This window comes from Psychrobacter sp. WY6 (assembly GCF_018448495.1).
Taxonomy (GTDB): Bacteria; Pseudomonadota; Gammaproteobacteria; order Pseudomonadales; family Moraxellaceae; genus Psychrobacter.
Map to the genome: position 1 here is coordinate 1,557,130 of NZ_CP049902.1, position 115,343 is coordinate 1,672,472.

The window sequence follows — 115,343 nt, forward strand, 5'->3', positions numbered from 1 at the left end:
TCACAACGTAGATTTAGCACATCAGTATAAGTCTGTTGACCAAAGACAAATCGCTGGACGTTACGATCGAGCTGTACATGAATCAAACTAAAATTACTCGCCACCTCTGCATAAATGCCACCAGCATCGACCGTACAGTATAAGCGGAACCAGTCATCATGCATCTCAACACGCAGCTCTAAGATGGCTTTTACATTATCAGTGACGAACTTCTGCAGCGCATCATTGACATAAATCTGTGCCACTGGCAGCGACAACTCATCTTCGAATTTATCAGTCGTTCTATGATATATCTGTTTGATTGATTGGGTAAGGCGCTCCCAACCATCGCTAAATGATTCGTCGAAACGATAGCCCATATTTTCAAAAAATTCATCAAAATTGTCTGAATTATCCCTGTTATCAAAATCACTCAAACTTATTATCCTTATAATTATAGGGGAGGTAGCTGACTCAATGGCATAAAGAGCGACTGATTAAAAATGACAGACTGTTCTTTAATGAAAGCTGGCGAGTGGTCATTGTATGCGTTTTTGCCAAATCAGCAATAATCTGCCCTGTCTATTTACGCCTGTTTAACCCGCCCTAATGACACAAAAATTATAAAACAGTATATAACAAATATGATGGCTTCAAAATGGACACATGGGTTTTGTCGCAAATCATTTAATTGGCAATGCTTATATGTTCAAAATACGGTCTAGCGATGACATAACCGCATTGGTGTTATATCATTTTTGCTGGTTCCGCTCGTCAATAAATTGACCAAAGGAGATAAGTAATGTGTGAGTGGATTAAAATGAGTCGGCAACGGTTGTGCTAGCGACAGAATTCTATGTCATGTTATGATAGCGCCAGTATAAATCCTGCCCATTATCATAACGCTTATTACTTGCTGTCTTGTATTTATAAGCTCATATTCATAAGCTGAGACCCATTGTGGCCTATATCAAAGATTCACAAAGCTATCATTTTTCCGCGCAAGCACCTAAGCGTGATGTTAGTTTACCAGTGGCCATCGTTATCGCTGTGGCCGTACACGCCATTATTTTTGGTATTGGCTTTTCGATGGGCAAAGATCCTGCGGCAATGATGCAAGATGTGGCAAAAGCGCTAACTGACAATATGCAGCCAAATGAAACGCCCACTTTATTGCTAATGCCTCCCAAGAAGGTGGCGGCACAGTGGAGGAGCAATTAAGACAAGAGAACGACCAAATCAGCCCATTGTCTGCTGAGCAAATAAGTGAGACGCAAGATGTGATTAGCCTGCAGCGTCAAGTCCGCCAGCAGCATTATCAAGAAAGCTATCTGCGTACCACCTTAAGCTGGCGTCAAGCGAGCGTGGAGTCTGATAATGATAGCAAGCAAGCACAAGATGATATGATGGCGCAAGAAGAGCGTCTGCGCAAACAAATTGCTACTTTAGAGACACAGCTGTCTCAACGTCAGCAAGTTTATGCAACCAAATCAAAAGTAGTGACGGTCGATAGCAACTCGACGACGCGTGGTGCCGCGGCTGATATTAATACTTTCCGTGAGCATGTCGAACGCATTGGGAATTTGCATTATCCCATGCAGGCACGGGCACAAGGTATCACGGGCGAAGTGCGCCTTATGGTCATCATTAGTAGTGATGGTAATATCAAAGCCATACGTCTGCTTGAAAGCTCCAACTCCACATTATTAGATGAAGCAGCAAAGCAATCGGTACGCCAAGCAGCGCCCTTTGGTAAATTTACCAAAGACATGGAAGATATTGTTGAGCTGCGTTTGATACGTACCTATCGTTACAGCGATAAAGTGGATGTTACTTATTAGGGCGAATTCAATATATAGATGATGAGCGTTAGCTACGCTGCAAACAGATAAGATACCAATGTTTATAACAAACGAATACCACACACCGCTATAAAATAAAGAGTCAGTATGGAATTTTAGGTTTTACAATAGATGTTGCCAACTTAACCAGTAACGCATTAAGCTTGGTCATTAAAGTTGCGTTAGCGATATTAATATTCGTCGTAGGTCGCTGGCTTGCTAAAAAAGCAGTCACCGTTGCTCACAAAATGATGTTGCGTAGTCGCTTAGATGACACCGTTGCGAACTTTTTAGGTCGTCTAATCTACGGAGTGCTACTGGTCGTGGTTGCGTTGGCTGCCTTGAGTAAGGTTGGCGTACAGACCACCTCAGTCGTCGCTATATTGGGCGGTGCTGCAGTAGCCATTGGTCTGTCACTAAAAGATCAGTTGTCTAACTTTGCCGCTGGCATCATGATTGTGACGTTTCGCCCCTTTGTACGCGGCGATTATGTGCAAATCAGCAGCTACACAGGAACCGTAACAGAAATCACTTTGGTCAATACCCACCTGACGACGATAAACAATCACGATATCATTATCCCAAATAGTGATATTACGACTTCAGCTGTGACGAACTATACGGCGCTACCCAACCGCCGTGTCGATATCACGGTTGGTATTGGCTATGATGCCGATATCAAAACTGCCAAAAACGTGATGTTGAATTTGGCAAAAAAATAATCCGTTGGCCTTTACTGACCCTGACCTATCGTACGCGTCACCAATTGGGTGATAACTCAGTAGACTTGACGCTAAATATTTGGACACCTGACTGGTGGACATGCGTGTGATTTGTGGGGCAAGCACAAATACGCCTTGGATGATAAAAAATCGACATTCCATTCCCGCAGCGTAATGTCCATGTTAAAGGATTGGATCAGATGATTAATCAGATGAGTCAAGCACAAAAGCTACCGATGACCAAAGACTAGTCGCTAAAAATTCGAACTAAGTATAAGGGTTTGGAAGGCTGAGACCTGCTAAAATCTCAATTTCAAACCGTTCCATCTCATCTTGCTCGGCTTGTCCAAGCTCATGATCAAAACCCAATAAGTGCAGCACACCATGTATCAGTAAATGGCTAATGTGCTGTGCGGTTGTCTTTTCTTGTTCTGCGGCTTCACGTACTATGACGCCATGACAGATGACCAGCTCACCGAGGGGTAGCGTTGGCATCAGCTCAATAATTGCGGCTGGCAAATCACTTGGATAAGATAAAATATTGGTCGCATAATCCTTACCGCGAGCTTCCAGATTTAATGCCTGACCCTCAATTTCATCGGTAATGTATATGTCTAATACTTTAGATTTCTCTTGCCATAGCTCAGGGTCGATATCTACAAAATAGGGTAGCGTCAGACCTTCTTTAATGCGCCCATCGATATAATCCAACGCTGCCATCATCACAGACTGTAAGTGCTTACGATCATAAAAAGTGTCTAGTATGTCATCATCAATACTACTGGTGGCACTGATATCAAGTGCTGCCAAACTGGCATCATTGCCAGCACGCTCATTTGTATCATGGTTGTCAAAGCTGTTGTTACCCTTCTCTTGGCTCATGCCATTATCCTTTTACTTTATTGTAAGATGGTGTGCTTTATCATCTGATAGAACTTATGACTAAATCTAAAAAGCTCTCGTCGTAAAAAACCGGATTACTGATAGTAATCCGGCTTTGCATTTTTATAAAATTAAGTAGCAGGCTAGACCGTTTATAGCTTGGCTGCAGCATTAGCAATAACTTGTTTACGCTCTTGCTCTTTTCTGCGCTCAAACTTACGCTTTTCTTCTAACGCTACTTGTTCTTCATCATAAACATCGTAGGCTTCTACAATTTTCTGTACCAATTGATGACGTACCACATCTTTTGAATCAAACTTGGTGATATGAATTTCTTCAATACCACTTAAGATTTCCATTGCTTGCGCTAAGCCTGACTTATGACCACGTGGCAAATCGACCTGTGTAATATCACCTGTAATTACTGCTCGTGAACCGAAACCCAAACGGGTCAAAAACATTTTCATCTGTTCAGGCGTGGTGTTTTGCGCTTCATCTAAGATGACAAACGAGTTGTTTAACGTACGACCGCGCATATAGGCAAGGGGTGGTGCTGATTTCGATGATTTTCAATCAGCTTGCCCACTTTTTCAACGCCGATCATCTCATATAGCGCATCATATAATGGACGCAAGTAGGGATCGATTTTTTGCGTCAAGTCACCTGGCAGAAAGCCCAGTTTTTCACCAGCTTCTACCGCCGGACGCACCAATAAAATCCGCTCAATCTCATTACGCTCAAGCATATCCACGGCGCAAGCCACGGCTAAATAGGTCTTACCCGTACCAGCAGGGCCAATACCGAATGAGACATCAGAGTTCAGTACGTTTTGGACGTAGGTCTGCTGATTGCCACCGCGAGGAATGATACGACCTTTACGCGTGCGTAAGCTAACTGGCGTAAACTCGTGAGCTGATTCTAAGTCCGCCTCAGCGTCTGCATTATCCTTGGCTTCTTGCTCATCCGCTTCCATATCTTCATCACGAGAAATGCTTGATTGGATAATAAGATGTAGCTCCGCTGCGCTAATGTCCTTGGTATTCTGTGCCTCGTCTACCAGTTTATAAATAATACGTTCACCGCGCTCGACATTCGATATGTCGCCACTCAAGCAGAAGTCACCTTGACGCTGCATGATTTTGATATCGAGGCGTTGTTGGATATATTTCATGTGGTTGTTGTATTCACCAAGCACGGTTTTGAGCTGTGCGGGTGTCAATGATTCAAACTTTATACGGCGGCTCATGGAATCAGTCAAGCGATTATCCTTTTATTATGTACCCCAACGCTATGATTTGGTTTTGATGGCATTGCGGGTTTAAGAGATAAAATGGTCGGTCGTTATGGTCTTGGCTTTACGTTATAGAGATAGAAATGACGGTAGAATTATTATTCGTTTTAGGAGTGATGATAAGTAACGGTCTTGCCTTTATTATGGTCGATAGATTTTAAATTTCAAGCCATACGTCGAACAGATGACACTGTTTTTGTACGACGATTGCAACCGCTTTTCGACATTGATATTTTTATGTCTACTTTTGAGCGGGTTACAGTATTGCAAATAACGTTTAGAGCGTGACGAAATCAAGCGTTTCTGTTATACGTTTTGGCTACTGTTAAGGCGACAGAGTGATGAGTGATTTGTGGTAATCTATGGGGGATGTCATAGTACTTCGTCGCGAGGTTTAAAAGATGAATAAAATGATGAAAGCTGACGAAGGTTAGGGCATATTACGTATTCGACTAAGGCTATGCCGATGTGTGAATGTTAACTATTCCCTATAAAATTAAGATAATTCTAGCGATTATTCATCGCTTATAGTGCGTGCGCCCAACAGCGTAAAATAGACATGAAAATTAGGAATAATAATGCAAAATAGTGATGTGAATTTATCGAATGCTAAAAAAAAGTTTGAACATAAAAAGGCAGCTACTGAACAGCAAGTCCTCATCGCTGGCGGTGGTCATGTGGGATTGTCATTTGCACTGTTACTAGCGCATCACGGTATTGCTAGCACGTTATTAGAAAAAAATAGCTATCCAACCATCAGTCCAAATGATGACAGCAATAGCAGCCATATTTAGACAGCCGCAATACAGCACTGTCACGTCGTACGGTACAGATTTATCAAGAGATTGGGTTATGGGATGAGTTGCAAAGTCATGCTTGTCGTATCGATGCGGTGCAAATTAGTGAGCAAGGCAGCTTTGGGCGTGCACAATTAAACAAAGCTGAAGAGCGGGTCGAGTCATTTGGACAAGTGATGGAAAATGCGTGGCTCGGACGTAAGCTTTTAGTAGCCGCGCAGCAAGAGCCATTAATCACTTTGATCGATAATGCCAATGTCAGCGCCGTGACCCAAAAGCGGATGGGGTGACACTCAGCTTTAACTATTATGGTCAAGAGGAGCATGAGCAGCAATTGCAAGCCAGCGTTTTGGTCGCCTGTGATGGTCGCGATTCGACGGTACGCCAATTATAAATATGTGGCACGACGAATTTTGATTATCAGCAAACCGCTATCGTCGGTGTGGTAGAAACGGACAAGCCACACGAACATGTGGCGATAGAGCGTTTTAGTCCAGCAGGGCCACTGGCGGTGTTGCCATTGACCGATCCAGAAGGTGACGGCAATGATGACTATCAGACAGGCTATAGACGCTCGGTGGTTTGGGTCTGCCCAAAAGGGGAAGATAAATACTTAGCAGACGATGCGCATTTCTTAGCGACATTGCAGCAAGCCTTTGGTGAGCGTGCGGGCACGTTTGTCGCTGCTGGTCGCCGCGGCGCTTATCCACTGACACGCGTGCTGGCAGACAAGCAAGTCGAGGGTCGCTGTGTCATCATGGGTAATGCCGCCCACACTTTGCACCCTGTTGCAGGACAAGGTTTTAACCTCTGTATGCGCGATGCCCATGTGCTGGCACAAATGATGAGCGCGCAAGTGCTAAAGGGCGAAGACATCGGCGATACGCAACTGTTAAAACGCTATGAGACAGCGCGTCTAAGCGATCAAAAACGCGTCATTCGCTTCTGTGATGCCGTGGTACATGGTTTTACCCATCCTAATCCAGCCATCAAGTTGGCAAGGAATGTGGCCTTGGTTGCCTTTGATAAACTGCCAAATATTAAGCCACTAGTCGCTAACTACGCGATGGGATTAAAGTCCTAGTTTGCCATATCACGGTATATTAACGGTCTAGACCAATGTTCTATACGATTGCACTTAACTATAGGAATAACTTATGAAGAATAATCATACGCTGATTATCGGTAGCGGTATTGTTGGGGCAACGCTTGCTTTAAAGTTGGCGCAAGCAAAAATGCCCGTGACGTTAATTGATGCTCGCCCTGCACGTGATGACTCAGAATGGCAACAGGTGCTTGGCAAGCGGGATGCGCGCGTTTATGCCTTGAGTCTTGCCAGTATTAACTTACTTAAAGACGTGGGCGCATGGCAAAAGATTGCTGCCTCTGAGCGTAAAGCGGACTACTCACAAATGCAGGTATGGCAACTGAATGGCATGGGCGAGCTATTATTTGGTGACAGTGCTGATAATTATCCTAACAGTCATTTACCGAAAATGCTCGGTAGCATGGTCGAGCCTGCCGTCATTGAACATGCATTGTGGCAACGCCTGTATGAAGATGATGTCAGTGACTATCTAACCATTATCGCGGGGCAAAAAGTCACAAACATGGATTGGTTAGGTGCAGATCAAGGCTACCGTGTGACGTTAGACAATCAGACTGCTATCGATGCGATGCTGCTGGTTGGTGCTGATGGTCGTGGCTCATTTGTGCGCCAGCAAGCGGCGATTGGGCTAGATACACTTGATTATAATCAAACCGCTATTTGCTGTGCGATTCACACCGAAAAACCGCATCAAGCGACTGCGCGCCAAGCAATGCTGCCCACAGGTACGCTGGCACTATTGCCGTTAGCGGATATTACCGATGAGGATAAAGCCAACCCACAACATTGGCAGTCGATCGTATGGACATTGCCGCGCAATCAAGCATTGGCGTTGATAGAGGAGGACGCGCGCGTCATTGCTGATAAATTGGCTGCTGCCAGTAACTATGAGTTAGGTGCTATCACTCAGATTGAGTCAATCGCTAGCTTTCCACTGACCGCGCAACAAGCGAAAAGCTACGTCGCGGACAACCTAGTCTTGATCGGTGATGCAGCGCATGGCGTCCATCCGTTAGCGGGTCAAGGGTTGAATCTGGGCATGCTCGATGTACAGACTTTAAGCGAGCAATTGGCACATGATTTTGAACGTAGTGGTGGAACCAGCTGGGGCAGCAATCAAACGTTGCGTAGCTACGAGCGTTTGCGCCGTCCGCATAACAGTCTAATGATGCACAGCTTCTCGGCGCTTAACTGGCTATTTGCAGGGTCACTTGCACAGATGCGTCCTATTCAACAAATTCGTAATGAAGGTATGTATCGCGTTGGCAAAATCAAGCCATTGATGCGTTTGTTTGCTAAACAGGCGAGTGGGGTTTAGAGGTTTGAATGAAGTTATTAACTAAACTAAGGATGGCGTATGAAGACTCAGTCATGGATGGCGATAGCTGTCGTAATAGCTAGTTTTATTTTAGCCTCCTGCCAATCTACACCTAAAAATAATACAATAGATAAAAAGGCAGACAACACACCTAAAGTATTGATAGAACCACTTGCAGATACAGACAATGACGGCGTGCCCGATGAAATTGATAACTGTCCTAACACTGCTGAAGGGGTCAAGGTTGATCCCTATGGTTGTCCAGTGGCGGTCAATTTGATTGGGTCACTAGTAATGGATATTCGAGTCTATTTCACCTCAGATAGTATTACCCTAACCAACGAAGCTTATTTAACTGAAGTACAAAAGGTCGCTGAAAAAACGCGTAACAATCCTGACTTAGTTACCATTTTATCAGGCCATATCTCCAAAGCTGAAGCTGAAAACCGTCAAGCCACTAACGCCACGCCTAATAATAGACGCTTAGCGAGTAATCGCGTGAAATTAGTCAAAGATTATTTAGTAGAGCAAGGGATTGTTGCTGATAAAATTTTGGCGTTTGATTGCAGGGATAAAATTCAGCTTGGTGTTAATAATGAAGGTGCTAATATTGAAACTGCATGCTGCTGAAATGTCATTGTTGAATCAAAGAGTTTTTGGGGCGGTAATAGAAGCTGATAAAGCATATTCTAGGAATTACCCTGATGAGCAGCATTCTTTGAAGCATTATAAAGAAGTCTGTCAGCAGCTTTAGAAGAAATAATTTATGAATACGCTATTGAGAAGTATACTTGTTGTTTTAATCAGCGTCTTAACGCTATCCGCATGTCAAACACATGACTTGTCTAACCAAAAAGCTCAAACTATTAATTTGCCAATTATTCTGATTAATTTAGATAGCGACGGCGACGGCGTGCCTGATGATTTAGATCAATGCCCAAATACGACAGAGAACGTGGTAGTGGACGAAAGAGGTTGTCCTGAGATTACAAGTCTTATTGGTATGCCTCCAATGATGGAGTATCGTGCTTTTTTTACCAAGGACAGCAGTGAATTACTGCCACAGTATCATGATGAGCTTGATAGAGTAGCAGAACAAATGAATAACTATGATACGGCTACTATGAAAATTGAAGCTCATGTCTCGAAGGATGAGGTCAATAAAGCTTCTACCTCAATGTTGCAATCAAACTCACTAGCTAAGAATAGAGCACTCATTGTTAAAAACTACCTAGTTTTAAATCACAAAATCGAGTCTAGTCGTCTGACTACTCTCGATTGCGGTATTAAAGGTTCTATTGCACCTTCTGATACCGAGGAAGGCAGATCTATGAATCGTAGAGTTTATAGCTTAGTAACTGATTTAAAAAACTACAAAGCTAATTATCATCAAAATGACCTAGGCTCAACAGGTGTATCGAGTTTTAGTTTTGTCATTTATTAATAAATAACCATAAAATAAAAATAACTACTCGAAGGTAAACTTCATGCTCATCCCTAAATACTGGGCGCAACACAAACAGCGCTTTGAATCGCTAGAAACGTCTAGTAAACCTTCCAAGCAAGCCACTATAAAACGTTACGGTTGGTCAGATAGCCAAATGGAAGCGCTATCCCATGCTAAATTGCGAGTCAATGAGGCGCATCATCGCTGGCTGGCAGGTGAAGATATCTTACGCCGTGAGCGCAGGGAAGAGTATAACGAAGGCAATAGCATTCCTATTCGTGAAGAGATTATTTATGAGCATGATTTTCCAAAAAATGAATTATCTAATAATAGTGCAGCAGTAACGAAGCTCATTGTCACGCGCAACAGCTATGGCGCACAAGTCGCTAACGTCGATAATATCGCCATTATTGATGTTGATAATGATGATTTATTGCGTCATAACTATCCTGATGATTATAACCATCATGGCTTTATGCCTGCCTTTCTCATTAATCAAAGCAATCCAACAACCAAAATAAAAGTTTGGGCTTTTGTTATTGTTTTTATACTCATCGCCAGTATTATCGCTTGGTTGGGGTTGTCATGGTTATGGCTGTTAGTCGTTATGTTTGGGCGACCGTCTATTTGTGGCAACAAGCCAGTGTTAAAGACAAGGCCCGCGCGCAAAAATATGCCGATGACGCCGCCTCGTTACTGCCCTATATGACGGATTTGATCAAAAAACGTATTGCTAATCATCCTACCGAATGCTTTCGTTTATATCAAACACCTGCAGGCTTTCGTATTATTGCGACTCACGATGTTGTATCGCCAAGTGATAACGTGGTAGAAGGTTGGTTTGCATATTTCCATGCGGATACCAATTATGTCCGTCTGTGTCAGGTGCAACAGTGCTTTCGAGCGCGGATTACTGCCAAGCCGTGGCGTATGAGTGAAGTTGAAAATAAGAAGTTGGCTAAAGATATCCCTGCTAAGGACTTTTGGTTTGGCTCCGAGAACACAGATATAGATAGTAGCATTGAGCAACGTCAACATGAGTTAAAAGCGCGCAAACAATGGATGGCTGATTATGATAAGTATGCCAAAAACTATCGAGCATGCCATTATGTCGAAAGTATGGTTGGTAAAGAGGTTGCTAGGGAAAGTGGCAGTGGAGCACCTTCTCATATTGATGAGTTTATCCAGTGGCATGATAAGGCGTGTCAGGTGGAAAAAAATCTAGAGATGGCTTAGGTTATACTTTTCTTAATTTTTTTTACGAATGCTAAAGTAGTATTTAATTGTATAGAGGAAGGCTACTGATGGGACTTTATAGCGTTTTATTAAAGCATCTATTGCTTTAGCTGGCTGCCAAACCACTACAGCTGCGCCGTCTAAAAAGCTACCTAAAGATGAAAATATCAGGACGATGCAAGCAGAGATTGATTCAGATGGCGATGGCGTACTCGATGATATAGATGAATGTCCAGGTACACCTTTTAACGTAGTGATAGATGAAAGAGGGTGTCCAGATTCCTTACTTTTTGGTGAAAATGAATTTATGATGGAAGCTAGAGCCTATTATGATGAAAATAGCAGTGAGATAAAAAGTGAGTATTATGAACAGCTAGATAACGCAGGCAAAAAAATGCAAGTTCATTTGGACGCTGTTATGCATATTGAAGGGCATATATCCAAACGTGAAGACAATAATGCAAATCAAACATTATCAAGATACCGCGTGGAAGGAGTTAAAAATTATATGACCATGACATATAATATTGATCCTGATCGTATTAAGACTTTTTACTATGGATCAGAACGTCCAATTGCGCCAAATGATATCGAAAACAGTTGGCTCAACCAGCGTATCTATGCGCTTATTAGTAATGTTAAGTAATATATTAAACATTTCAAAAAAACTGAAAGTGATGACAGATAAAGCCTTAAATTATTCTGAATGAAAAGAGAGTAGCAATGACAACTAGAAACTATGGAAATTTATTGCTACTGGCATTATTTATTGGTTTAGCTGGCTGCCAAACTAATACAACTGCGCCGTCTAAAAAGCTACCTAAAGATGAAAATATCAGAACGATGCAGGCAGATAGCGATTTAGATGGCGATGGTGTGCTTGATGCTATAGACGAATGCCCTGAAACGCGACCCAATGTAGTAATTGATGCTAAAGGCTGTGAAATAATAATTGAGGGAGGCAAGGCACTTGAAATGGAGTTCAATGGGGTTTTCTCGCAAATGAGCAGTCAGCTATTTGATATCTATGATGCAGTATTTGTGAAAATAGCAGAAAGTCTTAATGATCGCCCAAAAGCCAATGTTTTTATTTTCGGTCATGCAGCGACAAGTGAAATAGATAAAGATGCTTTAGCGACTTTTGGTTTCGATTCTTTATCACGCAATCGCGCGCTAATTATTAAGAATAATTTAGTGTTGTAATATAATATCGATGCTGAGCGTATCCGTACTTATGAGTGCTCAAATAAGATTATAGTTACAGATACAGCGTTTATAGATCCAAGTTTTGAAAAGCTCAATCTTAAAAGTATTGAGGCAAAACAACGCCGCGCAACTTTAATGGCGAGTAGTGAAGTTCATGATTTGATGAATCTTGAATATGATTCTGATATGCAAAAATATGGTGAATATGCCAAGCACTGTGAGTTATTTGAATAACGTTGCAGATGATGGTTAATGACTACCAATCATCAAAATTTAACCTTACCCCAACGCCGAAAACACCACCATCAGCACTGGCGAGACAATATTAATAATAAAGCCAAAACTAATCGCCAATGGCACAACTTTAAGACCGCCAGATTGCTGAATAATTGGTAAGGTAAAATCTAAGCTCGTCGCGCCGCCAAGCCCGACTGCTGCTGATGGATATTTACGCATAAACACGGGAATAAATATCAATGCAAAGAACTCACGCACCAAGTCATTAAATAGCGCGACACTGCCCCAAACCGCGCCATAAGCATCGGTCATGACGATTGCTGATAGCGAGTACCAACCAAACCCTGACGCCAGTGCCAAGCCTTTGGTCCACGATACCTCACTGAACATCAGCGCAAATATCAAGCCACCAATCAATACAGCTAGTGTAAAGATGACACTCATCTCAACGCCGCGCTTGTTCAGCAGCACTTCTTTTAGCGTAATACCTGAGCCTTTTAAGCCAATGCCGACCAACAAAATTAATATCATCAGCATCACCGTCATCGTATTTTCAGGCGGCATATAATTGTCTGGTAAGAAATAACCAATCACCATACCAATGACCACACAAATAACTTGAGCGAGGCTACCACGGATACTCACGCGATGTTCTTTAGATTTTACGCTGGATTTTTTGGCATGCCATGGACGCAGTCGGTCAAATAACATCAGGGCAAACAAACCACTGGCAATTGTCAAAATCGATAGTATGGTCACATACAGCGCAATTTCGCCTATCTGACTGCCAAGTCCTTCAACTTGTGACAGCTCGATACCAATCAGCGCTAAGATGATAAATACCAGATAAGATAAGCCTTTATCTGCAAGCTTTGTCATGGTTGGATGAGAAGGAATGGCAAAGCCAATAAACATTGGCATTAATACCAGAACAAGGGACTAGTTTGCATGGTGATTGGCTCGCGGCATTTTCAAAGGCGTTTTTAAGAAGCTGGAAATTGTATCACATGAAACGATCAATGCTGACATGAGCGGCTAAGATTCCTTGTAAAAGCCGACTGTTTAACGACCAATATTCAGTGTTAAGATAAAATCGTGAATCACTAAGCTGTAAGTCAGGATTTCATTCATGATAATTTGACTGCTAACACGCTTAAGTATTTACCTGACCAACTTTTGTTGCTACATTAATAGACTTACTATATTTGGCTTGCCTCATGTCGCTATATCAGCTCAAGTCTCAGTTTCAAGATCAGCTGCGCCCAATAAGTGATGTGTTGGTCGAGCAAAAGGTGACAGCAAATCAAGTGACGGTGTCAGCCGTATTATTGAGCCTTGGTACGGCCTATATGATTGCCAAACCCGCAACTGAGCAGCAGGCATTATGGTTGCTGTTACCTTCATCACTGTTTGTGCGTATGGCGCTCAATGCTATCGATGGCATGATGGCGCGTGAGCATGGGCAAGCCTCAAGGCTTGGGGCAGTGCTTAATGAAGTGGGTGATATCGTGGCTGATACGGCGCTTATCGCAAGTTTAGCTCCGCATGTTGCTAATGGTAATTTACAAGCGTCGACAGTCAATTTACCAAACCGTATATCAATCCATCAGCGTCATATTATCGGTCTGATTGCGCTTAGTATCAGCACTGAGTTACTAGGTATCACTAGTAATACGATGTTAGACATTAGAGCAAACCAAGGGCCTTTAGGCAAAAGCGATCGTGCTTTTTTACTAGGTTTGCTTGGCGCTTTCATGGCGACTAAAATGCCGATCATGCTATCGCATATCAAAGCGCGTCCACTATTGATACTGACAGAGGCACTACTATTAAAAACCTGCTTGAATCGCCTGCGTTATATGGCAGATTTATACTTGATACGTAAACCACCCGCGCTTCGTTCAAATTACTCAGAAACTCTTGAGTTAATACCAGAGCCATCGTACAAATCTATTTTTCCGCTTGGTTACCAAATGTATGTTGGTCAATCCAATACGCTATTTTTCGATGCTGTTTCATCAAATTATTCTTTATTAAGCTATCCTCTATCAAATTTTTCTTCATTAAATGCCCCTTTATCAAATTCTGCTATTAAAACTTCCTTTTTGGAGCCTAAGATAATGCCGACCACCCCTCTCAATAGTCATGAAAAAGTGGAGCAGGTTAGTGATACGCTCAATTTATCGTCTTCCAAATTGATAAGCGGGTGAAAGTTGCTATAACGCTTACGATGGCACGGCAATATATTATCGCTATTGGTTAACGACACCTTTAGAGGGTATCAAACAAGCCAGTCAGCCTCTGCGTCAAGTCATTCTGTTACATGGGTCACGAGCATTCGGGACGCTTAGCAGAACTTGGGGAGCAGTTTGCCATGGCGGCTATCAAGTATTTGCTTGGGATGCGCGCGGTAATGGGCGCTCGGGTGGTATCAAGGATCATGCAGAAAGCGTCACCGAGCTTGAGCGTGATTTAGATGGTTTTGTGCAATTGGTTATCGGGCAAACGGGCATTGCTATCGAGGATACCTTAATCGTCGCCAGTAGTATCGGGTGCAGTACTCGCCGCAGCATGGGTACATGATTACGCACCCAACATTCGCGGAATGATATTGGGTACACCAGCGTTGAGTATCCGCTTGTACATGCCATTTGCCATACCATCGTTAAAGGTGGCTCGCGCGCTTGGACTGATGTCACGCGTGAGCAGTTACGTCAAAGCGCAAGTATTGACTCATGATAAAGACGCACAGCAAGCTTATAATGCCGACCCGCTGATATCTAATAGCATCTCGACCGACTTGCTCATCGATACTCATGCAACGGGTCAACGCTTGCTCGATGATGCTAGCCTATTAATGTACCGACGTTTGTATTATGTGCGGGTAAGGATTACGTGGTCGATAAACAGGCAGAGCGCGATTTTTATGAGGCGATTAATACGACCAATAAACGCTGGCAGTTATATCCAGATAGCTATCATGCAATCTTCCATGAGACCAATAAGGCAGACGTCTTTGCAGATTGTATCGAGTTCGCTGAGCAGGTATTCAGTAAGGACATTGAAGCGCCTGATTTGAGCTTGGCGCATATGAATAGTGCCAGTAAAGATAAGGTTGACCGTTTAGCGATTAAGCCTTTTAATCCGAGCTTTGCCATTACTCGATTTGCCATGCAAAAATTTGGTCATGTCAGCGACGCGATTGCTACAGGACTGGAGCATGGCTTTGATTCGGGGCATTCGCTCGATCACGTTTATTATAATCAGCCTAGTGGTCAAAATAAATTTGGGCAGGCGGTCGATAAATTTTATCTTAGTAATATAGGCTGGCAGGGGATTCGTATTCGCCGCGAGCATATATTAGAACTCGCACGGGAGGCTCTGGCAGATATTGAAGACAAAAACCAGAGCAGTACTAAACCATACCAACCAAAACTACTCGATATCGCTAGTGGGCATGGCTTTTATGCGTTTGATTTATTAATAGAGTTTACCAACTTGCATGCTGAGCTACGTGATTATGAGCAGCATAATATCCAAGCCTTACAGGCAAAGGCGGAGCAGTTAGAGATTGCTGATCGTGTCCTTACTTGTCAAAAAGATGCGTTTGACCCTGCCAGTTATTCTAATATGCAGAAGAGAAGTGCCAATGCTAAAAGTCTTGATGATAAAAATTCGATATTGCTATCGCCTCTGGCGTGTTTGAATTGTTTTCTGACAATACACTACCAGCGACAGCATTGGCAGGCATTTATGACAGTTTAAAATCTGATGGTTATTTACTTTATACCAATCAGCCGTGGCATCCTGAGCAGGAATTCATTAGTAAAACCTTAAACAATCATCGCGGCAGTAGTTGGGTGATGCGCTGTCGCTCACAAGCGGAAATGGATCAATTGGTTGAGAATGCTGGCTTTAAGAAAGTCGCTATGCGTATCGATCGTTTTGGTATCTTTACCGTGTCATTGGCAATTAAAGTCACCTCAACCAATCATGAATAATACGCATGCCAAGCCCTATGAGCGTGTGCAACTTTTTTCAGGGGGCGGTTCACGTTTCGCCTATTATTTGGGCAGCTATGCGGCATTGGTTGCTCATGATTTGAAGCCAGATGTCATCGTCGGCACTTGCGGTGGCAGTCTGTCGGCTTATCTGGTCAATCTAGCGCCTGATCCCAAGGATTTGCAGGAGCTCATGTGCAGCCGTGAGTTGTATCGTGTCATTACGGCAATCAGACATGTTGCGCCAGACGAAGCCAATAGGCGATTAAAGATACGTTATATGACTCAGGCGCTTAAACGTTGGCAGTTATCAAAACAAAGAGGTAAAAGACAAAACAGCAGCAATCAGACAGCTACAAACGACTATTGGATGAGTTGCAGTATTTAGCGATGTTTCGGATAGATAACGAGGGGCAATGGCTCGATGAATTGTCTCATTTTTCTCCTAATCACAATAATCTATATAACCCTACCGCGCCAGAGATAGCCATTATTGCTAGCCGACTTTATCAAACAGCCGATCAAACGCTTACTACTGATAGTTCTGTTTACGATGAGTTTAAGCTGCAAGAATTGTTATTTGCGCCACCGTGTTTGGCAGTATCAGAGCATTTTGATGAAATACTTAACGCACCTGCGCATACGTTTGCCGATAGGCGTATTCATCAGTCAGTAAATATCGTAAAGCAGTGGGAATTCAATCCAGCGGTTCGTGCTTCTATGGCAGATATGTATTATCTACCGCCAACGCATATTGAAACGCTTGGCTGGTGCTTGGGCGGAGTGATTAATCTCACGCCCGTTGAGCTAGCATGTCAGCTAGGACAGACGGTATTTGCAGAGACCAAGGCAGGTTATGATTCATGGCTTGCCGCACCAGCCATTCAACGCGTTTTTGGTTTTGACCCAAATGAGCGTTTGGCACAGGTGCATGGTTATCAGCCAATGGAAACGTCATCACTTATGAAGTCAGAAAGAAATAGCCATCAATTGCATTGGTTACCCTTTGCAGATAATGGTCAGCAGTTGGCAGGACAGCATGTACAAAAGCGTTTTAATATAAATCAAATGACGGTTGAACTCATTCACAGTGACTATGATGGCTTTGTACAGCAGATGCAGGTGCAATGGCAGTATGGGTATCAGCGTACGGCTGACTATATACAGCAGCATGGTCTATGAACTCTAAAATGAAAAACATCACACAGTCGACTTCAACTCATAAGCCATCGCATATTATCGTCTTTGGTGGTACGAGTGGACTTGGCTTGGCGTTGGCGCTGCATCATCAGGCGCTTGGCTGGCAAGTGAGCGTGGTTGGTCATAGCGTAGAGAAGATAGCCCATATCAATAGTCAGCATCCTGACATTGTTACTCACTGCTGTGATTTAACCGATAGAGCGCAAACACAAACGTTGGTAGATAACTTGTCAGATAGCAGTTTTCAAAGAGTGATTTATAGTGCAGGCAGTTATACCAATGAGCGTGTCCATCATCTCAATCAAGCTGACAGCGATAAAATGCTAGCAATTAATCTGCAAGCGTTTGAGCAGGTTTTTAGATGGGCAAGTGAGCAGTTAAAGCGTGAAAGTCGGTCAATAGATTTCGAGGGAAAAAGTAGGCTGAGCCTGATTTGTATCGCGTCTATCGCTGGTACTATGGAGTACCCTTATGCTAGCCTTTATGCCAAAAGCAAACGCGCGATGATTGCGACTGCTAGCGCTTATCGAGCGGCGCTGATGCCTTATCCTATTCAAGTCAATTGCATCGCCTCAGGCTACATCGATACCCAAGCATTACGCGATTTGAATAACGGCGATGCCAGTCATAAGCCATCCATCATCAGTACGCAAACGGCGGTTGAGAATGTTATGCAAGCCATTGATAAAAATATTGAGCTGGCCATATTTCCACGCTCCATGCGCTATATTACTCGGGCGCTCAATCATTTGCCTAAGCCTGTGCTTAATTGGATATTACGCAGTAAGTTGGATAAAACGACTTGATAACAGCTTACCCAAGCAGCCAATAAAACAAGGTAAATAGCGGCACGCCAATGAGCAAGCTATCTACTCTGTCCAATACGCCGCCATGTCCGGCGAGCATCGTACCCGTGTCTTTCACCCCATGCTGACGTTTAAAGGCGGACTCTAATAAATCTCCAGCGATACCACTGACCGCTAAGCCGTAAGCGGCTAATAAGCAAATCCACCAGTTAAAAGGCGTGAGCCAAATGCCTAATAGTGTTGCCAATATCGCCGCTAGCATACTGCCGAAAAGAGCGCCTTCGATACTTTTATTCGGGCTAATAATTGGGGCAAGACCACGCGTAAACAGCTTGTGACCAAGCAATCGTCCGCATAAATACTGGGCAATATCATTAAATTGACTGGCGAATAACACAAAAAATAAAACGCCATACTGCTCGCGCTGCCAGATTAATTGTTTTAAAGCAATAAGACTGACAATCAGTGTGAGAAAAGCAGAGCTAAAGACTAGGTCTAACAGATTTAGACGCGTATAAGTTTGAGAGGAATGCGCAGGATTTTGGCTAAAAGGTATGGTCATGGGCTGTAAACCACGTGCTTGCAGCTTTTTAATCAGCACCGACTTGCTATGTAAGCACCACAAACGTTTAATCTCATAGCAGCCACGCAAACCAATTAAAACGAAAAAAGCGATGAGCAGCCACTGATAAGGGTAGGTAGGAGGCTGCATGGGTTGGCTATTATTCGTTACCTTAGCGATAACGTAACACGCGCAAAGCGCCGCTAACATGAGCCACCATGAGCGCGCGATTAAATAGATTTTCGGTAAGCGCTGACGTAAGCGAGGTAGGGCAAGCATGCCCCAAGTCACACTGACGACCATCATAAGTCCGATCACAAACTGCAAATCAGTAGCCATATTTTTAGCAATTCAAGGTCATAAAGAACGGCAAGTTACCGTTTTTCATGGCTAAAGTGGCGGCCTCCAATTGCTGTTAGATGTTAGCAACTGTATTTACCACTCTAGCCTCTGTGTCATCGATTATAGGCTGAAGCAGCCAATCAATGCCACCCTCTTTGCTGCCTGTTTTGTCAGCTTCTCTCAACTTCGATAATGGCGCAATCACACTGGTTCGAGGTGTGGATGCCAAATGTGGATAGTCTTGACGATAGTGACCACCGCGACTCTCATAACGCTGATAAGCTGACTGAATAACCAACGTGGCTAATTGTAATTGTCGTGCTAATTGAAATAGTGCCAGCTCATTAGCAGTGATAGTGCCATCTAAAGTACTCATACTGGACTGATTTAACCTAGTTTTTTCAAGCCACTGTTGCCATTGCTGTATCTGTATTAATATTTGCTCTAATGATTCGGCATTTCGAGTGATACCCATATAAGAGGTCATTAAAACTTTTAATTCTGTGACTATTTTGCCCGCATAATCGCGGGTAACGATATCAGTGTCATCACAATGAGATAAATTAAATAGAATGGTAGGAGAAGAAGGAAGCTTAATAGTTTGAATATCTTTGAGCGTTGGTGCTGTCCAAATGGCAGTTGCTGATAAATGTAAATTATCATAAACGTCAACGGTATCTAGATTGTCTAATGCTTTTAAATATCGCGGTAAGTCAGCAGCGATATTGCGCCCAACGACTACGCATTCTAAAAGTGAATTACTTGCTAAGCGATTCGCACCATGCAAACCTGTATAGGCAACTTCGCCTGCGGCATATAAACCTATCACATCGCTCAAACCATTGGCGTCAGTAACCACGCCACCGCAACTATAATGCGCAGTCGGGGCAACGGGGATAGGTTCCCTAGTCATATCAATGCCGAGGTTGAATAATGTTTGATAAATCTGTGGGAAATGCTCCCGTAAAAACTGTTCTGGCAAATGACTGACATCTAAATGTACGTAGCCAAGCCCGTTATTACTGATCTGCTCAGCGATGGCGCGAGCGACGATATCGCGTGGTGCCAATTCTGCCCGCTCATCAATTTTTAACATAAAGCGCTTGCCAGTTTGCGGACAGGTCAGCCGCCCACCTTCACCGCGTAGTGCTTCCGATATCAAAAGCTGCTGTCATCTAACGCTAAACCTGTTGGATGAAATTGAATGAACTCCAAGTTTGCTAAGCGACAGCCTGCTTGCCATGCCATCATCACACCATCGCCAACACAGACATTTGGTGCACTGGCTCGCTTGAACAGTTGTCCTAAACCGCCACTAGCCAGTACGACTGCGTGACTATAAAAAGTCAGTTGTCGTTGATTATTATGATCAAAAACTTGCGCCCCTTGGCATTGCTTATTTGGATTGGCACTATTTGTTAAAAGGCTCAGCGCTTCATGATAAGGCAAAATAGTGATATTAGCAGCGTTTTGCGCCTTTATAGTCAAGGCTTCCATAATGTGTCGACCAGTCGCATCATCCGCATGTGCGACCCGCCTGCAACCATGCCCGCCTTCTTTGGTTAAATGTAAGTCGGCAGTTTGTAGTTCAGTCTGTAGTTTGGTGACAGGTTCTGCATTATCTTCTTGCGGTATTTGGGTAAAAGGCACACCTTGCTCACATAGCCATTGAACGGCCTGTTGCCCGGCACTTAAAATGCGACTGGTATTATTAGCTTCGCATAACCCTGCGCCAGCGATTAGGGTATCGGCAATATGGTCAGCGACAGAGTCCTCTTTATCCAAGCTTGCCGCGATGCCACCTTGGGCATAATGACTGGAGCAAATCTCTAAGGCGGCTTTGCTCAATACAGTAATATTCAGCGATTTTGGTAATGCTAGAGCCGTGCTTAAGCCTGCTAATCCCGCGCCAATGATAAGCACGTCCGTTTGTACTATAGCAGCAGGGCTATCGAGACCTAATGATTCCGCTGTCAATGCCGCGCTCATATTAGGCAGCCCCGACATTGGCAAATAACTCACGGTTTGACAATATCGCCGCTCGTTGCCACACGTTGCTTCTGCGTTTCGGCAAAATCAAGCATGCGTTGCAAGGGTTTTCTAGCCGCGACTGCCAGCTCAGGTGTCATTAATACTTCACCGCTATTATTGATCAGGCATTGCTCGATACCTTGTAGACCATTCATCGCCATCCATGGGCAAAACGCGCAACTCTTACAACTGGCGCTTTCACCTGCAGTAGGTGCAGCTAAGAAGCGCTTATATGGTGAGCGTTTTTGCATTTCGTGCAAAATACCCAAATCGGTGGGACGATAAAGGTATCGGCATCCATCTCATAAGTCGATTGCAACAGCTTACTGGTCGAGCCGACCACATCGGCGAGCGCCACCACGCTATCAGGGGATTCAGGATGCACCAATACTTTGGCGTTTGGATGATTCTCTTTTAATTGCATTAGCTCGGTCGATTTGAACTCATTATGTACGAGGCACGAGCCTTGCCAAAGCAGCATATCTGCGCCAGTCTCAGCAGCAATATATTTACCTAAATGGCGATCAGGCCCCCAAATAATTTTTTCACCATTCGCATGCAAATGGCGAATGATGTCGATGCCAACCGATGACGTCACCACCCAATCGGCACGGGCTTTGACGGCGGCGCTAGTATTGGCATAAACGACAACTGTACGCTCAGGGTGAGCATCACAAAATGCGGAGAACTCGTCAGCAGGGCAGCCCAAATCAAGCGAACACTCGGCTTCTAGGTCTGGCATCAGTACTGTTTTTTCCATACTTAAGATTTTCGCCGACTCACCCATGAAGCGGACACCAGCGACCACTAAGGTCTGGGCGCTATGCGCTTGCCCAAAGCGTGCCATCTCCAGCGAATCACCCCACAACCACCCGTTGCTAATGCCAAATCCTGAATAAAGGGGTCGACATAATAATGGGCGACCAATACCGCATCATGCGCTTTTAATAGCCGTTTGATGTTTTCCTCGACCATGAGACGTTCAGTACGCGGCAAGTCTGCTGGCATTTTAGCTTTGGCATATTCAATATTCATTTGTATTGCAATGCGATTGTCATTACTCATGATGGGCGCGTCGTAAGGATAAGTTTTCATAGATGCAAACCTTTTAGGCAGTAACGACAAGCAATATGCCGCTAAAAATAAGTCAATTAATATCGCTGGCTAGTCAGATGTTTTGATTATGCTCATTTTGAGCATAAATACAAGTATTTTTATACATTTATGATTTATAAAGACTCATTTTATATAATTACAACCACGAACTATGATAATCGTTGATTCAAGCTATACTGAGCAAATGGTCAACGGCTTAGCAGTTGAGCTTTATTTAATAATTAAAATAAAAGGTAATCACTAAAGTCATGACGTTGTCTTATTCACACGCGCATCAGCAAGGTAGTGGCACCACAGAAGTCGTGGCCGTGCTAGTCGCCATTACTGAGCATACCGCTCGGGTCTTAACCGTTGATCAAGGAAAGCTGTTACCCAATGGTCCGTTGATGCCGTTGCATCGCTCATTGCAAGCGGGTGTGCGTCAATGGGTTGAGGAGCAAACACAGCAACCACTTGGTTATTTGGAGCAGCTATATACCTTTGTCGATACCAATAGGCGCAACGTTGATGGTCATGCACTGGTCTACGTGAGCTATTTGGGACTGGTGCAAGAGACACAAACGCCGCAGCTACAAAGCCAAGCATTGTGGCACGATTGGTATGATTACTTTCCTTGGGAAAATCATTTGGATGGCATACCTAGCATCATTATGAATAATATTGTGCCAGCATTATTGAGCTGGGCAGATAGCGCTAAAGATTCAGGCATTCAGCAGCGCCGCCGTCAGCGTATTGGTTTATGTTGGGGTGTAAGTGAAGCGCTCTTAGTGGGTAATATGACCACAAGTGAAAATGCGGATAATGAATACACAGCCTATGAGCATTATGAAAATAGAGAGTGGGTCGCTGAGCATGTGTTACTGCGCTATGAGATGCTGTATGAAGCGGGACTGATACCGGAAGCACCAAACTATCCACCCAGCTATTCAATGAATCATCAAAGCGTTCATCAAAGTGCTCACCAACCGAGCCATCAGAATAAGCTACCTGAAAACTGGTCACAGCTCATTGGGGTGCCGATGTATTATGATCATCGCCGAGTGATTGCAACAGCTATTTCACGGCTGCGTGCCAAAATTGAATACCGACCGCTTATTTTTGGCTTGATGCCAGATGTATTTACCTTGTCACAATTACAACAAAGCGTAGAAGCGCTTTCAGGAGTGCGATTGCACAAGCAAAATTTCCGTCGTTTGCTAGATTCACAAAAACTTGTGATGGAAACAGGACAGAGTAGTAGCGCTCAACGTGGTCGTCCTGCCAAGCTTTATCGCTTTCGTCATGATATTGAACTACAAAGCTTATTGATGGATAGTAAGTTGCCTAAGCGTAAATAGGAGTTAATAGACTACCTTGCTACCTTGCTATCTTTATTTTTATGACTAAAAACCCTGTCGGCTGCCCAAAATGATGACGGTTCCTTGCGAGGCTGTTAACTTTACGCTATATTTATGCTCATTTTGAGTTTAATTGCATAAGCATATATGAACGCCACGTTTATTTAAGGGTTAAAGATGACAGTTAAAAAAGAACCAGCATTGGATGATGTATTGCTTAGACCTTTGGTTGAAGCTGCGCTAACTGAGGATTTGGGCAGACGCGGAGATGTCACATCACAAGCCACCATTCCAGCCGATATGCAAGCGAAGCTAGAGATTAAAGCGCGGCAAGCAGGCGTGATATGTGGTATGGATTTGGCACGTTTATCGTTTGCCATGGTTGATCCTCAGATTGAGTTTGTGGCTCAAGTTGCTGATGGTGAATGGGTTGATGCAGGTACAGTCTTGGCTAGTGTGCGTGGTAATGCGCGCCATTTACTGACAGCAGAACGTACCGCGCTCAATTTTATGACCCACTTGAGTGGCATTGCGACAGATACCAGAAAAATTGTAGATAGCGTTGCAGAGTATCCTGCGCAAATTACTTGTACACGTAAGACCATTCCTGGCTTGCGCATTGTACAAAAGTACGCGGTACGCTGCGGCGGCGGGCGCAACCATCGTTTGGGACTGGATGATGCTATTTTAATCAAAGACAATCATATTGCTATCGCTGGTGATATCAAGACTGCGATTAAACAAGCGCAAAACTTCGCTGGGCATTTAATTCCCATCGAAGTAGAAGTGGATACTTTAGAGCAGCTAGCGCAAGCATTAGATGCTGGTGTGAGCTTGGTGCTATTAGATAATATGTCCCCTGAAATACTAGCGCAGGCAGTAACGATGTGTAAAGGTCGTGCTAGAACAGAAGCTTCAGGTGGTATTACTCCTGAAACGGTGCAAGCAGCAGCAAAAACGGGTGTTGATTTTATTGCCATGGGTTATTTGACGCACAGTACCACGGCATTAGATATCGGTCTTGATTTTAGCGCATGATTTTCAACATGCCTGTCTCCACATACCTGTTTTAGCGATTAGGCTTTATGAGGTTATTTACCCACCAAATAGTGGCTGATAGGTCAATGTTGAGCCTCTATTTTCGTTGATAGTCTGCTGCCAGAAAGGTAAGCAAAGTTAATGATTTAATTAGCTTATCTGCCTATGATACAATATAAGCTACAAAGTTATTGTTAACCATCTATTGGGTCATCGTTGCACTCGCACGATGACCTTATCTTTTTGCCCGATTTGACTAATAGACAAGCGAGCGCTCAGTGAATACTGAAATCATCAAGATAATCTTAGCCTTTATGGTGCTGATTAATCCCTTTAGCGCTTTGACGTTTTTTGGATTTGACCCGTGGTTATTCAATGAATAATCGACGCAAAGTGGCGCGTGTTGCTTGTTTGACGATTTTTATCACTATTAGTTTCTTTACGGTAGCAGGCGAGACATTACTAAAAGCACTTGGTATTTCTATCGGCTCGTTTCAGCTGGCAGGTGGTATCTTGGTGTTTTTGATTGCTCTTAATATGATGAATGGCGACGGTAATCCCGTGAAGCCCGATCAAGAAAACTTCGATGTTGACCATGTACAAGACGCGCCGCCCACCATGGCTGCAGCAGTTGTGCCTATCGCTATTCCAATGATGATTGGACCAGGTGGTATCTCGACGGTGATTATTTATTCTTCACAAGTCTCTGGTATTTTGCAAGTATCTGCCATATTGATTGCTGGTTTATTTATCAGTCTGTTTTGTTATCTAGCACTGATGGCGGCAGGTCGTATCAGTCGCTTGCTGGGTGATACTGGATTGAACATCATGAGCCGAATTATGGGGATGTTATTGGCGGCAGTTTCTATCGAAATTATCGTTAATGGCTTACGCACTTTATTTCCTGATTTAGTGTAATGACGCTGCTACGTTATGTTTGTCCGTCAATTTTTTGATTTATTCCTTAATGGGCGTGTTCAGTATTCAACCCTAGCACTGACAGTGCCGATTTATGCATATTTAATACGCCCTAATGAAAAGCACGTGTTAACTCATATCAAATTTAAAAACCAAAGATTCGGTTAGAAGCCATTTTTGGAGAATAGTCATGTCTTAAGCTATGGCCAATTAATCACCAAAAGTATTCGAAAAAACACCATTCATAAAAATATGTTACAGTGGAGAGACAACTATTATCATAGGAGTTAGTCTTGAGTAATAAAAGAATTGCTATTTTAGGTGCAGGTCCAAGTGGTTTAGCACAATTACGCGCTTTTGAAGCAGCTCGTTTGGCTGGCGCAAAAAACTTACCTGAGATAGTGTGTTATGAAAAGCAAAACGCTATTGGTGGCATGTGGAACTATAGCTGGCGCACAGGATTAGACAGAAATGGTGAGCCTGTTCACGGTAGTATGTACCGTTATTTGTGGTCCAATGGTCCCAAAGAGTGCTTAGAATTTGCTGATTATTCGTTTGACGAGCATTTTGGTGAAGCGATCCCCTCATACCCACCGCGTGAAGTCCTAAAAGACTACATTATGGGGCGTATCGATAAACAAGATATCCAAAAATACATCCGCTTTGAATGCCCAGTACGTTGGGTATCATTTGATGATGAGACGCAAAAATTCACCGTGACGGTGATGAATCATAAAACCAATGAGCAAGTGGAAGAGTTTGATTATGTCGTCGTGGCGACGGGTCATTTTTCCACGCCCAACATGCCTTACTTTGAAGGGTTAGAAGCTTTCCCCGGTCGCATTCTGCACGCGCATGATTTTCGTGACGCCTTAGAATTCAAAGACGAAGATATTTTACTCATCGGCAGTAGTTATTCAGCCGAAGACATTGGCACGCAGTGTTATAAGTATGGTACCAAATCAGTCACTATCAGCTATCGCACGCAAGCGCTTGGCTATGATTGGCCAAAGGGTATCAAAGAAGTGCCTTTGGTCACCCATTTTGAAGAAGATGTGGCGCACTTTGCCGATGGTAGCAGCCAAAAATTTGATGCCATTATTATGTGTACCGGTTATCTATTTCATTTCCCCTTTATGCCCGATGAGTTACGTCTGCAAACGCATAACTGCTTATATCCAGCCAACTTGCACAAAGGGATTTTTTGGCAGCCAAACCCAAAGCTCATTTATTTAGGTATGCAGGATCAGTACTTCACCTTTAATATGTTTGACGCTCAAGCATGGTATGCACGCGATGTGATGATGGGCGATATCGAATTGCCTGAATTGGTACACCGTGAAGCAGATGAGAAAAAGTGGTTGGCAACTTACGCGAAGTGCGTGACGGTCAGCGATTCAATCGACTTTCAAGCCGCTTATATTCGTGATTTAACCAATGCGACCGATTATCCAGAATTTGCAGTTGAAAAACAGGGTGAAATCTTAAAAGAGTGGCAAAAAGACAAAGCCGATAATATCATGACCTTTAGAGAAAAGGCGTATCGCTCTACGTTAACAGGCACGCTATCGCCTGAGTTGCCAGAGCCTTGGTTGGACGTCCTTGATGACTCGCTTGAGCATTTTTTGAACTTAACCTTTGTTAAGCCTAAAAAGCGTAAAAAAGTATCGTAAATAGTAAAAGTGTCAGATTTCAAAAAGCCAAACGCATTTATACAAGGTGTTTGGCTTTTTTTATTCTTATATTAATATGTAGGGGCTGTGTTAATGGTTTAGTCTATCACCTATTTTTGCCTTTATCGTTGTTTTTAACTTTGGTACAAATGCCACGCCAAATACAACATCAGTATCCCTACCAAAGCATCGAGTATATTCCACGCTTTTGGTTTGGCAAATAATGGTTTGAGTAATCGCGCCCCATAACCCAACGCAAAAAAGAAAAAGAATGAGGCGCTGACTGCACCGACTGCAAATGCCAGCTTACTACTAGCACCCGTTGAAACCATACCAACGAGTACCAATGTATCTAAGTAGACGTGTGGGTTAAGCCAAGTAAAGCCAAAACATAATAACAGGGCTTTTTTTAAGCTAGTGACGACTTGTCCCTCGACGGTGAGTGCATGTGTGACGCGCACACTGGCATATAAGCTCTGCAATCCATAGCCTAGCAAGAATACGACGCCAGCGAATTTTGCGATATTGACCACTTGCGGATATTGCGCCGTGACCGCGCCAAAACCGCCAACGCCAGCAGAGATTAATAGCGCATCACTGACCGCGCAAAATAAGCAGACAAAAAATATGTGCTCGCGTTTGAGTCCTTGTTTGAGTACAAAGGCGTTTTGTGAGCCAATCGCGATGATGAGCGATAGCCCAAGTAAGAATCCAGAGGTGTAGTCGGTCGCATTCATAATAGTGTGCTTAGCATGGGGCGGATGAGAGGTGTTGACATTTTGCTTACTGGCAGCGCGGTAAAAAGCTGTTAAGATACGCTATTGGATAAATCTATGCAATACGAGCGCAATAAGCGTGCACGGGACGAGGGGCAAGGTAGGTCATGGTGGTAAGTCTGACAAGAATGCTAAAGTCATTTGGGCAAGCTCAAGATGACCTGCCAACGCTAGCAGCCAAAAATGCTCAGGAGATGGCTATCAGTCAAGATATAGAGGTGACTGATAATAATAGTACAAACAATGATAAAAACGATCAAGCTGTCAGTCAGCGTTCTGTACTGACGCCGCCTGAGCGCAGCGAACGTATTTGTGATGCTTTGGCGCAAGTGAGTGATATCAGAACGCCGACACCTTTGACTGATCGCTACCTGTCCAATCGCGCTCAGATGCGCCCGACCAATAGACCACCTTTTGACCCCGATACTTTATGGTATCTCAAACATGGACGCTGCCCGATTATGACTGAGCTTGTTGATGTGGTCGATGAAGCCACCCTAAACGCCATGCCCATCGAGGCGGTTGCGATACTAGACCGTATCAATGGTAAGTTAAAACGCTATCGTGAGTGGAGCAGTGAGCTCAACGAACAGCAGCAACAGCAACATAATGAACGCCAATTTGTCATCGATAAGCTGGTGTCAGAGAGCATTCCAGAAGCGCTACATCATTATGAGCAATTACAGCGTTTTAGCCCGCACCGTACCAAAAACAATATGGTGCAAGGAAAAATGACGGCAGGTGACATGCTGACGGATTTGTTTTTAGAGATTGATTATGAGCTTGATGAATTGTTAGACGAGCTGCATCAAACGGTGATGAATCGTTTGGCTTCAACGCACCGTTATGTCAAAAGCCGGACAAAAAGTTAATTACTAATAGATAATGGCTGTTAATTGGCATTATAAAATTAACATAATTCAGAGCTGTGATTAAATTGGGGACACGCCCTAACATGGTTTTCACACAAGCGACGTAATGCATAACAATATAGGGCTTTAATAGAGCCTTATTTTTTTGTTTAATAATAACTATCTATCTTATTTAGAATAATAAGAAATTTACCAAGCTATTTAGCCAAGCCATTTTATTCAACAATTAGGATACTCTAATGACTCAAGTTACTGCGATGTTTGTCATGTTCATTTTATATGGAGTGTTACCAGTCGCTGGGTTATATCTTGGGTATCGTGGTATCAAAAAAATGACTGCGCCTAAGATGCTTGAGTACAAAGCGATGCCGCAATTGGGTTACATCCCAGAAAAAAGCTTGCCTGTTGAAGTCAAAACAGCACTCGACCAAATCAATGAAAAAGGGGAGAAGCTGCGAGTCATTTATGGCGATACCAATAATGATGGCAAGATAGACGATAAAGACACGGTCAATGAAACCTACATTATGATTCAAAACCTAATGGACAGACATGTGCCACTTGCTGTGACTGACTATCGCCGCTTGCACGACTTAGATATGGGGGAGGGCGCGCGCGCTGACACGACCAAAATTAAGCACTCTAATGTGACTGGAAAAGAAGCGCTATTAGATGTATTGCGTACCATTAATACTCAGTTTGATGATTTATTGAATGCCTCTTATCATCAAGATGGTCAAAAGCTGCTCGCGACCAACCGCTATCTACAAAAACGCTTTAATAATCCTGCTACTACGACAGATATGCAAAAGCTCGATAGCAATGTTAGTAGTGTCAGTAGTGCTAATATAGAAATTAAAGCGATTGAAGATCCAACTGGCGCAACTGGTGAGAATGTGAGTGCTGAGAATATTAAACTGTAAAGGCAAAGTGGTTTGATTAAACGATGAAGAGTAAGGGTATATGAGCATCTTAATAGGCATTGGCATTGTAACGACCGTTACCACCTTTTATTTGGGTAAAAAAGGCTGGCATGCGCTGCACAAAGCGGTCGGTATTTCGCCAGGTGTACTCACTTATCAGGATTATGATGCACCGTTGTCATTGTCCAAACTCAGTTGGCAGCAACTAAATTTAAATAAAAAATACCTGAAAGATTTGTCAGAGCCACAGCTGCGCCAATTAAAACGTATCGATGAAAAAGTAACCCGCTATCAAGTGTATCAAAAATCACTACAAGCTCAGCATAAAACGCCTGCCGTAACCGAGCAACAGTTTGTATTGAATAAGATGTTGCACACTAGGCTGCCTGAAATGCTTGCCAGTCATCATCATCTAGCGAATATTAATATAAGCGCTGACAATGCAGATAATGAAAAAAAGGCAGAAGCCAATCAGTTATTACAGCAGGTATTTAATAATATTGAGCAGCGTCTAGATAGATTATTAGAACAAATGGGAAGTCAGCAGTTACAAGAACTACGAGTAATGAGGAATTATATTAATAGCCACGATAGCTAAATATAAGTCGTCAGGTTGACAACGACTTTTTGTAAAACTTATATAAAAAAGCTGCCAATGATTATTCATCATTGGCAGCTTTTTTGTGGTCTACTTTAAAACTATTGAAGATTCAAAGTCACACTACATTTTACATTTAGGCGATTAACGCTTGTCGTTGCGGTCACGAGTATTGCGCGTACCACGGCTGGCAGGGCTAGCACTACTTTTAGGCTTCGCGCTGCTGTTACGATTGTCGCTACCACTGCGGCTATCGCTACGACTGTCAGTAGCGCGACGCGCTTTAAGCGGCTTGCTTCTGATACGCTCTTGCTTCTCTTTCGCTGCGCCATGCAGACCCGTACCATAACGAGGACGCAAGCTCACTAGATCGGTCAACGTATTGATGTCTTTTCTGTCGAGTTCTAAGAAACGACCAGTACGTAGCTCTTTTGGTAGAGCAATCGTACCGTAACGCGTGCGCAGTAGACGGCTTACTTTCAGGCCTTGTGATTCAAACAAGCGACGTACTTCACGGTTACGACCTTCTTTTAGTTGGACGTGATACCACTTGTTGACGCCTTCACCACCGCCTTCTTTGATATCTTCAAACTTTGCAAGGCCATCTTCTAGCATAACGCCAGCCGTTAATGCACGTGCAATTTCAGGCGTGACTTCACCCAATACACGTACTGCGTACTCGCGAGTGACTTCACCAGACGGATGCATCAAGCGATGCGCCATCTCACCATCATTGGTAAACAATAATAGCCCGGTTGAATTGATGTCCAAGCGACCAACCATCACCCAGCGATCATGAGTCAGTTTTGGTAAACGCTCAAAAACGGTTGGACGACCTTCTGGATCTTTAGCAGAGCAGACTTCGCCTTCAGGTTTGTAGTAAGCGATAACACGGCGACGCTTTTCGTTTTCAGAGGTGTATTTGATCTGACGACCGTCAACGCGAATCTCATCGCCTTGCTCGACGCGATCACCAATGGTCGCAGGTCCGTTATTAACAGTAACACGCCCTGATTTTATGACTTCTTCCATTTGACGGCGTGAGCCAAGACCCATACGGGCGAGGGCTTTCTGTAATTTTTCATCTTTCATAATCATGTCCTTGAGTCGGTGGGTTTACATTTCTCAATGTAAAAAATTGGATTGACTATTCTACGCTATTTTGATGACTTTAGCACGCAAACCAGTATCTACAAACGGTATCAATTTATCGTTTTACATTAATAAAAGAAAGTTTGCTAAATTAAAAGAGATTTCTAAAATAAAAGTTGATTAGGGTGTTGTGAAACTAAGCTATTTGCACACAAATGCTTATATTTATTTTTTAATAAAACAGTAAGTTCTCTAAGTATTATTAAGATCAGTTAAGCAGCATAACCAATACCAAATTTCTATTTTCGGCAGCATGAACCGTAAAAAACTGCTAACACCTTTTAATATGTCCTCCTATTTAGATTTTTCTGTCTTTTTGTTTTTATTGATATGCGCTATACATTATTTACGAGAAGGGCTTGCGTAAAATAAATTAACTAAAAAAACTGTTCTTACATCAATGTTTATAAATATTGCGTTATGTATAGTTTAGGTGTATATTCAATAAATACATCCTTTTTTATGAATATATTGATAGCAGCAAGGCACTTATTTTTGATTCACGAATATAAATATGAGTAACTGTTATGGTTTATAAATATTTCATTTCTGTACAAAAGCGCTCCTTAATAGCGAGTGCGTCTTGCTTATTGCTGACAGTATTACTCAGCAGTTGCACCATAAATTCAGGACTTCAGTCTGGAAAATTACCTGAGTCAGGGACATTCACTGCAGAAAACGGTCTACAATTCTATATTCAACCTTTGAGTTTGGCTAATCTACCACCTAAAGAAGCCGTCAATCTTGATCGAGATTTATATCATTTAGTAAAAACATCTGGGCGTGTCAGCTATGGCATTGCTAAAGGGGATGTTCTCAATATTATCCTGACCAATTATCCAGATATTAACGCCTCAACGTCTAGTCTGACCGTTGACCAGCAAGGGTTTATACAATTCCCCTTAATAGGGAGAGTCAAAGCCAGTGGTCTCAGTGTGCCGCAGTTCACTGCCACTTTGCAAAGCAAGCTTCAACGCTATCTCAAATACTCAGATCCTCAGGTCAAAATCATCAACTACCGTGGTAGTAAGTTTTTCGTAGATGGTGAGGTCAAGCAGTCTGGTGAGTTTGTTATCGCAGATGTGCCCATCTCTATATGGCGCTATTTCTATGGCGGGTGGTACGACTGATACGGGTGATTCAAACCATATCGTATTAAACCGTCAAGGCAAAAGTTACAAGCTCGGTATCCAATCATTAAATCAAATGGGGCTGTCTGCCAATCAAATATACTTACAAGACGGCGATGCTATTCATGTCAATAGCCAAAGCCGCAATAAGGTCTATGTATTGGGAGAATTTGGCAAAATTGAGCCCGTTGCTATTCCTGAGCAAGGGCTGAGCCTAGCGCATGTATTAGGTGAGTCAAATGGATTGAATTCTAATACGGCCAATGCGGCCAAAGTATATATCGTTCGGGATAATCCAAAGTATCAATACACCAATATTTATTATGTCGACATGCAGAGCATCACAAGTTTTGCTTTGGCCAGTCGTTTTGACATGCAAGCCAATGACATCCTTTATGTTGATCCAACTGGCTTGGCGCGCTGGAACCGTATTATCAGCGCCATACTGCCTTCAACATCAGCAATCAATGTGATTTCAGGGATATAGGAGTCAGTCATGCGAGCGTTTGATCAGATCTTGGTTGTTTGTGTTGGCAATATATGCCGCAGCCCGATGGCCGCTGCCATATTAACGGCATATTATCCAGAAACACATCGACTCTGCTGGTCTGTCAGCGCTCGTAGGTCACGCAGCTGATGCCAAAGCGGTTGCATTGATGGCTACTCATAATATAGACATCAGTGCTCATATCGCCAAGCAAATTGATGAAGCATTAGTCAGTCAGTCAGATTTAATTTTGACGATGACAACCAGCCAAACCAAATGGATTGAAAGTCAGTGGCCGCACTGTCGCGGAAAAATCTTTCGAATTGGGCATTGGCTTGATAAAGATATTGCTGACCCTTATCAGCAGGATGACTCAGCATTTGAGAAGAGTAGACAAGATATTATCGATAGTCTTGAACAATGGACTGACAAGATTAGCGACGCGCCATCGATTAGAGCGTTGAAGTTCAGCGAATGCTATTAAACGATCAACATTGAGCGATGAGTATTGGTTATGAATAATATGGATTCAAAAGACCTATCAACGTCTACGGGCGAAAAAAACAATGACGACATCGATTTAATGGCGCTGGCTTTAGTATTGTTACGTGGTTGGAAAATTATTGCTCTCATGGCGATATTGGGGCTTTTACTAGGGCTTTTGTATACCCGCTATGTGAATCCCATCTATAAATCAGATGCGCTGATACAGATTGAAGAAAATACTCAAGGAATAGAGGCGCTTGGTGAGAGTATCTCAGAGTTGGTTGGTGCAGAAGTTAGCAAAGCGGAGACAGAAGCAGAGCTGATACGATCACGTATGATATTGGAGCCGGTGGTTGAGCTATTGCACCTACGCATTAAGCTAACAGATCCCAATATTGGTCATCTTGATAGAATAAAAAGCAATCGTACTTACACGCAATTAAACACACCGGATGATGTGTCACTTGATACCGAAAATGGCATAGTAAAAGTCCGCCAATTTGATGTATCACCAGCGTACTTGAACCAACCTTTTACACTAACAAAATCTGCTACAGGGTTTGTTTTGAGCAATGGGTTTGATGAATTTAAAGGTCAGCTTGGTCAGGCGCATCAGTTCAAAGGGTTGGACGGTCAGATTAATATTACTGTCACAGAGTTACCTGCTGATGGTTACCCAATTAATATTAGTAAGCAGACGATAAAGGCTGCGACTGACGCTATCAACGGCGCCTTATCCGTTGAAGAAAAAGGTCAAAAAACGGGGATTATTCAGCTGTCGATGACGGGTCCCAACCAAGAGCAAATCACGACTATACTCAATCAGATTGTCCAATCCTACGTCGATCAAAACCAATCTCGTGGCTCTGAAGAAACGACCAAAACACTTGCCTTTATGGAAACGCAGATACCTCTATTAAAAGAAAAATTAGAGACTTCTGAAGCACTGTTTAATGACTTTCGTAAAAAATGGCACGATTGATGTGGGTAAAGAAGCTGAATTGTTATTGAATGAGAAGTCGCGCATTGAGGAGCAGCTCAATGAGCTTAGACTCAAAAAAGCAGACCTAACTACTTATTACACCGAAGAACATCCACTGGTCATTCAAATTAATGAACAGCTCAAAGTGCTGAATAATAGAATAAGAGAGATAGACAATACCATTGCAGGTCTCCCTGAAATACAGCGAGAGTTTTTAAAGCTGTCAGAAGATACCGCCATCAATCGAGAAATCTATCTGACGCTGCTCAAAAACTATGAGCAACTTAAAATCGTCAAGGCTGGTCAAATCGGCTATGCCCGTATTATCGATTCACCGACCAGCACCTTTAATGCCATTGCACCAAATAAACTACAAATCCTGATGCTGACCACATTGATAGGCATGATGTTTGGGGTGATGATGGTGCTCTTGAAGAACCTTGTTAGAAATGTCGTAAAAGATCCAGAGCATTTAGAGGTCACAACGGGCATCCCTGTCATCGCAACGATTCCACGCTCACCCTTACTGTCGAGGTTGAGTAAAAAGAAGAATACCACCCCTCGCATGCTCGCTCATGTTGATCACAGTAGTTTGAGTTATGAGGCGATCAAAAGCTTAAGAACCAATTTGATGTTTGGTATGCCAATGGGGACAGCGGTCGGGCAGCCCGCGCAAGTCATATTGATTACTGGGGAGAGCCCTGGTGTGGGCAAGTCGTTTATCGCTGCCAATTTATCAGAGGTATTTGCCCAGCTCAACAAAAAAGTCTTGGTCATAGATGGTGACATGCGCTTAGGTGAGCTGCATAAAATGTTTAATATGAGCCAACATGATGGTCTTGCCGATTATTTGTTGCAGGATAAAAAGCATTTTTCTCCGATTGATGGTACTCGATCAGACAGTGAGGTTCCTAGCTTAGGGGTCGAAAGCTTTATTCACCCCACTGGTATGGAGTTGATTGATTTCATACCGCGCGGACGGCAACCGCATAATCCCACCTCCTTATTGATGGGCGAAAAATTCAATCATTTGATGGCAGAATTAAAAACTCAATACGATTATATTGTCATCGACTCACCCCCGATATTGGCGGCGTCAGATGCTATGGTACTTGCGCAACATGCAGACAAAGTACTCATCGTTACGAAGTTTAATCATTCAATAGAAGGGCAGCTGGTTTATGCGATCAAGCAAATGAATAAAGCCAATGTACAAGTAGATGGCATTATTCTCAATGATGTACAGCAGGGTCTTATGGATAAATATAGCTACCATTATCATTATGCCTATGGAGATAACCGCTAGTTTGCGTGGTTGTCGCTCATAAGCAAACCAACTTAATTGGGTGGATATTATGTTTATAAAAACAGAGTCAAACAATGCTTATCAATCGTCCAGTGGTTTTAATCAATGGTCGAAGCGTATGGCTCTGTATTTATTGTCATTACCACGCCTGACTAAAAGTACCCTCTTATTTAGTATAGATTTTGCCATGTCGATCTTTTGCCTATTATTGGCATTGATGCTACGACAAGGGTATATGGCCTCTCATATCAGTCTTGCAGCATTGGCTTTTTATGCATTCGTGCCGGTTGCTAGCTTATATCTTATTGGTTTTTATCGCAGCGCCTCTCGAGGGTTTTTTGATGCAGTGATGGGTCGTGTGCTGCAACTGTTTTTTTTACTTATTATTGTTTATCAAGTCATCATTTATTTGAGCCCATCAGCGACAATACCGCGCTCAGCCCCCGTTATATTTTTATTTCTATTTTTTATTTGGCTGTGGAATAGTAGGCTCATGATCCGCGCGTTACTGAAACGTCTACAGGGTGCAGGTCAAAGCCGTCGTCCAGATGCCTGTTGTGACAACGTGATTATCTATGGTGCAGGAGAAGCTGGTCGAGAGTTGCTAGAAAGTTTGAGGCATTCTTATCAGTACAATGTGGTGGCATATATCGATGATGATCCGCAGCTTACTGGGGCTTATTTACATGGCAAACAAAATATGCGGCTCACGCGCTTCCGTGGTTGATAGAAAAACTCAATGTGGCGCAGGTGATTTTAGCCATGCCCTCTATGAGCCGTGCTCGTAAAAAACAGATTATGGACAGTCTGTCAGGTATCTCCGTTAAGATAAAAGACTTGCCAAGCTTACGTGAGCTTGCTGATGAGATAGTAACCGTCAGTCATATACGACCCGTTGACATACTAGATGTGCTCGAACGAGAAACGGTCGAACCTGTTGCGGAGTTGCTACAAAAAAATATCACGGGCAAAAATGTTCTCGTTACCGGGGCAGGTGGTTCAATCGGTAGTGAGCTGTGTCGGCAAATCATCAAAAAAGCCTAAATGCTTGGTGCTATATGAACAGTCTGAGTATGCTTTATACACTATAGATCAAGAACTTGGTAATCTAAAAACAGCGAATGCTGATTATCAAAATATTGAGATTATTAGCATTATCGGCAGTGTCAGTAACGAAAAAAAATTAATCAATATATTCGAAAAAAACCATATAAAAACGATTTATCACGCTGCAGCCTATAAGCATGTGCCTATTGTTGAGTCCAATCCCTTTGAGGGCACCATCAATAATACCAAAGGCACCTACCATTGTGCCCGTGCTGCGATACAGGCTCGCGTTGAGACTTTTGTGCTGATTTCTACTGACAAAGCCGTGCGACCTACCAATGTCATGGGAGCGTCCAAACGCTTGGCTGAGTTGGTCTGCCAAGGATTGAGCCAAAGTAACAGTCAGACTTGTTTTAGCATGGTGCGTTTTGGCAATGTTTTAGGGTCATCAGGCTCTGTGGTGCCGTTATTTACCAAACAGATTGAGCAAGGAGGTCCGATCACCATCACTCATCCAGACATCACACGCTATTTTATGACGATTCCAGAAGCGGCCAGTTTGGTTATTCAGGCAGGTGCGATGGCATTCGGTGGTGAAGTGTTTGTGCTTGATATGGGCGCGCCCGTCAAAATTGTTGATCTGGCAAAACGTATGATTCGTTTGACAGGTTGTGAGCTAAAAGATGATAGCAATCCCAATGGCGATATCGAAATCGTATTTACTGGCTTGAGACCGGGTGAAAAGCTCTACGAGGAGTTAATCATTGGTGAAGACAATATCGAACCTACTTTTCATCCATTGATTATGCAAGCAATGGAGCACAGCTTTCCTTTGCAAGATATCGAAAATATTTTATTTGAATTTGCAGAAAAAGCAAAGCAGCAGGATGTGGTCTGGCTAAAAACACAGTTTAAGTTTTTTGTCGAAGGTTACCGAGAAGGGTCTGATAAAGATGGCGAGGTAGAGAAAGTAGATACCACACTGACAGATGAAATGGGTTAATAGAGAGAGGCGCGCTGTCATAAATTCCTTACAAGTTCTGTGAGTCACTAAATTGGACAATATGTCATGAGCTCTGGAGTATTTTCATCGATACAGAGCACAATAAACAGGTTGAAAACCAGTCACTTTGTGCGAGATGTGGTCATGGTCGGTGGCGGGATTGCTGCTGGACAGGCCATCGCCATGATTTTTATGCCATTTCTTACCAGACTATATAGACCTGAGGATTTCGGTATCGCTGCTGCCTTTACTGCTATCGTCAGCATTATTACGCCGATTGCCACTATGGGCTATGCCAATGCAATCGTGATGCCTGACAGTGATGAGGATGCTGCGGCCATTGCCCGATTGTCCATATTGCTCAGTGTGGTTATAGCTGTCCTCTCATTCATTGTTGTCTATGTCGGCAAGTTTTATTTGGCAAGTTGGATGGGTATGGAAAGCACGCCAAACATGCTATATCTCATACCATTAACGCTATTAGTCGGTGCTTTTCTTTCTGTCGCTGATCAGTCTGCTATTAGAGTGGGCTTATTTAAAGCGAAAGCTCGGGCTTATGTGGAAAGCAAGCTTGTGACAGATAGTAGTAAGCTGATAGGCGGTATGCTAGCACCTTCAGGGATGTTGCTTATTTTATTGACGATAGCAGGGCAGCTCACAAACTTTATCATGCAGATGCTTCGTGTACCTAGAGTAGGTGTATTAAATGTGCGTCATTGGTTTGGTACTAAGGGTGTTCGACATGCCGCCATATCGCAGCGTGATTTTGCGATATATCGTATGCCACAAAGTATCCTGAATGCGGCTTCAGTGGGGTTGCCAACTATCTTGTTAGCATCACTATTTAGTGCCTCTTCTGCAGGGCAGTATTCGTTGGCTGTCCTTGTGCTTGGTGCACCCGCGATGCTGTTAGGTCAGGCGGTTGGAGAGGTTTTCTATCCTAAAATTACGCGTGCCATCACAGCAAATTCACCTGAGGCTTATCAATTTTTATTAAAAGTGACGTTGATTTTATTGGTGGTTGGTATTGTGCCATTCGGTACGGTGTTCGTTTTTGGTGATTATCTTTTTTCTTTAGTGTTCGGTGTAGAGTGGGCATTGGCAGGTAGTTATTCGCAGTGGCTGTCTATTTGGCTTTTGACCAGTTTAGTGTCTGGTGCGAGTACTGCGGCATTGCCAGCATTGCGTTTACAGCGATTTCTTTTGATTAGAGAAGTGTTTGCAGTGGTATTTCGTGCTGCAGCGCTGTATGTAGGTTTTGACGTTTTTGAGTCAGATATGATAGCCATTGCCCTTTTCTCATTTGTTGGGGTTTTGCTCAGTTTATCTATCATTTATGTTGCTTTTCGGCGTCTTGTTCATATCGATGAAGTGGAGCAGTAGGTATGTTTTTTGACTGCTTTGAATGTCATAAAGGATATGTATGAGAAGTCTCAACTTGAGAGGCTCACTATGATTTCAGTCATTATCGCTGCATTTAATGCCGCTGCTACTATTGATCGTTGTATTAATAGTATTGACGTTGCGAAAAAGAATCACGACATTGAACTGATAGTCATTGACGATGGTTCTAAAGATCATACTGCTAGCCTATTGCATAGCTGGGCAAGTACTAGGTCATGGATTACGGTGAAATATCAAAAAAATGGTGGCGTGGCAGAGGCTCGTAATACTGGGCTCGATATCGCAACCGGCAATTACATCGTTTTTATAGATGCGGATGACACCATTGATGATTGGTATTTTGATTTTGTTTTTGAACAAGCTGTAGATCGAGATGTCGAGATGTTGGCATTTGGTCATAAACGCATGATGCTGGATGGTTCTGTTATTAAGCGTCCTAATAGTGCGGCAGAATACTCACGGCAAGATATCGAAACGCTACAACTGAGAGTGACAGAGAATAGACATATATATTGGTATGCCTGTACCAAGGTGTATAGAAAAAATTTAATTGCAGAGCTGCGTTTCGATAGCGACGTCAAATTTGGTGAGGATGGTATTTTTAATATCGCATGTCTAAGCAAAGCGAATCGTTTATCGGTGCTGCCAGACTGTCCATACAACTACTATGAAAATGCGACCTCGATAACAAGCTCACAATATAAATCAGGGCTTTTGGAGTCCATTGAAGCGGACTATACAGCCAGAGTCAGGATACATGATTGGTCGATCAGTGCTACTGAAAAGCAAGTGCTATTATCGGACTTTGCTCGTAGTTATGTTGAGCATATGCTGCCATATTTACTTAATAATTTGGCACATATCGATATGAAAAAGCGTCGTGCAGAGTTAATAAAAACGACAGTCTTTCGTTTATCAGAACTGTTTGCCGCATTATTATCAACGACATCCAGCACGCGGCATTCGTGTATTGATTTTATGTTTTTCACGGCGCTGGTATGTTATGACGCTGGTTTTTCTTCAACTGTCTTGGTCGAAAGCAAAGGTGAAAAAATATGCTTAATATTGTTTGCCTCAGCCTTTACGCAGTGACGAGAAGGGTCAAAAGCGCTGTTGTTTGCTGCAACAGACAACAGCTAGTGGGCAAATGACTGAGAAGGCATTGTGGTTTGTATATCCAGCGAACTTGCCAATGCCAGAAGACGATGATTGTGATGCTTATTTACTGGCCACATTATTGCCCGCGATGCAGATGCGAGCAGCCATTCATGTGCATGGTAGCGTGTCGCATGAGCTATTAGCCAACCTGACAGAGCTACAGTATGTTTGGAATAAGTGGTTGCCAGAGCGTTATTTTTTGATTGATATACAAGTTGATCGTATTAGAGAGAGCGACGTACAAGTAGATGGTGCGATTGCTGCATTTTCTGGTGGCGTTGATGCTCAGTTTACCGCTTATCGTCATGCGACAGGCAGAGCAGGATACGCCACACGAAATATTAAAGCAGGGGTTTTTGTGCATGGCTTTGATATACCTTTAGAGGATACAAAAGGCTTTGCCAGTGCAGCAAAAACAGCGACAAAAGTACTTGCAGATATCAATATCGATTTGGTCATTGTGAAAACAAATATTCGAGGACTTTGGGACATCAACTGGGAAGACTATCATGCTGCTGCTATCGCTTCGGTCTTATGTGGCTTAAAACGATATGCAGGAATTGGGCTCATTGGTAGTGGTGATTCTTATGATGTATTGATTAGTCCTTGGGGCTCACACCCAATCACTGACCCGCTGCTAAGTTCTGGCGACTTTAGACTCATTCATGATGGTGCAGGCTTTAGTCGTTCAGAGAAGCTTCAAACTCTTTCAGCATGGCCCTTGGGTATTGAAGGCCTGCGTTTCTGTTGGGCGGGTGATCAAAATGATAGCAACTGTGGTCGCTGTGAGAAATGTGTTAGGACGCGTCTCAATTTTTTGGTTGCAGGTATAGATAACCCTCAATGTTTTAGCGAGCCTATTGACTCATCACTCTTTAAAAATATGATTTTAAAAAACGAAATAGTACGTATAGATTGGCGTTTTATTCGCCATGAAATGCTCAAAACGGGCAGGGGTGTTGAATGGCTTCCACAGATTGAAAAAGTGCTCAAACGTAAACCGCCTCCTAACTTGAATAGATTGTTTCCTGTTGGCTCAAGGCGTCGTATGTGGGTGAAGAAGCTGTTGATGAGAAACGAATAAGGGAGCATTAAAAATGAATATTGCTGCTATAAAAAAGCTCATTCCGCTCAGATTAAAAAAACACTTGGCCGCTTATATGGGGGCGAGAGGTTTACCGTTACCAACTGGTAAACGGTGCTTTATTTTCTTGCCGCTGACTATGGCAATATTGGTGATATTGCTATTTCTCACGCGCAAAAGCAGTATTTGCAACGTGTGCTGACGGATTATGATGTTGTTAGTGTGGCTATCAGTCAAACCAGATTTGTGCTCCATTCCATTAAACAGCAAATAAAAGAGACGGATATTGTCACTATCATTGGCGGCGGTAATATGGGTGGCACCTATCCTGATATTGAGGAGCTGCGCCAATTAGTCATCAAGTCATTTCCTGCCAATCGTATCGTTTGTTTTCCTCAGACACTAGATTGGAACGACTCTATTCAATCTAAACGTGCCTTGCAGCGTATTGTAAAAGTCTACGCCAAGCATCCAGATATACATATTTTTGCCAGAGAGTCGATAACAGCGGCAAAACTCATCGAGCTTTTTGCTAAGTATAGTAATGTGCATATTGGTCTCGTACCAGATATTGTGATGAGCGCGAATGCCACAGTGCTGGGTACGACAGATTGCTTAGCGCCTTCAGATATTTTGCGCTGCTTACGAGATGACAAAGAAGCCGCATTATCAGCTGAGCAATACGCCATGATAGACAAAGCCTTGGCAGATACTGGCTATCAGATTAAAAAGACCGACACACACGCTGGTGGTTCGCAACTCGATGAAGCACATTGCACAAAATTACTGACTGACAAGCTTAATCAATTCCGTGCTGCAAAATTGGTCGTGACTGACCGGCTGCATGGCATGATTTTATGTTTGCTATCGGGTACGCCGTGCTTGGTACTCCCGAACGCCAATCATAAGATAAGACAGACGCAGTTGGACTGGTTAGGCGGTCATCCAAGGCTGGTGTTTTTAGAATTGGAAGAGATTGCTGATATTGCAACATTCATCGATAGCCTTCTGTCCCTGCCTCACGGTACGATGGATGAGTCTCCAGTTGATATAGCTGAGTATGATGACCTAAAAAAAGCGCTGGTAGCGATATGACGACTATCGAAACGCCATTAGTAAGTATCATCGTACCAGTGTATAACGTTGCGTCATATATCGATGCTTGCTTGGCATCCATCAAGCAGCAGACTTATCAGAATATTGAAATTATCGTTGTAGAAGATTGCTCCACTGATGATTCAAAACAAGTACTTGCGTCACATCTCACAGATGAACGCATCAAAGTCATTCAGCATTATGAAAACAGTGGTCTTTCTGCGGCACGTAATACTGGTATCAAGTCTGCGATAGGCGAATACATGATGTTCGTTGATTCTGATGACATTATAGATACTCGCTTGGTGGCAGCGTGTGTGGATTGTGCGCTCACCAAGAATGCAGAGGTCGTGACGTATGGCTTTACGCCATTCAAAGATGGCATCATAGAGACAGATCTGCCGTATCCCGCTAGCAATTTAGCATTTGAGGCAACCGAAATAGACGGCTCATATTTTAGCTTACCGCATTTTGCATGGCTCAAATTTATTAAATCTAGCGCAGTGCGGTCTGACTCGTTACAGTTCCCAGTGGGTCTGTACTACGAAGACTGGCCTTTTCATTGGCATCTTGGCTTAGCTACTAATATTAAGTATTACCTGCCCATTGATTTTTATCTATACAGACAGCGTGGCACGTCGATCACAGGGTCAACAGATAAAAAACTATTAGACCTTTTCGTTATCCACGCAGAAGTCATCAGTTTAGTAGAGGACTATCAAGCGGATGAGGTTAAAAAAACGCTCGCCAATAAAATTAAACAAAGTCATTGGAGTATCCTTACTCGTATAGATAATGACTATTTAGCAGCTGCAGTAGCACAAGCTAAAAAAGCAGATAAAACGTTACGACTAAAGGGTTATAAGAGCGATTTGACCGTAAGAAATATGATGATTAGTAATATCGTACGTATGCCGACGCAAGTTGCCTTGCTTATGTTACAGGTGCTTCGTCAAGCGCTAGACAAAAGAGCAAGGGTTAAAGGTCAAGAGAAAACAGATTCAGAATAGTTTTGAGAAATACGTTTGGTTTTATGGCTTCTTAATAGGTAAAGAGATGACTATTCAGAGAGTGCTACACATCGTGGGAAAAATGGATCGGGCTGGGGCAGAGACCATGCTCATGAATCTATATCGCCATATAGATCATAGCCAGATTCAGTTTGATTTTATCACTTTTACCGACGAGGTCGGTGACTATGATGCTGAGATAATAGCGCTGGGCGGTAGGATTATACCGATTTTAGCGGATCATTCGTTAGCGCGTATGTGGAAGCTTAAAAACTTCCTTAAACAACATCCTGACTATCAAGTCATTCATGCTCATATGCTATTAAACAATGCTTTTCATCTGCTGGCTGCTAAAGGTGCTGGCGTGCCGCATCGCATTTCACATTCTCATAGCACCAATAATGGGAAAACCAATATTGTTAAAAAAATATGAACAGTGGGCGTTCATTACCAATCGTAAATTGGCCACGGATAAAATGAGTTGCGGTGAACAAGCGGCACATTACCTATTTGGCAGCATAAAAGATGTGTGGCTACTGCCCAATGCTGTTGATATACAGCAGATGATGACAGTCGCTAACCAATCAAGACAGTATATCGACCAAGAATTTGACGATGAGGGGCTAAAAATCATCCAAGTTGGTCGTCTAAATGAGGTTAAAAACCATCAGTTTTCTTTAGAGATCGCTGAGCAGTTAAAAAACGTCAAATCGCTTTTACCTTATATATTGTTGGACAAGGTTCATTGGATATGAGGCTCAGGCAACAAGTAGCAGATAAGTCACTCCTAGATACGGTCAAGTTTTTGGGGATGCGTACGGATATCACAGAATTAATGGCCAGCGCCGACTATATGATCATGCCTTCGTTGCACGAGGGTTTCCCTGTCGTCTTGGTCGAGAGCCAAACAGTTGGGTTAAAGGCGTTGGTTTCTGACCAAGTATCGCCTGAAGTAGATTTAGGACTTGGATTAGTACAGTTTTTACCGATTCACTCAGCCAAGAATTGGGTTGATTGCTTATTAGCGCCTAAACAGCCAAAGCCCAATGAAAAAGACATAACCGCAGCGCTGAATTTATATGGATTTAGTGCTGCTACCAATGCGCAAATACTAATGCAAAAGTACTTGAGTATGTGACGGAGTGGTTGCTTCTTATTTATAGTCGTTTCAAGGTAGTTTGGACGGAATGAGAAAAAAATCGAGGTGGGTAGGAAGGCTATAGTTATAAGGCTATAGTTATATAGGTACTGGACGGTAAAAAAGATACTAGACGGTGTAAACCTGCCATCACATCCGATTTATATAAGATTGACGACATCTACTTTTATAGAGGGTTAAATGCTTCCATACCTGCTGGTTCTTAGCCTTGTTATTTTTGGATCGTACTGGAGAAAAAATCTCTCAATCGTACGTCTTTTTGGCTGCCGCTAATTATATTGACATTATTTGCAGGCCTTCGTAGCTACCGAGTTGGTACGGATACAGGAAACTATACGAGAAATTTCAACAGTCAATTGAATGCCGAGTACTTTAGGTTCAACGAAGACATTGAGTTCGGTTATCAGTTATAGAGTATGCGTTGTTACGTATGACCACTCATTATTTTTGGCTGCTTGTTATTACCAGTTTAATTATTGTCTATTGCTATCTTAGAGTGATTAAAAAATACAGCGTAAATTATTGGTTTTCCGTATTTTATTTATTACATTAGGCGTTTATACTTTTTCTTTTAATGGACTGCGTCAAGGATTGGCAATGGCGATATTTACCTTGGCGATTCCTTATCTGTTAGAAAAACGATTTATTCCATACCTGCTGATTTGTGCAATTGCTTCATTGTTCCATGTAACCGCATTATTTATGATTCCATTTTATTTTATCGTCAATTTAAGAATAAAACCCTTATATAAGATTTTGGCAACATTTTTAGGATCGCTATTAGTAAGTGGGGTATTGGTCGCTTATATTTCTTCTACTAACGATAGATATGAGGGCTATGCGAAAGCATCCGATGAAGCAGGCGGGTTTTTAACGCTTGGTTTTATACAGCCATCATGATTTTAATCATCTTGGTCAGTTATCTGTATAAAATTAAAGATAAGGATTTTCAAAAAATAATAACATTTTATGCATCAGGCGTGGTTTTTATCATACCGTTAGCGATGTTGGGCACCAGTCCTTCAGGTCCTCAAAGGCTGCTTGCGTATTTTACATGGACATTGGTTTTGATACTGCCTATGATTTTAAAAAGGATTAATAATATTTATTTATATATAGCGAGTATCATTATTTTTCTCATGTATTTTGTCTTGACGACATCGAGATTTAGTAACTTGAGTCCGTATATTATCAATCCGATATTTGAGGTTTTCTAATGAAAAATCAGACATATAATCCATTGGTATTCCCATTTATAATGCTGAAGCGTACTTGGAAGATGCTATCAACTCCATATTGGCTCAAACGCATGAGTTATGGGAGCTTATATTAATCGATGATGGCTCTACTGATGCGTCATTGGCCATCGCCAAGCGTTTTGAAGAGGCTGATCATAGAATAAGGGTCATTGCTGATGGTATAAATAAAAAACTGCCTGCTCGATTAAATCAGCTTATTGAAGAAGCGAACTATGATTATATAGCGCGCATGGATGCCGATGATCTCATTCATCCAGATAGACTGGCAATTCAATTAAGTTTTTTAGAAAAAAATCCAAATTATGATTTGGTTTCTACAGGTGTCGTGTCTATTGATAATTTTAATAAAGTTTATGGTTGTCGTCATGTCGATCAAATTTACACGGAATTTAAAGAAATAGCCGCGGCTTATCCTATTGTACATGCTGCTGTTTTGGCAAAAAGAGTTGGTATGAACGAAATAAATATAATGAAAATTATCCAAGGTCTGAAGATTACGATTTGTGGTGTAGAGCTATCTCAAATCAAGATTTAAATTTAGCGGTATTGCCCGATTTATTATACTATTATAGAGAAGAAGGAAATTTATCACTATCTAAAATAACCAGATCATACAAAGACAGTTTTAAAACGTACTGTGAATATAAAGGAAACAGTTATTTAGGTTCTTTAAAATTATCAGCAAAACTGACAACAGTTACTTTTTTAGATTCGATAGGATTATTACAAAAGATAGCCAATAAAAAAATAAATTAACAATATCTGACACGCTAAGAAGTCATCATCAGTCAGTGATAAATAGTATTTGTGCTAAATAATATTATTTATAAAATGTCACTGATAAAATAATATAAAAAATATTGAGGTGCTGAAATGACATTAAAGATATGCTTTCTAATGACAGATGCGGTGTCATTTAATGTGCTATATCGTGATCAGCTTGAATACATTAGAGACCATGCGGATGTTGAGATCACCTTAATCTGCGGTGGCGATAAACAGCAGTTAGATATTTTACGTGAGCGCAAAATAGGCAAGGTGATTAATTTAAATTTTCAGCGTAAGCCATCTTTGTTTAAAGATGCTCAGTCGCTCGCGCTTTTAACCCGTTATATGCTATCGAATCGTTTTGATGTGGTGGTTTTTTAACGCCTAAAGCCTTGTTGTTAGGGAGTATCGCAAGTGCTGTTACATTGCAAAAGAGACGAATTGCTTTTAGCGTGGGTAGAGCCTATGAGAATTTTTCAGGTTTAAAAAAGAGGGTGTTTCAGGGTCTGGATATATTAAGTTTTGGCTTGTCTCACGAGGTTTTATTTGTTTCTGAGTCTTTGCTCAGCGTATGCTTGGCAGAAATATCCTCAAAAAAAGCAAGGCAACTGTCATTGATAATGGCTCATTTAACGGCATCGATACTGATTTGTTACAACCTATGGCTCAGTTAGAAAAGAGGCATTAAGAAAGAAGTACAAGGTACCTGAAAATACCTTTGTGATTTGCGTGGTAGGACGAGTTTGTGATGATAAAGGCTTCAAAGATATTGAGTATATCCGAAAAACTAAGAGCAGAAAATGTCTACTTTATGTTCATAGGAGACTGTGAAGACGACGTAGGAAAAGTAGTCGTTGAGAAAGTTGTCAAAGATAATAGAGGTGTATATATACCAGCCAATCCAAATGTGCACGAGGTTTTTCAGTGTGCTGATTTACATTTTTTTTGAGCTATCGTGAAGGGTTTGGCAGTGTCGCTATTGAAGCAGCAAGTTGCGCTGTTCCAACTTTTGCCTATGATGTCGTTGGTGTAAAGGATAGTGTCAAAGAAGGTATCAGTGGTCGAAAATTCAATTTTAAGGATATGTCGTCTGTCGCCGAAGCAATCCGCGATGCCGTTACTGATAAGGAATTTGAAAAGAGATATCCTGATGCAAGAGACTGGGCCATTGCAAATTTTGAACGCAAGCAATTGTGGCAAAGTTTTTAAGTTTTTATTTACGCAGTAGGGATGACCGCGTAAACGACAAAAGGCGGGCTGCAAAATGATAAAGCGACTATTGACATCACGGCGGCCACGGCGGCCTTGGTAATACTATCTCCTGTTTATGCTATTACGGCTTATAAAGTTAAAAAAAACTTAGGATCACCAGTGATATTTAAACAAACTCGCCCTGGTCTAAATGGCAAGCCGTTTGAGATGATTAAGTTTCGCTCGATGAAAGATACTATCGATACAGAGGGTAATCCTTTAGAGGATGATGAGCGTTTGACGGCATTTGGTAAGACTTTGCGTAATAGCAGTCTCGATGATGAGCTGCCTGAACTATGGAATGTGATTAAAGGCGATATGAGTTTGGTGGGGCCGCGACCATTATTGATGGAATATCTGCCGCTATATAATGATGAGCAAGCGCGTCGCCACCGTGTACGTCCGGGTATTACGGGATACGCACAAGTTAATGGTCGCAATACGATTGGTTGGCATGAAAAATTTACGCTCGACACATGGTATGTCGATCATCAGTCATTATGGTTAGATATTAAGATTTTGATTAAAACAGTAAAAAAAGTCATTATCAAAGATGGCATTAGTGCTGATGGTGAAGCGACCATGAGTAAATTCACAGGTAATAGCGTCGATAAAAACACGCTTTGATGAGGAACGCATGCTAAATACTCCTTTTTCACCTTGGCCTAGTTTTACTCAGAAAGAAGCGGATGCGGTCAGTCAAGTATTGTTATCCAACAAGGTCAATTATTGGACAGGGCAAGAATGCCGTCAGTTTGAAGAGGAATTCGCTGACTGGGCGGGTAGCAAATACGCGATTGCATTGGGCAACGGAACTTTGGCATTGGACGCGGCATTGCAGGCACTTGGTATAGGTGTGGGTGATGAAGTTATCGTGACGCCGCGCACTTTTATTGCCAGTATCTCCTCAGTGGTTAATGCAGGCGCGACGCCCATTTTTGCGGATGTTGATGAGGCGACAGGGAACATCACGCCAGAGTCGATAGCGGCGGTATTGACGGACAAAACAAAAGGCATCGTCTGTGTGCATTTGGCAGGTTGGCCCTGTGATATGGATGGCATCATGGCACTGGCAGATCAGCATCATTTATATGTCATTGAAGACTGCGCACAAGCGCATGGTGCACGCTACAAAGGTCGTAGCGTTGGCAGTATCGGTCATATTGGCGCGTGGAGTTTTTGCCAAGATAAGATCATGACCACAGGCGGCGAGGGCGGCATGGTCACTACCGATGACGAGCAGCTATGGCGAAAAATGTGGGCGTATAAAGACCATGGCAAAAGCTATGCGGCGGTCTATGAGACTGAGCAGCTGCCCGGCTATAATTGGCTACATGAGAGCTTTGGCACCAACTGGCGCATGACCGAGATTCAAGGCGTGATTGGGCGTATTCAATTGGCACATATGAGTGACTGGATAGCGAAGCGCAGTGCTAATGCTAAAGTGATATTAGAGTCATGTGCTAAATGGGAAGAAAAAGGCTATCTATCGGTGCCGACATTAGATCAGGCCTCTCAGTTTCCAAACTCTACCCATGCTTATTATAAATTGTATGTTTATGTGCAACCACATAACCTAGCTGAGGGCTGGACACGTGATCGCATCATTGAAGAAATAAATGCGTTAGGCGTGCCTTGCTATTCAGGGTCTGCCTCAGAGGTATATTTAGAAAAAGCATTCGATGATACAGGCTTGCGTCCAGAAAACAGACTGCCAATAGCAAAACAATTGGGAGAGACCAGCTTAATGTTTTTAGTTCATCCTACCTTAACCACTGCCGAAATCGCGCAAACGGTAGATGCAATCGATCGCGTGTTTGCTTCAATGATTCAGTAATGTGAGAATATCGCTTATTAAGGCGTGTTGAGTATTTATAAGGTGTTGCAGCTATTGGCTTTTATTTTTGATTGGACTTTCTTATAAAACGGTAAAGGTTGTCAAGGTTGCATCGGCAATGACATGATATTGCTGGATTGGCGAGTGATAGAAATTTATAAGTATCCAAGTCCTATCTCACGCTAGGATTTTTTAGTCCAGACAGGTACAATATCAGTCTTAATCATACATTGATCAAGCATAAGACAGGCATGCAAATAGTTGCGGGCGCTGTCTTTCTTTTTTTATCGCACCCTCTATTGGAGTTACTATGTCAACTGCCCAAGGATCTGCTACCGTTTTGGACGGTAAAGCACTTGCTAAACAAATAGAACAGCAACTGAGTACGCGTGTAGACGCTATCAAGAATAAAACAGGACGCACCCCAAGCTTAGCGACGATATTGGTCGGCGACGATCCCGCTTCTGCGACTTATGTACGTATGAAAGGTAATGCTTGTAAACGTGTCGGCATGGATTCTATACGCGTTGAGATGCCAAGTGCGACGACCACTGAAGAGCTGATGACGAAAATAGATGAACTTAATAGCAATCCAGACGTCCATGGTATCTTGCTACAACATCCAGTGCCTGCACATATCGATGAGCGTGCTTGCTTTGAGCAGATTGACTTAGCAAAAGACGTCGATGGTGTGACCTGTCTTGGCTTTGGTCGTATGGCGAGCAGAGCGCTTATGGTTCATGTACCCCGCAAGGCATCATGCACTTATTAGAGCATCATAATATCGAGCTTGCTGGTAAGGAGGCCGTAGTTGTAGGTCGAAGTGCCATCTTGGGTAAACCAATGGCGATGATGCTATTGAATGCCAACTGCACCGTAACGATTTGCCATTCAAGAACACAAGATTTAGAGTCGCATATTAAGCGTGCGGATATCGTGGTTGGGGCAGTGGGCGTGCCTGAACTGATCAAAGCTAATTGGATCAAAGCGGGCGCTGTGGTTATCGATGCAGGCTTTCATCCAACGGATAATGGCGGCGTCGGTGATATTGAGTTGCAAGGTGTTGAAAACATCGCCAGTGCTTATACGCCTGTACCGGGCGGCGTGGGTCCAATGACCATTAATACCCTCATTCGCCAAACCGTTGATGCGGCTGAAAAATCTGCCGGTTTGAATATCGGCTAAAAAGAAGTCATACGAATACTGATTGCCGATAAATAAGGGGCCTGAGTAATATGTACTCAGGCTAAATCAACCACATCTCAGTTGATAGGACCTAAACATGGCTAAAAAAAACGTAGGTGTTCATGAGCGACTACAAGGTATCGGTAGAGAGTTTGTCGATGTCTGTCATTACGTTATTTTATTCTAATCAGTGTGGTTGTCGTTTGGACGGCTGGCAAAGAGTTCGTTGGTATTGTTCAAAAAGGCTCAGCGGATTTAAAAGACATATTGATGTTGTTTATTTACCTTGAGCTGCTGGCCATGATAGGTATTTATTTTAAAACACACCGTCTGCCGGTACAGTTTTTGATATTTATCGCGATTACTGCTTTATCACGACATTTGGTGGTTGATGTACAGGCGGTCTCAGACTATTTCCATTTATGGCTGCTGGCGACAATTTCTGTGGCCATTATGCTATTGAGCGGTTCTATCGTAGTATTAACTTGGACAGCAAAAACGTTTGGCCGTCCAGAGGACAATCTTGATAAACAGCATGCAAACTTAACGATTAAAGCGCTGTTACCTGATAATGCTCAAGCGCCTGATAGTCATACCAAGCATCGCCGTGAATAACTATTAAATAGCAGCATAAAAAAGGGTTACCACTGGTAGCCCTTTTTTGCCTTCTTAACTCTCACATTTTATTGTTTGAGCGTTAAATGCCCTTTAAGAAGGTCATTAATGTTTGTTTTTGCGTGGCGGATAACTGTGTAAAGCGCGTCTTTGTACTTTCTGCTTCACCACCATGCCAGAGTATCGCTTCAGTCAAGCTGCTGGCACGACCATCATGCAAAAACCGCGCTTCTGGATCACGTGCCACAATGCCAATTCCCCACAATGGCGGTGTACGCCACTCAAAGCTTTCTGCATTTTTCTCTTTCACGCTGTCATCTAGTCCAGCGCCCATATCATGCAGTAATAAATCAGTATAAGGATAAATGTTTTGCTGTGATAGGAGCGGGAAGCGATCACTATTGCCTGTTTTTTGCTTGGGTGTGACAGCCAGCACAGCCGACTTGCGCAAACAGTTGCGCTCCTTTATTAAAATCTGATAAATCGTCTATTCGCCTTTCAGGTACGGCAAGGGCGGTCATAAAATCGGTCACAGCGTCTAGACTGCTGTCTGAGACTTCTGGAGAGCCGCCATTCGCTGCCGTCCAACAAATAGGCTGATTTACCGTACAGTTAGGATCCATAAATACCGAGGTCGTCAAACCCATATCTTGCGACATGGCATTGGCGTTTTGGGTACGTAGACTGCTATTAATGCCCTTCCACCCAAAGCGGCCAATGCGCTGCTGTTTGCCATCTTGTACCCAATGTACGCGGCCACTGATACCGTCTTGATTGTTATCATCAGGGTCAGCTGCCGCAATGATATTCGCTTCAGGAATCAGGTCGAGCAAGCCCATGCCGACCAATTGCGGTGAGATACGTCCGCTAATCGCTGTATTTCCTAAGGGTTGATTAGGGTCAGTTGGAGTAAAGCTAAACTGTATGCCAGCAGGTTTATCATTTTGACTGGGCATCGCTGCGTAGCGCATGCTCCCTTCGGGATGGATACTTGTGGCAATACTTTGATGCTGCATTTGTTCACCGTAATAAGCATGTGGCAGGCCTTGCTTATTACCCAACCGGAATAAAATCGCATCACTCAGCTGACCATTGGCTGCATAAATGGGTTTGCGACCTTCAGCGCTATGGCATTGGGTACAGGCATTGGCATTTAACAGTGGCCCCACACCATCGAACAGTACGCGACCCTCATTTGCTGGTGTCCACTCTGTGATAAATAACTCACGTCCAGGTGATACCCCGCCTAAAGCGCTGCTCGGTAGGTTGGGCATGATTTGCAAAAAAGGCTGTGACCCATTGGCGGCAATCGTAGCACTGCCACCTGCTGGCTGCCAGTTGGTATCGATTTCTGGAGTGTCAGGAGTAGTGGGTGGGTTGGGTACGTTAGTATTGCCATCATTACTGGAATTATTTGAATCATCTGAGCCACCACAAGCAGTGAGCAGCAGCGCCATACTTACACTGAGTAGCGTGTTACGTATGATAGGAGGTGATGTATACAGTGAAGAATTTGATATGGTTGACGAGTTTGATCGTAAAAACATGGGCTGACCTGAAATAGCTAAAATATAAGGGGTTAGGGTATATCTTCATCGTCAGCCTATTTAGAGGGCTGTCGATTTAATTGAGGATATCCTGAGGATTATGCGATAAGTTACCGCGCAATAGTTAGGCGTATTGACTCAAACAAGCAGCATAAACGAGGCTGCTTGTTTGAGAATTTTATGACAGGAAATTCAACCAACTATGCACTGTTCGCTTCGTCATGGTTAAAGCACTTATAGCTGACTAGGTAAAGCAACTGGGATAGGATTGTTGTACATCCAATATGAGTGGTGTCTTTGTTGCCGAGTGAGCCTTCAAAGCTCCAGCCCACGTAAATAAATGACCAGCTTTCAGCGTATTATTATCTTGGTCAAACGATTTTTCATGAGCAATCAGATGCATGGCACCCATGGCCATATTATCGATATTCTTTAGATTCGGCAGCTTATTGGTTGGTTCATCTAGGTCGTTGTAAATGGTCTTGCCTGCGCCGTTTGTCTCCCCAAACATGCCCCATGCATAGAGAATACCATCCGTTGTTGATGAGCCATTATTAGTGGCGACATTATCCAGTAACGCATAGCTGGCATTGCCATTGGCATAGACGCGGCGAACTTCTTTATCTGTAAACCAAGGCAGTTTGGTCGGTGAGGTAATGACATCTGCCCATGCCTTTTCGCTGCCATTAAATGTCTCACCATTGTAGCCCAATTGACTAGTGGCATTTAACCCCCAACCATACACTGCGTCTTTATTGGTCAATGCTAAGATATGGTCTTTGCCAGCCGTCAATTGGGTCACTTTTTCTACATCTATAGCGGGTTGGTCGTCAGCTTTTTGAGTGGCGTCATCTGTCTTAGCAGTAATGGCGTGATTAATCGTTTCATTAATGACATGAATACGTACAGGGGTTGCATTGACGTTGATACAGTTGGTTGTAGTGTTACAGACTTTGCCTTTGCCAAGATTGGCGTAAGCATCGCTGCCCCAACCCCAAACCTGACCTTTGTCATCTAAGGCATAAGAGCTATTGCCACTGACAACCACCTGCACGATATGTCCTGCCTCTGTGGCTGCTGTAAAGTCAACTTTGACAGGGGTGCTGCTATCGGTGCTGGTATTATTACCAAGTTGACCATACCCATTGGCACCAAAGGCCCAAACCGTACCCTCTTCGGTCAATACCAAGTTATGGCTATAGCCGGGTGCGACCATGACGGCGTTTTCGATACCTTCGATCGCGCTGATATCCAAACGACAGTCAGCAGTCTTGCTACAATCATTACGACCCCCATCACCGCGACCCAGCTGCCCGTATTTGTCTTCGCCCCAACTATAAACTTGACCATTTTGAGCAATAGCGAGTGAATGATTTTGATTAAAACCAATAGATAACAAATCTTTTGGTGCGCTGTTCATCAGCATCGGCGTATCTGGATGTCCCATAATATCGCTGATTTTTGTGGTCAGGCCGAGTCCTGTCTGACCATAATTGTTGCGACCCCAACCATATAGCTGACCATCACGCAGGGCAGCGGTATGCGAACCACCTGCCGCTATGGTATCGCCTACGTAGAGGGTCTTGGTTGAGCGCATGATATTACCGGCATTGTCTGTGGCTTCTAAGACAATGGTATTGCTACCTAGCGTTAATAAAATACGATCATCAAAATAACCATCAGCATCTAGCGTTAGCGCTTGGGCTAATTCGTTATTATGCATATAGGTCAATGATTTGACGCCGCTGCTATCTTGTACTTGTCCTGAGACAAATACCGCTGCAACCGCGCTATAGCCATCAGTAAAGTTGCTATCAGTGGTTAGTAGTGGCGGTGTCCCATCTATGATAGCAGTGGCTGTGTCGGAATCACTGCCACAAGCAGTAAGAATCAAGGCTGCGGTAACGACCGCGACAGCTTGAGTAAGACGGGATAAACGCATAAAAACCTCGATAGATGCAAATTGACAATATGTCAGTATGCCAGCTGTAAAATAACAAAACCGTCCCATACAAATCCGACGGTTGTAGGGTTTGTGCTATTGACTGAGTCAATCGTATATGATGGCGTTGGAATAATAGAAATGGTGGCAAGAGTTTAGCAATAATAAATGTGAATAGTATTACAAATAAGAATTATTATCAATAATAAAGTGGAAAAACAGCACCATGAAGGATGCTGTTTTTAAAAGCTGAACGCTGACTATCAATGAAACATCAACTATAAATTTTGGTTATAACCATTTAAGTCTTTTAAAATTGTAATATAAATAGCCACATAATGACCCAATGATGAGCATGATGACAAAGTAGGAATATTGCCAATGTAGCTCGGGCATAAAATCAAAGTTCATCCCATAGATACCTGCAATGGCCGTCGGTACAGCTAAAATACCTGCCCAAGCAGCAAGCTTACGCACCACCTCGTTCTGTCCCATATTAACCATGGCCATATAGGTATTCATGACCACACTCAGCATCATCATTTAGACCATTAATAGCGTCTAATGAGTGCAGCAAATGGTCATTGACGTCGCGAAAGTAGGGCTTAGCGGCTTGAGAAAACCCAGAGACCATCTCACTTTTTTTATGATTGATAAAAAAACTACAGATATCCTGTACTGGTAAAATAATCGCCCGCATATGTACGAGTTGCGATTTGAGCTCATAAAGGTTTTTTAATGTACCTTTATCAAACTCATAGGTAAACACGTAACGTTCTTGCTCACGCAAATAGCGACCTAAACGATCGGTAATCGGCATATAATTATCCACGATAAAATCGAGAATAGCATGTAGTACAAATATCGGCCCCATACGCAGCTTTTCAGGGCGACGATGACAATGCTCACGGACAGGTGCGTAGGAGTTTGATGGACCATTACGGATGGTAATCAGGTAGTTTTTGCCCATAAATATCGCGGTGGTGCCATAGCGAATGACATTGTCCTCAAGCTTAGCGGTACGCAATACCACAAACACCATATCATTGTCGTAGTTCTCGACTTTGGCACGCTGGTGATCGGCGAAAGCATCCTCAATCGCCAACTCATGTAGCCCAAAGGCTTCTTTGACTTTGACCATGGTTTCTAGGCTTGGATCATAGAGACCAAGCCAAATAAACTGACCATTATTATTTAATGCACGACTAACATCGTTTAGCGCTAATTTATCGAGATTTTCACCGGTCTTACGTGAATAAGCATAGCAATTGACGACTTCATCGGCACTGGAAGAGTCAATATCCTCATAGCGTTCAGAGTCAGGATCGTAGACCGTCATGGTCTCGATGGTGTCCTCAGTGGTGGTATCAGCATCGCCATAGATATAGCTGTCGTCATTGTCTAGATAGAGATGTTCATCATTCATATCGGCGTAAATACGATTGATATTAGAGTCAGGTGCAATACGCGCGGTTTTTTTGATCAACTGGTCGTTATTGTTTTCCATACACCCTCCCTTTATAAAGTAAAAAACGTGTCACAATCAGAACTTATAATGATTGTTGTTAATAATGATCGTTATTAAAGGGCGTAACTTTTCAAAGTATCAATATCGACCAAGCTCAATAAGCTTTCGTGGCAAGCTTCTAGTTTGATTTGCGGGGCAATATCAAAGTCCAAAGCTTCAACCCAGCGTAACGCGCAAATGCACCAATAATCACCAGGCTTAAGACCAGAAAATCCATACTCAGGTAGCGGCGTAATCAAATCATTGCCGCGACTGGCAGAAAAGTTCAAAAACTCGCTGGTCATCTTGGCGCATACGGTGTGTTGACCAACGTCATGGTTGCCAGTATGACAAAAGCCGTTGCGGTAATAACCGGTAATAGGGTCAAAGCAGCAGCTGGCAAGTGCTGTACCTAAGACATTGGCTTGATTGTTGGCAGGGTTTGGGTGGTAATCAGATGACATAAGGCTTCCGAGATAAAAATGGCTTAGTGTACCATGAGTCGGTATCGAAGGCGTTGTTCTCACTTTGCTCATTATTTTCTTTATGATATAAAATGATGGTAACCATTTTTGAGTCAACGATTACTTATATAGTCTACAGATAACCTTCATAGATTAGTGCTGATAAGACGTAATTAGATAGTAATTGTGGCTAATTGTCACTAGGCGAACCTTGGCTGCTATGCTAAACTAAAGCATAAAGTGCCTTGATTATTTAACGCCGTTTATTAGCGCATAAAGATACTCGTCTTATCATTCTAAATTATACTTATTACTCACCCTTTTGCGGCTACCTAGTTTGTTTATAAATAATTGGGTCAATGATGTTGCGCGTTAAAAATAAAAATGCATGGCGTCAATGCAATTGTAAATATAACCTTTAAGTACCGCATCAGTACCGCGTTTTTGGTAAGCGATACGCCAAACAAGGATTTATTGTGTCTGTCAGTTCTGATTCTGCAAAACTTGCCCAGTTAAATACGACTAATGAAGCGGCGGCTCAGCCTGCTGAAAACACTGCTACCTCTACTAGCATGCCATATTTGAACAACTTTGCCAGCGACGTTGCCAATAGCTGGTTGTTGCCTGATGGGGTGGTGGATGTGCTGTTCGAAGATGCGCGTAAGCAAGAAGTGCTTAGGTATCAGCTGACTCAGCAGCTTATTGGTCATGGTTATCAGTTGGTTAATCCACCAATGATTGAATTTACTGAGTCATTGTTGAGTGGCGCCTCAGAAGATTTAAAGCGTCAAACTTTCAAGATTATCGATCAGCTAACGGGTCGCTTGATGGGTCTGCGTGCGGATATTACCCCGCAGATTTTGCGTATTGATGCGCATTGGGGCGGCACAGGTATTGCGCGTTATTGCTATGCAGGTGATGTAATTCATACCTTGCCATCAGGGCTGTTTGGCTCACGTACGCCTTTGCAGCTCGGCGCTGAAATATTTGGCTGTGCTTCACTTGCCGCAGATATTGAGCTGATAGATGTGTTGTTTGGTATGATAAATAAGCTAAATATGAGTGCGACGCTGCATATAGACTTGGGTCATGTGGCGATATTCAAACGCTTGGCTGAGTTGGCAGCGTTGTCTGATAATGACACTGAGCAACTCATGCATTTATATGCCAATAAGAATCTACCAGAGCTAAAGCGTATCTGCCAGTTATTGCCAATGGGTGATGATTTTTATGCTTTGGCACGTTTTGGTCATGATATTACCAATCTATTGGCGAGATTGTCAGAGACTGCACAGCAGGACACGCAAATCGCGACTGCTATCAATGAATTACAACGCCTAAAAACACATCTACAAGACCAGTGGCAATGCCCTGTGAGTATCGATGTGACGGAATTATCAGGCTATCATTACCACACGGGTATTGTGTTCAACGGCTATATCAATAGTGAGACGCAACCTCTGGTACGTGGCGGTCGTTTCGATGGTATGCAAAGCGGCAATCAGTTAGCAATCAATCAGCCACGTGAAGCCACTGGTTTTAGTATGGATGTCAGTCGTTTGCTTGCACACACGCAGCTTGAGGCACCAATCATCGTATTGGTCGACTATGAAGCATTGAGCAGTGCGAACCAAGAACAGAGACAGATACTGCTACAGCAGGTTGAGAGTTTACGTGAGCAAGGCTATCGCGTCACCATGCCATTGAACGCAGAAGATTGTCCCTCTGATATGACGCATCTTTTGAGCTTTATAGATAATCATTGGCAGTTACAGAGTATTTAAGCATTAATTTAAATAGTATTACCATTTTTTAACGTCTTTAAAATCAAGATAACGAAAGTTATCACAGGTTTTAAACCGTTATTGCACACACCTCAATACATAAAGGTAAGGATTGATCATGGGTAAGAATGTCGTAGTTTTGGGTAGCCAATGGGGCGATGAAGGTAAAGGTAAAATCGTCGATTTACTAACCGAAAAAGCTTCAGCAGTTGCACGTTTTCAAGGCGGACATAACGCTGGTCACACGTTAGTTGTCGATGGTAAAACCACCATCCTACATTTAATCCCATCAGGTATTTTACGTGAAGGCGTTACCTGCTTCATCGGTAACGGCGTGGTGTTAGCACCTGACGCATTATTAAAAGAGATGAAAGAGCTAGAAGACAACAACGTGCCGGTACGTGAGCGTCTGCGCATATCACCGAACTGCCCACTTATCATGCCGTATCATGTGGCACTTGACCAAGCACGCGAAGCAAAACGCGGTACTGGCAAAATCGGTACGACGGGTCGCGGTATTGGACCTGCTTATGAAGATAAAGTAGCCCGCCGTGCCATCAAGCTTGCTGACTTGTTCCGTGATGATTTAGAAGAAAAACTACGCAACTTAATTGAATATCATAACTTCCAACTGACTCAGTATTATAAAGTTGAAGCGATTGATTTTGATGAGACACTTAAGCTTTGCCAAGAGTGGAAAGAAGAGATTAAAGGCATGGTTACTGATGTGACCGAAGACCTTAATCAATTGCGTCTGGCTGGCAAGAATCTGATGTTTGAAGGTGCGCAAGGTACATTGCTTGATATCGACCATGGTACTTATCCGTTTGTTACTAGCTCAAGCGTGACCGCTGGTGGCGTATCGACTGGTACAGGTATCGGTCCATTGTACTTAGATTACGTACTTGGTATCACTAAAGCTTATACTACCCGTGTCGGTAGTGGTCCATTCCCAACTGAGCTATTTGATGATGTTGGTGCGCATTTGGCTAAAGTCGGTCATGAATTTGGTGCGACTACTGGTCGTGCGCGTCGCTGTGGTTGGTTCGATGCTGAAGCGTTACGCCGTGCAGTGGTACTGAACTCTATGTCAGGTATCTGCTTAACTAAGCTTGACGTATTAGATGGTCTTGAAGAGCTACTAATTGGTGTGGGTTATAACCTGCCTGAGACTGAGTGTGCAGGTGCACATGATGCTGAATTCTATGAGTCAGTCACGCCTAAATATGAGACGATGCAAGGGTGGAGTGAGTCAACCGTTGGTATCACTAACTATGATGAACTTCCAGAAAATGCGAAAAAATATATCAAACGTATCGAAGCGTTGATTGGTTGCCCAGTTGATATTATCTCAACCGGTCCAGACCGCGAAGAGACGATTGTATTGCGCGACCCGTATGATGCTTAGTTTCTTATCATAAAACTTAATTAGTTTAAGCGTTCATAAAAAATCCCAGTGCTGAGCATTGGGATGAGTATTATCTTGTGAGTAATGTCTTATCATTTTCTATTATGTGAACTATTATTAATGCCAAGTGATAAAAGTGTTAATCACTATTAATCTCTAACGATAAAAAATCAAGATATCTGGCAATTGAATAAATTGAGATAAGAAAAAATAGTATAAAAGAGAGAATTGCTAACATTATTCTGGTTTAATTGGTATATTGTCATAAATGAATGTAATTTTATCAATATATAAAAAGGAAAACGTGATGAAAGCGACTATTATCAAGCACTCTATAGGCAAAACAGCTCTAGCGCTGCTAACGTCTGCGGCTTTTATGTTTCCTATGCTGTCATGGGGCGCGCAAAACTGTGATAAACCCAACAATGATTTTGATGATTTATATTGCTTAAAAGTATATTTAGCGGATAAAAGCTGAATAATTCTTATGCAAAATTGGCTAAGCAGTTAAATAGCCAGCAAAAATCCAAATTAAAGCGCGGACATTGGCGTGGATACGCGAGCGTAATGACCAATGTAGTTATAATAATGATGAAGGATTTTTTGTCAATATGGGCTGTGCGACTCGGGTGACAACTGAGCGAGTGAACTTCTTAAATGATCGTGTGCGTGAATGTAGCGCTGGCAGTTGCCGCGACAGCCGCTTAGGCGAGTAGTTGTTTTTTAGTATTGCTTGAAAGCAGTGACCTTCATAGCTGCGTATTAACAAAATCCCTTAGCATTATATGCTGAGGGATTTTTTTGGTAACACTTACATAGAGTTTTCGCCAAGTTGGTTTTATGCTCATTAATGACAAAGATAGTTAGTGATGAGATACGTAGGGTAAGAATCTGCTATTGATGAATGCTCACTTTGTCTTAAGATAAGCTGCGGTCATAAATTTACTTTTATGCAAGGTGCGGTCATAAATTAACCCTATTATTTATAGCGCTAATCATTATAATAGGCAGCAATCCTGTGTTGGCGCTCATATTATCGCATTGATAGACCATGAGTTATTTAAATCTGCCTAAGTCAACATTGCGGCCAAAGATAAAACAAAGTATTTACCATCTCATTTTTATCGAATTCATTATTTATTAGGAGCTTTTCATGGCTAACGAACGTACTTTATCTATCATCAAACCTGACGCAGTAGCTGGCAACAACATCGGCGCTATCTACGATCGTTTTGAAAAATCAGGTCTAAAAATTGTTGCCGCTAAAATGATGCAACTTGATGATAAAAAAGCGGGCGGTTTTTACGCTGAGCACGCTGAGCGTCCATTCTACAACGATCTAGTGTCATTTATGACTTCAGGTCCAGTATTGGTATCTGTATTAGAAGGCGAAAATGCGATCGCTAAGCATCGTGATATCATGGGCGCTACTAACCCGAAAGACGCCGCTGAAGGCACTATTCGTGCTGACTTCGCTAGCAGCATCGATGAAAACGCGGTTCATGGTTCAGATTCAGCTGAATCAGCAGCACGTGAAATCAGCTACTTCTTCAATGAAGAAGAAGTGTGTGCACGTACGCGTTAGTATAGTAAACCAAATATAGTCTGTTACGGTGTCAGACTCGCTTAATGTACTCAATGTACAATTGGCGCTTGTCTTCCTTGTAACAGCTCTATATTTGATTCACTATGCACTAATAGCTTATAAAATTGACTATAAATTATTAGTGTGGCAAGACGGCTTATATCTTTTGGTATAAGCCGTTTTAGCTATTATAATAGTCTGACTATGCATTGAAATTTTAACTTTTCTCCCTCATTATTGGTTTTATATAGCGTTATCAATCCTTTATCAGCATATTACTTTTAGCTTTTGGTAAAAAATGCGCTCATAACGGATTGCTCATGCACTCATATATTGAGTACGTCTAGCAACACCCATCTCAACAATTGCATCGCTTATACCAGTAGATGCAAAAAGGTTATTTATTATGTCAACTGCTCAAACTCCTATTCAAACTGACGTCCAACACGTCCCTGCTAAGACTACTAAGAGTATAAAATTAGTAGACGAGGCTCAGGCGAAAACCAATCTACTAGGTATGACACAAGCGCAGCTGGCGGAATACTTTAAGAGTATTGGCGAAAAGCCGTTTCGCTCGACGCAAGTCATTAAGTGGATATATCAGCAGGGTGTCACTGATTTTGAGCAAATGACCAATCTGAGTAAATCTTTGCGTGATAAATTATCAGCCAATGCCTGCGTCATTCCGCCAAAAGTGATTCATCGTCAATACAGCGATGACGGCACGCGTAAATGGGTCTTTGAAGTCACGGGTGGCTCGTTGGTCGAGACCGTACTAATTCCCGCAGATGACAGCAAATTAAACGGTCGTAAAACCTTGTGTATTTCTTCGCAAGTGGGCTGTGCGCTCGACTGTAGCTTTTGTAGTACGGGTAAGCAGGGCTTTGAGCGCGATTTGACAGCGGCTGAGATTCTTGGACAATTATGGGTGGCAAATGCCTCTTATATGACCGATGAAAATGATAGTTTAGAAAATGTTGACCATAGTTTATGGGAAAACAACGTCACCAATGTGGTCATGATGGGTATGGGCGAGCCGTTATTAAACTATCGCCCCGTTGTCAGCTCGATGGAATTGATGCTCAGTGACCATGCTTATGGTTTATCAAAACGCCGCGTTACTTTGTCGACTTCAGGTGTGGTGCCAAAAATGTACGAGTTGGCACAGGAGCTTGACGTGGCTTTAGCGATTTCATTGCACGCACCAAATGACGAGCTGCGTAATGAGCTAGTCCCAATTAATAAAAAATCCATTAGAGCAGCTCATGGCGGCAGCGAGAAATTACGTTTTTGAAGTAAATCCGCGCCACAAAAAACACGTGACTATTGAATATGTGATGCTAGATGGTGTCAATGATAGTAATGAGCATGCTGAGCAATTGGTCGCATTATTGGGCGATTTACCAAGTAAGATTAACCTGATACCGTTTAACCCGTTCCCTCATGCGAATTATGATAAGTCGAGTAATAATCGAATTCATGCCTTTAGTAATATATTAAGTGAAGCAGGTTTTGTTTGTACCATACGTCAAACTCGTGGTGATGATATTGATGCGGCATGTGGTCAATTGGTTGGGCAAGTTGCTGATAGAACGCGTCGTTCAGCCGCATGGCAGCAAAGCATCAAGGATCGTGAAAGTATTTAGGATGATGGTTATATAAATGGTGAATAGACATTTTCGATGTAGCATCGTATTTGTCTTTTATCTGTCGCAATGGTAATAAAAATGTAGCAATAACGATTAGTTTGGATGTGCACAGTAATTAATGACAACTAAATTGTACTTATGCGGGCTAAATCTATTAAACTGATGCCTCGAGGATCGAACGCATTGAATCACAGTTTTATGATGGCGGCTATGATGACTTCTAGAAATTCTTGTCAGTTCAATTATCAAAAAATATTTTCTCAGACTTATAAGCGATTGAGTACAGCAAATGGACAAATGGCTATTGACCCAATAGCGATGTCGAAGCGTACAGTGTTAGTGACGGCATTGGTAGGGCTGCTGCTCACTGGTTGTCAAAGCACGCCGACCAATGATTTGACAAACATTGCGGCTTATCAAACGTCTACGCGACCCAATGACAATCGTAACTTAGATCAACAAGAAATTGCTCGCGTGCGCACTTCACTGGCCGCGCAATATATCCGCAAAAATGAGCTTGATACCGCTCAGCGCCAACTCGAAAAAGCCTTTGCTGCCGATAGCCGTTACGCGCCAGCCTATGATATGATGGGCGTTTTGCTGCAGCAAGAGGGCAGTCGACTCAATCTCGAAAAAGCCGATCAATATTTTAAAAAAGCGATCGCGCTTGATAAAGATTTTGAGCAAGCCCACAATAACTATGGCGTTTATTTGTCACAAATGAAGCGCTATCGTGAGGCGGCAGAGCAGTTTGAGATTGCGGGTTCAGCATTAGGTTACGAAGGTCGTATTGGTGCGCTAGAGAATCTAGGACGCACTTACTTACAGCTAGGTGATCGCAGTGCGGCTGCTAAAGCATTTTTACGGGCACTTGATGGCAATCGCAATAGTATTATTGCCCATATCGAGTTGGTCGATTTATTGCTTGAGCAGCAACGTGTTCCACAGGCTCAAAGGCTTTATGAAACGTTGATACTGGTGCAAGGGCAGGGCATTAGCCCGCGCTTGCTATTACAAGGTATCAAATTGGCCGCTGCACAAAATAACATAACGACGCGCCAGCAATTGGCACAGCAGCTTTTATCCGCTTATCCTTTAAGTGATGAAGCAAAACAACTTAAGACTTGGCTTAACAATCCAGAGGCACCATGGAAATGACCACCCCATCATTAAACACTCATCTAACGCTCAGGGATCATTTGGTGCCGTGTTGCAGCAAGCCCGTAAAAATAAGCAAATCAGCTTAGACGAGGTAGCTGCCGAGTTATTTATTTTAAAGCGTCATTTGCAAGCGCTTGAAAATGAAAATTTTTCGGAGATGCCGCAAGCTGCTTTTGCCCGTGGGTTTGCCATCAATTATGCTAAGTTTTTGGGTTTAGATCCTGTAAAAATAGCGACCAGCTTTGATGCCGCTTATCCTACGGAGCTGAAAGCCAAGTCAGTGAATAACACGGATACGCCACTGCGTCCAATGGGCACGTTGCAACGTGATACGCACAATCGAATTCGTTTTAACCCACTACTGATCATCGCCGTTATTGGTGTCATTATTTTAGCGATTTTCTTATTTCGCATGGTGAGTAATGCCAGTAAAGAGAATGCCGAGCAGCCAGTATCGACGGTCGAAGACGTCTCAGCGATAGAGCAAGCGCAAGGGGCGGCAATCAATACTGATGAGATGGGCGTTGGTGCCTCTGGCTCTGCTCTAAACTTGGGCGGCGATGCAAGTCCAGCGTCTTTAGATGTCAAACTGACGGATACCGCCGTCGTGAGTATTACTGATGCCTCTGGTAGTAGTTTAATGAGTGGCTCGCAGACATCTGGGGATTATAAACTGTCAGGTACGCCGCCGTTTAATGTACAAATTGATAATGTTGATAATGTCAGCATAATGCTTAACCAAGAAGCGGTTGCGCTAAATACTTATGCAACGGATAAGCAAGCCAATTTTGAGTTAGCGCCTTAACTTTTTAAGCGGCTAATTTTGAATGCTAGTCTTATCGACTGCTGTACAAGATTTATTTTTAAAAGTTGCTATCTGCAAGCTATTATAAGTGTATTTTTTCTGCGTTTTTTCGCTTTAACTGAAGGGTTTGTCTATGTCAACGTCAGCGCCTATTAACCGTCGCCTTACCAAAAAAATATATGTCGGTGATGTCGCGATTGGTGGTGATGCGCCGATTAGTGTGCAGAGTATGACCAATACAGATACTTGCGATGTGGCAGCAACTGTCGCTCAAATCGAACGCTGCGTTGAAGCTGGTGCGGATTTGATGCGGGTGTCGACGCCAACGATGGATACGGTCAAAGCTTTTGGCGAAATTCGTAAGCTGGTCAGTGTGCCTTTGATTGCAGATGTGCATTTCGACCACAAGATTGCGTTAGCAGTTGCCGAAGCAGGGGCTGACTGTCTGCGTATTAATCCAGGTAACATCGGTAGCGATGCTAAAGTACGCGAAGTGGTTGCTTGTGCCAAATATTACAACATCCCTATTCGTATCGGTGTCAATGCAGGCTCGCTCGAAAAAGACATTCAGCGCAAATATACCGAGCCAACTGGCGAGGCGATGCTTGAATCAGCCATGCGCCATATCGATATATTAGAGCGTCTAAATTTTGATCAATATAAAGTATCGGTTAAAGCCAGTAATGTGTTTTTGACCTTGGATGCGTATCGCCTGATTTCTGCCCAAATTGATAACCCGCTGCATTTAGGCGTCACCGAGGCGGGCGTTTATCGTACGGGCGCGGTCAAATCCGCGATTGCACTTGGCGGTTTATTATTAGATGGCATCGGTGATACCATTCGTATCTCACTGGCGGCAGAGCCTGAAGAAGAAATTAAAATCGGCTTTGATATTTTAAAATCGCTCAATATACGTTCTAATGGTGTCAACTTTATTGCGTGCCCAAGCTGCTCTCGCCAAGAGTTTGATGTGATTAGAGTCATGACGGCTCTAGAGTCGCGTTTAGAAGACATTCGTGAACCGATGAATCTGTCTGTGATCGGCTGTAAAGTAAGGTCCTGGTGAAGCGAAAAGAGGCCGATATTGGCATTGTTGGTGCCGCACCAAGATCCTTGGTATATCGTATGGGTGAAAAAAGCCATCTTATCGATACCGACAATTTGGTCGATGAAATAGAAGGCATGGTACGCGCACATGCCGAAGATTTGGCTAAAAAACGCGAGAATGAGATTATCCGCGTAAAATAAAACACTATTATGAGCAAAAAATAAAAGAGACACTTGTTAAAATTTTTAAGGATACGACCGTACCATGATTAAAGCTATCAAAGGGTTCAATGATATTTTGCCTGATCAGTCCGCAAAATGGCTGCATTTAGAAGCGATATTGGCTGAAGTACTGGGCAGATACGGCTTTGAGCATATTCGCTTGCCAATCGTTGAGCAAACCGATTTGTTTGCGCGTGCCATTGGCGGCGCGACTGATATTGTCGAAAAAGAGATGTATAGCTTTACCGATAAATCTGAGCCACCAACGCCGTTGGCTCTACGCCCTGAAGGTACGGCAGGTGCAGTACGTGCTGTGATTGAGCATAACTTGCTGCGCGGTGATACGCCTAAATTATGGTATATCGGTCCAATGTTTCGCTATGAGCGTCCACAAAAAGGTCGTTATCGTCAATTTCATCAAATAGGTGTTGAAAGCTTTGGTAGTGCCTTACCAGACGCTGACGCTGAGCTGATCGCCATGACTCATCTAATGTGGCAAGAGCTGGGTCTAAAAGATGAGATGCGTTTAGAGCTGAACAGTCTGGGCGAAATTGATGAGCGTTATGCTTATCGCGAAGCATTGGTTGCTTATTTAACCGATAAAAAATCAGCTGGATGAAGACAGCAAGCGCCGCTTGACCACCAATCCGCTACGTATTTTAGATAGCAAAGAAGCAAGCACCCAAGCTCTATTGGTAGACGCGCCTAAGCTTGCTGACTTTTTAGGTGAAGAAAGCGTGGCGCATTTTGAGCAAGTACAAGCCTATTTAACAGAGCTGGGTATTAATTTTGAGATCAATCCACACTTAGTACGCGGTCTTGATTATTATAACAAAACGGTTTTTGAGTGGGTGACCGACAAGCTTGGTAGCCAAGCGACTGTTTGTGCAGGCGGCCGTTATGATGGTTTGATCGGGCAACTAAAATCCATCGGTACTGATGGCAATAAGCCAGTAAAATCTGAGCCTGCTGTTGGATTTGCCATGGGGCTTGAGCGTTTATTACTGTTAATGGAAGCGGTTGCGCCGATTGCTGATGTTCCCGCTTGCGATGTTTTCGTGGTTGCGCATCCAGAGGTTTATAGTGCTGGTATTGGCTATGCCCAGCGCCTACGCTATAGTCGCCCAGACATTCGGGTGAAAATGGCGAGTGCGACGAGCCTAAAAGCGCAAATGAAGAAAGCCGATAAGTCAGGTGCTGCATTGACCGTTATTATTGCGCAGCAAGAGCTGGATGATAATACCCTCAGCGTTAAAGACATGCAGACGGGCGAACAACAGACGGTTGCGACAGATTGGCTGTCGAACAAAGAAAATTTTATCCGTCAGTAATCGATTGCGGTTTTAGCATTAGCAATTTCATAACACTTTTATCAGGTAAACACATATGGCTCTGACACCCAATTCGCCGAATGCAGACAATTCAATGCAAGCGTTAAAGCAGTATGGCAGCTATATTGTCACTGCGATTTTGTTGGCACTGGCCGCTTATTTTGGTTGGACATATTGGCAGGACAACCATGCGCGCGTAGACACCGTTGCAGCAGATCATTATGCAGACATTCAGCGGTTGAATGAAGAAGTCAGTTTGGCCTCACAAAACCCTGATTTGGAAGCAGAAGCACAGGCAGCACTTGCCCAAAGTCGCACCCAGCTAAACAAAGATATTGATGCGCTAGTCAGTAAGCATGGTGAGTCGGTTTACGCTTGGCAGGCACTGATGATTAAAGCGCGTCAGCAAGTAGATAATAATGAATTTACCGAGGCAAGTGAAACCTTCAAAAAAGCATTGGCTATTGACTTAGGTGATGCAGGTTTACAGGCAATTACTCGTTTGCGCTATGCGACAACGTTACTGGCGGCGGGCGATACGGATGCTGCATTAGCAGAAGCCAACAATGATATGCCAAGCTCATTTGAAGCCAGCCAACAAGAGTTGTTAGGGGATATTTATTTGGCACAAGATAATAAAGACTCAGCGATCAAGTCTTATAATAATGCTTGGGAGTTGTTACGCAACCGTCAAGAGACGCGTGCAGTATTGGCATTAAAGATGGAGAGTCTGGGCATCGTACCTGAGCCTATCGACGAACCAGTCAGTCTGATTCAAGAGTCAAGTAATCCTGCACAGCCCTTGGTGGAAGAAAATGCTGCTGCCGAGGTTGCGCAATAATTGTACAGTGACAAGCGCTGTTAACCAATAATAGCGTTTGCGTTCTACCTAATGCCTGATAATTGCTAGTCAATAGCGCGTATCTATAACCGTTCTACAAGCTAAGTGGTACAGTAAAACAATCGCGTCGCATGAACCACCAGCACTCATTGAATGTGCTTGGTGAGTACTAATCGCCGATCTTATACTTACTGATAACCAATTTACTAATTAATAATAATTTATTTGTAGTGAGAACTCATAATGACTCAATCTATTCGCTCTAGCAAGATATCAAAAGCTAAAACCATCAAATCGACGGTGATGCATGTGGCAGTATTGGCAGTGATGAGCACTGCGGTGATTGGGTGTAATCGCGGTATTAAACCCGTCGTCAATGATCCAGTCAAGCTGGTACAGATTGCTGAGCCTATCAGTGTGTTGCAACCGGTTTTTAGCACAGATATTGGCAATAAAAAAGCCAGTAAGAAAGATCCATTAGACTTGCAAGTAGGTTATGTCAATGGACAAATCGTCACTGCATCGCGCGGTGGGGACTTGACCGGCTTTAACAGTGCAGGCGAACGTTTATGGTCGATCAACGTTGGCGATCAAATCACGGGCGGCGTTGCTTTAGATGCTTTAAGCCAAACAGCGATTATTAGCACACGCGGTGGTCAAGTGATGGCATTTGATAGTGTGACTGGCGCAAAACGCTGGCAGAAGCAGTTATCAGGATCAGTATTGACACCCGCTTTAATTACCAATAACCGTGTCATTCTATCAGCGAACGATGGCTTTTTACATGGCTTGTCACTACAGACAGGTCAGTCTGTCTGGCAGTTTGCCACACAAGTTCCAGCCATCAGTGTACGCGGTAGTGCGGCGCCAACGTTATTAGATAGCAAAACGGCGTTATTAGCGACTGCTGATGGTCGTTTACATGCGGTGACGACTGATAGTGGTTTACCGCAGTGGTCAAGACGTGTTGGTGTTGGCACTGGTAGTAGTGAAGTTGAGCGCATGAGTGATGTCGATGGTACGCCGATCGTCGATAAAAACCAGCTATTTGCCATCAGTTATAGCGGTCAGTTATTAGGTATTGATTTGGCTTCGCGTCAAGTCATGTTTGTCAACGAGCTTGCCAGCTTAAAGTCACTTGCTGTAAATAACCAGCAGGTGATTGCTACCAGTTTAGAGGGTAAAGTGGTTGCCTATAATCGCAGTACTGGTGAGGTTCTTTGGGAAAGTGAAGAGCTGGCTTATCGTCATTTAACCAATCCTGTGATGATTGGCAATTATATTGCTGTGGGTGATTTTGACGGCGTGGTACACTTATTTGATCCAGCTAGCGGTAAAATCGTTAGCCGTGTACAAACCAAGGGCGCTTTGAGTAGCTTGCAGGTACAAGGCAGCCGCTTAATGACCCAAAGCACGTCAGGACAAGTTGCTATTTGGCAGTTAGCCCGCTAAGCTTTTTATCGGTTAACAGTTACTCAGATAGTGTGTTTTGATACTATCGTTAAGTCAACTGTAAGCCAACTGGTTGATTGTAATTTTAGAGAACACAAACGCTGCTTCGTCAGCGTTTAGTGCCTTGTGTAAATCGCTTGTTTAAACACAGGCTTTCGCGTACTCTATGCGACCGATGCGCCGTAGGTGTTATCCATATATATATTTTTATCTATAATTTAGTCGTCCTATGTACCACTTGCTAAGTGTAAAATAGCTGACGATTATTTTTGCTATTTTTTTATCATTCATTTTAATTTGCGGTCAAGAGCAGCCTATTCACGACTACTGTTATATCACTGGTTATAAGAATAACTGTACTGCCCGCCATCGTGCATTTCACTGAGAGTAACCCATGAGTATCAAGCCTGTGGTCGCCTTAATTGGTCGTCCAAACGTCGGTAAATCCACCTTATTTAATCAGTTCACAAAAAGTCGGCAGGCATTGGTTGCTGATTTGTCAGGACTGACTCGTGACCGTCAGTACGGTGATGCGACCTATGAAGACAAATCTTTTATCGTTGTAGACACTGGTGGTATTGGTGAGGCGGATGATGGTAGCGGCAACATTGATGACTATATGTCTGAGCAATCGCATACAGCGATTCATGAAGCAGACATCATCGTATTTGTGGTGGATGCTCGTGCTGGTATGATCGGCGCAGATGCTGAGATTGGTAAGTTTTTACATACACTTGGCAAACCAGTCTATGTGGTTGCCAATAAAGTCGATGGTGCTCACGACGCTGCACCTGCCGAGTTTTATGCATTAGGATTGGGTGAGCCATATCCGATGGCAGCAAGTCATGGTCGCGGTGTCGGTAATTTGCTTGAAATATTGACGGCTGATATGCCTGAGCAAGAGAATGTCGTAGAGCCAAAAGGTTTGAAGTTAGCGATCATAGGTCGTCCAAACGTTGGTAAATCGACGCTAGTCAATCGTCTATTGGGTGAAGACCGAGTAGTGGTTTTTGATATGCCCGGTACCACGCGTGACAGTATTTATATTCCTTATACACGCGAAGGTAAAGACTACGTCTTAATCGATACTGCTGGTGTGCGCCGCCGCGGCAGAATTGATGAAAAAGTAGAGAAATTCTCGGTCATTAAAACCCTGCAAGCAATCGAAGATTCTAATGTAACCGTTATTGTTATTGATGCGCATGAAGGTATCGTTGATCAAGACTTGCATATGATTGGCTATGCGCTTGATGCGGGTCGTGCTTTAGTTGTTGCGATTAATAAGTGGGATGGTCTGACTGCTGATCAGAAAAATTATATCAAGATTGAGATGGATCGCCGCTTTAACTTTATCCCTTATGTAAAAGTGCATTTAATCTCAGCACTACATGGTACGGGTGTGGGTAATCTATACCCGTCTATCTTGCGTGCTTATAAATCTTCGATGTTTGAAGTATCAACCAATCGCTTGACTCAGATTCTGCAAGATGCGGTGACAGCCAATCCACCACCAACGGTTGCTGGTCGCCGTATTAAACTGCGCTTCGCTCACATCGGTGGTCACAATCCGCCCGTGATTGTCATTCATGGTAACCAAACCAGCGCGCTACCTAAGAGCTATCAGCGTTATCTTGAAAACCAATTCCGTCAAGTATTTAAGCTCGAAGGCACGCCGCTCAACGTTGTCCTTAAACAAAATGACAACCCATATGCCAACAAGAGCGATACGCCAACCAAAGCGAAGACGCAACAGTTGCGCCAACGCGAGCGTAATCGGGCACAGAAATTTACTACCAAAGATAAGCAGAAATTCACCAATAAAGATAAAAAGCGTTAATTTAGCAAAATGATGACGGTCTTTATATTGTTGTAGTAAATAAAGACTGTTTTATTCTATTGTTCATGCTTCTCTGTAATGTGCCATATCATGATGATTATATCGGTCATCATGATATATTAATACGTTGTTAAGTTTTATTAACATGTGATATTTCCCTCACTACTCCTACAAAATACCTGTACTATAATCAAAAGTTTTCTTAACTCAGTTAAGTAATATGAACAACCGTCCCTCTCAAACCATCCCTACGCTTATTTGGCGTTCTGTCGTACAAGCCATTATTTTGGCTGTGTTGGCAGGCTTCTTGATGTCTATCGTTTATGGTTTGTTATACCACTATAAAGAGAAGCGTCAGCATATCCAGCAATTGGCTACCATGTTGACCACCAGCGCATCGACAGCCGATGGTGCTGATATCGTGGCTGAGCAAGTGAGATTCTTGTTAGAAAGTGAACCCAGCATTAGAAGTATTTTATTTTATTCAACACCCAAACCTATTGATGAAGTTAATCAATCCAGAGATGATTGGAAGAATGCCTTATTTGCAGATACTGTCAGCTTCAATTATCCCGTTACCAGTGACGATATCGGTGATGATAGCGCGCTAGATACGTTAAACAGCAGTCAGCAATCGTCCACGACTTTATCAAATGGTGAGCAAGAATCATCAGCGTCTGCTGAGGCCAATAAAAATAGCGCGTTAGTTGGATATATTAATCTCACTTTAGATGTGAACACCCTGCGTTCACATTGGTTTCGAAGCAATATATTGCTATGGCTTATCACCACGATATTGACGGTACTTTGGGTATTGTACATTCTGCGCAAACTCAAATGGCCAATCAGAGATATTGAAGCTTTGAAAGAAGTCTGTCACATCGTTGTGAAAAACCCAGAGCTTGAGCAGTTACCAGTGATTCCACAGCTTTTTGAATTTCAGGAACTGGTGCAAATCAAGCAAACTTTGGCTGTATTGTTTGATCGTTTACAGAAAGTCCAACAAGATTATGAGGCGCTTGCTATTTTTGAGCAGCAATTACACAACAAAGACGTATCCCTCGATGTGCAGCTGCATAACTTTCAAAGCATGATCACCCATGAGTTGAAAACTTCGCTAAATGCTATCGTAGGCGGTTTACAGCTGTTAGATTACGATACCCTCAATAGAGAACAAAAAGATGCGGTTGAAATTATCAGTGACGGTAGTGATAAATTGGTGTCGTCGCTTGATCATATTATTCAATTGAATCAAATACAAAAAGGTCAGATGAGTATTAATTGTATTGCGTTCAATCCACTGCAGTTAATCGCCGATCTGTTGGCAGAATATGAGCCTATTGCTCGGCAAAAAAGGCTAGAGTTGATTAGCCGTATTCATCATATAGACTATGGTCTGGAAGGGGATGCGGAAAAAATAAAACAAATATTATCGATATTATTGAGCAATGCGATTAAGTTTACTCCAGCGGGGCAGGTGACTATTACGTCGCAATTGACTCATTTTGATAAAAGCAATCGCTGGCAAATCAGTGTGAAAGACACAGGTATTGGTATCGATAGCACTCATATCGATGATATTTTTAATCCGTTTTTCCAAGTGGATTCATCACAAACTCGTCAATATGAAGGCTCAGGTGTTGGTTTGCCAGTCGTCAAGCAAATGGCTCAGCTGATGGGCGCTACTATAGAAGTCGATAGTACGTTAGGGTCAGGCACCCAATTCATGCTGACCATATCGATGACCAATAAACAGCAGTCTCGGCAGCAGCATTTATTGGCTGGATTGACTATTATTTACTATTATTATCATGAAGTTGGGTTTTTAGCGAAGGAGCTAGAGCGTTTAGGTGCGACTGTCATTTATCGTCAGCATGAAACACTGGTTATAGAGGAGATGAATGTAAGACAGGTGAATATGGTGATGTTTGCGGAAGATATTTTTCCAAGTAAAGCTGAGTCGTTAGCCAAGCGTATTCGTCAATTTGAAAGTGAACATCGGGCTTTATTGGTATATTGGTATCCACCACATCGAGCGAAGCAGTTAGATAGCTTTGAGCATGGTTTGAAAGCAGCTGGTGTCGATTACTGTTATAGCGCCACTTATAAAGATAAAGCATTAAGCGACTTGCTTAAGCGCTGGTTGGTATGGACGTAATAGATCGAAATATTTGTCATATTTACCGTACTAACCTCGTTTAATGTACTCGATTGCCTTTCATTTATTGTAAATAGTGTCGAAAATCGTATTTTTGACAAAGGTGCTTGCTTTTAATCTGAAAAATATGATGAACGGTGTCAAATCTTCTTAGTCTACTAAATACCGTGTTTACACCTGTTTTCTCATAACGCTGTTTTATAGGAATAATACAATTTCTGTGGTGAATGAGGACATAAAAAAGACGCCCCGTTTTGAGGCGTCTTTTTTTTCAGTAATGTTCTTGAGAAATAGCTTTTACTAATATTCTCTAAAACAGATTTTGTGCCCAACGTACGACACGCTGCCAAGTGCGGCTCATAAAGCCTGACTGCTCGATATCACTGGTCGCTATAATAGGCACTGAAGCCACCGCTTTACCATCAATAACGGCCATCATTTTGCCAATTTCTTGACCTTTTTTGATGGGTGCTTCTAGGCTCTCAGGAATATCTACCACAGTCGTGATTTTATTTTTTTGCGTTTTGCTGGTTAGAATTTGCAAATTATCCGCAGTGACTAGTTCGACTTCATCAGCTTCACCGAACCAGACTGGAACTTTGCTGACGAATTGTCCAGCAGGTGCTTTGGTGACAGTAGTGAAGTGGCCAAAGCCCCAGTTGAGCAGCTCACGTGATTGATCGGCACGTGCTTGCTGGCTCTCTGTTCCCATAATCACAGAAATCAAGCGCATGCCATCACGATTGCTTGAAGCCGCTAAGCAATAGCCTGCGGCATCAGTGTGGCCAGTTTTTAAACCATCAACGGTTGGGTCGGTTGCAAGTAGAGCATTACGGTTACCTTGAGTAATGCCGTTATAGGTGAACTCTTTTTCTGCATAAATACCATAATAGTCGCCGCTATTCTTGATAATAGCGCGTGACAATTTGGCCAAATCTAGTGCTGATGCCTCATGCCCTTCGTCAGGCATACCAGTAGAGTTGACGAAATGGGTATTTTTCATACCAAGCTTTTCTGCTTGCTCATTCATCAAGATAGCAAATGAGGCTTCGCTACCAGCGATATGCTCAGCCATAGCTTTTGAGGCATCGTTACCTGATTGAATAATAATACCGCGTAGCATGTCGATAACACTCGCAGATTTATTTACCGGCACATACATGCAAGACTGGCTGCTACTACCACGACACCAAGCATTTGGACTCATTATGACTTGGTCATCTTCTTTGAGGTCGCCTGATGCTAAGCGCTGCTCAATGATGTAACTGGTCATCATTTTTGTCAAAGACGCTGGCGGTAGCGACTCATTGGCGTTCTTTTGTGCCAAAATCTCACCAGTATTATAATCCATCAATACATAGGCGGTATTATCCATCTCAGGCGGCTGGATGGCTGCGTTTGCCATCACTGCACTCATAGAGATACTCACACCGACTACCAGCTGCACCAGCTGATTTTTTACACGCTTTACTGTCATATATCGTTACACCGCATCATGAAACCAAATGTATCTACCGCTTATACCTTGCACTAAATCTTAAGCATCATTTTAAGTAGCCTGTCTTAAACATTCTGTTTAAAAACAATGTATTAATAAGAGTGGTGATGGCTGAGCGACAGACATAAAATTAACGCCTTATCTTAGCAAAATGCCAACCGATGGGGAATCGATAAATGCAAAAAAAGACCCGATTAAAAAGAAAGAGTAGTAAGAAGTAAACGTTTGCTCAGACTAGGACTGCCACAATGTCTCGAATAGAAATAATTCGACTGTCATAAAAAAGCTTACGGTCATCCTGTTGGTATAAACAGAATTGTCGTAAGCTTTTTTGTTACTTATAAGCCTGATGAACAAGCTTATAAGGTGTCGCTAAATGGCCCATAATCAGCGTTCCAAGACAGATAATGCCATGATTTATTGTCATTAATTATAGCTGACTTTATCAATTTAGAATCAATACTGGGGCATATTTATTGTAGGGGAGACGATAGGATGTATGATAAGTAAGCCAATTATAATGTTGTAATTGTTGAGCTTAATTATGATGATCCACTACTGGTATTCAGCATTCGCCAAATCTTCGCATAGAGCTTTGTTGTCTTGTTTAGAGAAGCCCATTGTCCAGCTACGAATGCCTTGTAATATCTGGCGATAATCTTGCTGAGTGGATAGATATTGAATCGCAGCTTTTGGATCTTCTAAAGACGGCATCAACTCGTGAAGCTGCACGTTATAAGATTTATAAAAGCGCTGTTTTTGTTTGCCATTGAGCATCGGTGGACATATCTCTGATAGCACTTGCATGACCGCAATTTCATGCTTAGTAACATTGATGCCAGACATATCTAGAGGTATGGTTGTAGCAGAATTATTCGCCGCAAAGGATGCTTGAGACAGCATGGCAACAGACGTTACCAGTCCTGCAAGACTAATTTTGGACGCCGTCTTTGCTATCACAGAAGCTATAGATAATATCGATTGATTTTTCATGCAGTATTACACTCGCTTATCTTTAATTAATGGTGATATGTTAATGGGTAAAAAAACAAAAGTCACATAAAATATTGATTTATGTGTAGATATCTTGTGAGCCAAAGCTCTTTTTGAGCAACATATCAGCAGCATAGACTCATAAGTTACGTCAGCATAAAAATATAAGTTTGTATTGTTGTAAGGTGTTGCCTATTGTAACGTCACGCCAAGTTTTTTTGCTGTTATTGATGCAGATATCATCGTGATAAAATTATAAATTGGATAGATTCTGCGCAAAGACAGGGTTCGTGTCAGCGTATTATTAGGGTATAATCGCCCAAAATTATGGTGGCATCCGCGTTTTGCTCTATCAATTTTTTCATATCCATGCTGTGATATAGACACAGTGTCATTTTACTTTGATAGCGGTATGGCTTTTTTAACTTTTATAGTAAATTCAGCTATTATTTGGCGCTTGCCAAATGCTGTGTATAAATACTATTTATGTAGAAAAAGCCAATGTGGATGTCAGCGTCAACAGTATTATCACACAATCTAACCACCATTTTCGGGTCTGATTATAGCAATTTTATGCGGCTAAAGTTCATAAGTGGACAGGCGGTCATTAATGAGTATATTGAGTGAAAATGAAATTTTTAATTAGTAATGATGATGGGGTTTATGCACCAGGGTTATTGGCATTATATCAAGCCCTGTCTGCTATTGCAGAGGTGGTAGTGGTTGCGCCAAATAGTGAGCAAAGTGGCTGCGCGAGTGCTTTGAGCCTCTCGATGCCATTATATACTCATCAATTGGATTCTGGTTTTATAGCGGTAAATGGTTCGCCCGCGGACTGTGTACATTTGGCATTGCATGAGTTGTATCCTGATACGCGTTTTGATTGTGTGATTACTGGTATCAATTCTGGCGCCAATCTTGGTCAAGATGTTTTATTTTCGGGTACCTTTGGTGCTGCATTAACCGCACAGCTCTTTGGAATACCTGCCATTGCGACCTCCCTAGTGGGCGGCGGCGTCAAAGGAGAAGGGCAAGAGCAGACCAGTCATTATCAAATGGCGGCAGCTGAAATTGTTAAATTATTCATAGAAACACCGATATTAGATGCTTGCAAAAATTTGCCCTATCATGTATTAAACGTTAATATTCCTGATGTGGATAGTGCTGATGAGATCAAAGGTCGGAAAATAACGGCGTTAGGGCACCGTCAGATTGCGCGTCCTGTACATCATGTGGTCGATCCACGTGGGCGTGATGCTTATTGGTTGTCGCTACGTAAACGCCCACATGAGTTGCCATTAGAAACTGAAGATTTGCAGTCCTCCACAGATATGACGGATGATCAAGCGGTAGCGGCGGGTTATATTAGTCTATCGCCAGTGCGCCTGCATCATACGCCAGCAGACACGCTTAAAACGCTGTCGGCGTTAATGCTATAAATTTACGCTGCCAAAATGCGTCAAACAGCTGGTCAATATCCTGATATTATCTGCACTATTTTTCTTATTTGGCTGCCATTTATCTCATTTTTATCACCATTTTCAAAATGAGGACACGCCTTAGAAAATGGTTTACTATCGAGTGATTGATAAGGGTATTTGCCAAATACTAAACGGTATAAAAGTTAGCAAAATGCTTGTGAGTAACACAAGGAGTTTGTGAGTAACATAAAGAATAGGAAATCTTGTATGAAGAAGCTTATTGCTGGATCGCGCTTTGCAACAGTGGCATTGATAGGTACTTTAACAGCAGCAACGTTAACGATGGTGGGCTGTGCAACCAAGCCTACTTACCAATCAGCCAACCAAGCGGGACCGAAGATTATTACCAATGCACAAGGCGTTCCTAACTACCATCGCGTACAGCGTGGCGATACGGTCAGCCAAATTGCTGAGCGCTATCGTCTCAGTTACCGTCAAATCGGTTCGCTCAATGGTTTGGACAGCAAATATACGATTTATAGTGGTCAATGGCTCAAGCTGTGGCAAGGTACGCCAGCCGATAACAATCGTTATAACGCGCCTACAACGACACAGCCACCGTACAGACCACCTGTAACGAGCATGCCTAATAATAGCTCACAAAGCCCTGTATACGAAGTGACGGCTAACGCAACGTCAGGCTATGAATATCCAAGTCGCAATCAAGTGACTCGTAACTTTGATGCGGCAGCGGGTACGATGGGTATGTGGTTTGCTGGTAATATCGGTGATCCCGTACTTGCTAGCCAATCTGGCACGGTACTGTATTCGGGCGATGGTCTGCCAGAGTATGGCAATCTTATTATGATTCGTCATAGTGATAATTACATCACCGCTTATGCGCATAATAGTCAGCTACTGGTCAAAGAAGGCGATGCTGTACAGCGCGGTCAGCGCATTGCAAACATGGGTAACAGTGGCCAGACCAATCAGGTCGGCTTAGAGTTCCAAGTGCGCTTAAATGGCAATCCTATTGATCCACGTGCGGTACTAGGGCGTTAAACGTGATGCCAAATTGTGACTGATTTGGCAAGTTTAGTGGCTTTATTCAGAGCGCTTGAATGAAACCACCTTAACTAAATCGGTTTATTTGAGTCGCTTTACTTATTCATACTTGAGAATTTTATGATGTTAAAAAAACAATATCTTGCTCTGTTTCCTGCGTTAGTGATGGTTGGGTGTACCAGCCAACAGGCGATGCAAAAACCTAGCAAACCCGTGCGTCAAGGCAACGTTCAGATTACCCAAACTCAAACCATTCAAGTGAAGCCAGCACCGAAGCCTGTCATCAAGCCGCAGCCAGTGGCAAAGCCAAGCTATAACAGCTTTTCTGATTGGAAGTCGGATTTTTCTATGCGGGCGATTTCATCAGGCCATGATGCAGCGACGGTGCGCCGTTTACTTGATACCGCTTATTTAAATCAGCAAGTCATCTCGCTCGACTCAGGACAGCCAGAGTTTTCTAAGATGCCATGGGAATATGTCGATTCTGCCGTATCTGATGGGCGTGTGAGTACTGGTAAGCGTAAGTTCGCCGAGCAACGGGCATTTTTGTCGCAATTAGAATCGCAGTACGGTGTCAATGCAGAAATAATCGCTGCCATTTGGGGCATGGAGTCGTCATACGGCGTGGTGACGGGTAATAGCAGCATACCAAGCTCACTTGCGAGTCTGGCTTATGATGGTCGTCGCCAAGAGTTTGCCGAAACTCAGTTGTTGTCATTAGCGACGCTATTGCAGCGCGGTGATGTGTCTTGGTCGCAGCTCGATGGTTCTTGGGCAGGCGGCATGGGACAGACGCAGTTTATCCCTGATACTTGGCTGAAGCACGGAGTGGATGGCGATGGTAATGGTCACCGTAACCCGTGGGCAACGGGCGATGCACTGGCGTCCACCGCTAATTATTTGAGCAACTCAGGTTGGATTCGAGGTCTAGCGCCATTTTACGAAGCAACTATTCCTGCCTCATTCGATTACTCCATGGTTGGTAGTAAGCAGCCTGCCGCGAGATGGGCGGCGATGGGCGTTGATACGATAGCTGATGTTTATTTGGATGCCAATACTGAAATGGAGCTGTGGCTACCAGCTGGCAAGGATGGTCCTGTACTGCTACTCAGTCCAAACTTTGATGTGATCAAGGTTTATAATAACTCATCGAGCTATGCGCTAGGTGTCAGCTTATTGGGTAAAGCGCTTGCTGGACAAGGCGGATTACAGAAATCATGGCCGCGTTATGAGCGTCCATTATCCACAGCTCAAGTACGAAATTTACAGCAGCGTTTGACCAACTCAGGCTATGACACTAAAGGCGCTGACGGTATCGTGGGTACCAATACTCGGTTGGCGTTTCAGCGCTGGCAAGCTGACAATGGTCAGACTCCAGACGGCTTTATTACTCAGCGTAGTGCGTCATCGTTAGCTTCGTGGTGAAGCAGGTTGATTGCGCTGATTTTGACTCGTATTGATTCTAGGGCGTGTCTTCATTTCAAAAATGGTGATAAAAATGAGATAAATTGCCGTCAAACAAGGAAAATAGCGCAGATAATATCGGGATATTAACCAGCTATTTGACGATGTTTGGCAAGATTTAGCCATTTTTAGCCCATTTAGAGGACTATCGAGTGAATTGAAGACACGCCCTAATATTAGCGTGTTAAAAGAAATTTTTTAACCATCATTTTTGATGGTAATATCAAATACGATGAGCTTAGTGAATAAAATAAAAAAGCACCTTATTAAGGTGCTTTTTTATTTTACGCTATGATTATTTTGCAACAGACCATAATCTTGTCAGATTTTAATAAATAATATGGACACAAGCAGACTGATACTGTGACTGATAAACGCTACACTGTTTGTTTATCAATGTGCTTTACTTATCAACGCGCTATTTATAAGAGCTGGCATTATATTTGTCTGTTCAATATTTTAATATTAGATACAATAGATCCTTTATCCTCATAACGAAGGGCAACGAGCAGTGACATTATGATAGACCAGTCTCTTATGTCCGATATGCTTAGTCCGTTTTGGGTAAGTATTAAGCTTGCTGGTGTCACTACCATTTGTTTATTACTGTTCGCAACGCCTGTGGCTTATTGGCTCGCTAAGCCCAGTCGTAGGCAAGTTGTGGCACGTCTTAAAGTCTTGCTTATGGGCATCATTGCCATGCCATTGGTTTTGCCGCCTACCGTCATTGGCTTTTATCTTTTATTACTGTTAAGCCCTAGTGTCGGTATTGGTAAATGGCTTAGCGAACATAATATCAGCCCCTTGATATTTACCTTTGAAGGTCTTGTCATTGGTTCGATTATTTACTCTTTGCCTTTTTATATTCAGCCTGTCTACGCCCAATTTTTACGTATTCCACAAAGCGTGATGGAAGTGGCACATTTATTGGAGCCAAGCCGTTTCAAACGGTTTCTCAGAGTCGCTCTGCCACAAGCGCGTGTCGGTATTGTACTCGGCAGCTTAATAAGTTTTGCCCATACTATTGGTGAGTTTGGCGTGGTTTTGATGATAGGGGGTAGTATATCCGATGAGACTAAAGTGGTCTCGATTGCGATATACGAGCAAGTAGAGGCACTAAATTACGAGGCAGCGCACATGATGTCTGGGATTCTCATCATTATGGGAGTGGTTATGGTGGCGCTGATTGCTAGTGTAAGCCGGCTGAATCAACGCTCATAAGATTGCAGTTAATACCTATAGCTTGAGTTAATGCGTTAAAATTTATTTATCCATTTTTTTTCATCATATCTAAGTCACTTGAGTAGGCAAATAAAGCTGGTGCACCGCCCGTATGCCAAAATAAGACACGATCGGTTTTCTTGATTTTGCCAGACCGAATCATATCTATGAGTCCGCCCATCGCACGACCCGTATAGACAGGATCTAAAAGTATGCCTTCTGTTTGGGCCGTCATAGCAATGGCTTCATTTTCTAATGTACCAACCACGCCATAACCTTCGCCCACATAATCAGAGTTGAGTGTTAAATCGCTTTCTGTAAACTGATGATCGGCACCGATAAGGGAGGCCGTGCTATTGGCAAGCGCGACGGTATACTGATCAAAAGGCACTTTGTCTGTTTCGCCTTTATCGATATTGATACCTACGATTTGGGCGGGCGAGTTAAGTATTTTTTTTCCAAGCATCAAACCGGCTTGTGTTGCCCCAGAGCTAGAAGCAAAAACGATATGAGTAAATGATAGGTTCATGCTTTCGCGTTGCGATTCTAACTCTTTAAAAGCTTCTACAAACGCTAAAGCACCCAGCTCATTGGAGCCGCCATAGGGTATGACATATGGTTTTTTGCCTTGTTTTGTTAACTGCTCAACGATTTTAGGAATGTCTTCTCCTTTGCGATTGGCGCCTGCCCAGTGAATATGCGATCCAAAAATTTTGTCTAATAAAAGATTGCCACTTATTTGTTCGGGTTCTTCTCCACCCAATACTAAATGGCATTCAAGTCCCAAGCTTGCCGCTGCGGCAGCAGTTTGGCGACAATGGTTTGATTGTGCGGCACCTGCCGTAATCACGCAATCAGCACCTTGAGCAAGGGCATCACCCATGATAAATTCAAGCTTACGGGTTTTATTGCCACCCAATGCCAGTCCCGTGTTGTCATCTCGTTTCATAAAAATAGTAGGGCCATCAAGCGCTTTACTCAATCTGCTGAGTTCTATCAATGGAGTGGGGAAGAAGCCCAATGATTGTCTGAGTATGTGGTTATATTCCATATTTTGTCCCTTTTATAATAAAAAATGCTGAATAAGTTTGAAACATAGCCATTGATAAAGTCAGTTAAAGATGATTGTTTAGCGGCTATAAATAGCCAGTAGTTATACGTCGTAACAGCCTTATAAAACGTATGAATGCGTATCCAGCTTGAGAATCAGTGGAATCCTAAGGGTTAATTTATCAAATATAAAATGAAAATCCTCATGCAAGCTGTCAATTTTGCATGAGGACTATTCATTTTATTAACAAACTGTTTATTTTATTAAGAAAGAGTTAAGAGCTGTTTTAGAACTATTCGTCAAACCAGTTAGACTGGTTAAAAATGAAACTTCACTAGAGCGCTAGGCACGTTTTGAGTCGTATCACTGCCATACTTATTTTTCCAATAGCTATATTCCATACCGACCTCTAAGCGATTATCAATGCCTAATAGTGGTTGTAAGTTATACTTTATTTGCGGATTGATATGTAGTTGGTTTTTTAAGTCGTCGTTGTTAAAAGAGTAGTCTACATAACCATCGACCACAACGTTATTTTTCTCCCAACCGTAAGTTAAGGTGATTTGCTGGTCATCATCAGTATTATCATTGAAGACATGATATAGGGAAGCAGAGGCGTACTTCATACCTGAAATAGGCACATTCAAATCTGCCCCTAGTCCTATCATATAGTTGTCTTGGCTAAAGCCTTTGCTGTTCGAGCCAAACTCATATTGCCCCGCTAGATTGAGCTGTTTGATAAAGCTATCATCGAAAGTTGTGAGCTTAAGCTTGGGCGCAAACTCACCATACGTTTCTTTAAATCTATTGTTTTCAATATCATTTGCGCCTTGATGGCGATCGACGAAGAAAAATACGCCGCCCCAACTGTGGGTAGATGCGTGCTCCAGAGTGATGGTCGTCAATTCTCCGTCTTCTACCAGCTCATAGTCATTGCCATACAGTACAGAAAGACTGGTATCGGTGAAAAGCACCTTTGCATGGCTGCTGCTCATCGTACCTAAGGCAACGATCGCGGCTAAAGCGGTGGTTAATGAGCTACTAAAAAACAGTTTTTTCTGAATATTGGTTTTACATAATTGGCTAGCCAGTGGCAGGTTTGCAAATAAGTGATAACGCACAGTAATATTCCTTTATATAGAGTGGGTCATCCTAGCAGGCTGGGTATATGACAGAAGCGCGTTTTAACTTCCTGTCAAAACGGGTCAATGCTGCTAAAGACGAAGCGCGGTCAATTTTTGATAGTAATCTAAAATAATGAAGATAAATACTATCAATATAAGTATTGTCAAAAGTATAAAAAATGCTCTGTTGGCTATATTATCCGCAATAATTCTTAACACTTTGAAACAGTTAAGCATGTTTTATAATGAGTGACAACCATAAGCTGGCTAAGAAAAACGGTCTATCAAGCCTTCTAAGTATTTGATATTACCTAAGTTTATGATTTTATTAAATTAACTGACTAAATGGTCAGCTTTATTATTTTTGTAAACAAGGAGATATGTTGAATTAGTTGGTAGGCTCAACCACTAGCAATAATTATTACGATTCAGAGTAGTGAAAAGCGCTGGTAGGGTATTTTGAAACAAATGATATGAGAGGAAAGTGAATAGAGGTATGGCAGAATTAATAGACACAAAAAAACCTCAAACAATCTAATGTTTGAGGCGAAACTTGCTTAAACTTTACAGTTTAAATTCGTTTTAGCTTTTTACTAAATATGGCGCAGCGGACGGGACTCGAACCCGCGACCCCCGGCGTGACAGGCCGGTATTCTAACCAACTGAACTACCGCTGCTTAGGTCGTACTTAGTTTATTTAACCACTTAGCCTACTACTTGAGAGTAACGCTATACTAAATAGTGGTGGGTGATGACGGATTCGAACCGCCGACATTCTGCGTGTAAGGCAGACGCTCTACCAACTGAGCTAATCACCCTTCGAACAATTGCTAAGCAATTTATTCAACATCAACTGAGCTCTAAGTTTGTCACTAAGCTCTGCTGCTGTGGGTGTGTATTATATAGATTTACACATGGCTGTCAAACAGTTTTTTAACTATTTTGAAAAATAATTGAAAATACTGTCTGAAAGCTATTATTAATAGTAGTCTGAGGCACGTGTTTACTAAGGTTGCTGCTTAAAAACTTATTATGGTTAGTCATTGTTTGATGGTCAAAAACTACTATACTATTGAGGGTGTTTTACGACTCATGCTTTATTTTATGTTGATTGTTGGAGGCGGGCATAGAAAATTCCACTATTGAACAAACTTTTACGACCTGGTCTTGGGGAGACTTTGCAGGCTTGGGTCTGGTATTGCATATTGTTCTCATGATAGTAATGACGCTACGTGTTGTGTCGGTACAGCGCAATATCGGTGTATCTATTGCTTGGATTGCTGTGCTCTATACCTTGCCTCTTTTTGGTTTCATCGCTTATATACTATTGGGTGAGCCGATGATAGGGCGGCGCTATCGTCAACGGGTAGACCAAGCAAGCTTATTGATGGATGATATGGCACGGCGTGAGAATTTGGTTTTTGATCAGGGACAAGAGCTGCTGCCAGCCAACTACCGCGGTGTCAGTCAAATAGGCACGCGTTGGACGGGGCTGGGCGTGCTTCCTAATCACAATATGCAGCTATTGACAGATCCTCATACTATTTTTCAGAGATTAATCGAAGATATCAATGCCGCTCAGAGTATTATCTTGATGGAGTTTTATATTGTTTATCCTAAAGGACAAGTACTAGAGGTGATAGAGGCACTGTCAGCGGCAGCGCAGCGTGGTATTGAGTGTCATATATTGGCCGATAGCGTGGGCAGCTTTAGTTTCTTTAATAGTAGCGCCCATCGTACATTAGAAAAAGCAGGTGTTTTTGTCCATCAGTCACTACCAGTGGGTTTATTTAAAACGCTATTTAAGCGCTCTGACTTGCGCAATCATCGTAAAATTGTGGTGATTGATGAGCACATTGGCTATATCGGTAGCTTTAACTTGGTCGATCCAAGATTTTTTAAACAAAATAAAAACGTTGGACAGTGGATCGATGTGGCGATACGCACGACCAGTCAACACTCTATTAGTATTACGACCGCCATGGCGATCGTGGTGGCCACGGATATTGGTGCGGAAAACAACGATAATTTAGACGCGCTCAATCAGCGAGTGAATGGCTATACTCGTAAACTATATGTGATGAACCCAACCATTAATGATTTAAACAGTAGGGTAAAGGTATTGGCTGGTGAGGTGGACTATCATGAGCAGCCAAATATTGGCTCGACATCGATTGTGATACCGAAGATGCCGATGGTAGAAGGGGTGCTGGCGCAGCTGATACCCTCCGCACCGCAAGTGACGGCCCATGTGATTTACAATACATTGGTGACCGTTATTCATCGCGCCAATAAACGCATTCGCATTACCACACCGTATTTTGTACCTGACGAGGCGCTCTCAGGAGCATTAACGATCGCTGCCAAACGCGGAGTTGAGGTGACGCTGATTGTCCCTGAAAAGGTGGATTCGTTTCTTGTACAGCATGCGTCACAAGCCTACTATCAAGAGCTGCTCGAGGCAGGCGTGACGATTGCCTTGTTTAAGGGTGGTTTGTTGCATACCAAAACAGTGGTTATCGATGATGATTATTGTTTATTTGGTACTGTAAACATCGATATGCGCAGTTTTTATCTAAATATGGAAGTGAGCTTGGCCATTTATACACCAGAGATGGTCGCTCAAGTGGCTGATTGTCAAGAAGTCTACTTACAAAGTTGCCGTTTTTTGAGTTTAGAGCAGTGGCAACAGCGCCATGGTGCAGAGCGTTTGTTTGATAATGTGGTACGCTTATTTAGTCCTTTATTGTAGCATTTTCGATTTTAGGGTAAGGTAAACGACTGATGTCAGTTTAGTCCCATGATGACCTTATTTTTATTACTATTAATTTATCCCGATAAAGGATGCGCTTGTCTATGTATGCATCGTCTGCATCACCTCTAACGCCCTTTGATTATATTGCAGCAGGCTATTGGCAAGACTTTCTAGCGGATCGTCCTATCGCTGGTGGCATTGCTTACGAAAGCGAGCTTCGTGATTGTATATTAGATGAGTCATTGGCCAGCTTACAGCGAGTCGATACGCTGCTGTCGCACATACGCCGTGAGATGGTTAAAACTGGTCGATGGCATGAAGAGACATTATTGCTCGATGAACGCTATCGTAACTTTATGGTATTTTTGGCGTTTTATGCAGGGCGAGTATTGGCACAGCAATGGCAAAATACGCCGCATTGGTATGGACAGTTTGAGCTACATAAGCGCTATCCTGAACTGGCTCTTACAACCGATGATTTTTATCAACATCTGGCGGTTGTCTATTGTCAGTCGGCTGATGCTAATAGCGTTACGTCATTGTTTTTTGCAATAGAGCCGATAGGGATGCGTCTATTTGGTCATATTGATCGGCCGTTTAAGGCGGTACAAGGCGGTCAAGTGGCTAGTGGTCTGTATCAAGCGGTTAGCGCAAGGTTGCCACATGCGCACGACAATCACGTTGCTAATTCGATCACACCAGCCATTAATATCAGCACACCAAATACAAGCGCTAGTGTAGAGCGCATTAAAACGGTTGATAGTCAGGAACCGTTAGAAAAAGAAGGGTTGAGTCATACGCCACATGATGTGCCAGAATCTCAGAACCTGTCTCAGCAAGAGAACCAAACTAAGCCTGTGCTGTCTAAATCAGAAACAGTGCAACCTCATACGACCTCAGAAAATACGGTATTAGAGCAGCCACTACCATCGTCAGTGTCTTCTCCTCAAGAATTGCCAACGCCCGCGATTTTTACGCAACTACTCGTAGAGCTGGATAACATAGAGGTCATTCAAACGGCTGGCAATAGTGAATATCAGCAAGCCCATAAAGTGCTAGAGCAGTTAGAACAGCATATTGCCAAGCAAAGTCAGCCGCGCACGCAAATGCGCTTTTCAGAGAGTCATTTGACGACAAAAAAGCAAGCGTTATTAACACTACAAGAGGCGGCGCATGCGGGTAATAGCGCTGCCATGCTACATTTGGCAATGTATGAGTTACTTGGTGAAGGATTAGCGGTTGATAAGGGTGCTGCTACAGCGTCAGGTGCTGAGTGGGTTAAGCAGGCAGCCAGCAAAAATGACAGTCGTGCGCAGCGCCTACTAAGCAAGATGTATTACCAAGGGGTTGGCGTGGCGCAAGATATAGATACTGGCAAGTATTGGCTAGAGCAAGCAGCGGAGAATGGACACGCGGAAGCGGCGAGCGTAGTAGGGCAATGGCAACAGGCGCAAGCGCTGATAACGACACAAAAACAAGAGCAACATAGCATGAAGCGCTATCAGCTGCTATTCGCCGCCATACTCGTAGTGGCAATATTGATCCTAATTATTGTCTAAAATATTTTATGGCAACACGCTGTAAAGCGTATTGTTAATCGCTAAATTCAGGTAGAATTGGCGCATTTTTTACCGTCACCTTACTATAGTCGATTTAATTTAAAGAGGTGAATGCCGTCACTCTTTTATAGTGAATTGACTATATTATTTAAGCCATTACTAATCTGGGCAACTTTATGCCATCTTCTCCTATATCCTCTGATTGTGCTTTAGAAGCGACTGACCCAGTATCGTTGCCCAGCCGCACTGTTTATACTGCGCCTTTGTATTATCAGTGCGCCATTGGCTTACTTAAGCCGCTATATCGACTCCAAGTTTGGCAACGCTCACACAACCGCGACAACTATCAACAAGAAGTGGCGCAGCGTTTTGGCAAACAATATCCGCCGCGGCCAGTGGCTAAAGTGACTAATGCGCAAACTGATAAAGGCGTTATTTGGTGTCATGCGGTGTCATTGGGCGAGACCAATACCGTCGCGCCATTATTAGATACATTATTGGCTGATGGCTATCAAATATGGCTAACCAATACCACGCAGACAGGTTTTGCTCGCGGTGCTAGCCGTTTCGCCGATGATATTGCTCAAGGTCGGATGAGCCATAGCTACGTACCTGTCGACAGCCCAACTGTGATTGAGGCTTTTTTGGCGCATGTCAAGCCCATCGCTGCTCTGTTTGTAGAAACGGAACTGTGGGCAAATATCCTAACCAAATTATCCGAACACCGTATTCCCAGTATCTTGGTCAACGGTCGGCTGTCAGCGTCTTCTTTTAAAAGTTATCAAAAAATTGCTGCGGTCAGTGCCAGCATGATGAAAAATCTGACTTTGATTATCGCCCAAGACAGCGACTCAGCGAAACGCTTTCGACAATTGGGTGCGAATAGCGCGCAAATTCGTGTCGCAGGTTCACTCAAATGGGTGATTAATACGCCTCAAATTGAAGATAAAGCGGCTGATATAGAAAACAACTATACAGAAAATTCTAGCGTACCAAACCAATATTCTGAATCGGCCAAAGAGTCCACATTAGCAAAAGAGATGAATATCGCTGGTCGACCGATTTGGGTTGCCGCAAGTACCCATAGTGGCGAAGAAGAGACGGCATTATCATTGCATCAACAGCTATTGTCTCATCCCGCGCTCGCTGATGCGCTGCTTATCATTGTACCTAGACATCCTGAACGTTTTGATGAAGTAGCAGCGCTCATTCAAGCGTCTGACTTAACAATGGCACGGCGTAGTGCAGAAGATAGCATTCATGTAGACACACAAGTCTATCTGGCTGATAGCATGGGTGAGCTAATGACGTGGTATAAGTTGGCAGATGTGGCACTGGTCGGCGGCTCGTTAGTAGATGTCGGTGGACATAATCCCATTGAGCCAGCGAGTGTGGCAACGCCTGTACTCATGGGACGCTATACGCAGTCTTGTCAAAGCGTGGTGGATAAATTGGCGGAGGTCGGCGCGTTATATCAGCCAAACAATGTTTTCTATCGTCCCGTTACTGTTAGTGCGGCTACTACTAATGATGATACGAATCAACAATCCTCTCGTAAGAAGCCTGCCGCTAAAGAGGAGGTAGCGCTCATTTATCAGCAGCTAGTGTCTTGGCTCAGTGATCTTGAGGTAGCGGCACAAGCAGGGCAAGCTGGCGCGCGAATGACGAGACAACAGCAAGCCGTACTGACCCGCCAATTTACCATGATTAAAGAGGTTGTCGAGCAGCATGCTATTCAACAACCAAGCCAAGAGCTGCTATGAATTGTCTATTATTACCCATTGAAAACTTCTCTTCGGATGCGGCATATATTGATGAATTATCACAAATAAATCACGTCAATAAAGTACTAACAGCAAAAGTTGGTGATACGCTGAAAATCGGTCAAATGGGCGGTCATTTGGGCACTGCTGTGATTGAGAGCATCCGCTCTGATGCTATTGAGTTGCGTGATATTCAGCTCACCACTTCGCCGCCACCAAAGCTAGATTTGACCGTTGTGTTGGCACTACCGCGTCCTAAAGTGCTACGACGCTTAATTATGGATATGACCGCGCTTGGGGTGCGCGATATTATCCTAATCAACAGCTATCGCACGCAAAAAAGCTATTGGCAAAGTCCGATGCTTGAGCGCCTTGATGAGTTTGTATTAGAAGGGCTGCAACAAGGGGTTGATACCATCGCGCCTCGTATCACTTTACAAAAACGCTTCAAGCCATTCGTGGAAGATGAGCTGGCAGGTTTGGTAACCAATCGAGCCATCGTGGCGCACCCGTATAGTGAGCTATCCTTTACACAGTATCTACAACAGCCGCCATCGTTAGGATTACCAAGTCTGGTTTGTATCGGTAGCGAGGGCGGCTGGATTGATTATGAAATAGCACTGCTTGCCACTCAAGGTTGCGCGGCAGTCACTATAGGCTCGCGTATCCTGCGTACAGAAGCCGCCGTCAATGTGATTTTAGGTCAATGGTTGCTGTCGTGAATCAGCAGATCATTGAAAGATAATTAAGACATGCCATCACTTAGGAAATCTATACATTACTCCATGAAGATCTATAAATTTATCACTTAGAAAGTGACAGTTGAGCCAAATTATCGGTGCATTTCTGAGTTAAACAAATGTATTGATAATTAATCTCATTTCTATTAGTATGTTGTTTCAGAGATTATCGCGTGATTGAACCTTATTGTTAGAGGTCTTTAGCGCCGTCTTATCTTATTGTCATCTCGTCTATTTATCTCACCTTTTCGTAGCATCATTATGGGGAAAACCATGTCATTGAATGCCATTAGCGCTAACCTAACTTCTACTAAGCTTATCTTGCCTGTTGCCGTATTTGGCATGATGTTGGGACTGGCTGGTTGTAGCAATTCATCTACAACAGAAGAGAGCGTGGAGGCGGAGACATCAGCGGCGGCTACTGAGCAACCAGCTGCTAATGATGGTGCTACGAGTGAAGGTGGTCAAACGATTACTATTTATTCTTCGCGAAATGAGCAGCTGATCAAGCCATTGCTAGACCGTTATACCGAACAGACAGGTGTGAAGATTGAGCTGGTCACAGATAGTACAGGTCCGCTCATGGCGCGTTTGCAAGCTGAAGGTCAGAACACGCCAGCCGATATGCTGCTCACGGTTGATGCGGGTAACTTATGGCAAGCGGCTCAGCAAGGCTTGTTACAACCAGTATCCTCTACTGTGTTAGAGACCAACGTTCCTGCCAAATATCGTGATCCAAAAGGTCAGTGGACAGGGCTATCATTGCGTGCTCGTACGATCTTTTATGACCCAAGTAAAGTCAGTGCCGACCAATTGTCTACTTATGCAGATTTAGCCGATCCAAAATGGAAAGGCAAGTTATGCCTACGTACCTCTAAAAAGGTCTATAACCAGTCGCTTGTGGCCAGTATGATGGAGCATTTAGGCGAAGAGAAAACCGAAGAAATCGTCCGTGGTTGGGTCGCTAACTTAGCTACTGACGTGTTCAGTGATGATACCAGTATGCTAGAAGCCATCGCTGCTGGTCAGTGTGAAGTGGGCATTGCCAACAGTTACTACTACGGTCGTCTGCTCGATGAAAAACCTAACTTCCCTGTGAAAATATTTTGGGCAAACCAAGGCACGACTGGTACACACGTAAATATTTCAGGTGCTGGTGTGGTCGCAGGTTCAGACAATCCAGATGGGACGCTTAAACTGATAGAGTGGTTGTCTTCTGATGAGGCGCAAGGTCTTTATGCCAGCTCAGACAAAGAATTCCCAGTAAAAGTAGGGGTTGATGAGTCAGAAATGCTCAGATCATGGGGTGAATTCAAAAAAGACGATATCAATGTGCAAAAGTTTGGTGAGCTACAAACCCAAGCCATTCAGTTGATGGACAAAGCAGGTTATAAATAAGGTATTGACAGTCATACCCTTCTCAAAAATGACAATGCCTATCAAGCACGAGTATCAAGCTTGATAGGCTAAATGATAGTGTTTATGTTCAAAGCAGACAGTGTTTTTAGCCGTATTTTTGAGTTTGGTATAATGTTATAAGGTCTTTATGCGTATGACACGGTAATAATGATATGATCAAAACGCCAGACGCGTCTGTACGTCAAAACGATACAGTCAATGATAGTGCTAATGCCAACAATATGGATAATCATAATATTGATGGCAAGCAGACTGTCAGCCAAGACCACGCCGTCCGTAAACGTATTATCTCAAAATCAGTCTTAGGACTGATTTCGTCGTTTATGCTTTTGCCAATTTTGATTGTGTTGCTATCTTGGACGCAGCCAATTGCTGATATCTGGACGCACATGGCAGATTATGTGCTGCCGCAAGTGCTTAAAAATACCGCGATTTTATTGCTGATGGTAACGGTCGTGTCTGGCACTATTGGCACAGCGCTTGCTTGGGTAACCAGTATGTACCGCTTCCCTGGACAGCGGTTTTTTTCGTGGGCGCTGATGTTACCGCTGGCGATACCTGCCTATGTATTGGCGTTTGTCACCATTGGTATTGTTGATTTTAGTGGACCATTACAAACAGGTTTGCGCGACCTAGGCTTTGATACAGCGATTCCTTCGATCCGTAATGTTTGGGGAGCAGGTTTGGTATTGTCCCTAGCATTTTATCCCTACGTCTATTTGCTGGCGCGTCAAGCGTTCTTATCGCAAGGCAGGCGCGCGATTGAAGCAGGACAAATGCTGGGCTTAAGCCGTAGCCGCGTGTTTTTTCGGTTGGCATTACCACAAGCCTTGCCGTGGATTATTGGCGGACTATTGCTTGCCAGTATGGAAACCTTGGCAGACTTTGGTGCCGTGTCAGTCTTTAATGTTGATACCTTTACCACGGCTATTTACAAAGCATGGTTTGGCTTCTTTAGTTTGACCACTGCGGCACAATTGGCAGCTTTGCTCATCGGTGTGATCTTTATTGTGGTATTGTTTGAGCAGTATTGGCAAACCAAGCGCGGCAATAATGTGACTCAAGGTAGTAGTCAGCGTTTTGATGCCAGCACGCCCGCGAAATTGGGTATGACATTGCTGTGTACCTTGGTGTTTGCTGGCGCTTTTTTAATCCCATTTTTGCAGCTTATCTACTGGACGGCATTGAATTTTCGCCAAGATTTCGATGCGCGCTATATTGATTTTGTGACCAACAGCCTCATGATTGCTAGCATGACCACGATTTTTATTGCCTTTTTGGCGATTATTATTGCGTGGATTAAGCGGCAGTATCCTGATAAATTGACCAAGCTCATGACTACTTTGGCAAATTTGGGTTATGTGGTGCCGGGTACAGTATTGGCAGTGGGCATCTTTATCCCAATTGCTTGGCTAGACAACCAAATGATTGCCTTTGGGATTACCACGCAGCAAGTATTATCAGGCAGTGTGATAGTGATGCTATTGGCATTATCAACGCGTTTTATGACGGTGAGTTTTCAGCCAGTTGATCGACAGCTACAGCGACTAACGGTCAATCAAGAAGCGGCTGCCAAATTACTGAGTGACAGTCCTTACCAGCGCTGGCGGCAAGTGATGTTGCCTGTCATTAGTCCAGGAATATTGACAGGACTATTGATGGGGTTTGTTGAAGTCATGAAAGAGATGCCGATTACGTTAATGACGCGTCGCCAAGGCTGGGATACGCTGGCGGTGCGGGTGTTTGAGATGACCAGCGAAGGCATGTGGGGACGAGCTGCGTTGCCAAGTTTATTGATTGTGCTGGTTGGGCTGCTGCCTGTTTGGATATTATTGCGTCAAAGCGATAAGCAAGGTTAAGGTGTTTTTAGAGTGAATCTGCATTATCCGATAACGCTCCATTTTATGATTGTTTTCACTGTTTTATCTATGGGTTTTATTTACTAATAGCTAACTGGTACCGTCTATGTACACTGATTCAATGAAAGGCTCAGCAGACTCTAAATCAATCAATGCCAAGTCAATAAAGGCGAAGGCAAGACTGGAGCATATAAAAAAATTACCAGTTGCTCAAGTTAAGACGTCGCCCGCCCAGCCTAGTAAGTCTTTAGAAAAAAGTAGTGCTTTTAGCCAAGATGTTGAGACAAATACTGAGGCAGCTACGGCTACTAGTCCTTATTTTAGTGTGCAAGATTTAATCGTCGGTTATGACGATACGATTATCGTCAATGGTTTGTCATTGGAATTGAAGCAAGGCGAGATTGGTTGCTTTTTGGGTTATAGCGGCTGCGGCAAGACCACGGCACTAAGAGCGATTGCAGGGCTGGAACAAAGCCGTGATGGTACGGTTCTCTTAAACAATCAATGTCTTACTGATAAAACTGACCGCAACTCGTATGCAGTCGCACCCGCCAAACGCGGTATGGGTATGGTGTTTCAGGACTATGCGTTGTTTGGGCATTTGAGCGTGGCAAAAAACATCGCTTTTGGTCTGAATAAATGGTCTGCTGCTGACAAAAAAGCCCGTGTCGCTGAGATGCTAGAGCTGGTTGAATTGTCTGAGCATGCTGACAAACGTCCAAATGAGCTGTCAGGTGGCCAACAGCAGCGGGTGGCATTAGCCCGTGCATTAGCCCCAAAGCCAAAACTATTACTACTCGATGAGCCGTTTTCTAATCTAGATGTGGTGCTACGTGAATCATTGGCAATGAATGTCCGTGATATTCTTAAACGCACCAATACCACGGCAATATTGGTCACTCATGATCAAAACGAAGCCTTTGCACTGGCTGATAAAGTGGGGGTGATGCATAAAGGCAAGCTGGTACAGTGGGCAACCCCAAGCGAGCTATATCATGAGCCAATCAGTCCTTTTGTCGCCGAGTTTGTCGGCGAAGGCGCGATGATAGATGGCATCATCAAAGAAGGCCATGTTGAGACGGCATTAGGCGATATCTATCGGCGTATGGAAGTGTATGATGAATCAGGGTACCCACAGTATTGCGAGTATGATTATCCTAACGGCACACCGATTAAGGTGTTGGTGCGCCCTGATGATATCATTCATGACGATGAGAGCACACAAACCGCTTTAGTCGTTGGACGCGTATTTCGCGGTGCCAACTATTTATATCGCTTGCAACTTGACGACGGGCAAACGGTACTGTCTTTAGTCGCCAGTCACCATAATCATGAGATTGGATCGCAGATTGGTATCTTACCTATCCTAGAGCATGTCGTGGTATTTGATGAAAAAGACATCAATGCGACGACTTGGTCAGAGTATGATAGATCAGAGAGAGTTGATGAGACAGAATAGTCGTTATAATCAAAGCATTTATAAAGGATTAGGAAATTAACCTCGCGACATGCACACGGTATGCTATTGACGCTTGGCTGCCTTGTATCTACTTTATACCTATTTTACACTGCTGCGATTATATTGATTAAAACTCCCTCCAAAAAACAGGTGCTTGCACTTACGCTTATCGCGTCGCCAATATGTGCAAATAACGTCCCAACCGTTTATACGGCTCTAATTGCGAGTAGCGCAGCTCCATGCGTATCACGGCCTCTGGGTCATTGTGACCACCACGCTTAAGCGGGGCATAATCATGAAATACGCGCAGACCACTGGTACGTATGGTCTGATAATGATGCGCCGTCAACCAAGATTCAACTTCTTCTTTGGCGACAGGATGGTTGGGCGTGAGGCTTTTTTTGTTGTCCGCCTTGTATTCTGTATTATCGAGTAAGTTAAAATTCCCCATGATCAGGTTGCGATAATCAAAGCTTACTGGGTTATAAAAGCATAAAGATAGCGCACCATTATCCGTTAATTGCTGATCAAAAAAGTCCATCACGGCAGCGGGCTCTGCCAACCATTCAAGCAGCGCATGACACATGATTAAATCAAACTTTTCATGCTTTTCTTTGTCTAATTTTTCTGGCAGCTCCTGATAGGGGCAAACATACCATGTGATATCGAGGTTTTCGTCTATCTGCGCGGCACTCGCTTTCGCTTTTTCTAGCATATTGGCTGAGATGTCATTGATGACCAATGTATGACCTTGAGCTGCCAGCTCTATTGCAATCTGTGCGAGCCCTGCACCCACATCCAAAATACGTAAAGGTCGCCCAAGGCTTTCACTCATTTGCGCGCTATATTCAAAGATATCACGGCGTAGCACCGCCAATCGAATATCGCCTTTTAAGCCACCGTAGACCTTTTTTTCAAAATGATCCGCAATCGCATCGAAGCTACGATCGGCACGTATATCGCCTGATGCGTCGATTGTTTGTGTCAGATCAACCGATTGGTTGTCATGTTCTTTGGTACTTTCACTATGGGTTTGCATAAAGCGCTATCTGTATTAGGGTGGTATTTTGGAACATCGTACAACAAAGACAAAAGCTAAGCTAGGTTTGACGCCAATACTAGCTTTACCATAGCGTCAAAGATGCCATTAAATACCCGTTTTCCAGTAGCTTTTCACAATATTTTACGGTATAAGTAGTAAGGTTTAAGAAACAATTATTGAGTAAGTTTTATTGAAAATATTTGATACTTCAATGTATTCAATAAAAACCATTCAATAAAAAGAGTCTGCCATACTGAATTTTTTTATTGTAAAGGACTCTCAGCAAACGTCTGATCTACCACCGCTAAGGACAGCAACCATGATCGTATCTAAATCTACTACCGCTATAAATGACAAATCATCTAGCAGTACCCATCAATCAGTATCCATTACGACGGGCAAGCCTGTGATGCTGCGCTGCCTATTATCGGTCGCCATTGCCAGTAGTTTGCTGCTGGTCGGTTGTGGCGATGACAATGACAATGACTTTAATACTGTCATAGGCTCTGACTCTGCGACGTCAGTTAAATCAATCAGCTCATTTAACACCGCGCAAATAAATACCCAGTTTGGTCTTGATGGTACGGCAACCCCTGATGCCAAATGCGATATCAAAATCGAAAAAGTTAGCTATCCGACAGTAGGAGCCGCGGGTGAGCGTACCAACGCGACAGCAGCTTTGATGCTACCAAGTGGCGACAGTGCTGACTGTCAAGGCGATCGACCTATCTTGCTGTATGCCCATGGCACAACTACGGACAAAGGCTACGATTTTAGTCAAGTCGCCAATCCTCAAAATCCAGCAGCTGATGAGGCGACATTAATCGCTGCCAACTTTGCGGCTCAAGGCTACATCGTCGTTGCACCAAACTATGCTGGTTACGATGAGTCTGATCTTGATTACCATCCATACCTTGTGGCTGAGCAACAAGCCACTGACATGGCTGATGCGTTAGACAGTGCCCGTACCATCATTGCAAGACAACAACGCGCTAATGATCCTGACTACACCAACCTTGATGACTCTGGTAAGTTATTCATCAGTGGTTACTCTCAGGGTGGGCATGTGGCGATGGCAACTGCAAGAATGTTCGAGAAAAATGATGAGCCTGTCACTGCCATTGCACCTTTATCAGGGCCTTATGCACTGGCAGCGTTTGGTGATGCAATATTTTCGGGTAACGTCAATATCGGTGCATCGCGTTTTGCACCGCTACTGGCATCTGGTCTCCAAAATGCGTATGGCAATGTCTATAATAGTACTGCTGATATATTCACTGCCAATTATGCAAACACACAATTACCAAGTTTATTGAGCTTTGGTGAGTTGGTCGCTGCTAATAAACTGCCTGATAATGCGCTGTTTGAAAAAGATCCTGAAAACAATCCCACGCTTGATCTTCTACCAGCGCCTACCGTTCCCTTTGCTTCTATTGGCTTCGCGGATGATAATTATCTGATCAAAACAGACTTCCGTACCGCTTATGTCGCAGATGCATTACAGAACCCTGATAGCCTAATCGCGATGACAGGAGCATCACTAGCAGCCAATCCACAAAACAACTTACGAAAAGCCTTAAAAGCCAATGATCTACGTGGATATGTACCAAAAATGCCAACTCTGCTATGTGGTGGTAATCAAGATCCAACGGTTTTTTATGACCTAAATACCAGTTCAATGGCTGCTATTATTCAAGGGAGTGTCGCACAAAATCCAGCGCTTACCGTTAACGTGACAGTATTAGATGTTGATGCGACGACAGCTGATGATCGTCCTGATAATTCTAATGTTCAACTTATTGGACAGGCGTCCATGAACCAATGGAATATTAATTCTGTGGTAACAAGTGTTCAAAGTAACTTTGTTCAAAATCTTCAACGCGTAGTAGATGCAGGAGCACAGCAAGGCATACCTGCAAGCGTTGCTGTATTGGGCAACTATCACGGCGGTCTAGTCAGTACGGCTTGTACGCAAGCCACACGTGAGTTCTTTAATCAGGAATTTAAACCTGCTTAATAGAGGTCATTTTAACCATAAAAAATAGCCTGACTATCGAAAAAACTGTATCCACTGGATGCAGTTTTTTCATGAATATCATTTAATCATCAATAAGAGAAAAATATGAAATCGATAATATTATCACTAATTGCCTGTGTCTTTATCACAGCTCCGATCGGTCAAGCACAGGCTAAGAATACACCTTGTTCGGGCAAAATGGGCGGCGTATCTCACTGCTCAAAAGATGGTAAATTTGTTTGTAAAAACGGCAAAATCAGTCAATCAAAACAAGTATGTCGTTAAAGTTGTTTTTACCCTTGTTATTAGAGTGAAAAAAACCGCTAATCAGCTGTTTTGCTTAATTTTAATAACAGCCAGACGCCCCTAAATCAGCAAATTTGTGCTAAAATAGCTTCTTTAATTGAACATTATTTTTAACAAAAACCGTATCACTATTTTCCTATTGTTTTGCACCTTTGACAGTGCTTTTTTAGGGTCTATATTCTGATAGTAGCTGCGCATTGATGCAGCTATATTTTTGTATAACCCATGAGTATCTTGAACAAACGTGTCAACATTAGAAAAACAATGTGAGTGAAGGAGTGTATATGAGCGAATCGGTCAGTCCTATTGGCATCGTAGAGGAACTAAAGCAATCCTATCTGGATTATGCGATGAGCGTGATTGTCTCGCGTGCGCTGCCTGATGTGCGTGATGGGTTCAAACCTGTACACCGCCGTGTGATGTACGCCATGCACGTGCTATCTAACGACTATAATAAGCCATATAAGAAGTCTGCACGTGTCGTCGGCGATGTCATTGGTAAATATCACCCACATGGCGATAGTGCGGTCTATGATGCCATTGTGCGGATGGCGCAAGATTTTAGTTTGCGTTATCCGATGGTTGACGGTCAAGGTAACTTTGGTTCGATCGATGATGATCCTCCGGCAGCGATGCGTTATACCGAAGTACGTATGACCAAGCTGACGCATCAGATGCTTGCTGATTTAGACAAAGACACGGTTGATTGGGAAGACAACTACGATGGTTCTGAGCGTATGCCTAGCGTCATGCCAGCGCGTGTTCCAAACTTACTCATTAATGGGGCGACTGGTATTGCTGTTGGTATGGCGACTAATATGGCGCCGCACAACCTGACAGAAGTGATTAATGCTTGTTTGGCTTATGCCGAAAACCCACAAGTATCAGCTGAAGAGTTGATGTCACACATCTCAGGTCCTGACTTTCCTACAGGCGGTATCATTTATGGTCGCGCTGGTATTTTAGATGCTTATCGCACGGGTAAAGGTCGTTTGCACATACGTGGTCGCTATCATATTGAAGCCATGAGTGATACGGGTGTCAACCGCGATCGTGAGCGTATTGTCTTTACCGAAGTACCTTATCAATCTAATAAAGCCAAAATGATTGAGCGTATCGCAGAACTCGTACGTGATAAAAAGATTGAAGGTATTAGCGAGATTCGTGATGAATCTGACAAAGATGGTATGCGTATCGCCATTGATTTGCGTCGTGGTGAGACAGCTGAAGTTATCGTTAATAACTTGTTCTTGCAAACGCCGCTCGAATCAAGCTTTAGTATCAATATGGTGGCGCTCGATAATGGTCAGCCTAAGCTACTAACTTTGCGTCAGCTGATTGCCGCCTTTGTACGTCATCGCCAAGAAGTGGTGACACGCCGTACGATTTATGAGTTAAACAAAGCGCGTGTACGTGGTCATTTGCTCGAAGGTTTGACTGTTGCGTTAGCCAATATCGACGAGATTATTGCAACGATTAAAGCGTCTGCAAACCGCGGTTTGGCACGTGAAAGCTTATTGAATAATACGTGGGGTTCAGGTAGCGTGGTGGCGATGCTGACCGCTGCTGGTAGCCAATCTGTGCGTCCTGACTATATCGAAGGCGAAGATCCTAAAGCACCATTTGGCTTGATTGAGGGCGAAGAACGTTATCGCTTATCACTTGAGCAGGTCAACGCGATTTTAGATATGCAGTTGCATCGTCTAACGGGTCTTGAGCAAGACAAATTAACCGAAGAATACCAAGATTTGCTACGTGAAATCGCTCATTTAGAGTCTATTCTTGGTGATTTTGATAAGCTAATGACCATTATCTCCAATGAGATGATTGAGATTCGTGATAACTTTGGTGATGAGCGCCGTACCGATATTATTGACTCACGTACTGACTTTAACCGTGAAGATTTGATTCCTGAACAGACGGTTGTCATGACGGTCTCGCGTACAGGTTATGCAAAAACTCAGCCGATTGATGATTATGTCGCACAAAAACGTGGCGGTAAAGGCAAGTCTGCAACCGCAATGAAAGAAGATGATGTGATTGATCATTTGGTGGTGACCTCAACGCATGCTACCGTATTGTGTTTCACGGATAGCGGTCGTGTCTTTAGCTTACGTGGTTTTGAAGTGCCGATTGCCAGTCGCGGTGCTCGTGGTCGTCCATTGGTGAATTTAATTGGCTTAAATCCTGATGAAACCGTCACTACGATACTGCCAATTCCAAAAATAGTGGAAGAATTATCGGTAAAAGGTGACGCGTTAACAGATGCTCTAATAGATGGGGATGATGATTCATTAGACGCTATCACGCAAGCAGAGCCACCTTTTGTGTTCTTTGCAACTGCCAATGGTACGGTGAAGCGGGTAGAGCTTAAGCAGTTTGCCAATATTCGCTCGAACGGCTTGATTGCGGTTGGACTAGAAGAGGGCGATAAGCTGGTCAGTGCTCGTATCACTAATGGTAGCCAAGAAGTGATGTTGTTTGCATCCAGTGGTAAAGCCATTCGTTTTGATGAAAATGATGCGCGTGTGATGGGTCGTACGGCTAAAGGTGTCCGTGGTATGCGTTTGGCGGCTAATGAGTCGATAAAATCATTGGTTGTGATCGAAGATGATGTCCGCGAAATCCTTATTGCTTGTGAAAACGGCTTTGGTAAACGTACCTTTATCGATGAGTTCAATACCCAAAATCGTGGCGGCGGCGGTGTAATTGCTATCAAAACCAGTGAGCGTAATGGTGCGCTAGTAAGAGCCACCAAGGTTGACTCTACAGACGATATTATTTTAATCTCTGACAAAGGTACGTTGGTTCGTACGCCCGTTGAGCATGTCGCTAGCTCTGGTCGTAATACGCAAGGTGTGACGCTGATTCGTTTATCAAAAGACGAGAAGCTGGTCGCTATGGCGCGTGTTGAGCATGAAGAAGGTGACGATGAGCTGGTTGATGCCATGAGAGAAGACGGTACATTTGATGTGGCAGGTCAAGAGCAGATAGATATTGATGCGGCGACTGGCAACACAGCAACGAATGACGTTATGGATATTGCTACTGACAATGAATTAGATGTTGATAGTACAGACGGTGAAAACGCAGACGACGAATAAATGTCTCAGTAGTTAGCTTTTTGATCTAGTCTTATATGATTGTTCTATAAAAAGCCTCTGACGTTATCGTCGGAGGCTTTTATTTTTTTCTGCACGTCATCTATTGTTAGAGTCTGCCTTTAAGTTTCCGCTGCTCTAATTTTTTATAAATAATGCCCATAAAGTTCTATTTTTAAGGCTGTTGTTATGCTCTCGACCAATCAAACTTTTCAAGGAACCCTTGCTTCGATATCATCGAGCTTTTTATTTTCGATGATGTTCGTGTTTGGGCTATTTATGCTGCCTTTGACAGGTACGCAGGTAGCCTCATGGCGCGTGCTCATGATGCTGCTAAGTTTGCTATTGTTGGTCAGTTTTACCAAGCAATGGCAACATGTTTTTGATTATTTGAAAACCTTAGAAACTCCGAAAGAGTGGCTGATATTTATTTTGCCCACACCGATTTTGGGTGGTCAAATTTGGCTATTTATGTGGGCACCAGTCAATGGCTTTGGTCTGGATGTCACCTTGGGCTATTTTTTGTTACCGCTGGTGATGATAGTGTTGGGTCGTTTCTTTTATCACGAGCATATGAGTGCGTTGCAGTGGGTGGCCGCGCTATGTGCAGCCTTAGGTATTGGCTATGATATCTTTCAATATGGCTCAGTATCTTGGGTAACGTTGTTTGTGTGCTTGGGCTATCCACCCTATTATCTGCTGCGTCGTAAACTGGCTGTGCCGCCTATTACAGGGCTGTTGTCTGATTTGGCTCTGTTAACGCCAGTAGTGCTCATTATGTTGTATTTTAGCGGCGGCTTTAGTACGGCAGCACAGGACATCAAGTTCTGGTATTTATTACCACTGCTAGGAGCTTTTAGTGCGCTGGCGATGTCCTTAACCATGATTGCCAGTAGCAAATTACCCGTGTCATTATTTGGGGCGCTAAGCTATGTCGAACCTATGCTGCTGTTTGTTTTATCCATCACTGTTCTAAGTCAAAGCCTCGATGAGGGCGGCTCTTTGTTCATGTATGGTATGGTAAGTTTGGCGTTACTGGTGATGATTGCTGATAGTATAAAAGGTTATCTTAAGCGCCGCCGTGACAATCATTTGCATGGCTATCGAGAGCCACAAGTGGGCGGGTTTCCGCCGCGTCGTCGTTTCATAGATCAGCGTATTGATGGGGTTTTAACCGCGCATCGTTTTCGCAAGATTCGGCGCTATCAAAAAAAGATGGATAGAATACAGCAAAAAATCGAGCAGTTGAGTGCAAAGTAAGATACTGAATGAATAGGCGCACGCTTTAGTGAAGCAGGTGTATTGCTTATCTATTCTGACTTTGACATAATACTGACCATAAGATAAACACGATATATTCCAAGTATTTATCTCAATCTTATATGATAATGTTGTAGATAACAGAGTTTATAGATCAAAAAGCCTTCGACGTCCGCGTCGGAGGCTTTTGTTTTTTTTCTAAAATTGCCAAGGACGTGCGCTCATTTTTCAAGGTTGTCGTTATGCTCACCACGAATCAAACGTCGCAGGGTACCATCGCTGCAGTGGCAGCAAATTTTTTATATTCATTGCTATTCTTATTTGGTCTATTGATGCAGCCGTTGTCAGGCACGCAAGTCGCTTCTTGGCGCGTATTGATGATGCTATTGAGTCTGGTGCTGCTGATTAGTGTGCTGAAGCAGTGGCAGCATATTTTTGATTATTTAAAAACCCTAAAGACGCCAAAAGAATGGTTTTTATTTATCATACCCACACCAATATTGGGCGCGCAAATCTGGATATTTATGTGGGCACCTGTCAATGATTTAGGGCTTGAGGTGACATTGGGTTACTTTTTATATCCAATGATTATGATTATGGTTGGTCGGTTTTTTTATAACGAAGACATGAGCTTGTTACAATGGATTGCCACCATTTGCGCAGGCGCAGGTATTGCCTATGATGTCTTTCAGTACGGCAGTATTTCTTGGGCGACTTTATTTGTTTGCTTGGGTTATCCGCCTTATTATCTACTGCGTCGTAAATTGGCAGTGCCGCCGATCACAGGGCTTATCTCTGACCTTGTTTTATTGACGCCGGTGGTGTTGATTGCTTTATATCTCAATGGCGGGTTTGCGCTGGCGATATCTACCGATAAGTTTTGGTATCTGTTGCCACTATTAGGCATTATCAGTACGGCTGCGATGTCGTTGACCATGGTTGCCAGTCAAAAGCTGCCCGTCTCATTATTTGGCACCTTATGCTACCTTGAGCCGATATTTTTATTTATATTTTCCATCACGATTTTGCATCAAAGTATCGATGAGGGCGGCTCTTTATTTATGTACGGCATGATTTTTGTCGCGCTGTTGATGATGATTGTGGATAGTGCGCTTGGTTACTTGGCGCGTAAGCGTGATGACCGTTTGCATGGTTATAATGAGCCACAAGTGGGTAGCTTCCCGCCACGTCGCCGTCTGAAAAACCGCCGTATTAAAGGTGTATTAACCGCGCATCGTTTCCGCAAAATTAGAAAGTATCAGCAAAAAATACATAAGATGACACGCAAAATTGAAGAGCTGCATTCAAAGTAGCGCCTGCCAGCAAGTCGATCTAGACTTGACTTAGCGGGCAGTATTTTTCGTCATTACTCTACACAGTTTCTGTGTTAAAGAGGCATTAATTACGCTATTATCGATAGCATTGCTGCCACGCTTAACAACGTTTATTAATGGAATGCGTGGCACCAACTATACATATTACGACTTATTCATACGATAACTTATTCACATTATAACTAGGATGGTTTATGTTACACCTTCATCATTTAGCAAATTCGCGCTCATTTCGTATTATTTGGCTGTTAGAAGAGCTTGGCGTCGATTATCAATTGACTTGCTATGAGCGCAATAAAGCATACCGTGCGCCTGACAGTTTAAAAAAAATACATCCGCTCGGTCATGCACCCATGTTAGAAGTAAATGACCGTGTGCTCATCGAATCAGGTTTTATTATCGAATACTTGTTGAAGCATTATGATAGAGAGAAACAGTTCAAGCCTGCGGATGATAATGAAGCGGCGTGGGAGGCTTACACGTTTTGGTTACATTTCGCTGAAGCATCAGTGATGCCGCCATTGGTCATGCGTTTGGTATTTAACAAAGTGGTTGGGCAGTCGCCCATGCTGATCAAGCCTGTGAGCAAAAGCATTCGCAATCAAGTCGAAAAAAATATGATAAGCAAAAGTCTAGATGCTATATTGGCGATGATAGAGCAGCATTTGCAAGACAATCATTGGTTTGCTGGGGCTGAATTTAGTGCCGCTGATATCCAAATGCATCTTGCGGTTGTAGGTGCTAATGCTGGTACAGGATTAGATAGCAGTAAATATGCCAATATCTTAATTTGGCTAAAACGCTGTGAAGAGCGTGATGCCTTTAAGCGTGCAGAAGAAAAGGGTGGTCGTTTGCAGTTCTAAAAGCGTCGCATTTAATCGTTAATAAATGACTGATTTAATATTAAAATGAAGGGTTTTGTTTATTCATAAACAAAACCTTTTTTAGGATAAGAAATGACAGACTTAAATAAATTGAATAACAAGCATACTGATGTCGATACTGGCATTGCTGCTAAGCCTGCGCTTGATACGACTGCTGACAATGTGAACCATCAGCAGGTCTCCATTAAAGCATGGTCACAAAAATTGCTCGTGGTTATATTGTGTATTGCCAGCTTTTATGGCGGCTGGAAATCTTATGAGTCAAATATGGTCAGTGAATGTACGGCCAATGGTGGGCAGATGGTTGCAGCGCAAAAAACCATGATGTGCCAATTGTCATAGCAGATAAGTATCATGTGTAAGAGAGGTAATCTATGTTGAAGCTGACTTTTTTGGGTACCTCTGCCGGTGTGCCAACCAAACAGCGCAATGTGACCGCACTGGCGATTGAATGTCTGAATCCTTATTTATCTGGGTTACAGCAAGGCATTCGTCAACAGAATGCCAATCAAAATAAAAAATCGCGTCCATGGCTACTGATAGATTGCGGTGAAGGCACACAGCAGCAGCTATTGCATACCAAGCTCTCTTTGCATCAACTAGCCGCTATCTGTATCACCCATGTGCATGGCGATCATTGCTACGGGTTACCAGGGTTATTGGCGAGTGCCGCCATGTCAGAACGCCGTGATCCGCTGACCCTCATTGCCCCAAAAGCAATCGCGACATTGCTCGAAGCCATTACCTTAACCACGGAATTGTATTTACCCTTTACTCTTAATTTTATAGCGATTGAAGAGGTGCTATCTGAGCAACGTGATACAAGCAAGGTGAATATCCGATTAAGCGACCAGCATCAGCTTGATATTGATATCACGTTGCTAGCACATCGGGTTGCTTCTCATGCATTTGGTATCACGCAGACTATCCATCATCGCACGCTTGATACGGACAAACTGCTGGCGCAAGGTATTCCTGCAAGCGCACTATGGGGTAAATTGCAGCAAGGTCACGATGTCATCACTGAAGAGGGTCAGCAATTATGTGCAGGTGATTATGTCAATGATGAACTATCACGAACGCGAGTAGTGGTGGCTGGTGATAACGATACGCCAGCGTGTCTCACTGCGGCGTTGGTTGATACGGATTTATTGGTGCATGAAGCGACATATACGCATGAGGTATTGACTAAGATTCAAGCCAAAAATCCAGAGTTTGATCCAATGCATAGTAGTGCGCAATTGGTGGCGGATTTTGTAGAAAACAGTGGTGTAAACAATCTAATATTGACCCATTTTAGCGCGCGTTATCAGGGTTTTGAGAATCCTAATAGCAAAACGCCAAATATGGCATACATTCGTCTAGATGCTGAGAGCGTTTACAAAGGTAATCTATGGCTAGCCGCAGATTTTGACCAATACATGGTCGATGGTGCGGTTGATGTGGCAGGTATTAAAGAAAATAACCGCGTACAATATTTGGGTTCTGCACGCGGTCGTTAAGTACTGAGCGTCATCATAAAAATAACTTTTAATGAAGCTTTACGATGGACTGTCTTCAGCTGTTAATCGTGTCTGTCCTATCCAGTGGCGGCTAAACTGATACGCCACTCGTCCTGAACGTCCACCGCGCTCTGATGCCCAACGTAGCGCTGCTGCTCTGATGTTATCAGGTAACGTCTTATTTTTTTCTTCATTATTACTTTCTTTAACGTCATTCGCATTATCTAGATGGCGGTTTGGCGAAAGTGATAAATAATGGCGCACGATGTGTAAATAGGTATTTTGATCCATTGGATGAAAGGACAACCAAAGCCCAAAGCGATCAGACAGCGATACCGTCTCATCAATGGCTTCATAAGGATTGACCTCATCGGTTTGACCATTATAAATATTGACATTGTCTTTCATTAGCTGAGGCAATAGATGACGGCGATTACTGGTCGCATAGACCAGTAGCTTGTCTTGCTCTGAGTCTAGCGAGCCGTCCAATACGCTTTTTAATGTCCGATAACTTTCATCTTGACCGTTAAACGCTAAGTCATCACAGTACACCACATAATGACAGCCACAATCCGCTGGCAACGCATTAATGGCGGCACGTATCTTATCAAGCACTCGCAAGTCATCACGGGCAATTTCAATAATGCGTAATCCTTCACTATGATAGGCTTGTAGCAATGCCCTAATCAGTGATGATTTACCAGCACCACGTGTCCCTGTCATTAAGACATGATTGGCAGGATGGCCCTTTAGAAATTGCCGTGTGTTTTGTACCAGTTTTGCCTTTTGCGTATCGATACCATGCAAATCATCTAAACTTAAAAATAAGTTAACTGCCAATGGCTCTAAATGTCCATTATGACCACCGACCCAGCGATAGGCCAGCTGTGCAGGATCAATTTCGATAGTGGGCGTGACCTGCTCTTGTAGATACTGTCCGAGTAAATCCAATAAATGGTCGGGTAGGGCGTAATTCGTAACAGGCTTAGTGGATTGGGGCATAATACTCAGTCGCTCATAAAAATTAAAATGACGTTCGGCATACTAGCTATATAGAGGTATCACTTTACCATGAAAAATAGTGCCAGTAATTCCTCTAATGCAAAAGCGTGTGCAAAACAAGCATTACAAATGCAAGCGCAGCAAATGTTGCCAACATTGACTGCGTTATTCTCAAGCCTGAATTATAACGATATTTCGCATCAACGACTCAGCCAGCAAAGTAACAATAATAACGAGAATGACTACCAAGGCTTGACGCGTGCCCAGCATCTACAGTTTGGTCGAGTGATGATTAAATGGCAGTTAACGGCTGCTAGCAATCAAAATTTGGCGGGCTTAACCCATGAAATCGGTATTCTAAAATCTATCAATAATTTATCAGCCAATCAAAAGAGATTTCAAGACAGTCTTTTTGCTATTGCTCCGCCAATGCTCGCTTATGAAACTTTAAGGGTACAGGTATTAGATCCGTTTTCGCAGCTGACGATACTTACCATGCCATATTATCTCAGTGGTAGCTTAGCAACTCAGCTTAATATTCGAAATCATTCGTTATTAAATTCTCAACGAAAGCATCATTTTATGGTGCAATCTGCGCACCTTATCGCTACTCTACATAGCGCTGGTTGGCTACATAATGATATTAAGCCCAGTAATATTTTGCTAGATGATTTTTTGCCAAATCATGCGGATGATAGCTGTATCAAGGCTGATTTATTGTTAAACGATTTTGCCTTAGCTAAGCCAATTAGTAAATCAATAGAGACTAGTCTTGCTGGTACACCAGCGTATCTTGCCCCTGAACGCTGGCAAAGTAAGAGTCAGAGTGCGACAGTGCAAAGTGATATCTATGCGTTTGGTATTATGATGGTTGAAATACTAACAGGCAAGCGACCGTTTCAGATATGTGCTAACAGTAATGACAAATTAAAAGCATGGGCGATTCAGCATTGCCAACAGCCTATTCCAACCTTACCGTTAGAATATAGTCACTATCAAGGTATCATTAATAAAGCATTGGCAAAGCGGGTGGAGAGAAGGTATCAGAGTATGGAAGAGGTGTTGAAGAGTTTAGAGCAATTACGAATTTACTAAGAGTACAGTTTTATGTGGAAGGAGTTAAATAAAAAACCCACTATTTAGTGAGTTTTTTTTATTTTTAATGGTTAGGATATTATGTTTTACTCTACAGCATTATCTGATAAGAAAAGCGACTTCGATAAAGATGAGAAGAAATCTTGATATATTTTAGGATTCTCAATTGGCTTTAGGTTGTACTGAGCGTTAGCTCTAACGATTACAGACTTGCTAGAAGAAGACGGTCTCGCGGTTACAGTCATTCTAACCTTGTTGCCATTATACAATCTCGTCGCTGAAACAGTACCAAGGTCGGTATCAGCCTTATCAATTACAAAGCTCAAATCCTGTAACGTTGATATGACATTTCTAACAACTACAGTTTTATCACTAGTATCAAAAGATCTAGTTTGCATACTACGTAATTCTACTTGATTGTCAGCGCCTAAAATTCTGGCATCATGAGTTGTAGCGCAACCAGTAATCAAAGTTAGACAAGCTGCGAATAAAGCTATTTTTAATGTATTCATATTTTTTGAGCCTCTAAGAATACTGATTTAGATAGTTTGTTAAAGAATTCAGCATATAGCTCTTCTGTTTTCATTGTTTCGGCTTTGGTTACCTGTCCTTGTGTATTCGTCACAATGCGTTGAAAAGTAGCTCTAGCTAAATAACCATTTTTATTGTTTTTAGACGGTAATGTTACGAAACTAACTTTTATCTGTTGCTGGCTATCAATCGACATGTTTCCGCCACCAAGTACCGCTAGTAATACAGCACCCGCTATCTGCGCATTGTTAGTAGCATCTACAGTTTTAGATGCGGTCACAACACCTGATTTTGTCTCTGTTTCATCTATTGAATATCCCATGTCTTGTAACACAGCTACCCCAGCCGAAAGAAGCTCTACCTCGTTGCTTGTTTCAAAAAATCTCGATTGCATTTGTCGATCTTGTAATGAGGTCTCTGCTACTTGAAATAAGTTTTCTGGTGGAGTGGTTGCACAGCCTGTTATTCCTAAGGCACAAGCAACAAATATATATTTCAGTTTTTTCATTTAGCTGGCCTTTAGAATTTTGAGGAATGGTATGCAAAGTCTCTTACCAAGTTTTGCTCATCAAATTTTATTATGATAGTCAGCGTTCTTTGTGATCTAGACGATGCTCCTGAGCTAGTCTGGCCACCAGCTAAAACAGCAAATACCCAGCCTGTACTTGATGACTGCACGGTATCTGTTGCTACCTTATCGTAAACCCAAACTTCTCTTCTTTTGTCGTCAGTAGAAACCATATTTGGTGAGCCAAGCGCCTGCAACACATCTGCGCCACTCATTCCAACTTTAATCTGTTTTTGAACAACCCCTACAGAGATGTTTCCATTGTTTTGGACTTGGGCAGCATGCTCAGATGCTGAAACACAACCAACCAATGATAGGGCAGCCAACAAGGCAACTATAGTTTTCATTATCTTTCCTTTTGGACTATCAATAAACTTAACTCTTTTATTTAAGTATGATGTTTATAGAATATCTCATACCTAAGCCTGTCAAGGGTAATGTAAACAAAAAGTTAACTAATGTAAACAATTAGTCGTTAGTATTACTAATTAATTATAAATATTGTTTTATTGTAATTATTAGATGGGTGTGGGTTTTTATTCCAAAATACTAATCTGGTATTAAAGAAAAGCGAAGGAGATCTGAATTAGTTTTGAAGTGAGTGTTTGTTTTCCGACAAAATACAGACACAAAAAAACCTGCTAAAAAGCAGGCTTTGATATTTGGTCTAAGATGTACTATCCGAAAATGGTGGGGCTGGAGAGACTCGAACTCTCACACCTTGCGGCGCCAGAACCTAAATCTGGTGCGTCTACCAATTCCGCCACAGCCCCATTTTCCGTTACTCTATCATTATTAGCGTTTAAACTCAAACACAATATAGACAGTTAACTGATTCGGTAGTGCGTCTCAGTGGTTGGCTATTATATAGAGTTTGAAACGTTTGGCAACCCCTATTTGCAATTATTTTTAAATATTTATCATTTATTTTCACTTATTTTTATAAGCTATTGATATGAATGGTATTCATGTTTATGAGTTTGCGCCTTTAATAACGATTATTTTGCCCTTCTGCTGAAGAAATATCTAATTGCTGTAATTTACGTGTCAGGGTATTGCGCCCCCAACCGAGTAAATTAGCAGCAGCGATCTTTTTGCCACCACTATGGTTGAGCGCTGCCGTCAATAAAACGCGTTCAAACTCAGGGGTTGCCGTCTGCAAGATATCGGTTTCTCCTGTTTGTAGAGATTGCTCAGCCCAAGCAGCCAATGCTTGTTGCCAACTTGAACTGTGGGAATGAGGGCGTATTTGCTCATTGTGAGTCATAGCTTGTGTAGGCTGACTTTGCTCTTGATACGCTTCTAAATCAGACGAGATATTTTCAAGCAGCTCTGGTGGCAAATCATCCACCATCACGGTGTCGCCTGTGGCCATCACCGTCAACCAAAGGCAGACATTCTCAAGTTGGCGGACATTGCCACGCCACTCAAAAGCCTGCATGATGTGTAGCGCTGTCGGATGCAGCTGTTTCTCTGCACTGTTCATCTGTTCAGCAGCCCGCTGCATAAAGTAATGGGCTAATGCTGGAATGTCTTCAGGTCGTGTCCGTAATGGCGGCAACGGCAAGCGAATTACATTGAGGCGATAAAACAGATCTTCACGGAATTTGCCTTGTTTGACCAGTTCTTCTAAGTTTTGATGAGTAGCGGCAATGATGCGTACATTCACTTTGACCGGCTGCTGTCCACCGACGCGAAAAAACTCACCATTGGCCAGTACTCGTAGCAGCCGAGTTTGGGTGCTATAAGGCATATCGCCAATTTCATCTAGAAATAATGTCCCACCATCCGCTTGCTCAAAACGCCCTTGTCGCGTCGTCGTCGCACCAGTAAACGCCCCTTTTTCGTGACCGAATAATTCAGATTCAATCAAATCATGTGGAATGGCGGCCATATTTAGGGCAATAAAAGGTTGCTGGTGACGCGGTGAATGCTGGTGCAACGCACTGGCGACCAATTCTTTACCCGTACCTGATTCACCAGTAATCAGGACAGTAATGGGTGAGTGTGCCAGTCTGCCAATGGCACGAAACACCGTCTGCATCGCTTGAGATTGTCCAATGATGCCACTTGGATTGTCATTGGCGCTGATGGCAGGTTTAACTTTGATTTTAGGGCTGGATGTTTTATTGGTTTTGCTGACCAGAGTAGCCTTGCTAGCAAGCTTGGGTCTGGTATCAGGTTTTACCTGCATATTGGGCAAAGTACTTGATGAATTTTTGGTAACGGTCTTCGGAGTAGGTTCAGGAGTAGAGTTTGCTGCCGCCGCTGCCAGCATATTGGGCTGATAATTAATGGCTTTATAAATCGTGACGACTGCATCATCTAAGTCAAAAGGTTTTGGCAGATATTCAAAAGCACCTGTTTGATAGCTATTAATAGCAGAGGTGAGGTCAGAATGCGCCGTCATAATGACAATAGGCAGCTTAGGGAAATGCTCATGTACCCAGTCACTAAAAGACAACCCGTCCATCATGGGCATACGAATATCAGTCAATATCACATCGGGCAACTGAGCGGCTGATTCCTGCTGTTGCAAAATATCGTTGAGGCGTGTCCACGCCGCTTGCGCTTGGGTAAAGCTGATAACCGTCAATCCTGCGTCTTCAAAAGTATCTGCCAACACCAAACGCAGGGCTGCATCGTCATCGATGAGCCATAACGTTGCAGGGTTAGTATTAGGTGCATTATTGACCGTTACTTTTGTAGCTTGGTTATCAGGTTCTCGTTTATCAGACTCTCGGTTACTAGACTCTTGATTGTCTGATGTTTGGGCAGAGCCTTGATTGTCGCTGTTAGATGTGGCGTGGTCATTATATGCAGTCATTTATCAGGCCTAATAAGCAAGTGATTCAGGGTGATTGTTTCATAGGTTAGGTCATGGTTTCTAAGCCTTGGGTACTGGCTATTTTAAGCATGGTGCGCTGGCTGATTGAAAGGCAAGTACAGCGTAAAACTGGTGTGTTGGTGGTTGTAGTCATTTTTGACACTGTCGTTAAGGTTTTTTGATTGTTGGGAGCTCACGTCAATCATACCATGGTGATGACTGATGATATCTTGCACGATAGACAATCCTAGCCCCGTCCCTGCGGCACGGCTGGTCACCATTGGGAAAAATATCTGTCCGATCAATGCTGGATCAATGCCTGAACCGTTATCGGTAATGTTGATTTGTAGCACTTGCTTGTGCTGTTGCCCAGCAATGGTATGTTGAAAGGCAATGCGGGTTTGAATGTGCAGTGTTGGCTTATAACTGGTGCTGTCCTTATTACTCGTTTGTGAAGTGACAGGTTGTTGCACCTTAGTAGGCTCGGACAACTCTCTTTGCTGCAGCGTTTGCTCAAACTCAGTCATCGATTCACAGGCATTATTAATCAGATTTAAAAACACTTGTATCAGCTGATCTTTATCAGCGCATAACTCAGGCAATGACAAGTCATAATCGCGCTGTAGCGTCACTTGCGGATATTGATTGACGACCAAAGATAAAACATGCTCCAGTGGCTCATGGATATTTAGCGTTTGCCAATTTGGTAATTGATTGGAGCCAAGGAATTTCCCAATAAGATGGGTTAGACGGTCCGTTTCTGAGATGATGATATCAGTATAAGTGCGCAGTTTTTCAGCCGTTTTTTGCAGATGGCTATTCGGGTTTACCATAGGGTTTGTGCCAAGAATAGCAGGAGAGGCACTATTAAAAGGCGAGGCGTCACTGAATTTGATGAATTGCCGCTGTAATAATTGAGCCGCCCCGCGAATACCAGCAAGCGGATTTTTGATTTCATGAGCGACCGAGCGCAGCATATGACGGGCAACATTATATTGTTGCTGCTGGCGTTGTTCCTCTGATATGCGACTTTGGCGATCCTTACCCCACATCTCAATAATAAAATAAGGTTGCTGCTCATAAATGACAGGGGTCACGCTATAATCAACTGAGAATGATAAATTACCATTTAGCGGTGTGCTGATAAGGTGATCATGATCGATAAAGGGTTGTTGATACTGCTTTGCTTGCTGAAATCGTTCTTTCAAAGAACAAGTTTGTTCATGAGTATCTTCACCACTACTTTTATCGACAGTTACATGGTTGTCAATGTCATAATTGCTGTCGGCTGATTTCAATGCTTTGGATGTTTCGGATGCAAGCAGGGTCAATATAGACTGGCCCAGTAAGCGTCCACTACTAATAGCGAGTAGTTGTTCGGCTTGGGCATTTAGCCAAGTGATTGATAAATCATCATTGATCCATAAAATAGCGGTGAACAAATGCTGTGACATAAATGCTAAGTCAGGTGTCGGTTTTACGGTTGTCATGGCTATTGCCTAGAATAAGAGAAGACGCGATATAATATTTAACCATAAATCAACACTATAGAGCGGCAAAACTGGCGATTTTTGCAAAAAAAACGTACAATGCGCACAGCCAATTTATCTCTAGCAAGGTCAGCCATGCCCAACACTTCTACCGAGTCGGTTAATACGACTGTTACTACCTCACCGTCAACTTCTACGCCAACAGATTCTATGTTAAAAGACACTGCCACCGTTTTTAATCCTGCCAAACCAAATATAGCACAAGACAATCAGGTAGATGTTAGTCAAGCAAACACTAACCAACCTTACCATCATAAAGCCAATCACAATCAAAACCGTAGCATTGAGCAAAGCAGCGATGTGGTTTCAGCGGCGTCAGCTAAAGCGACAGCAGCGACTATTAATGCACCAGTGAATGCAGCGCCAAAGATTGGATTTGTGTCACTAGGTTGCCCAAAAGCCTTGGTTGATAGTGAGCGCATTATCACTGAGCTTAGCCGTGATGGTTATCAAGTGGCGAGTGATTACGAAGGTGCAGATCTAGTTGTCGTGAATACTTGCGGTTTTATTGAGTCAGC

The 115,343-nt window shown here is 43.0% G+C and carries 103 protein-coding genes, 3 tRNA genes and 10 pseudogenes (2 of these 116 only partly in view); 87 read left to right on the forward strand and 29 right to left on the reverse strand.

Going from position 1 to position 115,343, the window contains the following annotated elements; translation table 11 throughout:
* On the reverse strand, nt 1-416 hold the 5' portion of the coding sequence (locus G7Y90_RS07840; RefSeq protein WP_045451664.1) for a hypothetical protein. The gene continues 364 nt to the left of window position 1, outside the view; 416 of the gene's 780 nt are visible here — the first part of the coding sequence; it begins with the start codon at nt 414-416; its stop codon lies beyond the left edge, outside the window.
* 523 nt (nt 417-939) lie between these two features.
* On the opposite strand from G7Y90_RS07840, the gene G7Y90_RS07845 reads away from it, so the two are divergent.
* The 3 genes from G7Y90_RS07845 (at nt 940) to G7Y90_RS07855 (ending at nt 2,542) form a co-directional block, all read left to right on the forward strand.
* Entirely contained in the window at nt 940-1,200 is a 261-nt protein-coding gene (locus G7Y90_RS07845; protein WP_250163831.1) for a hypothetical protein, read from the forward strand.
* Nucleotides 1,185-1,820 carry an energy transducer TonB gene (locus G7Y90_RS07850; protein WP_250163832.1) on the forward strand — a complete coding sequence of 212 codons (636 nt, stop codon included), beginning with the start codon at nt 1,185-1,187 and terminating at the stop codon, nt 1,818-1,820. The genes G7Y90_RS07845 and G7Y90_RS07850 overlap by 16 nt, the downstream gene beginning before the upstream one ends.
* A gap of 164 nt (nt 1,821-1,984) precedes the next feature.
* The gene (locus G7Y90_RS07855; RefSeq protein WP_250163833.1) at nt 1,985-2,542 is read left to right on the forward strand and encodes a mechanosensitive ion channel family protein; all 558 of its coding nucleotides are present in this window, start codon (nt 1,985-1,987) and stop codon (nt 2,540-2,542) included.
* Nucleotides 2,543-2,809: 267 nt separating this feature from the next.
* On the opposite strand, the gene ybeY is transcribed toward G7Y90_RS07855, so the two are convergent.
* Nucleotides 2,810-3,424 carry an rRNA maturation RNase YbeY gene (gene ybeY, locus G7Y90_RS07860; protein ID WP_250163834.1) on the reverse strand — a complete coding sequence of 205 codons (615 nt, stop codon included), beginning with the start codon at nt 3,422-3,424 and terminating at the stop codon, nt 2,810-2,812.
* 152 nt (nt 3,425-3,576) lie between these two features.
* Nucleotides 3,577-4,670: pseudogene (locus tag G7Y90_RS07865) on the reverse strand (PhoH family protein).
* A gap of 623 nt (nt 4,671-5,293) precedes the next feature.
* Here G7Y90_RS07865 and G7Y90_RS07870 point away from each other — a divergent pair.
* The 8 genes and pseudogenes from G7Y90_RS07870 (at nt 5,294) to G7Y90_RS07905 (ending at nt 11,824) form a co-directional block, all read left to right on the forward strand.
* Nucleotides 5,294-6,596: pseudogene (locus G7Y90_RS07870) on the forward strand (FAD-dependent monooxygenase).
* Nucleotides 6,597-6,669: 73 nt separating this feature from the next.
* Complete coding sequence (locus tag G7Y90_RS07875) at nt 6,670-7,938, forward strand: FAD-dependent monooxygenase (RefSeq protein WP_250163835.1); 1,269 nt, start codon at nt 6,670-6,672, stop codon at nt 7,936-7,938.
* Between the two features lie 39 nt (nt 7,939-7,977).
* Nucleotides 7,978-8,568 (forward strand): OmpA family protein, encoded by a 591-nt coding sequence (locus tag G7Y90_RS07880; protein ID WP_250163836.1) that lies wholly within the window; start codon nt 7,978-7,980, stop codon nt 8,566-8,568.
* 136 nt (nt 8,569-8,704) lie between these two features.
* Nucleotides 8,705-9,382, forward strand: a complete 678-nt coding sequence (locus G7Y90_RS07885; protein WP_250163837.1) for an OmpA family protein — start codon at nt 8,705-8,707, stop codon at nt 9,380-9,382.
* Nucleotides 9,383-9,425: 43 nt separating this feature from the next.
* Nucleotides 9,426-10,094, forward strand: a complete 669-nt coding sequence (locus G7Y90_RS07890) for a hypothetical protein (RefSeq protein ID WP_250163838.1) — start codon at nt 9,426-9,428, stop codon at nt 10,092-10,094.
* A complete protein-coding gene (locus G7Y90_RS07895; RefSeq protein ID WP_250163839.1) occupies nt 10,091-10,621 on the forward strand; it encodes a hypothetical protein in 531 nt (176 codons plus the stop codon). The genes G7Y90_RS07890 and G7Y90_RS07895 overlap by 4 nt, the downstream gene beginning before the upstream one ends.
* A 175-nt stretch (nt 10,622-10,796) precedes the next feature.
* On the forward strand, nt 10,797-11,267 hold the full coding sequence (locus G7Y90_RS07900) for an OmpA family protein (protein ID WP_250163840.1): 471 nt from the start codon (nt 10,797-10,799) through the stop codon (nt 11,265-11,267).
* Nucleotides 11,268-11,344: 77 nt separating this feature from the next.
* Nucleotides 11,345-11,824: a hypothetical protein gene (locus tag G7Y90_RS07905; RefSeq protein ID WP_201559956.1), complete on the forward strand. Its 480-nt coding sequence runs from the start codon at nt 11,345-11,347 to the stop codon at nt 11,822-11,824.
* Nucleotides 11,825-12,106: 282 nt separating this feature from the next.
* On the opposite strand, the gene G7Y90_RS07910 is transcribed toward G7Y90_RS07905, so the two are convergent.
* Nucleotides 12,107-12,979 carry a LysO family transporter gene (locus tag G7Y90_RS07910; protein WP_250163952.1) on the reverse strand — a complete coding sequence of 291 codons (873 nt, stop codon included), beginning with the start codon at nt 12,977-12,979 and terminating at the stop codon, nt 12,107-12,109.
* Nucleotides 12,980-13,281: 302 nt separating this feature from the next.
* On the opposite strand from G7Y90_RS07910, the gene G7Y90_RS07915 reads away from it, so the two are divergent.
* The 8 genes and pseudogenes from G7Y90_RS07915 to G7Y90_RS07935 all read left to right on the forward strand — a co-directional run bounded on the left by G7Y90_RS07915 (nt 13,282) and on the right by G7Y90_RS07935 (nt 18,071).
* Nucleotides 13,282-14,274, forward strand: coding sequence for a CDP-alcohol phosphatidyltransferase family protein (locus G7Y90_RS07915; protein WP_250163841.1), 993 nt, complete (start codon nt 13,282-13,284; stop codon nt 14,272-14,274).
* A gap of 106 nt (nt 14,275-14,380) precedes the next feature.
* Nucleotides 14,381-14,647 (forward strand): serine aminopeptidase domain-containing protein, encoded by a 267-nt coding sequence (locus G7Y90_RS17820; protein WP_284143864.1) that lies wholly within the window; start codon nt 14,381-14,383, stop codon nt 14,645-14,647.
* Nucleotides 14,648-14,669: 22 nt separating this feature from the next.
* A pseudogene (locus G7Y90_RS17825) lies at nt 14,670-15,007 on the forward strand (serine aminopeptidase domain-containing protein); the annotation flags it as partial.
* 147 nt (nt 15,008-15,154) lie between these two features.
* Entirely contained in the window at nt 15,155-15,829 is a 675-nt protein-coding gene (locus G7Y90_RS17830; protein WP_284143865.1) for a class I SAM-dependent methyltransferase family protein, read from the forward strand.
* A complete protein-coding gene (locus G7Y90_RS17835) occupies nt 15,772-16,065 on the forward strand; it encodes a class I SAM-dependent methyltransferase family protein (RefSeq protein ID WP_284143854.1) in 294 nt (97 codons plus the stop codon). Before G7Y90_RS17830 ends, G7Y90_RS17835 begins: the two co-directional genes overlap by 58 nt.
* Nucleotides 16,058-16,453 carry a patatin-like phospholipase family protein gene (locus tag G7Y90_RS07925; protein WP_250163842.1) on the forward strand — a complete coding sequence of 132 codons (396 nt, stop codon included), beginning with the start codon at nt 16,058-16,060 and terminating at the stop codon, nt 16,451-16,453. The genes G7Y90_RS17835 and G7Y90_RS07925 overlap by 8 nt, the downstream gene beginning before the upstream one ends.
* The gene (locus G7Y90_RS07930; protein WP_250163843.1) at nt 16,432-17,247 is read left to right on the forward strand and encodes a patatin-like phospholipase domain-containing protein; all 816 of its coding nucleotides are present in this window, start codon (nt 16,432-16,434) and stop codon (nt 17,245-17,247) included. The genes G7Y90_RS07925 and G7Y90_RS07930 overlap by 22 nt, the downstream gene beginning before the upstream one ends.
* Nucleotides 17,244-18,071 carry an SDR family NAD(P)-dependent oxidoreductase gene (locus G7Y90_RS07935; protein ID WP_250163844.1) on the forward strand — a complete coding sequence of 276 codons (828 nt, stop codon included), beginning with the start codon at nt 17,244-17,246 and terminating at the stop codon, nt 18,069-18,071. The genes G7Y90_RS07930 and G7Y90_RS07935 overlap by 4 nt, the downstream gene beginning before the upstream one ends.
* Before the next feature lie 7 nt (nt 18,072-18,078).
* Here the strand turns inward: G7Y90_RS07935 and G7Y90_RS07940 are convergent, their stop codons facing one another.
* The 4 genes and pseudogenes from G7Y90_RS07940 to nadA all read right to left on the reverse strand — a co-directional run bounded on the left by G7Y90_RS07940 (nt 18,079) and on the right by nadA (nt 22,101).
* Nucleotides 18,079-18,972: a phosphatidate cytidylyltransferase gene (locus G7Y90_RS07940; protein WP_201559951.1), complete on the reverse strand. Its 894-nt coding sequence runs from the start codon at nt 18,970-18,972 to the stop codon at nt 18,079-18,081.
* 76 nt (nt 18,973-19,048) lie between these two features.
* Nucleotides 19,049-20,137, reverse strand: a complete 1,089-nt coding sequence (locus tag G7Y90_RS18455) for an FAD-binding protein (protein ID WP_349773405.1) — start codon at nt 20,135-20,137, stop codon at nt 19,049-19,051.
* Nucleotides 20,134-20,997, reverse strand: a complete 864-nt coding sequence (locus G7Y90_RS18460) for an FAD-dependent oxidoreductase (protein WP_349773406.1) — start codon at nt 20,995-20,997, stop codon at nt 20,134-20,136. The genes G7Y90_RS18455 and G7Y90_RS18460 overlap by 4 nt, the downstream gene beginning before the upstream one ends.
* Nucleotides 20,994-22,101 (reverse strand): annotated as a pseudogene (gene nadA / locus G7Y90_RS07950) (quinolinate synthase NadA). Before nadA ends, G7Y90_RS18460 begins: the two are co-directional and overlap by 4 nt.
* A gap of 269 nt (nt 22,102-22,370) precedes the next feature.
* On the opposite strand from nadA, the gene G7Y90_RS07955 reads away from it, so the two are divergent.
* The 4 genes and pseudogenes from G7Y90_RS07955 (at nt 22,371) to G7Y90_RS07970 (ending at nt 27,088) form a co-directional block, all read left to right on the forward strand.
* On the forward strand, nt 22,371-23,459 hold the full coding sequence (locus G7Y90_RS07955) for an NUDIX hydrolase (protein WP_250163845.1): 1,089 nt from the start codon (nt 22,371-22,373) through the stop codon (nt 23,457-23,459).
* Nucleotides 23,460-23,636: 177 nt separating this feature from the next.
* On the forward strand, nt 23,637-24,497 hold the full coding sequence (gene nadC / locus G7Y90_RS07960) for a carboxylating nicotinate-nucleotide diphosphorylase (RefSeq protein ID WP_045444787.1): 861 nt from the start codon (nt 23,637-23,639) through the stop codon (nt 24,495-24,497).
* Nucleotides 24,498-24,811: 314 nt separating this feature from the next.
* Nucleotides 24,812-25,415: pseudogene (locus tag G7Y90_RS07965) on the forward strand (MarC family protein).
* Between the two features lie 293 nt (nt 25,416-25,708).
* Complete coding sequence (locus G7Y90_RS07970) at nt 25,709-27,088, forward strand: trimethylamine monooxygenase (RefSeq protein ID WP_250163846.1); 1,380 nt, start codon at nt 25,709-25,711, stop codon at nt 27,086-27,088.
* Between the two features lie 134 nt (nt 27,089-27,222).
* Here G7Y90_RS07970 and G7Y90_RS07975 read toward each other — a convergent pair whose 3' ends face one another.
* Nucleotides 27,223-27,825, reverse strand: coding sequence for a LysE/ArgO family amino acid transporter (locus G7Y90_RS07975; protein WP_201559948.1), 603 nt, complete (start codon nt 27,823-27,825; stop codon nt 27,223-27,225).
* Between the two features lie 146 nt (nt 27,826-27,971).
* Here G7Y90_RS07975 and G7Y90_RS07980 point away from each other — a divergent pair, with 146 nt between their 5' ends.
* The 3 genes from G7Y90_RS07980 to G7Y90_RS07990 all read left to right on the forward strand — a co-directional run bounded on the left by G7Y90_RS07980 (nt 27,972) and on the right by G7Y90_RS07990 (nt 30,257).
* Complete coding sequence (locus tag G7Y90_RS07980; protein ID WP_250163847.1) at nt 27,972-28,736, forward strand: hypothetical protein; 765 nt, start codon at nt 27,972-27,974, stop codon at nt 28,734-28,736.
* 239 nt (nt 28,737-28,975) lie between these two features.
* Complete coding sequence (locus tag G7Y90_RS07985; protein WP_250163848.1) at nt 28,976-29,659, forward strand: hypothetical protein; 684 nt, start codon at nt 28,976-28,978, stop codon at nt 29,657-29,659.
* 40 nt (nt 29,660-29,699) lie between these two features.
* Entirely contained in the window at nt 29,700-30,257 is a 558-nt protein-coding gene (locus G7Y90_RS07990; protein ID WP_201559945.1) for a hypothetical protein, read from the forward strand.
* Nucleotides 30,258-30,401: 144 nt separating this feature from the next.
* Here G7Y90_RS07990 and rluB read toward each other — a convergent pair whose 3' ends face one another.
* Nucleotides 30,402-31,349, reverse strand: a complete 948-nt coding sequence (gene rluB, locus G7Y90_RS07995) for a 23S rRNA pseudouridine(2605) synthase RluB (protein ID WP_045444804.1) — start codon at nt 31,347-31,349, stop codon at nt 30,402-30,404.
* Between the two features lie 587 nt (nt 31,350-31,936).
* Between rluB and G7Y90_RS08000 the strand changes: the two genes are divergently transcribed.
* The 26 genes and pseudogenes from G7Y90_RS08000 to G7Y90_RS08115 all read left to right on the forward strand — a co-directional run bounded on the left by G7Y90_RS08000 (nt 31,937) and on the right by G7Y90_RS08115 (nt 51,675).
* Nucleotides 31,937-32,539: a polysaccharide biosynthesis/export family protein gene (locus G7Y90_RS08000; protein WP_250163849.1), complete on the forward strand. Its 603-nt coding sequence runs from the start codon at nt 31,937-31,939 to the stop codon at nt 32,537-32,539.
* The gene (locus G7Y90_RS08005) at nt 32,520-33,026 is read left to right on the forward strand and encodes a polysaccharide biosynthesis/export family protein (RefSeq protein ID WP_250163850.1); all 507 of its coding nucleotides are present in this window, start codon (nt 32,520-32,522) and stop codon (nt 33,024-33,026) included. The genes G7Y90_RS08000 and G7Y90_RS08005 overlap by 20 nt, the downstream gene beginning before the upstream one ends.
* 9 nt (nt 33,027-33,035) lie before the next feature.
* Complete coding sequence (locus G7Y90_RS18940) at nt 33,036-33,176, forward strand: arsenate reductase/protein-tyrosine-phosphatase family protein (RefSeq protein WP_502937409.1); 141 nt, start codon at nt 33,036-33,038, stop codon at nt 33,174-33,176.
* The gene (locus G7Y90_RS08010; protein ID WP_502937423.1) at nt 33,148-33,510 is read left to right on the forward strand and encodes an arsenate reductase/protein-tyrosine-phosphatase family protein; all 363 of its coding nucleotides are present in this window, start codon (nt 33,148-33,150) and stop codon (nt 33,508-33,510) included. The genes G7Y90_RS18940 and G7Y90_RS08010 overlap by 29 nt, the downstream gene beginning before the upstream one ends.
* A 30-nt stretch (nt 33,511-33,540) precedes the next feature.
* Nucleotides 33,541-34,494 (forward strand): Wzz/FepE/Etk N-terminal domain-containing protein, encoded by a 954-nt coding sequence (locus tag G7Y90_RS08015; RefSeq protein WP_250163851.1) that lies wholly within the window; start codon nt 33,541-33,543, stop codon nt 34,492-34,494.
* Entirely contained in the window at nt 34,466-35,800 is a 1,335-nt protein-coding gene (locus G7Y90_RS08020) for a polysaccharide biosynthesis tyrosine autokinase (protein ID WP_250163852.1), read from the forward strand. Before G7Y90_RS08015 ends, G7Y90_RS08020 begins: the two co-directional genes overlap by 29 nt.
* Before the next feature lie 49 nt (nt 35,801-35,849).
* Nucleotides 35,850-36,527, forward strand: coding sequence for a hypothetical protein (locus G7Y90_RS08025; protein WP_250163853.1), 678 nt, complete (start codon nt 35,850-35,852; stop codon nt 36,525-36,527).
* Nucleotides 36,524-36,844, forward strand: a complete 321-nt coding sequence (locus G7Y90_RS08030) for a nucleoside-diphosphate sugar epimerase/dehydratase (RefSeq protein WP_250163854.1) — start codon at nt 36,524-36,526, stop codon at nt 36,842-36,844. Before G7Y90_RS08025 ends, G7Y90_RS08030 begins: the two co-directional genes overlap by 4 nt.
* Nucleotides 36,774-37,850, forward strand: a complete 1,077-nt coding sequence (locus G7Y90_RS08035) for a UDP-N-acetylglucosamine 4,6-dehydratase family protein (RefSeq protein WP_250163855.1) — start codon at nt 36,774-36,776, stop codon at nt 37,848-37,850. Before G7Y90_RS08030 ends, G7Y90_RS08035 begins: the two co-directional genes overlap by 71 nt.
* 111 nt (nt 37,851-37,961) lie before the next feature.
* Nucleotides 37,962-39,233 carry an oligosaccharide flippase family protein gene (locus G7Y90_RS08040; protein WP_250163856.1) on the forward strand — a complete coding sequence of 424 codons (1,272 nt, stop codon included), beginning with the start codon at nt 37,962-37,964 and terminating at the stop codon, nt 39,231-39,233.
* A 69-nt stretch (nt 39,234-39,302) separates the two neighbouring features.
* Nucleotides 39,303-40,346 carry a glycosyltransferase family 2 protein gene (locus tag G7Y90_RS08045; protein WP_250163857.1) on the forward strand — a complete coding sequence of 348 codons (1,044 nt, stop codon included), beginning with the start codon at nt 39,303-39,305 and terminating at the stop codon, nt 40,344-40,346.
* A gap of 25 nt (nt 40,347-40,371) precedes the next feature.
* Complete coding sequence (locus G7Y90_RS08050; RefSeq protein WP_250163858.1) at nt 40,372-41,496, forward strand: hypothetical protein; 1,125 nt, start codon at nt 40,372-40,374, stop codon at nt 41,494-41,496.
* A gap of 114 nt (nt 41,497-41,610) precedes the next feature.
* Entirely contained in the window at nt 41,611-42,591 is a 981-nt protein-coding gene (locus tag G7Y90_RS08055; protein ID WP_250163859.1) for a polysaccharide pyruvyl transferase family protein, read from the forward strand.
* On the forward strand, nt 42,588-43,601 hold the full coding sequence (locus tag G7Y90_RS08060; RefSeq protein ID WP_250163860.1) for a glycosyltransferase family 2 protein: 1,014 nt from the start codon (nt 42,588-42,590) through the stop codon (nt 43,599-43,601). The genes G7Y90_RS08055 and G7Y90_RS08060 overlap by 4 nt, the downstream gene beginning before the upstream one ends.
* 46 nt (nt 43,602-43,647) lie before the next feature.
* Entirely contained in the window at nt 43,648-44,034 is a 387-nt protein-coding gene (locus tag G7Y90_RS08065; protein WP_250163861.1) for a glycosyltransferase, read from the forward strand.
* The gene (locus G7Y90_RS08070) at nt 44,018-44,356 is read left to right on the forward strand and encodes a glycosyltransferase family protein (protein ID WP_250163862.1); all 339 of its coding nucleotides are present in this window, start codon (nt 44,018-44,020) and stop codon (nt 44,354-44,356) included. Before G7Y90_RS08065 ends, G7Y90_RS08070 begins: the two co-directional genes overlap by 17 nt.
* Nucleotides 44,353-44,739, forward strand: a complete 387-nt coding sequence (locus G7Y90_RS08075) for a glycosyltransferase (RefSeq protein ID WP_250163863.1) — start codon at nt 44,353-44,355, stop codon at nt 44,737-44,739. The genes G7Y90_RS08070 and G7Y90_RS08075 overlap by 4 nt, the downstream gene beginning before the upstream one ends.
* A 299-nt stretch (nt 44,740-45,038) precedes the next feature.
* Nucleotides 45,039-45,173 (forward strand): hypothetical protein, encoded by a 135-nt coding sequence (locus G7Y90_RS17840; protein ID WP_284143855.1) that lies wholly within the window; start codon nt 45,039-45,041, stop codon nt 45,171-45,173.
* Nucleotides 45,174-45,282: 109 nt separating this feature from the next.
* Nucleotides 45,283-45,660 carry an EpsG family protein gene (locus G7Y90_RS17845; RefSeq protein ID WP_284143856.1) on the forward strand — a complete coding sequence of 126 codons (378 nt, stop codon included), beginning with the start codon at nt 45,283-45,285 and terminating at the stop codon, nt 45,658-45,660.
* A 345-nt stretch (nt 45,661-46,005) separates the two neighbouring features.
* Nucleotides 46,006-46,554, forward strand: coding sequence for a glycosyltransferase family 2 protein (locus tag G7Y90_RS08085; RefSeq protein WP_349773415.1), 549 nt, complete (start codon nt 46,006-46,008; stop codon nt 46,552-46,554).
* 338 nt (nt 46,555-46,892) lie between these two features.
* Entirely contained in the window at nt 46,893-47,168 is a 276-nt protein-coding gene (locus G7Y90_RS08090) for a glycosyltransferase family protein (protein ID WP_250163865.1), read from the forward strand.
* Between the two features lie 564 nt (nt 47,169-47,732).
* On the forward strand, nt 47,733-47,996 hold the full coding sequence (locus G7Y90_RS08095) for a glycosyltransferase (protein ID WP_250163866.1): 264 nt from the start codon (nt 47,733-47,735) through the stop codon (nt 47,994-47,996).
* Nucleotides 47,997-48,044: 48 nt separating this feature from the next.
* Nucleotides 48,045-48,665, forward strand: a complete 621-nt coding sequence (locus tag G7Y90_RS08100) for a sugar transferase (RefSeq protein WP_250163953.1) — start codon at nt 48,045-48,047, stop codon at nt 48,663-48,665.
* Nucleotides 48,666-48,675: 10 nt separating this feature from the next.
* Entirely contained in the window at nt 48,676-49,875 is a 1,200-nt protein-coding gene (locus G7Y90_RS08105) for a DegT/DnrJ/EryC1/StrS family aminotransferase (protein ID WP_250163867.1), read from the forward strand.
* Nucleotides 49,876-50,185: 310 nt separating this feature from the next.
* A pseudogene (gene folD / locus G7Y90_RS08110) lies at nt 50,186-51,060 on the forward strand (bifunctional methylenetetrahydrofolate dehydrogenase/methenyltetrahydrofolate cyclohydrolase FolD).
* 192 nt (nt 51,061-51,252) lie between these two features.
* A complete protein-coding gene (locus G7Y90_RS08115; RefSeq protein WP_250163868.1) occupies nt 51,253-51,675 on the forward strand; it encodes a phosphate-starvation-inducible protein PsiE in 423 nt (140 codons plus the stop codon).
* An 82-nt stretch (nt 51,676-51,757) separates the two neighbouring features.
* Here G7Y90_RS08115 and G7Y90_RS08120 read toward each other — a convergent pair whose 3' ends face one another.
* The 5 genes and pseudogenes from G7Y90_RS08120 to G7Y90_RS08140 all read right to left on the reverse strand — a co-directional run bounded on the left by G7Y90_RS08120 (nt 51,758) and on the right by G7Y90_RS08140 (nt 57,135).
* Nucleotides 51,758-52,126, reverse strand: a complete 369-nt coding sequence (locus G7Y90_RS08120) for a di-heme oxidoredictase family protein (RefSeq protein WP_250163869.1) — start codon at nt 52,124-52,126, stop codon at nt 51,758-51,760.
* Nucleotides 52,074-53,132, reverse strand: a complete 1,059-nt coding sequence (locus G7Y90_RS08125) for a di-heme oxidoredictase family protein (protein ID WP_250163870.1) — start codon at nt 53,130-53,132, stop codon at nt 52,074-52,076. Before G7Y90_RS08125 ends, G7Y90_RS08120 begins: the two co-directional genes overlap by 53 nt.
* 334 nt (nt 53,133-53,466) lie before the next feature.
* Nucleotides 53,467-55,164, reverse strand: coding sequence for a chromosome condensation regulator RCC1 (locus tag G7Y90_RS08130; RefSeq protein ID WP_250163871.1), 1,698 nt, complete (start codon nt 55,162-55,164; stop codon nt 53,467-53,469).
* A 291-nt stretch (nt 55,165-55,455) separates the two neighbouring features.
* Nucleotides 55,456-56,671, reverse strand: a pseudogene (gene corA, locus G7Y90_RS08135) (magnesium/cobalt transporter CorA).
* A gap of 74 nt (nt 56,672-56,745) precedes the next feature.
* Nucleotides 56,746-57,135 carry a DUF2237 family protein gene (locus G7Y90_RS08140; RefSeq protein WP_045451983.1) on the reverse strand — a complete coding sequence of 130 codons (390 nt, stop codon included), beginning with the start codon at nt 57,133-57,135 and terminating at the stop codon, nt 56,746-56,748.
* Nucleotides 57,136-57,611: 476 nt separating this feature from the next.
* Here G7Y90_RS08140 and G7Y90_RS08145 point away from each other — a divergent pair, with 476 nt between their 5' ends.
* From G7Y90_RS08145 to G7Y90_RS08210, 14 genes and pseudogenes are all read left to right on the forward strand, one after another.
* Nucleotides 57,612-58,919, forward strand: coding sequence for an ATP phosphoribosyltransferase regulatory subunit (locus G7Y90_RS08145; RefSeq protein ID WP_250163872.1), 1,308 nt, complete (start codon nt 57,612-57,614; stop codon nt 58,917-58,919).
* Nucleotides 58,920-59,037: 118 nt separating this feature from the next.
* On the forward strand, nt 59,038-60,327 hold the full coding sequence (locus G7Y90_RS08150) for an adenylosuccinate synthase (RefSeq protein ID WP_045444847.1): 1,290 nt from the start codon (nt 59,038-59,040) through the stop codon (nt 60,325-60,327).
* Nucleotides 60,328-60,634: 307 nt separating this feature from the next.
* On the forward strand, nt 60,635-60,805 hold the full coding sequence (locus G7Y90_RS08155; RefSeq protein ID WP_250163873.1) for a hypothetical protein: 171 nt from the start codon (nt 60,635-60,637) through the stop codon (nt 60,803-60,805).
* Between the two features lie 67 nt (nt 60,806-60,872).
* On the forward strand, nt 60,873-61,043 hold the full coding sequence (locus tag G7Y90_RS08160) for a hypothetical protein (protein ID WP_250163874.1): 171 nt from the start codon (nt 60,873-60,875) through the stop codon (nt 61,041-61,043).
* A gap of 437 nt (nt 61,044-61,480) precedes the next feature.
* Nucleotides 61,481-61,912, forward strand: a complete 432-nt coding sequence (gene ndk / locus G7Y90_RS08165; protein ID WP_055124481.1) for a nucleoside-diphosphate kinase — start codon at nt 61,481-61,483, stop codon at nt 61,910-61,912.
* 406 nt (nt 61,913-62,318) lie between these two features.
* Nucleotides 62,319-63,558: pseudogene (rlmN, locus tag G7Y90_RS08170) on the forward strand (dual-specificity RNA methyltransferase RlmN).
* A gap of 321 nt (nt 63,559-63,879) precedes the next feature.
* The gene (gene pilW, locus G7Y90_RS08175) at nt 63,880-64,719 is read left to right on the forward strand and encodes a type IV pilus biogenesis/stability protein PilW (protein ID WP_502937424.1); all 840 of its coding nucleotides are present in this window, start codon (nt 63,880-63,882) and stop codon (nt 64,717-64,719) included.
* A 49-nt stretch (nt 64,720-64,768) separates the two neighbouring features.
* The gene (locus tag G7Y90_RS08180) at nt 64,769-65,527 is read left to right on the forward strand and encodes a helix-turn-helix domain-containing protein (protein ID WP_250163876.1); all 759 of its coding nucleotides are present in this window, start codon (nt 64,769-64,771) and stop codon (nt 65,525-65,527) included.
* Between the two features lie 133 nt (nt 65,528-65,660).
* Nucleotides 65,661-66,775, forward strand: a pseudogene (ispG, locus tag G7Y90_RS08185) (flavodoxin-dependent (E)-4-hydroxy-3-methylbut-2-enyl-diphosphate synthase).
* Nucleotides 66,776-66,839: 64 nt separating this feature from the next.
* Nucleotides 66,840-68,127: pseudogene (gene hisS / locus G7Y90_RS08190) on the forward strand (histidine--tRNA ligase).
* Between the two features lie 55 nt (nt 68,128-68,182).
* On the forward strand, nt 68,183-68,968 hold the full coding sequence (locus G7Y90_RS08195) for a YfgM family protein (RefSeq protein ID WP_201559924.1): 786 nt from the start codon (nt 68,183-68,185) through the stop codon (nt 68,966-68,968).
* A gap of 243 nt (nt 68,969-69,211) precedes the next feature.
* Nucleotides 69,212-70,420, forward strand: a complete 1,209-nt coding sequence (bamB, locus tag G7Y90_RS08200) for an outer membrane protein assembly factor BamB (protein WP_201559923.1) — start codon at nt 69,212-69,214, stop codon at nt 70,418-70,420.
* 394 nt (nt 70,421-70,814) lie between these two features.
* Nucleotides 70,815-72,257 carry a ribosome biogenesis GTPase Der gene (der, locus tag G7Y90_RS08205; protein WP_055124475.1) on the forward strand — a complete coding sequence of 481 codons (1,443 nt, stop codon included), beginning with the start codon at nt 70,815-70,817 and terminating at the stop codon, nt 72,255-72,257.
* Nucleotides 72,258-72,477: 220 nt separating this feature from the next.
* On the forward strand, nt 72,478-74,415 hold the full coding sequence (locus G7Y90_RS08210; protein WP_250163877.1) for a sensor histidine kinase: 1,938 nt from the start codon (nt 72,478-72,480) through the stop codon (nt 74,413-74,415).
* Between the two features lie 310 nt (nt 74,416-74,725).
* Here G7Y90_RS08210 and G7Y90_RS08215 read toward each other — a convergent pair whose 3' ends face one another.
* Together G7Y90_RS08215 and G7Y90_RS08220 are read right to left on the reverse strand one after the other, a co-directional pair.
* Nucleotides 74,726-75,892: a D-alanyl-D-alanine carboxypeptidase family protein gene (locus tag G7Y90_RS08215; protein WP_045444873.1), complete on the reverse strand. Its 1,167-nt coding sequence runs from the start codon at nt 75,890-75,892 to the stop codon at nt 74,726-74,728.
* 576 nt (nt 75,893-76,468) lie between these two features.
* On the reverse strand, nt 76,469-76,873 hold the full coding sequence (locus tag G7Y90_RS08220; protein ID WP_250163878.1) for an MCR_0457 family protein: 405 nt from the start codon (nt 76,871-76,873) through the stop codon (nt 76,469-76,471).
* 662 nt (nt 76,874-77,535) lie between these two features.
* Between G7Y90_RS08220 and surE the strand changes: the two genes are divergently transcribed.
* The 4 genes from surE to modB all read left to right on the forward strand — a co-directional run bounded on the left by surE (nt 77,536) and on the right by modB (nt 82,077).
* Nucleotides 77,536-78,345 carry a 5'/3'-nucleotidase SurE gene (gene surE / locus G7Y90_RS08225; protein ID WP_250163879.1) on the forward strand — a complete coding sequence of 270 codons (810 nt, stop codon included), beginning with the start codon at nt 77,536-77,538 and terminating at the stop codon, nt 78,343-78,345.
* Between the two features lie 249 nt (nt 78,346-78,594).
* Entirely contained in the window at nt 78,595-79,389 is a 795-nt protein-coding gene (locus G7Y90_RS08230) for a peptidoglycan DD-metalloendopeptidase family protein (RefSeq protein ID WP_250163880.1), read from the forward strand.
* Between the two features lie 123 nt (nt 79,390-79,512).
* Nucleotides 79,513-80,817 carry a lytic murein transglycosylase gene (locus G7Y90_RS08235; protein WP_250163881.1) on the forward strand — a complete coding sequence of 435 codons (1,305 nt, stop codon included), beginning with the start codon at nt 79,513-79,515 and terminating at the stop codon, nt 80,815-80,817.
* A 558-nt stretch (nt 80,818-81,375) separates the two neighbouring features.
* Complete coding sequence (gene modB / locus G7Y90_RS08240; protein WP_250163882.1) at nt 81,376-82,077, forward strand: molybdate ABC transporter permease subunit; 702 nt, start codon at nt 81,376-81,378, stop codon at nt 82,075-82,077.
* Between the two features lie 46 nt (nt 82,078-82,123).
* On the opposite strand, the gene G7Y90_RS08245 is transcribed toward modB, so the two are convergent.
* From G7Y90_RS08245 to G7Y90_RS08260, 4 genes are all read right to left on the reverse strand, one after another.
* A complete protein-coding gene (locus tag G7Y90_RS08245) occupies nt 82,124-83,128 on the reverse strand; it encodes a D-cysteine desulfhydrase family protein (RefSeq protein WP_250163883.1) in 1,005 nt (334 codons plus the stop codon).
* Nucleotides 83,129-83,445: 317 nt separating this feature from the next.
* Nucleotides 83,446-84,249 (reverse strand): DUF5020 family protein, encoded by an 804-nt coding sequence (locus G7Y90_RS08250; RefSeq protein WP_250163884.1) that lies wholly within the window; start codon nt 84,247-84,249, stop codon nt 83,446-83,448.
* A 603-nt stretch (nt 84,250-84,852) separates the two neighbouring features.
* Nucleotides 84,853-84,929: transfer RNA gene (locus G7Y90_RS08255), tRNA-Asp, on the reverse strand.
* Nucleotides 84,930-84,994: 65 nt separating this feature from the next.
* Nucleotides 84,995-85,070: transfer RNA gene (locus G7Y90_RS08260), tRNA-Val, on the reverse strand.
* A 404-nt stretch (nt 85,071-85,474) separates the two neighbouring features.
* On the opposite strand from G7Y90_RS08260, the gene G7Y90_RS08265 reads away from it, so the two are divergent.
* The 7 genes from G7Y90_RS08265 (at nt 85,475) to G7Y90_RS08295 (ending at nt 95,806) form a co-directional block, all read left to right on the forward strand.
* On the forward strand, nt 85,475-87,004 hold the full coding sequence (locus G7Y90_RS08265) for a cardiolipin synthase (RefSeq protein ID WP_250163885.1): 1,530 nt from the start codon (nt 85,475-85,477) through the stop codon (nt 87,002-87,004).
* Nucleotides 87,005-87,108: 104 nt separating this feature from the next.
* Nucleotides 87,109-88,566, forward strand: a complete 1,458-nt coding sequence (locus tag G7Y90_RS08270; protein WP_250163886.1) for a tetratricopeptide repeat protein — start codon at nt 87,109-87,111, stop codon at nt 88,564-88,566.
* A 176-nt stretch (nt 88,567-88,742) separates the two neighbouring features.
* On the forward strand, nt 88,743-90,329 hold the full coding sequence (locus G7Y90_RS08275; RefSeq protein ID WP_250163887.1) for a 3-deoxy-D-manno-octulosonic acid transferase: 1,587 nt from the start codon (nt 88,743-88,745) through the stop codon (nt 90,327-90,329).
* Nucleotides 90,326-91,051, forward strand: coding sequence for a 16S rRNA (uracil(1498)-N(3))-methyltransferase (locus G7Y90_RS08280; protein ID WP_250163888.1), 726 nt, complete (start codon nt 90,326-90,328; stop codon nt 91,049-91,051). The genes G7Y90_RS08275 and G7Y90_RS08280 overlap by 4 nt, the downstream gene beginning before the upstream one ends.
* A gap of 291 nt (nt 91,052-91,342) precedes the next feature.
* On the forward strand, nt 91,343-92,467 hold the full coding sequence (locus G7Y90_RS08285) for an extracellular solute-binding protein (RefSeq protein WP_201559890.1): 1,125 nt from the start codon (nt 91,343-91,345) through the stop codon (nt 92,465-92,467).
* A 173-nt stretch (nt 92,468-92,640) separates the two neighbouring features.
* On the forward strand, nt 92,641-94,347 hold the full coding sequence (locus G7Y90_RS08290) for an ABC transporter permease (protein ID WP_201559889.1): 1,707 nt from the start codon (nt 92,641-92,643) through the stop codon (nt 94,345-94,347).
* 106 nt (nt 94,348-94,453) lie between these two features.
* The gene (locus tag G7Y90_RS08295) at nt 94,454-95,806 is read left to right on the forward strand and encodes an ABC transporter ATP-binding protein (RefSeq protein ID WP_201559888.1); all 1,353 of its coding nucleotides are present in this window, start codon (nt 94,454-94,456) and stop codon (nt 95,804-95,806) included.
* Nucleotides 95,807-95,972: 166 nt separating this feature from the next.
* On the opposite strand, the gene G7Y90_RS08300 is transcribed toward G7Y90_RS08295, so the two are convergent.
* Nucleotides 95,973-96,845 carry a methyltransferase domain-containing protein gene (locus G7Y90_RS08300; protein ID WP_201559887.1) on the reverse strand — a complete coding sequence of 291 codons (873 nt, stop codon included), beginning with the start codon at nt 96,843-96,845 and terminating at the stop codon, nt 95,973-95,975.
* A gap of 322 nt (nt 96,846-97,167) precedes the next feature.
* Here G7Y90_RS08300 and G7Y90_RS08305 point away from each other — a divergent pair, with 322 nt between their 5' ends.
* From G7Y90_RS08305 to G7Y90_RS08340, 8 genes are all read left to right on the forward strand, one after another.
* Nucleotides 97,168-98,865, forward strand: a complete 1,698-nt coding sequence (locus tag G7Y90_RS08305; RefSeq protein ID WP_250163889.1) for an alpha/beta hydrolase family protein — start codon at nt 97,168-97,170, stop codon at nt 98,863-98,865.
* 105 nt (nt 98,866-98,970) lie between these two features.
* Nucleotides 98,971-99,150, forward strand: coding sequence for a YdcA family protein (locus G7Y90_RS08310; protein WP_250163890.1), 180 nt, complete (start codon nt 98,971-98,973; stop codon nt 99,148-99,150).
* 305 nt (nt 99,151-99,455) lie between these two features.
* Nucleotides 99,456-102,275 (forward strand): DNA gyrase subunit A, encoded by a 2,820-nt coding sequence (gene gyrA / locus G7Y90_RS08315; RefSeq protein WP_201559885.1) that lies wholly within the window; start codon nt 99,456-99,458, stop codon nt 102,273-102,275.
* A gap of 186 nt (nt 102,276-102,461) precedes the next feature.
* Entirely contained in the window at nt 102,462-103,532 is a 1,071-nt protein-coding gene (rarD, locus tag G7Y90_RS08320; RefSeq protein ID WP_201559884.1) for an EamA family transporter RarD, read from the forward strand.
* A 242-nt stretch (nt 103,533-103,774) separates the two neighbouring features.
* Nucleotides 103,775-104,845, forward strand: coding sequence for an EamA family transporter RarD (rarD, locus tag G7Y90_RS08325; protein ID WP_055124458.1), 1,071 nt, complete (start codon nt 103,775-103,777; stop codon nt 104,843-104,845).
* Between the two features lie 215 nt (nt 104,846-105,060).
* Nucleotides 105,061-105,729 carry a glutathione S-transferase gene (locus G7Y90_RS08330; protein WP_201539586.1) on the forward strand — a complete coding sequence of 223 codons (669 nt, stop codon included), beginning with the start codon at nt 105,061-105,063 and terminating at the stop codon, nt 105,727-105,729.
* A 93-nt stretch (nt 105,730-105,822) separates the two neighbouring features.
* On the forward strand, nt 105,823-106,092 hold the full coding sequence (locus G7Y90_RS08335) for a hypothetical protein (protein WP_201539587.1): 270 nt from the start codon (nt 105,823-105,825) through the stop codon (nt 106,090-106,092).
* A gap of 50 nt (nt 106,093-106,142) precedes the next feature.
* Nucleotides 106,143-107,252: a ribonuclease Z gene (locus G7Y90_RS08340; RefSeq protein WP_349773407.1), complete on the forward strand. Its 1,110-nt coding sequence runs from the start codon at nt 106,143-106,145 to the stop codon at nt 107,250-107,252.
* A gap of 39 nt (nt 107,253-107,291) precedes the next feature.
* Here the strand turns inward: G7Y90_RS08340 and G7Y90_RS08345 are convergent, their stop codons facing one another.
* Nucleotides 107,292-108,254 carry an ATP-binding protein gene (locus G7Y90_RS08345; protein WP_250163891.1) on the reverse strand — a complete coding sequence of 321 codons (963 nt, stop codon included), beginning with the start codon at nt 108,252-108,254 and terminating at the stop codon, nt 107,292-107,294.
* Nucleotides 108,255-108,323: 69 nt separating this feature from the next.
* On the opposite strand from G7Y90_RS08345, the gene G7Y90_RS08350 reads away from it, so the two are divergent.
* Nucleotides 108,324-109,349 (forward strand): protein kinase domain-containing protein, encoded by a 1,026-nt coding sequence (locus G7Y90_RS08350; protein ID WP_250163892.1) that lies wholly within the window; start codon nt 108,324-108,326, stop codon nt 109,347-109,349.
* Nucleotides 109,350-109,435: 86 nt separating this feature from the next.
* Here G7Y90_RS08350 and G7Y90_RS08355 read toward each other — a convergent pair whose 3' ends face one another.
* From G7Y90_RS08355 to G7Y90_RS08380, 6 genes are all read right to left on the reverse strand, one after another.
* Nucleotides 109,436-109,861 carry a hypothetical protein gene (locus G7Y90_RS08355; protein WP_060490678.1) on the reverse strand — a complete coding sequence of 142 codons (426 nt, stop codon included), beginning with the start codon at nt 109,859-109,861 and terminating at the stop codon, nt 109,436-109,438.
* Complete coding sequence (locus tag G7Y90_RS08360; RefSeq protein ID WP_060490679.1) at nt 109,858-110,388, reverse strand: hypothetical protein; 531 nt, start codon at nt 110,386-110,388, stop codon at nt 109,858-109,860. The genes G7Y90_RS08355 and G7Y90_RS08360 overlap by 4 nt, the downstream gene beginning before the upstream one ends.
* Nucleotides 110,389-110,399: 11 nt before the next feature.
* The gene (locus tag G7Y90_RS08365) at nt 110,400-110,795 is read right to left on the reverse strand and encodes an outer membrane protein assembly factor BamE (protein WP_201539591.1); all 396 of its coding nucleotides are present in this window, start codon (nt 110,793-110,795) and stop codon (nt 110,400-110,402) included.
* 341 nt (nt 110,796-111,136) lie between these two features.
* Nucleotides 111,137-111,221: transfer RNA gene (locus tag G7Y90_RS08370), tRNA-Leu, on the reverse strand.
* Nucleotides 111,222-111,436: 215 nt separating this feature from the next.
* Nucleotides 111,437-113,275: a sigma 54-interacting transcriptional regulator gene (locus G7Y90_RS08375; protein WP_250163893.1), complete on the reverse strand. Its 1,839-nt coding sequence runs from the start codon at nt 113,273-113,275 to the stop codon at nt 111,437-111,439.
* 83 nt (nt 113,276-113,358) lie between these two features.
* Complete coding sequence (locus G7Y90_RS08380) at nt 113,359-114,765, reverse strand: two-component system sensor histidine kinase NtrB (RefSeq protein ID WP_250163894.1); 1,407 nt, start codon at nt 114,763-114,765, stop codon at nt 113,359-113,361.
* 135 nt (nt 114,766-114,900) lie between these two features.
* Between G7Y90_RS08380 and rimO the strand changes: the two genes are divergently transcribed.
* A protein-coding gene (rimO, locus tag G7Y90_RS08385) for a 30S ribosomal protein S12 methylthiotransferase RimO (RefSeq protein WP_250163895.1) crosses the window boundary here: on the forward strand, nt 114,901-115,343 show its beginning. 1,180 nt of this gene lie beyond the right edge of the window; the window shows 443 of its 1,623 coding nt (coding positions 1-443); the start codon lies at nt 114,901-114,903; its stop codon lies off the right edge, out of view.

Bases quoted from the DNA above. Each gene is read 5' to 3' on its own strand.
- rluB (WP_045444804.1), bottom strand. From the start codon at position 31,349: ATGAAAGATGAAAAATTACAGAAAGCCCTCGCCCGTATGGGTCTTGGC.
- G7Y90_RS08265 (WP_250163885.1), top strand. From the start codon at position 85,475: ATGACGCTACGTGTTGTGTCGGTACAGCGCAATATCGGTGTATCTATT.
- G7Y90_RS08210 (WP_250163877.1), top strand. From the start codon at position 72,478: ATGAACAACCGTCCCTCTCAAACCATCCCTACGCTTATTTGGCGTTCT.
- G7Y90_RS07880 (WP_250163836.1), top strand. From the start codon at position 7,978: ATGAAGACTCAGTCATGGATGGCGATAGCTGTCGTAATAGCTAGTTTT.
- G7Y90_RS08140 (WP_045451983.1), bottom strand. From the start codon at position 57,135: ATGTCATCTGATTACCACCCAAACCCTGCCAACAATCAAGCCAATGTC.
- G7Y90_RS08375 (WP_250163893.1), bottom strand. From the start codon at position 113,275: ATGACTGCATATAATGACCACGCCACATCTAACAGCGACAATCAAGGC.
- G7Y90_RS08235 (WP_250163881.1), top strand. From the start codon at position 79,513: ATGATGTTAAAAAAACAATATCTTGCTCTGTTTCCTGCGTTAGTGATG.
- G7Y90_RS08130 (WP_250163871.1), bottom strand. From the start codon at position 55,164: ATGCGTTTATCCCGTCTTACTCAAGCTGTCGCGGTCGTTACCGCAGCC.
- G7Y90_RS08310 (WP_250163890.1), top strand. From the start codon at position 98,971: ATGAAATCGATAATATTATCACTAATTGCCTGTGTCTTTATCACAGCT.
- gyrA (WP_201559885.1), top strand. From the start codon at position 99,456: ATGAGCGAATCGGTCAGTCCTATTGGCATCGTAGAGGAACTAAAGCAA.
- G7Y90_RS07940 (WP_201559951.1), bottom strand. From the start codon at position 18,972: ATGGCTACTGATTTGCAGTTTGTGATCGGACTTATGATGGTCGTCAGT.
- G7Y90_RS07905 (WP_201559956.1), top strand. From the start codon at position 11,345: ATGACAACTAGAAACTATGGAAATTTATTGCTACTGGCATTATTTATT.
- G7Y90_RS07895 (WP_250163839.1), top strand. From the start codon at position 10,091: ATGACGGATTTGATCAAAAAACGTATTGCTAATCATCCTACCGAATGC.
- G7Y90_RS08065 (WP_250163861.1), top strand. From the start codon at position 43,648: ATGACTATTCAGAGAGTGCTACACATCGTGGGAAAAATGGATCGGGCT.
- G7Y90_RS07875 (WP_250163835.1), top strand. From the start codon at position 6,670: ATGAAGAATAATCATACGCTGATTATCGGTAGCGGTATTGTTGGGGCA.
- bamB (WP_201559923.1), top strand. From the start codon at position 69,212: ATGACTCAATCTATTCGCTCTAGCAAGATATCAAAAGCTAAAACCATC.
- G7Y90_RS08380 (WP_250163894.1), bottom strand. From the start codon at position 114,765: ATGACAACCGTAAAACCGACACCTGACTTAGCATTTATGTCACAGCAT.
- G7Y90_RS07890 (WP_250163838.1), top strand. From the start codon at position 9,426: ATGCTCATCCCTAAATACTGGGCGCAACACAAACAGCGCTTTGAATCG.
- G7Y90_RS08365 (WP_201539591.1), bottom strand. From the start codon at position 110,795: ATGAAAACTATAGTTGCCTTGTTGGCTGCCCTATCATTGGTTGGTTGT.
- G7Y90_RS07885 (WP_250163837.1), top strand. From the start codon at position 8,705: ATGAATACGCTATTGAGAAGTATACTTGTTGTTTTAATCAGCGTCTTA.
- G7Y90_RS08360 (WP_060490679.1), bottom strand. From the start codon at position 110,388: ATGAAAAAACTGAAATATATATTTGTTGCTTGTGCCTTAGGAATAACA.
- G7Y90_RS08155 (WP_250163873.1), top strand. From the start codon at position 60,635: ATGAAAGCGACTATTATCAAGCACTCTATAGGCAAAACAGCTCTAGCG.
- G7Y90_RS08290 (WP_201559889.1), top strand. From the start codon at position 92,641: ATGATCAAAACGCCAGACGCGTCTGTACGTCAAAACGATACAGTCAAT.
- G7Y90_RS17830 (WP_284143865.1), top strand. From the start codon at position 15,155: ATGAATAGTGCCAGTAAAGATAAGGTTGACCGTTTAGCGATTAAGCCT.
- G7Y90_RS08215 (WP_045444873.1), bottom strand. From the start codon at position 75,892: ATGACAGTAAAGCGTGTAAAAAATCAGCTGGTGCAGCTGGTAGTCGGT.
- G7Y90_RS07910 (WP_250163952.1), bottom strand. From the start codon at position 12,979: ATGTTTATTGGCTTTGCCATTCCTTCTCATCCAACCATGACAAAGCTT.
- G7Y90_RS08035 (WP_250163855.1), top strand. From the start codon at position 36,774: ATGTTCTCGTTACCGGGGCAGGTGGTTCAATCGGTAGTGAGCTGTGTC.
- G7Y90_RS08350 (WP_250163892.1), top strand. From the start codon at position 108,324: ATGAAAAATAGTGCCAGTAATTCCTCTAATGCAAAAGCGTGTGCAAAA.
- G7Y90_RS08305 (WP_250163889.1), top strand. From the start codon at position 97,168: ATGATCGTATCTAAATCTACTACCGCTATAAATGACAAATCATCTAGC.
- G7Y90_RS08125 (WP_250163870.1), bottom strand. From the start codon at position 53,132: ATGGCGCTGCTGCTCACTGCTTGTGGTGGCTCAGATGATTCAAATAAT.
- G7Y90_RS07915 (WP_250163841.1), top strand. From the start codon at position 13,282: ATGTCGCTATATCAGCTCAAGTCTCAGTTTCAAGATCAGCTGCGCCCA.
- G7Y90_RS08060 (WP_250163860.1), top strand. From the start codon at position 42,588: ATGACGACTATCGAAACGCCATTAGTAAGTATCATCGTACCAGTGTAT.
- G7Y90_RS07900 (WP_250163840.1), top strand. From the start codon at position 10,797: ATGCAAGCAGAGATTGATTCAGATGGCGATGGCGTACTCGATGATATA.
- rarD (WP_201559884.1), top strand. From the start codon at position 102,462: ATGCTCTCGACCAATCAAACTTTTCAAGGAACCCTTGCTTCGATATCA.
- G7Y90_RS08025 (WP_250163853.1), top strand. From the start codon at position 35,850: ATGTTTATAAAAACAGAGTCAAACAATGCTTATCAATCGTCCAGTGGT.
- G7Y90_RS08020 (WP_250163852.1), top strand. From the start codon at position 34,466: ATGACTTTCGTAAAAAATGGCACGATTGATGTGGGTAAAGAAGCTGAA.
- G7Y90_RS08275 (WP_250163887.1), top strand. From the start codon at position 88,743: ATGCCATCTTCTCCTATATCCTCTGATTGTGCTTTAGAAGCGACTGAC.
- G7Y90_RS08230 (WP_250163880.1), top strand. From the start codon at position 78,595: ATGAAGAAGCTTATTGCTGGATCGCGCTTTGCAACAGTGGCATTGATA.
- G7Y90_RS07990 (WP_201559945.1), top strand. From the start codon at position 29,700: ATGAGCATCTTAATAGGCATTGGCATTGTAACGACCGTTACCACCTTT.
- G7Y90_RS08090 (WP_250163865.1), top strand. From the start codon at position 46,893: ATGACATTAAAGATATGCTTTCTAATGACAGATGCGGTGTCATTTAAT.
- G7Y90_RS08285 (WP_201559890.1), top strand. From the start codon at position 91,343: ATGTCATTGAATGCCATTAGCGCTAACCTAACTTCTACTAAGCTTATC.
- G7Y90_RS08105 (WP_250163867.1), top strand. From the start codon at position 48,676: ATGCTAAATACTCCTTTTTCACCTTGGCCTAGTTTTACTCAGAAAGAA.
- G7Y90_RS07925 (WP_250163842.1), top strand. From the start codon at position 16,058: ATGAATAATACGCATGCCAAGCCCTATGAGCGTGTGCAACTTTTTTCA.
- G7Y90_RS08015 (WP_250163851.1), top strand. From the start codon at position 33,541: ATGAATAATATGGATTCAAAAGACCTATCAACGTCTACGGGCGAAAAA.
- G7Y90_RS08195 (WP_201559924.1), top strand. From the start codon at position 68,183: ATGGCTCTGACACCCAATTCGCCGAATGCAGACAATTCAATGCAAGCG.
- G7Y90_RS07935 (WP_250163844.1), top strand. From the start codon at position 17,244: ATGAACTCTAAAATGAAAAACATCACACAGTCGACTTCAACTCATAAG.
- modB (WP_250163882.1), top strand. From the start codon at position 81,376: ATGATAGACCAGTCTCTTATGTCCGATATGCTTAGTCCGTTTTGGGTA.
- G7Y90_RS08355 (WP_060490678.1), bottom strand. From the start codon at position 109,861: ATGAATACATTAAAAATAGCTTTATTCGCAGCTTGTCTAACTTTGATT.
- G7Y90_RS07955 (WP_250163845.1), top strand. From the start codon at position 22,371: ATGACGTTGTCTTATTCACACGCGCATCAGCAAGGTAGTGGCACCACA.
- G7Y90_RS07980 (WP_250163847.1), top strand. From the start codon at position 27,972: ATGGTGGTAAGTCTGACAAGAATGCTAAAGTCATTTGGGCAAGCTCAA.
- G7Y90_RS08270 (WP_250163886.1), top strand. From the start codon at position 87,109: ATGTATGCATCGTCTGCATCACCTCTAACGCCCTTTGATTATATTGCA.
- G7Y90_RS08075 (WP_250163863.1), top strand. From the start codon at position 44,353: ATGAGGCTCAGGCAACAAGTAGCAGATAAGTCACTCCTAGATACGGTC.
- G7Y90_RS08045 (WP_250163857.1), top strand. From the start codon at position 39,303: ATGATTTCAGTCATTATCGCTGCATTTAATGCCGCTGCTACTATTGAT.
- rarD (WP_055124458.1), top strand. From the start codon at position 103,775: ATGCTCACCACGAATCAAACGTCGCAGGGTACCATCGCTGCAGTGGCA.
- G7Y90_RS07975 (WP_201559948.1), bottom strand. From the start codon at position 27,825: ATGAATGCGACCGACTACACCTCTGGATTCTTACTTGGGCTATCGCTC.
- G7Y90_RS08330 (WP_201539586.1), top strand. From the start codon at position 105,061: ATGTTACACCTTCATCATTTAGCAAATTCGCGCTCATTTCGTATTATT.
- G7Y90_RS08000 (WP_250163849.1), top strand. From the start codon at position 31,937: ATGGTTTATAAATATTTCATTTCTGTACAAAAGCGCTCCTTAATAGCG.
- G7Y90_RS07985 (WP_250163848.1), top strand. From the start codon at position 28,976: ATGACTCAAGTTACTGCGATGTTTGTCATGTTCATTTTATATGGAGTG.
- G7Y90_RS08300 (WP_201559887.1), bottom strand. From the start codon at position 96,845: ATGCAAACCCATAGTGAAAGTACCAAAGAACATGACAACCAATCGGTT.
- G7Y90_RS08335 (WP_201539587.1), top strand. From the start codon at position 105,823: ATGACAGACTTAAATAAATTGAATAACAAGCATACTGATGTCGATACT.
- ybeY (WP_250163834.1), bottom strand. From the start codon at position 3,424: ATGAGCCAAGAGAAGGGTAACAACAGCTTTGACAACCATGATACAAAT.
- surE (WP_250163879.1), top strand. From the start codon at position 77,536: ATGAAATTTTTAATTAGTAATGATGATGGGGTTTATGCACCAGGGTTA.
- G7Y90_RS08245 (WP_250163883.1), bottom strand. From the start codon at position 83,128: ATGGAATATAACCACATACTCAGACAATCATTGGGCTTCTTCCCCACT.
- pilW (WP_502937424.1), top strand. From the start codon at position 63,880: ATGTCGAAGCGTACAGTGTTAGTGACGGCATTGGTAGGGCTGCTGCTC.
- G7Y90_RS08150 (WP_045444847.1), top strand. From the start codon at position 59,038: ATGGGTAAGAATGTCGTAGTTTTGGGTAGCCAATGGGGCGATGAAGGT.
- nadC (WP_045444787.1), top strand. From the start codon at position 23,637: ATGACAGTTAAAAAAGAACCAGCATTGGATGATGTATTGCTTAGACCT.
- ndk (WP_055124481.1), top strand. From the start codon at position 61,481: ATGGCTAACGAACGTACTTTATCTATCATCAAACCTGACGCAGTAGCT.
- G7Y90_RS08345 (WP_250163891.1), bottom strand. From the start codon at position 108,254: ATGCCCCAATCCACTAAGCCTGTTACGAATTACGCCCTACCCGACCAT.
- der (WP_055124475.1), top strand. From the start codon at position 70,815: ATGAGTATCAAGCCTGTGGTCGCCTTAATTGGTCGTCCAAACGTCGGT.
- G7Y90_RS18940 (WP_502937409.1), top strand. From the start codon at position 33,036: ATGCGAGCGTTTGATCAGATCTTGGTTGTTTGTGTTGGCAATATATGC.
- G7Y90_RS08295 (WP_201559888.1), top strand. From the start codon at position 94,454: ATGTACACTGATTCAATGAAAGGCTCAGCAGACTCTAAATCAATCAAT.
- G7Y90_RS08005 (WP_250163850.1), top strand. From the start codon at position 32,520: ATGGCGGGTGGTACGACTGATACGGGTGATTCAAACCATATCGTATTA.
- G7Y90_RS08280 (WP_250163888.1), top strand. From the start codon at position 90,326: ATGAATTGTCTATTATTACCCATTGAAAACTTCTCTTCGGATGCGGCA.